We start from the raw sequence: 114,377 nt of genomic DNA, 5'->3' as shown, positions 1-114,377 counted from the left end.
GCGTCGTCGTCATCACCGGCGCCAACACCGGCATCGGCTACGAGACGGCCGCCGTGCTGGCCCACCGCGGCGCCCACGTCGTGCTCGCGGTCCGCGACCTGGAGAAGGGCAACGCGGCGCTGTCGCGGATCGTGGCCGCCAGCCCGAACGCCGACGTCACGCTGCAGCAGCTGGACCTGGCCTCGCTGGCCTCGGTGCGTTCTGCCGCCGAGGCGCTGCGCGCGGCCTACCCGCGCATCGACCTGCTGATCAACAACGCCGGCGTGATGTGGACGCCCAAGCAGGTCACCGAGGACGGTTTCGAATTGCAGTTCGGCACCAACCATCTGGGGCACTTCGCGCTGACCGGGTTGCTGCTCGATCACCTGCTGGGAGTGCGGGATTCGCGGGTGGTGACGGTCAGCAGCCTCGGCCACCGGCTGCGCGCGGCCATCCACTTCGACGACCTGCACTGGGAGCGCCGCTACGACCGGGTCGCCGCCTACGGCCAGTCCAAGCTGGCCAACCTGCTGTTCACCTACGAGCTGCAGCGCCGGCTGGCGGCCGCCCCGGACGCGAAGACCATCGCGGTCGCCGCGCACCCCGGCGGCTCCAACACCGAGCTGGCCCGCCACCTGCCCGGCATCTTCCGGCCGGTGCAGGCGGTGCTGGGGCCGGTGCTGTTCCAGAGCCCGGCGATGGGCGCGCTGCCGACGCTGCGGGCCGCCACCGATCCGGCCGTGCAGGGCGCGCAGTACTACGGTCCGGACGGCTTCCTCGAGCAGCGCGGGCGCCCGAAGCTGGTCGAGTCCAGCGCCCAGTCGCACGACGAGCAGTTGCAGCGCCGGCTGTGGGCCGTGTCCGAAGAACTCACCGGCGTCCACTTCCCGGTCTGACGTCCATGGCCGCGATGCGCTCCGTCGCCGAACACCAGCGGGTGGTGGCCGGGCTGATCCGCGCCCGGCCGCCGGTCGCGGTGCCGCTGGCGCAGGCCCAGGGCCTGGTGCTGGCCGAGGACGTGGTGGCGGGGCTGGCGCTGCCGGTGTTCGACAACTCCGCGATGGACGGCTACGCGGTGCGCGCCGAGGACATCGCGGGCGCCACCCCCGAGCGGCCGGTCGTGCTGCCGGTCGCCGAGGACATTCCGGCCGGGCGCACCGACGAGCTGACGCTGCAGCCGGGCACCGCGCACCGGATCATGACGGGCGCGCCGGTGCCGGCCGGGGCGACGGCCGTCGTGCCGGTGGAGGACACCGACGGCGGCGTGGACGTGGTGTCGATCCGGGCGCCGCGCGAACCCGGCAAGCACATCCGCCGCGCCGGCGAGGACGTCTCCCCCGGCACCACCGTGTTGCGCCGCGGGCAGGTGGTGACGCCGGCGGTGCTCGGGCTGGCCGCGGCGCTGGGCATCGCCGAGCTGTCGGTGATCCCGCGGCAGCGGGTGCTGGTCATCTCGACGGGATCGGAGCTGGTGGCCCCGGGCGCCGCGCTGCGGCCGGGGCAGATCTACGAGTCCAACTCGATCATGCTGGCCGGGGCCGTGCGCGACGCCGGCGCGGAGCTGGTGGCCGTCACGACCGCCGAGGACGAGGTGGCACAGTTCAGTTCGATCATCGACCGGTATGCGGCCGGCACCGACCTGATCATCACCAGCGGCGGCGTCAGCGCCGGCGCCTACGAGGTGGTCAAGGACGCCTTCGGGCGCGAGGGTGATCAGGGCGTGGAGTTCGTCAAGGTGGCCATGCAGCCGGGCATGCCGCAGGGCGTGGGACGGGTGGCCGGGGCGACCATCGTCACGCTGCCCGGCAATCCGGTCAGCGCGCTGGTGTCCTTCGAGGTGTTCATCCGCCCGGCGCTGCGCGCCGCGATGGGCCTGCCCGATCCCGAACGCCCGCACCGGTCGGCGGTGCTCGCCGAGTCGCTCACCTCGCCGCGCGGCAAACGCCAATTCCGCCGCGCGGTGCTCGACGACGACGCCGGCACCGTCGTCAGCTACGGCCCGCCGGCCTCGCATCACCTGCGCTGGCTGGCGTCGGCGAACGGGCTGCTGGACATCCCCGAAGACGTCGTCGAGGTGCCCGAGGGGACCACCCTCGAGGTGTGGGATCTGCGCTAGCCCGATTCAGCCGGCGGGCGCTCGATGGAATTCGTCGGCGGTGTCGAAGGCCGGCGTGTAGCGGATGGCGACGGCGACGATCGTCATCATCACCGGGATGGTGACCAGCGCCCCCGACAGGCCCACCCACTCGGACAGGTGGCCGATCAGCGGCGGGCCCAGCAGATAGCCCAGCCAGCCGGTGGCGGCCACGATCGCGATCGCCGATCCGGCGCCGCGGGCGCCGTAGGCCGCGCTGAACGCGGTGGGCACCAGCAGCGCGACGCCGACGCCCAGCGCGGCGAACCCGAGCACCCCGGCGGCCGCGTCGGCGGTTGCCAGCGTCACGCTCATGCCCGCCACGGCCAGCACCGCCAGCGCCGGCAGCAACCGGCGGCTGGGCAGCCGCGCGTGTAGCCGGCCGGCGGCGAACCGGGTGACGACCATGGTCAGGGTGTAGGCCGCGTAGCTCGCCGCGGCCACGCTCGGGCCGGCGCCGACGACGTCGCGCAGGTAGGTGGCCGACCAGTCGGTGGCCGCTCCCTCGCACAGGAACGACGCGAACGACACGGCCGCCAGGATCGCCACCGCCGGCGTCACCCGCCGGCCCGCGGCCGGTTCCGGCGGCGCGGCCACGGAATCGGCCGCGTCCGGCAGCAGGCGTCGGGTCAGCATTACCACCACGAGGAGCACGACCGCCCCGAGCACCGTCAGCTGAGCGGTCAGGCCGATGCCGGCGCCGACGCAGGCCGCCCCGATCAGCGCCCCGGCCAGGGTGCCCAGGCTCCACATCCCGTGAAAGCGCGCCATCATCGGCGCCCCGGCGCGCCGTTCGACCGTGCCGGCCTGGGTGTTCATCGCGACGTCCAGCGCGCCCTGGAACATCCCCCACAACGCCAGCGCCGCGAACAGCGCCGGCCCGGACCGGGCCAGCCCCACCGTCGTCCCGGCCGCCGCGTAGCCGGCGACGGTGACCGGGATCAGCCGGTGGCTCCCCCAGCGCGGCAGCGCCCAGTGGCCGGCCAGCGTGGCCAGCACCGAGCCCAGCGGAGCGCCGAACAACGCCGTGCCCAGCGCGGCGTCGTCCAGGCCGAGTCCGGCTTTGACCTGCGGAATGTGGGCGGCCCACGACGCGAACAGCAGGCCGTGAGCAACGAACACCGCGGTGACACCGCGTTTGGCCCGACTCAGCATCTCGACGGTGAACGTTCCCTTCGCGGGCGGCGACGAATCCGTCACCGGCTCCGTAAGATGGCCGCGTGGCACGACGCCCCCGCACCATCGGCCCCTCGGCTTCCGACCCCGGTTTCAGCCCCCAGCATGCGCTGGAGTTGGTGCGCTCCGCCATCCCGCCGGTGCATCCGGCCGGCCGGCCGTTCGTCGGCGCCGGGCTGGCGCTGGCGCTGGCCGGGCGCCGGCACCGCTGGCTGCGCCGGGCGGCCTGCTGGCGGCGGGGGCGTGCGCGGGATTCTTCCGGCACCCGCCCCGGGTGCCGCCGGCCCGGCCCGGCGCGATCGTCGCGCCCGCCGACGGCGAGATCTGCGTGATCGACGTCGCCACCCCGCCCGCCGAATTGAGCATGGGCGACGTGGCGCTGCCGCGGGTCAGCATTTTCCTGTCGCTGCTGGACGCCCACGTGCAGCGGGCCCCGGTCAGCGGCGAGGTGATCGACGTGCAGCACCGGCCGGGCCGGTTCGGGTCGGCCGACCTGGCGGCCGCGAGCACCGAGAACGAACGCACCAGCCTGCGCATCCGCACCCCCGGCGGCGCGGAGGTGGTCGCGGTCCAGGTCGCCGGGCTGCTGGCGCGGCGCATCATCTGCGACGCGCACGTCGGCGACAAGCTGTCGATCGGCGACACCTACGGCCTGATCCGCTTCGGCTCCCGGCTGGACACCTACCTGCCGGCGGGCGCACAGCCGCTGGTGACCGTCGGCCAACGCGCCATCGCCGGCGAGACCGTGCTGGCCGAGCTGCCATGATCAGCAAGCCGCGCGGCCGCCGGGCAGTCAATCTGCAGATCCTGCCCAGCGCGATGACGGTGCTCTCGGTGTGCGCGGGGCTGACCTCGATCCGGTTCGCCCTCGAGCACCAGCCCAAGGCCGCGATGGCGCTGATCGCGGCGGCCGCGATCCTGGACGGGCTGGACGGCCGGGTGGCGCGGATCCTGGACGCTCAGTCCCGGATGGGCGAGGAGATCGACTCGCTGGCCGACGCGGTGAACTTCGGGGTGACCCCGGCGATCGTGCTCTACGTGACGCTGCTGACCACGTCGCCGGCCGGGTGGGTGGCGATCCTGCTCTACGCGGTGTGCGTGGTGTTGCGGCTGGCCCGGTTCAACGCGCTGCTGGACGACGGCAGCCAGCCCGCCTACACCCACGAGTTCTTCATCGGCATGCCGGCGCCGGCCGGCGCGGTGTCGATGATCGGCCTGATCGGACTCAAGCTGCAGTTCGGCGACGGCTGGTGGACGTCCCCGCTGTTTTTGTGCATCTGGATCACCGGGACGTCGATCCTGATGGTCAGCAAGATCCCGATGCGCAAGATGCACGCGGTGGCGGTGCCGCCGAGTTGGGCGGCGCCGCTGCTGGCGGTGCTGGCGATCTGCGCGGCGGCGGCGGTGCTGGCGCCCTACGTGCTGATCTGGGTGATCATCGTCGCCTACCTGTGCCACGTGCCGTTCGCGGTGCGCAACCAGCGCTGGCTGGCCGCGCACCCCGAGGCGTGGGACGAGGCGCCCAAGCAGCGCCGCGCCGCCCGGCGGGCGATCCGCCGGGCACAGCCCAACCGCCGGTCGGTGACGCGGCTGGGCCTGCGCAAGCCGGGCAGGCGCGTGCCGTGACCGGTTCCGGCTCGGCGCGTCAACTCACGCTGACCGCCCGGCTGAACACCTCGGCCGTCGACTCCCGTCGCGGCGTCGTCCGCCTGCACGCGAGTGCCGTTGCGGCCCTTGGCATTCGGGAGTGGGACGCGGTGTCGCTGATCGGTTCGCGCACCACCGCGGCGGTGGCCGGCCTGGCCGGCCCCGAAATACCCTCCGGCACCGTGTTGCTCGACGACGTGACGCTGTCCAACGCCGGCCTGCGCGACGGGACCGCCGTGGTGGTCAGCCCGGTCACCGTGTACGGCGCGCGGTCGGTGACCCTGTCCGGCTCGCCGCTGACCACCCGGTCGGTGTCACCGGTCACGCTGCGTCAGGCGCTGCTGGGCAAGGTGCTCACCGTCGGCGACGCGGTGTCGCTGCTGCCCCGCGACCTCGGGCCCGGCACCTCGACGTCCGAGGCGACCCGCGCGCTGGCCGCCGCGGTGGGCATCAGCTGGACCTCCGAGCTGCTGACCGTCACCGGCGTCGACCCGGACGGGCCGGTCAGCGTGCAACCCAACTCGCTGGTCGGCTGGGGCGCCGGGGCGGCGCCCGCGGCGGCGTCGCGGGTCTCGGTCGAGGTGGCCCGCCCGCAGACGGTGGTCGAGGAGCTCAAGGGCTGCCAGCCGCAGGCCGCCAAGCTGGTCGAATGGCTCAAGCTCGCGCTGGACGAGCCGCACCTGCTCAAGACCCTGGGCGCGGCCACCTTCCTGGGCGTGCTGGTGACCGGCCCGGCCGGGGTGGGCAAGGTGACGCTGGTGCGCGCGGTGTGCGGGGATCGCCGGCTGGTCACGCTGGACGGCCCGGAGGTCGGCGCGCTGGGCGCCGACGACCGGCTCAAGGCGGTGGCCTCGGCCGTGCAGACGGTCCGCGACGGCGGCGGCGTGCTGCTGATCACCGACGTCGACGCCCTGCTGCCGGCCACCGCCGAGCCGGTGGCCTCGTTGATCCTCGCCGAGCTGCGCGGCGCGGTGGCCAGCGAGGGTGTCGCCCTGATCGCCACCTCGGCGCGCCCCGACCAGCTCGACGCCAGGCTGCGCGCGCCGGACCTGTGCGACCGGGAGCTGAGCCTGCCGCTGCCCGACGCCGCCACCCGCAAGGCCCTGCTGGAGTCGCTGCTGCGCAACGTGCCCACCGATGGCCTCGATTTGGATGAAATTGCTTCTTGCACACCGGGTTTCGTCGTCGCCGACCTGGCCGCGCTGATCCGCGAGGCGGCGCTGCGGGCGGCGTCGCGGGCCAGCTCCGACGGCCGTCCCCCCGCGCTGCACCAGGAGGACCTCACCGGCGCGCTGAGCGTGATCAGGCCGCTGTCCCGCTCGGCCGCCGAAGAGGTCAGCGTCGGGGACATCACCCTCGACGACGTCGGTGACATGGCGCAGGCCCGGCAGGCGCTCACCGAGGCGGTGTTGTGGCCGCTGCAGCATCCGGACACGTTCGCCCGGCTGGGTGTGCAGCCGCCGCGCGGGGTGCTGCTGTACGGGCCGCCCGGCTGCGGCAAGACCTTCGTGGTGCGCGCGCTGGCCAGCACCGGCCAGCTGTCGGTGCACGCCGTCAAGGGCTCCGAGCTGATGGACAAGTGGGTGGGCAGCTCGGAAAAGGCGGTGCGCGAACTGTTTCGGCGGGCCCGCGATTCGGCGCCCGCGCTGATCTTTCTCGACGAGGTGGACGCGCTGGCCCCGCGGCGCGGGCAGAGCTTCGACTCCGGGGTGACCGACCGGGTGGTGGCCGCGCTGCTGACCGAGCTGGACGGCGTCGACCCGCTGCGCGACGTCGTGGTGCTGGGCGCCACCAACCGGCCCGACCTCATCGACCCCGCGCTGCTGCGGCCGGGCCGGCTGGAGCGGCTGGTGTTCGTGGAGCCGCCCGACGCCGCGGCGCGGCGCGAAATCCTGCGCACCGCGGGCAAATCGATTCCGCTGAGCGCTGACGTCGACCTCGACGAGCTGGCCGCCGGCCTGGACGGCTACAGCGCCGCCGACTGCGTGGCGCTGCTGCGCGAGGCCGCGCTGACGGCCATGCGCCGGTCCATCGACGCCACCGACGTGACGGCCGCCGACCTCGCCGCGGCTCGCGAAAACGTCCGTCCCTCTTTGGATCCCGCGCAGGTCGCGTCGCTACGGGCGTTCGCCGAAGCTCCGTAGCACGGCCCGGGCCGACGCGGCCACGTCGGTTTCGAGCCAGGACGGCATCGGGTCGTCGTGCGCGTGACGGCGCACCACGGCATACGGCAGGTCGGCGACGGCGCGGGCGACGGCGTCGACCGATCGCGGCCGGGCGTTCCCGTACAGGTGCCGGGCCAACTGCGCCAGCCGCTGGGTCAGCGGGGCGTTCATCGCGGCCAGCGTCTGCCGGAACGCAGCGTCGGGCTCGCCGTCGAGCAGGTCGCCCGGGCGGATCGTCAGCAGCAGCCGGGCGTCGTCGGGCAGGGCGCGGGCGAAGCTGACCGCGGCCACGGCCATCGCCACCGCGGTGTCCTCCGGGGTGTCGCCGTCGGCGGCCAGCGCCCGGGCCTGGAAGCGTTCCAGCGCCCGCAGCCACGCCGCGGTCAGGATGCCGTCGCGGTTGCCGAACCGGTGATACAGCGTGCCCGCCGGCGCGCCACTGGCTGTCGCGATCGCTGCCACGCTGGCCGTGCGCGGCCCGCCGTCGAGCACCAGAGCCCGGGCGGCGTCGAGGATCACATCGGTTTCATGCTTCCGCGGAGGCGCCATGATCTAGTACATTCCTTCTATATGGAACGATTACCCTATATCGATGAGCATGCCATAACCATCGAGGCCAACCGCGACGACACGTGGGCGGCGCTGCTGCGGGTGCTGTGCCGCGACCCGCGCGACCCGTCGACCGTGCCGCTGGGCTTCGCCCTGGACGAGGCCCGGCCGCCGGTGCGGTTCGCGCTGAAGGGCCGCCACCCGTTCGCGGTGTACCGGTGGGTGTTCGAGCTGGACGCGCTCGACGGCCCGGCACGCACCCGGCTGCGGGCGGCCACCTGGGCGGCCTTCCCGGGGGTGCACGGCAAGGCCTACCGGGCGCTGGTCATCGGCACCGGCGGGCACCGCATCGTCGTTCGGCGCACGCTGAACCGTGTCGCCCGGGCCGCCGCGCGGGCCGACTACACCGACGTGTTCGAAGCACCTCTGCCCCAAGGGGATTCGCGCAGCGCCGAGGAGACCTTTCGCGACGCGGTGGGGCGTCCGGGCGCGGGCGGCGACGCGGTGCGCTGGGTGCACCGGCACGTGCTGCGGCTGGGCGGGTGGACGATCGTCCGTTCGGCTCGCGACGAAGTCGTGCTCGCCGCGCGCGGGCCGCTGCTGTGCGGCGAGCTGACCTTGCGCCGTCACGACGATCGGCGCGCCGCCCTGACCACGCGGGTGCGCTACCGCCGCCCGATCGCCGCCCGGGCGGTGTGGGCACTGGTCGGTCCGCTGCATCGCCGGGCGGCGCCGCGGCTGATGCGGCGCGCCGCCGTCATGGCTCCGGCAGCGGCTCCCACTCCGACGACAGCCGCGCGGTGAAGCGCGGCGCCCGGTGCTCGCGGAACGCGGCGACGCCCTCGGCGGCGTCGGCGCCTCCCATCACCCGTTCGTGCAGCAGGGTTTCCAGCGCGGCGACCTGTCGCGGTGGGTAGCGATTGATCGCGCTGTCCCACAGCAGGCGTTTGCACAGCGCCGCCGACATCGGCGCCACGTTGACGGCGATGTCGCGGGCCAGCGCCATCGCCTCGTCGAGCACCCGATCGGCGGGCAGCGCGCGGTTGGCGACGCCGAGCGCGGCCGCCTCGGCGCCGCCGAACATCCGCCCGGTGAGCAGCAGCTCGGCGGCCACCCCCAGGTTGGTCAACTGGGGTAGCGTCCAGTGCGCCATGCAGTCGGGTAGCACACCCCGGCGCACCTGCACCACACCGTATTTGGCGTCCGCGGCGACGATGCGGATGTCGGCCTGCAACGCGATGGTCAGGCCGATCCCGACGGCGTGGCCGTTGACCGCGGCGATCACCGGTTTGCGCAACTCGAACGCCGCCGGGGTGATCGGTGAGGCGGTGAAGGCGCCGTCGCCGGCCGGGGCGTCGAACGGGCTTGCGCCGCCGGAGAAGTCGGCCCCGGCGCAAAAGGCGCGCCCGGCGCCGGTCAGCACGATGACCCGGACGTCGTCGTCCTCGTCGCACTCGCGGTAGGCGCGGCTCAGCAGCTCGCCCATCGCGGCGGTGTAGGCGTTCAGCCGCTCGGGCCGGTTGAGCGTGAGAACCGCGACGCCCGAGTCGATTTCGACGGTCAGGTCGGCGGTCACGGCAGCGCCGGCACCCGGTGCAGGGCGCCGATCAGGTCGGCGACGTCCGCGGGGCGGGGGGTGTAGCCCGGAAAGTAACAGCACACCTCGTCGGCGTGCTCGCCGAACCGGGCGGCGATCTGCTCGGCACACTGCTCGGGTGTTCCCACGATCCCGATCCGGGCCACCAGCTCGTCGGTGATCAGCCCGCGCATCTGCGCGAAGCGGCCCTGCTTGGACAGCGCGTTGAGCTCGGGCTGGATGCCGTCCCAACCCTCGACCTGCAGCACCGGCAGGTAGGCCGGCGTGGAGCCGTAAAAGGCGATGAGGGAGGCCACCCCGTCGATCGCCGTCGCCAGGTCGGCCTCGTCGCGGCCGACGGCCACCATGGCCTGGGCGATGATCGGGAACTCGGTCAAGGTCCGCCCCGAACGGCGCAGCCCCTCGCCGATGGCGGGCAGGGTGCGCTCGGCGAAGTGGCGGGCGCTGTTGAACGGCATCACCAGCAGCCCGTCGGCGACCTCGGCGGCGGTGCGGGTCATCATCGGACCCAGCGCGCCCAGCAGCACCGGCGGCGGCCCGTACGGGTTGGGGCCGGGATCGAAGGTGGGCGCCATGATGGTGTGCGTGTAGAACTCACCGCGAAAATCCAGGCGGGCCCGGCCTTCCCACGCGGCGAAGATCGCCTTGATCGCCGAGATGGCCTCGGCCATCCGCGCCGCGGGCGGCTCCCACTTACTGCCGTAACGCTTTTCGACGTGCACCTTGATCTGCGAGCCCAGCCCCAGCCGGAACCGGCCGCCGCTGTAGAGCTGCAGGTCGTAGGCCGCGTAGGCCAGGTGCATCGGACTGCGCGGCGGGGCGATTGCCACGTTGGTCATCAGCTCGCACCCGGTGGCCTCGGCGGCGATTAGCAGCGGGAAGAAGACGTCGTGCTGACCCTCGAAGGTGAACAGGCCGTCGGCGCCGGTCGCGGCGATCTCGGCGGCACTTGCCGCCGCCCGCACCGGCGAACCGTCGACCTGCAGCTGAACCTTCATCGTAAGCTCCTGTCGCGCAGCGCTATTCGGATAGCTGGAACTCGACCACTTCGGTCACCGCGTCCACGGCCTCGCGCAGCGCGGCCAGGCGCTCGGCGGCCGACGGCGCGCAGAGCACCGTGTAGCGGTCGGCTGTGCCGATCGGGATGCGGGAGGCCAGCTCGTAGAGGCGTTGCCCGGGCGGGCGTTCCGGATCGTGGCGGCCCAGCAGCAGGTCGCGCCCGGGCAGGGTGATGCCGCGCGCCTGGGCGATCCGCTCGAACAGCGCCACCGCGCGGTCTTCCACGCCGCGCAGCTGCTCCGGCGTCACCACGGCGCCGGGCTCGTCGGGCCACGGCATCACCGTTGCCCGGGGATAGGGGTCGTCGGGCAGCCACTCGGACACCCGAATGCGTTGCCCGGTACGGCAATTCAGCAAGTACCGGCCGGCGCCCTGGTCGACGCAGTCGACGATCCGGGACAGCACCCCCACGTCGCAGCGCGCGTCACCGCCGCCCACCTCGCGGCCGCGGGCGATCAGCACCACCCCGAACTGCTCGCCGGTGTCCAGGCAGTGCCGCACCAGCGCGCCGTAGCGGGGCTCGAAGATCCGCAACGGCAGGTCCTGGTCGGGCAGCAGCGCCGACTCCAGCGGAAACATCGGCAGCGCAACAGGTTCGGTCATCAGATCTCCAGCTCGGCCACCAGCGCGTCGACGACCGCGCGCAGGTCGCCGTCGTGTTCCTCGGCCACCCGGCGCTGACGCTGGTATGACGCGCCGTGGCGGGGGATGTCGGCCACCGCGGCCAGCTCGTCGGCGCACTGCAGCTTGCGGGCGACCGGCTCCAGCCGGTTGAGCACGTCGTCGAGGTCCTCGGTGACCAGGCGTTCGTTGCTGTCGGCGTCCAGGATGATCACCGCGTCCAGGCCGTAGCGGGCGGCGCGCCACTTGTTCTCCTGGTGATGCCAGGGCGGCATGGTCGGCAACGACTCGTCGGCCTCCAGCCTGCGATCCAGGTCGACCACCAGGCAGTGCGTCAGCGCCACCAGCGCGGCCAGCTCGTGCAGGTTGGACACGCCGTCGCAGATCCGCATCTCCAGCGTGCCCAGGTGCGGGGAAGGCCTGATGTCCCAACGGACTTCGTCGACGTGGTCGATGATGCCGGTCTTCTTCTGGTCGTAGACGAAGCCCTCGAACTCCGCCCAGGTCTGGAACTGGAACGGCAGCCCGGCGGTGGGCAGCTGCTGGAACATCATCGCCCGGTTGCTGGCGTAGCCCGTGTCCACCCCGGTCCACCACGGCGAGGACGCCGACAGCGCCAGCAGGTGCGGGTAGTAGTTCAGCAGCGACGTCATGATCGGCATCACCTTGTTCGGCGAGGAGATCCCGACGTGCACGTGCACCCCCCAGATCAGCATCTGCCGTCCCCACCACTGGGTGCGCTTGATCAGCTCGGCGTAGCGCGGGGCGTCGGTGAGCTTCTGGGTCGTCCACTGCGCGAACGGATGTGCGCCGGCGCAGAACAGTTCCATGCCGCGGTCCCGCACGATCCGGCGCGCGGGCCCCAGGGTCTGCCGCAGATCCTCCATCGCCTCGGGCACGGTCCGGCAGATGCCGCTGACCACCTCGACGGTGTTGCGCAGCAATTCCTTGTGCACGCGCGGGTTTTCGCCGATCTCGGCGATCACCGCGGTGGCCTCGTTGCTCAGGTCGCGGGTCTGCGCGTCGACGAGCGCGAACTCCCACTCCACCCCGATGGTCGGCCGCGGCGAGCGGGCGAAATCGATGTGCGCGTCGCCCCGTCTAGCCGGCACCGATGACACCGCACGCCACCCGCTTGCCGGCGTCACCGGTGCTCATCGTCATCTCGTCGGGGCCCGGTGTTCCGTTGGTCTGGTTGTAGCGCTCCGCCGGGATGTTGGCGAAGTTGTCCGCGCCGGCGTGGATGATGATCGCCGTCTTCTGCCCGCCGAGCAGATCCTCCATGGTGAAGGCGTCGGTGGTGGTCACCAGCGTCCCGGAGCCGTCCTTGCGCACCTGCAGCGAGGTCAGGTCGCCGCTGGCGGGTTCGCCGGTGTGCCCGGGCGCCTGGAAATGCCCTCCGGCGGACAGGAAGTCCCCCGGGGCGCCGCCGGTCGGGGCGACCGAGCTGGGTTCGCACTTGCCGACCTTGTGGATGTGCACCCCGTGGAAGCCGGGCGTGAGCACGCCGTTGGCCGTCGTCTCGATGGTGACGGTGGCGTAGCCGTTGCTGAACTCGAACTTCGCGGTCGCGACCTGGGTGCCGTCCGGCGCCTTGAGGTGGGTGGTGATGCTGGGCGCCGCGGCCGGCGCGGCCTCGGCTGCGCCCGCGCCCGACGGCGACGGCGATCCGGTCCACACCGCGGGGGTGGTACCCGGCAGCGACGACGCGTGCTGGGGCGACGAACAGGCGCCCAGCGCCACGACGCAACCGGCCAGAACCACGGGAGGCAGCAGCTTGGGCATAGCCAGCAGCCTAACGCTTCGCCGGCCCGCTCAGCCCGCGACGAGGACGATGACACCCGGGGGTTGGCCGCTCAGCGCGGGGATGCGCGGCTCGACCGGCGCGCCCAGGTTTTTGCCCACCGCGTCGGCGGTGGCGTGCTCGTCGTCGGCGTCGGTGTAGTAGACCGTGGTGGCCGAGACGTCGGGCACGGCCAGGTTGTCGACCTTGGTGACCTTGAACCCGGCGGACGTCAGCTGATCCTTGGTGCGCGCCGCCACGCCCTCTTTCGAGGAGATGTTGTACACCTGCACCTCGGCCTGGTTGGCCGCCGGCTTGTTAGTCGGCGAGGCGGACGCCGAACTGGTGGCCGTCGAGCTGGACACCGGCGACGCCGAATCGTCCTCGGAGTTCCCGGACGAACCCAGCGCCTGCCACCCGAGCAGCAGGAAGATGACGCCGAGGAACAACAGCACCATCACCATGGCCCGCAAAGGCAGTCCAGTGGAGTCGGGAACTCGTTCTTTCATCGAGCCCTACTGTAACGAGTCAGGTCACCTCGAAGCCGAGCCGCCGCGCCGCACGCGCTTTCTGCCTGCTGGCGCGCAGCCGCCGCAGCCGTTTCACCAGCATCGGGTCGGCGGCCAGCGCCTCGGGCCGGTCGACGAGCGCGTTGAGCACCTGGTAGTACCGCGTCGCCGACATCGAGAACAGCTCTTTGATGGCGTCTTCCTTCACACCGGCGAACTTCCACCACTGGCGTTCGAACGCCAGGATGTCGTGTTCGCGGCGGGTCAGCCCATCTGCGATCTCGGCGTCGTCCCCCGATCGATTTGCCCGCGCCATGGCGCTGTCCATATCGCTTCCCCTGGACCCTTTCGGCGAATTCCGAACTGCTCGAATGACTTGGCTTAGCTAAGCGCGTGGTTTGCGCGAATTATTGAAACACGCCCCAAACCCTCAAGCCGTCATCCAGACCCGCGAGTCGGCCGATTGACCCAGATTGCCCACCCGCGAGCGTGCGGTAGCTTAGCCGACCATGGCAGTCGTACCGATCCGCATCGTGGGAGATCCCGTCCTGCACACCCCGACACAGCCGGTGCCGGTCGGTGACGACGGTTCCCTGCCGGCGGATCTGGTCAAGCTGATCGCCGACATGTACGACACCATGGACGCCGCCCACGGGGTCGGCTTGGCCGCCAACCAGATCGGGGTCGGGTTGCGGGTGTTCGTCTACGACTGCGCCGACGACCGGGGGCTGACCGAGCGGCGGCGCGGCGTGGTTGTCAACCCGGTGCTGGAGACCTCCGAGATCCCCGAGACCATGCCCGACCCGGACACCGACGACGAGGGCTGCCTGTCGGTGCCCGGCGAATCGTTCCCCACCGGGCGGGCCAGCTGGGCGCGGGTCACCGGGCTGGACGCCGACGGCAGCCCGGTGTCCATCGAGGGCCACGGCCTGTTCGCCCGGATGCTGCAGCACGAGACCGGGCACCTGGACGGCTTCCTGTATCTGGACCGGCTCATCGGCCGGTATGCCCGCAGCGCGAAACGGGCCGTCAAATCCCACAACTGGGGTGTGCCCGGCCTGTCCTGGATGCCCGGCGAGGGACCGGACCCGTTCGGTCACTGATGTTCTCGTGGCCCGACCCGGGGACCCGGGTGACGGTTCGCTACCGGCGCCCGCCCGGATCGGTGCCGCCGCTGACCGACGCGGTGGGCCGGCTGCTGACGGTCGATCCGACGGTGCGGGTGCAGACCAAGACCGGCGCGGTCGTCGAGTTCGCGCCCGCCGACGTGGTTGCGCTGCGGGTGCTCACCGACACCCCGATCCGCACCTCGCAGATCCGCGCGCTCGAACACGCCGCCGCCGCGGCCTGGCCCGCCGCGGAGCAGACCTGGCTGCACGGCTGGCTGCTGCGGGCCGGCCCGCCATCCGGCCGGCCCGCCGGGCCCGCAGCCGATTCCGCTGTGCCGCTGGACCTTTCCGCTCACGCCGATGCCATCCCGGAGATCGCCGGCTGGTACCAGCGACGCGGCCTGACGCCGCGACTGGCCGTCCCGGACCGGATGCTGACGCCGCCGCCCGGGCTGGCCTGCGAGCGCACCGAACGGGTTGTGGTGCAAGACCTTTCCCGCCCGTCCGGCGACGAACCCGGGGTTCGGGTCGACGCGTCCGTCGCGCAGGCCGCGCTGAGCGCCGCACCCGACGGCGCCCGGTGGGTGGGGCTGTGGGTGCCGCCCGGCGGGCACCACGCCGAGGCCCGCGCCGGGTGCGAGGCGCTGCTGGCGTGGGGCGCCGGGCGGGGCGCCACGCGCGCCTATCTGGCGGTGCCCGACGACGACGCCGCGGCGCTGGAACTGGCCGGGGCGCTGGGTTTCCGGCTGCACCACCGGCGCCGCTACCTGACGGTCCCGGCCGGGCCGGTGGGATAGTTTCTAGTCCGTGCGGCTGGCCACCTGGAATGTGAACTCGATTCGCTCCCGGCTGCCCCGGGTGCTGGACTGGCTGGCCCGCACCGACGTCGACGTGCTGGCCATGCAGGAGACCAAGTGCGCCGACGGCCAGTTCCCGACGTTGCCGTTCTTCGAACTCGGCTACGAGGTCGCCCACGTCGGCTTCAACCAGTGGAACGGTGTGGCGATCGCCTCCCGGGTCGGCCTGGACGACGTACGGGTCGGCTTCGAGGGCCAGCCGAGCTGGAGCGGCAAGCCGGAGGTCGCCGCCGCCGCGGAGGCCCGCGCCCTGGCCGCCACCTGCGCCGGTGTGCGGATCTGGAGCCTCTACGTTCCCAACGGCCGCGCGGTGGGCGACCCGCACTACGCCTACAAGCTGGATTGGCTTGCCGCCCTGCGTGATTCGGCGGCGGGCTGGCTGCGCGAGGATCCCGCCGCCCAGATCGCGCTGGCCGGGGACTGGAACATCGCCCCGCAGGACGACGACGTGTGGAGCATGGAGTTCTTCGCCGGCGCCACCCACGTCTCCGAGCCGGAGCGGCGCGCGTTCAACGCCATCCTCGACGCGCAATTCGCGGACCTGGTACGGCCTTTCGCGCCGGGCCCGGGGGTGTACACGTACTGGGACTACACCGCGCTGCGGTTCCCGAAACGGCAAGGCATGCGCATCGATTTCATCCTGGGCTCCCCCGCGTTGGCGCGCCGCGTGACGCACGCGCAGATCGACCGCGAGGAGCGCAAGGGCAAGGGCGCCAGCGATCACGCGCCGGTGCTGGTCGATGTGAGCCGCGGCGAGCCACCGTCCTAGGGAGAAATCCGGCACCGCTTCTCGTTGTCTGCCGCGCGGCAAGGTGGCAGGCTTTGCAAAATCAGGAGCGGAAACAGCATTGCCTAGTTGTTAAGCCTGCGTTCAGCGGGTATTACTCGCTGCCGACGCCGGCGCGCGGCGTACGCAATCAAAGCCAGGGAGTCATCATGAGTGTCATCGGCGGAGCAGTCCGGGGCGTGAGTCAGGCGGTGAACCGCGCCGCGTCCGCGACGACCGCGGCCGCCGGTGCCGTGGGCGGCGCGGCGGTCAACGGCGTCATCGGCGGCGTCACCGGAGCCGCGGAGGGCGTCAAACGCGGAATGAACAGCGGCAGCCATTCCACACCCGCGGCCGCGCTGGCCTTCGGCGCGCTCGGCGTCGCGGGACTCGTGGAGTGGCCGGTGCTGCTGGCCGTCGGCGGCGGCGCCTTGCTGCTGCAGCGGTTGAACCGCAAGGAGCGCCAGCCCGAGCCGCGGGCGGTCAAGGCGAACCTGAAGTCGGTGCCGGCGGAATCGGCGCCGGCCCGCAAGGCGCCGGCCAAGACCGCCGCCAAGTCGACGGCCAAGAAGGCCCCGGGGCGCCGCGCCGGTGCCGGCGACTTGCGCAGCACCAACTGAGCTAGACGGCCACCCGGTCGGCCCGATGGGCCGACGGATCCGGACAGATCGGGCCCGCCGCCGCGGCGCGCGTCCGATCGTCGTCGCGAATCTCGACCACCCCGACGCGCCACAACAGCGCATACAGTTCAACTAGCGGCACCTTCAGCACCGAAGCAAACGACGAAACTAGCGGATCGCCCCCGGTGTCGGTCATCGTCGACATAGTTCCGACGGTGGACGCGCGACCCAGCGAGTCGGGAAACCCTTCGTTACCGAAAGGCAAATGATGGCGGAAAAGAAGGCGAGGCGCGGCACGTCCCAGCGCGAGGCGGTGGAAAAGATCCGGGAGGGCGAAACCTTCGTGGTGAACCTTCCGGGCCTGGGCCAGGTCGAGATTCCCCGGCCCGAGCAGCTGGCCTACTTCGGCGGGCTGGCCGCCCTGGCGGCGCTGGAGCTCATCGACTGGCCGGTGGCCGTGGTCATCGCCGCGGGGCACCTGCTGGCCAGCAATCACCACAACAAGATCCTCGAGGAGCTCGGGGAGGCGATGGAGGAGGTGTGAGGGTCAGCGCGCGGTGACCGCGCGGCACGAACCGGCGGGAATAGGGCCGTCGGCCATGCCATGCGGTTGCCGGTGGGGGTAACGTCGCGTGCGGACCCATCCATCAGACGCGGGAGCGCACGCCGAGTGTGCTGAGAGGACGGCTCGGGGCCGTCGACCGTACGAACCTGACCGGGTAATGCCGGCGTAGGGAGATGAAAAATGACCGCAATTGTCGAACCGAGCGTGACCACCGGGCCCATCGCGGGCAGCAGCAAGGTCTACCGCGAACTGGACGGGGTGCCCGGTGCCCGGGTTCCGTTCCGCCGCGTCCACCTGTCCACAGGCGACCACTTCGACCTCTACGACACCTCCGGCCCCTACACCGATCCGGACGCGACGATCGACCTGACGGCCGGGCTGCCGGCGCGGCCGGGCCGGGTGCGCGACCGCGGCACCCAGCTGCAGCGGGCCCGGGCCGGCGAGATCACCGCGGAGATGGCGTTCATCGCCGCCCGCGAGGGCATGCCGGCGGAGTTGGTGCGCGACGAGGTCGCCCGCGGCCGCGCCGTGATCCCGGCCAACCACAACCATCCCGAGATCGAGCCGATGATCATCGGCAAGGCATTCGCCACCAAGGTCAACGCGAACATCGGCAACTCGGCGGTGACCAGCTCGATCGCCGAGGAGGTCGACAAGATGGTGTGGGCCACCCGGTGGGGTGCGGACACCATCATGGACCTGTCCACCGGCAAGAACATCCACGAGACCCGCGAATGGATCCTGCGCAATTCGCCGGTGCCGGTCGGCACCGTACCGATCTATCAGGCGCTGGAGAAGGTCAAGGGCGATCCGACCCTGCTGACCTGGGAGATCTACCGCGACACCGTGATCGAGCAGTGCGAGCAGGGCGTGGACTACATGACCGTGCACGCCGGTGTGCTGCTGCGCTACGTGCCGCTGACCGCCAAGAGGGTCACCGGCATCGTGTCCCGCGGCGGGTCGATCATGGCCGCCTGGTGCCTGGCGCATCACCGAGAGTCGTTCCTGTACACCAACTTCGACGAGCTGTGCGAGATCTTCGCCCGCTATGACGTCACCTTCTCCCTGGGCGACGGCCTGCGGCCCGGCTCGATCGCCGACGCCAACGACGCCGCGCAGTTCGCCGAGCTGCGCACCCTGGGCGAGCTGACCAAGATCGCGAAATCCCATGGCGTGCAAGTGATGATCGAAGGCCCCGGGCACGTTCCGATGCACAAGATCGTCGAGAACGTGCGGCTGGAGGAGGAGTGGTGCGAGGAGGCCCCGTTCTACACGCTGGGTCCGCTGGCCACCGACATCGCCCCGGCCTACGACCACATCACCTCGGCGATCGGCGCGGCCATCATCGCCCAGGCGGGCACCGCGATGCTGTGCTACGTGACCCCGAAGGAGCACCTGGGGCTGCCGGACCGCAAGGACGTCAAGGACGGCGTGATCGCCTACAAGATCGCCGCGCACGCCGGCGACCTGGCCAAGGGGCACCCGCACGCGCAGGAGCGCGATAATGCGTTGAGCCAGGCGCGTTTCGAGTTCCGCTGGAACGACCAGTTCGCGCTGTCGCTGGATCCCGACACCGCGCGGGAGTATCACGACGAGACGCTGCCCGCCGAGCCCGCCAAGACCGCGCACTTCTGCTCGATGTGCGGGCCGAAGTTCTGCTCGATGCGCATCACCCAGGACGTCCGCGACTATGCGGCCAAGCACGGGCTGGACAGCGAGGAAGCGATCGAGGCGGCCATGGCCGACAAGTCTCGCGAGTTCGCCGAGCACGGCAACCGGGTGTATCTACCGCTGGCACAGTGACGGGGCCGCCGCCGACGCTGCCACTGGCGCCGCCGGGCACCACGCCGCGTCGCGTGCTGTCCATCGCCGGATCCGACTCCGGGGGTGGTGCGGGCATCCAGGCCGACCTGCGCACCATGGCGATGCTGGGCGTGCACGCCTGCGTCGCGGTGACCGCGGTGACCGTGCAGAACACGTTGGGGGTCAACAGCTTTCACGAGGTGCCCGCCGACGTGGTGGCCGGCCAGATCGAGGCGGTCGCCGGCGACATCGGCATCCAGGCGGCCAAGACCGGCATGCTGGCGTCCTCGCCCATCATCGCCGAGGTGGCCGCGACCTGGCGCCGGCTCGGGTTGTCGGTGCCGCTGGTGGTCGACCCGGTGTGCGCGTCCATGCACGGTGACCCGCTGCTGGCCGCCGACGCGCTGGACACCCTGCGCGGCCAATTGTTCCCGCTGGCCACCCTGGTGACGCCGAACCTCGACGAGGTCCGGTTGCTGGTGGACATCGACGTGACCGACGCCGCGTCGCAGCGGGATGCGGCCAAGGCCCTGCACGCGCTGGGCCCGCAATGGGTGTTGGTCAAGGGCGGGCATCTGCGGTCGTCGCAACGCAGCTGCGACCTGCTCTACGACGGCGACTCGTGCTACGAGTTCGACGCGCACCGGCTGAACACCGGCAACGACCACGGCGGCGGCGACACGCTGGCCAGTGCCGTCGCCTGTGCGCTTGCGCACGGCTTCACCGTGCCGGATGCGGTCGCCTTCGGAAAGCGTTGGGTCACCGAGTGTTTGCGCGCCTCCTATCCGCTGGGCCACGGCCACGGCCCCGTCTCCGCGTTGTTCCGGTTGTCGGGGGACGGATGAACCTCGACCGGATCGCGGGCATCGCCCACCGGCCCGACGGCACCCCCGAAGGCGTGGTGGTGCTCACCCACGGCGCCGGCGGCAACCGGGATTCGCCACTGCTGCAGCAGGTTTGCGATGAGTGGGCCCAGCGCGGCTGGCTGGCGGTGCGCTACAACCTGCCGTTCCGCCGGCGCCGGCCCACCGGCCCGCCGTCCGGGTCGGGCGCCGCCGACCGTGCCGGCATCGTCGAGGCGATCACGCTGTGCCGCGGGCTTGCCGACGGCCCGCTGATCGCCGGCGGCCATTCGTACGGGGGCCGGCAGACGTCCATGGTGGTCGCCGCCGGTGACGCCGCGGTGGACGTGCTGACGCTGTTCTCCTACCCGGTCCATCCGCCCGGCAAGCCGGAACGGGCCCGCACCGAGCATCTGCCGGCCATCACGGTGCCGACGGTCTTCACCCACGGGACGTCGGATCCCTTCGGGACGCCCGAGGAGCTCAACGCGGCCGCCGCGTTGGTCGGCGGAAGGACGGCGGTGGTCGAGATCGCCAGCGCCCGACACGATCTGCGGTCCAAGACGCTGAACGTGGCGGCGCTGGCCGTCGACGCCGCGCTGCAGCTGCTCGGCCGGAATTAGACAGTTTTAGCTGGACAGTTTTGACTGTGCAGTTTAGGCTGGCCGTGTGGATGGCGTCAGCGACTCCGCGGTGGCGGCCGCGCGCGATATCCGGGTGGTGTTCAGCCGGCTGCGGCGCCGGCTGAAGGACATCGCGGTCGACGGGTTGACCCCGTCGCAGACGGCGGTGCTCACCCGGCTGTGGAAAGAGGGACCGTCGTCGGCCAGCGCACTGGCCGCGGCGGAACGGGTGCGCCCGCAGTCGATGGCGACCATCCTGGCTGCGCTGGGCCAACGCCGGCTCATCGAACGCAGTCCCGATCCGAATGACAAGCGGCGCCAGGTCGTCTCGTTGACCGCGGCCGGCCGCAAGCGCGCCGAGAGCGACCGTCGTGCCCGGGAGGAGTGGCTGGCCCGCGCCATCCAGGAGCGCTACACGGAGGCGGAGCGGCGCGTCATCGTCGAGGCGCTGTCGCTGCTCGAGCGCTTGACCGAGCAATAGCAGAGAGGGACCCACCATGGAATTGGGATTGCATTTCATCGACTTTCTGCCCGGCGACCCGGCACGGCTGGGCCCGACGCTGAGCGAGGCGGCCCGCGCCGCCGAACAGGGCGGTGCCACGCTGTTCACCCTGGCCGATCACTTCTTCCAGATGGAACAGCTTGGGCCCGCGGAGAATCCGTTCCTCGAGGGCTACACATCGCTGGGATTTCTGGCCGCGCAGACCTCCACGATCGAGCTGGCGTTGCTGGTTACCGGGGTCACGTATCGCTATCCCGGGGTGTTGGCCAAGACGGTCACCACCCTGGACGTGTTGTCGCAGGGCCGGTCGATACTGGGGCTCGGTGCGGCCTGGTACGAACGCGAGCACACCGCGTTGGGCATTCCGTATCCCGCGCTGAGCACACGGTTCGAGATGCTCGAGGAAACCCTGCAGATCTGCCTGCAGATGTGGAGCGATGACAACGGCGCGTATCAGGGCAAGCACTACCGGCTGGCCGAGACGATCTGTGCGCCACAGCCGATTCGGCGCCCGCCGATCCTGATCGGCGGGGACGGCGAGAAGGAGACGCTGCGTCTGGTCGCGCAGTACGCCGACGTCTGGAACAGCATGTCGAACGACCTCGCCGAGCTCGAGCACAAGATCGAGGTGCTACACCGGCACTGCGACGCGGTGGGCCGCGACCCGCGGGACATCCGTAAAACGTGCGGTGGCCTGGCGACCCTCGACCCGTTCGAAGATCTGGACGAATACCTCAGGACGGTGGAACGTTTGGGCCGGCTCGGCATCGAGATGATCAACGTGGGGCCGCTGCCCGGCAATCCGGATCCCGTCGGCTATATTCGCCGGCTGGGCGATGAGGTGATCCCCCGGCTCGCCGAAATCGGTTGATGGCGCTTGGTTTTCGCTACCCCGGATAGCGCGAGTAGCAGGCGTCCGCGTTGCCGGTCACGCCGCCGCGGAACGCCGCGATGCGGGTGAAACCGGCCGGCACGCTGGTGCCGTCGGCGTCGCTGGCGACCAGATGGTTGGTCAGCAGGCCGGCCACCGCCTCGTCGAGATCGCCTGCGGTGAGCAGCAATTGGTTGTGTGAGGGCAGCTCGATGGGCTCGGCCATCCTGCGGTGCACCACGCCGGTCAGGCAGGCGGTCCGCAGCGCGGTCCACGGGCTCTGCATGGCCAGGCCGCGTTCATGCTGCACCGCCAGCGCGTAGCGCGACATCACCACGGACAGGGCGGTGTCGTCGCCCTGGGGCAGGGTGTGTTCGTTCTCGTCGGCGACCCTGCCCAGCGCGGCCAGCTTGGGCAGGTCGACCGCGATGGTGTTGGTGGCCGGACAGTAGGACGCCGGCGGGCTGGGCTTGGCGTCGGGGCATGTGGCCGGCTGGTAGGACAGCGCGGGCGGATTGGCCGGCGCGAAGATCTTTCCCAGCAGCTCCATCAACGTGGACAGCGTGTCCTGGTTGATCGGGACCTCACCGGTCTCCGGTCTGCCGCTGGTGTCCACCCGCAGGGCGTAGGGCAGGTCGCCGCGGCGCTGCTCGATTTCCTTGCGGTTGATCGACGCACAGGCCGAGGCGCCGTTGAGGAAACCCATTTGGAAGGCGCTGATCCGGTCCAGCGCCGAGCCGTGCGCGTCGTCGTTCGCGGTCTCGCTGTCCATCACCGGGTCGCGCGTGGTGATGATCCCGGCCAGCACATGGTCGAGCCCGTCGGCGGTGCTCAGCGTGAAGCGCGGCGACTTGCCGTCGGCAACCCAGAACAGATAGACCCCGGCGAAGCAGTCGGCCTGCTGTTCGCGCACGATGGTCGCATCGCGTTTGGTCACCAGTGCGGCCATCTGCTGCAGCGCGTGCCCGAACTCGTGCGCCAGCACACCGGTCACCGACATGTCGCCGAAATACTTCTGCGCCACGGGCATGAAAACGCCGCGGTCCCAGGCGATCAGGTTGCACCGCGAGGTGTAGAACGCGTTGACCAGTTGGTAGGTGTCGTTGTGGCACACGATCGGACTGCTCGGATCGGTCGAGTTGTAGGACACGATCTTGCTGATCGGAACGAATTTGCCCTTCAGCGATTGGCCGTACACCGAGCGCCAGTAGTCCTCGATGTCGTTGATCGACAGCAACGACAGCGAGTCGATCGACCCGTTGTCGGTGTTGAGCACCTTGCCGGTGGGGGCGGGGGCGTTGGAGCGGATGCCGCTGGGCCCGTTGGTCGCGGGCAGACCACCAACCAGGAACGGGTCGTTGAGCATCGACAGCGCGCGTCCCTCGACGAACGTCGAGCAACCCGCCACCAGCAGCACCGCCGCGGCCGACACGAATGCCGACCTGAGCGCGTGGCTGTGCATGGCTCAGTGTAGAGCGACCGGCCGTCGCCGGGGGCAAGAAAGGCGCTGGCTCCCTTCAAGGGATCTCGCGATTTCTCACCCTTCGGCGTGCCGGCGTAAATCGTTGTGCCGCGGTCAGGGCACTCGGGTGCGATGCCGCTTGTCGTGCGGCGGCACCCCGTTGACCCCGCCGATCGATTGGGCGTAGCTGCCGACCGCGAACCCGACGCCGGAACCCATCACCGCCAGGGCGTCCCGGTTGATGTTGTCGGCGGTGTCGCGGGGACCTTGGAAGTCCGGATCGAACGGCACGCCGGCCTGGCCGCCCCACAACCGGGACTGCACAGTGGTTTTCGGTTGCGAGGCTCCGGTGGTCATGCCGCCGATCGGCACACCGGCCACCATGAAGGGGTGGTAGTCGGCCCGGGTGTTCAGGGGCATGTCCGCCGCACGCTTGCCGGCCAGGTTCAGATAGCCCGCCAGGGTGCGCTCGATGCCGGCCGACCCTTCGGGGACGTCGGCGGCCGAAATACCGGGGGCCGGCGGCCCGGACTGATCGCCGTCGTCGGTGAAGAACCCGGCGTTGGGCGAGCCGAGCATGGTGAAGTTCAGATACAGCGCGATGTCGTTGAGTTGGTCGCGGTCCAGGCCGAACAGGTAATCCATCACGCCGCCCAGTCCGTCTTCCCCGGCGCCCCAGAACACGAACCGCACCGCGTTGCTCACCGGCGCCAGCGGACCCAGCTGCAGCGCGGTTTCCAGCACCGCGGCCACGCCGGAGCCGTTGTCGTTGATGCCCGGTCCGGCGCGCGAGCCGTCCAGGTGCGCACCGACCATGATGACCTCGTGGGCTGACCCGGTCTTGGTCTGCGCCACCACGTTTCGCGATGTGACCTTGACGTTGACTGCATCCAGGATTAACCGCACCGGCCCGCCGGCACCGGCCAGCGCGGCGGCGCCGGACGGGTTGACGACGGCCACCGGCACACTCAGCTGTTTGTAGTAGCCGGGGGTGAACAAGGTGGGCGGGGCGCCGTGCCCGTCGGGTGCGCTCACCACGATCAGCGCGCTCGCGCCCCGGGCCACCGCGCTGTTCTGTTTGTCGACCACCGAGCAGCGGGTGTCGTCGACGACGGCGATCGCACCCTTGGGCAGGGCGCCGGGGTAGTCGCTGGCCGCGCAACCCGACGGCTGGGCCGGGCGGACGGCGGGTCCGGTCAGCCCGCCGGGCGGGGTCTGGACCAACATCGAGGCCTGGTCGACGGGGTAGCCGCGGCCCGCGACGGTCAGCGTCGGCTTGCCGGGGGACACCGGGTAGAGCCGGTCGAACTGCGGCGTCTGTACGTCGAAACCCTTGTCGCGCAGCGCTTTAGCCACGTAGTCGACGCTGGCCTGAAAGCCCGGGGTGCCGTCCGCGCGGTTGCCGCCGTTGGCGTTGGCGATGTTCTGCAAGGCGCGCAGGTGGGCCATCATGGCGTCGGCGGTCACCTTCTTGGCCAGGCCGTGGCCCAAATCGGGTGCCGCGGTCGGCAGTCCGGGCCCCGCCGACGAGCAACCGGCCAGCAGCACGGCGATCCACAGCAGCGTCGCGCCCAGCCGGACGGTCATGACTTGGCGAGCACGTGCCGGGTGCGGTCGGCCATGGCGGGGACGCCGTTGTGGCCGCCGAGGTCTTGGGCGTAGAGACCGATCGCGTAGGCCACCCCGCCCCCGTTGATCCCCAGCGCGGTGCGGTCGATGTGGTCGAGGGTGTCGGTCTTCTGGTGGTAGTTGGGGTCGAACGGCTGGTCGGCGGTTCCGCCCCATAGCTTGGCCTGATCGGCGGACATCTTCCCCTCGGCGCCGGAGAACAGCCCGCCGGCCGGAATCCCCGCCAGGGTGAACCCGTCGTAATCCGACCGGCCGTCGAACGAGGTGTCCTGTGCGGTCTTGCCGGCCGACTTCAGGTAGGCCACCAGCGTGCGCTCGATGCCCGCCGACCCTTCGGGCACCACCGGTTGACCACGGGCGTCCATCGGCAGCGACTGGTCGCCGTCATAGGTGAAGTAGCCGGGGTTCGGCGAGGCGAGCATGTCGAAGTTCAGGTACAGCGCAATGTTTTTCAGCGCGGTCAAGTCCAGCGACTCGACGTAGTTGCGCGACCCGATCAGCCCGAGCTCCTCGGCGCCCCAGAACCCGAACCGCACCGCGTTGTGCACCGGAGGCGAACTGCCCAGTCGCACAGCGGTTTCCAGCACCGCGGCCACGCCCGACCCGTTGTCGTTGATGCCCGGGCCCTCGGGCACGCTGTCCAGGTGCGCCCCGGCCATCACCACGTCGTGCTCCGATCCGGTCTTGGTCTGCGCGATCACGTTGCGCGCCTTGAAGCTTTGCGCGCTGGCCGTGAGCTTGATGGTGGTGGGCCCGGGCTGCCCGCGCAGCTGCACCCCGACGGACTTGGTCACGCTCAGCACCGGGATCTTCACCTCGGTCGACGGCCCGAGCGTGCCGCCCATCTGTTGTTCGTCGACGTTGTCGGCGATGATCATCGCCACCGCGCCGCGCTGCGCGGCGACATCTTCCTTCTGCGCGAACGGGCACGTGCCGCGGTCGAGCAGGATCACCGCGCCCTGCACCGGCAGGCTGCCGTAGTCGGTGACCGCGCACCCGGGGTTGTTGGGCGGGGCGGCGACCAGCGGGCCGCTCACCCCGTCGGGCCCGGTGCCCAGGCTGAAGTCCAGTGCGTGGGCCTCCACCGGCCTGCCGCCGACGGTGAGATCGGGCTTTTCGGCGTGGAACACCCGGGCCGAGAACTCCGGGGTCTGCACGTCGAACCCGCTGTCGCGCAAGGTTTTCACCACGTAGTCGACGCTCGCCTCGTAGCCGGGTGTGCCGACCGCCCGGGTGCCGTTGTTGGCGTTGGCGATGTCTTGCAGCTTGGTCAGGTGGGTCATCATCGCGTCGGTGGTGACCTTGTTGCGCAACCCGGACGCGAACTCCGCCGCGGCGGGGTCTCCGGTGGTTTGGCCCGCGCCGGAGGAGCGGTGCCCGCAGCCGGTGGCCAACGCGGTCAGGGCGACCACCGCGAGCAGCGCCGGAAATGTCGTGAATTTGTTCACCATCGCGCCCCAGGTTAGACCGCGGCCCGGGTGGGCGGATTCAGGACACGGCGTCCTCAGACATGCAGCGCGGTGAACGGCGCCACCGGGATGTTGCGCACCACGAACCAGGCCAGCACCAACGACAGCGTCACCGCCGCGGCCCAGCGATGGTGTTGCCAACTGCGGATCCGTCGTCCCACCAGGTGCCCGTAGGTCCAGGCGAAGTACGCCCACATCAACAGCACGACGGCGGCCAGGCCTAAGGCGTTGAACCTGGCCGCCCCCAACAGATTGCCGTGCATGAGCGCGTACACCATGCGCAGGCTGCCGCAGCCGGGACAGTCAACGCCCAGCAGCGCTTTGGTGGGGCACACCGGCAGCGGCCCGCCCGGGGTGGTCGGGTCACCCGCCCAGACGGCGGCGCACAGCACCGTCGCGGATGCGGCCACCACCACCGGCGCAGTCAGATTCTGCTGCACCGCCCCCCGGCGGATCACCATGATCGAGGCCCCCGCGGCGTCAGAACATCGCGGCGAGCGCCGCGTTGGTGTTCGTGTTCAGCGCGCCGACCGCCATCAAGATGCCGTAGATGATGCCCACCACGACCCCGATGACCGCCGACCAGATCACCCATTTCTTGGCGCTGTCGGCGGACGCCTGCGCCTCGGCGTAGCGGCCCTGCGCCCATAATCCGTTGACCTGGCTGGATTTGACGATCGCGACGATGCCGAACGGAAGACAGCAGAACAGGGTGACCAGGATCGACCACACCAGATAGTTGTTCGGCGCTTGGGCGGCCGGTTGCTGCGGCGGATACCCGGGCGGCGGCGGGGGAGGCGGCGGCTGTGTCATGGATTCTCCAGTCGAGGGGAGTTAGCTGGCGTAAAGCGGTGCTAGCCATACCCGCTCGCGCTCGGGTCGGCACTAGCAATGACAAAATTTGATTCGGCCGAGTCGGGCCGTGCCGACCCGGCCACATCGGTGCATCCGCGCCACGCCGACACCGATCGTCCCTCAACAGAATTCGAAATATGGCGCGGAAAAATTCACTCTGCCGCCACTGGCTGGTCCTCCACGGGATGCGCGGAAATCGATGCCCAGACAGACAATTGCCGACGGAACGTATTGCATTACCGCGACATAGCCCTACTATCCGTGTTAACAGGTGCGGTTATAGGAGCCATTGATGTCCGAAGTCAGCAATGCGCTGAGGGCGGCGACGGCAGCGGTATTCACTGGCGGATTCGTCTTTGCGGGCAGCGCCGCGGCGGCCGCCGACCCGGCCGGCACACCTAACCCGTCGGACATCAACACCCTGGCCGCGTCGCTGTCGAAGGGCTACGGGCTGAATAACTGCACCGCCGGAAACATCGACCGCGGCAGGCAACTGGCGGTACTGACCTGCGGGCAAAGCCCCGACCCGAAGGGACCGGCGCAGGCCAAGTACGTGTTGTTCACCAACCCCGAGAACCTGGCCACCGCGTTCCGGGCCACCATCAAAGAGGATGTCCTGACCCGTGCGGCGACGCCCACGAGTCGCCGTCGAGCTGGCACAAGGATGGTTCGTCCGCCAGCGCCGGGCAGGCCGCGTGCGGCACCTTCCGCAACGCCGCCGAGATCATCTGGACCATCGACGCCAAGAACATCCTGAGCTACCTGCGCGCGTCCAACACCGATGTCGCGGCGCTCTACCAATGGTGGCGCGCCAACGGGTGAGCGCCCAGATGCGTTCGCCCGCTTTGTTTCCATCAACCGCAGGGAGTCAGAAAATGTCATATCGGAACACCGCGCTGCGTCTCGTGTCGGCCGCAGCCTTCACCGGCAGTTTGGCTCTCGCGGGTAGCGCCCCCGCACTCGCCGAACCCAACACCGGCAGCGCCTCGGACATGAACACGCTGGCGGCGTCGCTATCGAAAGGCTATGGCCTGAACAACTGCAAGCCGCAGGAGCTGACCGAGTCCGGCGAACTGGCCGAGCTGCTGTGCGGGCAGAGCCCCGACCCCAGCGGACCGGGGTCGGGCGTCTACGCCCTGTTCTCCAACGGCACCAACCTGGCGTCCGCGTTCAGCTCCACCATCAAGGACGTGTCGCTGGCCAACTGCGGAGACGCCGGGCAGTCGCCGGGCACCTGGAAGCAGAACGGCCAGACGGGTGGTCAGATCGCTTGCGGCACTTACAAGAACTACGCGACGCTGACCTGGACCACCGACGCCAAGAACGTGCTGGGCCACCTGACCGCGGCCAACTCCGACGTCAACGCCCTCTACCAGTGGTGGCGCACCAACGGCTGACGCTTACAGTCGCGCCGCAATCAATTCCGCCACCGCACGCATCCCGGCGGCATTGGGGTGCAACGGCGCGGGCCGGCCCGGTAGCGGGAGACCGTACCGCGCCGGCAGCGTCGTCCACGGGTCGGCGGACCAGGCGTGGTGTTCGCGGCTGGCCGCGGCCGCCCGGATGAGATCGCAGCCGGTCGCCGCGGCGGCATCGGCGGTCATCCGTTCCAGCGTGGTGGCCACGTGCCGGCCCAGGTCGGCGTCGGCGGCTGACAGCGGCGCGGCCGGCACGCCCGCCGGCGGCAGCATCGTCAGGTAGTCGACAAAGAAAATCCGTGCCTCCGCGCAGCGTTGACGCACCGCGGTGCCCACGGCGCACAGCGATTCGAACACCGCCTCGAGCGCGCCGTTTCGCGCCTCGGCGTCCAGCAGTTCGGCGATGCGGTCACCCAGCAGCGGCAGCCGCCGCAGCGGGCGCGGCAGCGCGGCGACCGTCAACAGCGGGATGTAGCCGACGTCGTTGCCGCCGATGGTGACGGTGACCAGGCTCTCCGAGCCGTCCAGCGCGGCGATCTGCGGCGCCGCACCGTGTTGGCGCTCGGTGAGCACGTGGGCGGTGGTCGCCCCGGAGAAGGTGACGTCGACCAGGTCGTAGCCGCAACGCGCGGCGACCAGGTGCGCGTAGTTGCGCGCGGATCGACCCGACCAGCGCGGAGCCCCGGCGGCGCGGGGCCGGATCCCGGGGCCGGCGGCCATCGAGCTGCCCAGCGCCACATAGCGTTTCATCGAGGCGGGCTCGACGCTTGGGCCCAGAACCGCTTGGGGATCCGCCCGGCCCGGCGGGCCAGATAGCCGGCGGTGACGGCGGCCGACATCGCGGCGGCCATGGCGGCCGGATCGCCGGCCCGGGTCACCGCGGTGGCCAACAGCACGGCGTCGCAACCCAATTCCATCGCCAGCGCGGCATCGCTGGCGGTGCCGATGCCGGCGTCGAGCACCACTGGGACGCCCGCGCCGGCGACGATCATCTCGATGTTGTGCGGATTGGTGATGCCCAGACCCGTGCCGATCGGCGAGCCCAGCGGCATGACCGCCGCGCAGCCGGCGTCCTCGAGTCGGCGCGCCAACACCGGGTCGTCGTTGGTGTAGGGCAGCACGACGAACCCGTCGTCCACCAATTGTTCTGCGGCCCTGACTAATTCGACCGCATCGGGCAGCAGGGTGCGCTCGTCGGCGATCACCTCGAGCTTGATCCAGTTGGTGTTCAGCGCCTCGCGGGCCAACTGCGCGGTGAGCACCGCCTCGGCCGCGCCCCGGCATCCCGCAGTGTTGGGCAACGGCGTGATGCCCAGCCGGTTGAGCAGGTCGAGCAGGCCGGTGCCGCCCTCGGCGTCCACCCGGCGGATGGCGACGGTGGTCAGTTCGGTGCCCGAGGCGATCAGCGCCTCTTCCAGCACCGCCAGGTTTCCCGCTCCCCCGGTGCCCATGATGAGCCGCGAGCTGAAGCTGCGGTCGGCGATGGTCAGTTTCGAATCAACCACCCTGCACCGCCGTCACCACCTCGAGCCGCGCGCCCTCGGAAAGCTCTGTCGTCCAACGGGATCGGGGCAACACGGCGTCGTCCACGGCCACCGCGACGCCGCGGCCGCCGAAGCCCAGCTCATCGAGCAGCGCCGCGACCGTGGTGTGCGCGTCGACGTCGACCTTTTGCTCGTTGACTACGACGATCATTGGCGCCGCTCCTCCTCATCGCTTCGCTGAAGCATCGTCGCCGGCGGGATCATCGGTGTGCTCCCACCGGGGCCAGTTCGGACACGATCTGTTCTGCCGTCCAGGGCGCCAACAGGAATCCCGACCGGCCGTGACCGGCGGCAACCAGGGTCCGCGCGTCCAGGCGGCCCACCAGCGGCAGATTGTCGGGCGTCATCGGGCGCAGCCCGGCGCCGCACTCGGCCAGCTCGTATTCGCCCAGCGCCGGCAGCACCGCGCAGGCGTCGTCGAGCAGGTCCCGCACGCCGGAGACCACCGGGGCGGTGTCTCGCCCGTGTTCGTACTGGGTGGCGCCGACCACCACCCCGTCCGCGCGTGGCACCAGGTACACCTGCCGGCCGTGCACGCGGGCCCGAATGACCCGCTGCGGCACCGGCATACAACCCTTTCGCCACCGCAGCCGCAGCACTTCGCCCTTCACCGGGCGCACCGGCAGGCCCGGCCACAACGCCGGCGCGTCGATGCCGTTGGCGATCACCACCGCGTCGGCGTCGGCCTCCGCCAGGTCGTGCAGCGGCGGCGCCCAGCGCACCCCGAGCCGCTCGCAGGCCGCGTCCAGCGCCTCGAGCACCGCGCGGTTGTCCACGGCCAGTTCGGTGGGCGCAGTGAAGCCGTGCCGGATGCCCTGCGCCAGCAGGGGCTCGACGTCGCGGGCCGCCGACTCCCAGACCACCGGATGTCCTTGTGCGGACAGCCAATCCGCGACGGTGCGCAGGTCGGCGACGTCGGCGCGGTCGACCGCCACCACCAGCGACTCGCGCGCGGTGACCAGCCGCCCCGGCAGCCCGTCGAGGAAACCGCCCTCCCGCCACAACCGCAGCGATTCCAGGCCCAGCCGCAACAGTCGCTCCTCGCCGGGCCAGCCTTCGCTGTGCGGGGCCAGCATGCCGCCGGCCACCCAGGAGGCGCCCCGCTCGCCGCTGCGGTGTACCCGCACCGACCACCCGGCCTGCGCGGCGCGGCGCGCCACCGCCAGCCCGATGACCCCGCCACCGACGACGGCCAGCGACCCGCAGTCCGAGGGCATTCGCGGCCTCCCTTCGCCGGCATGATCCGGATCAGGTGTGACGGTAAGGGCGGGCGCGCCCACTCTCAGACCCCGGTCCCGGGACTCCCGTGTCTAAAACGAGTTGTTCGGGTTCCACGCTAGCGCGCTAGCGTCGCGGTGTGCATCAACGTCTGGCAACTCTGGCCGCCGCGCGGCTCTACCTGTGCACCGACGCCCGCCGGGAGCGCGGCGATCTGGCCGAGTTCGCCGACGCCGCCCTGGCCGGCGGCGTGGACGTCATCCAACTGCGCGACAAGGGGTCGCCCGGGGAGCAGCGGTTCGGCCCGCTGGAGGCGCGCGACGAGCTGGCCGCCTGCGAGATCCTGGCCGACGCGGCCCGCCGGCACGGCGCCCTGTTCGCCGTCAACGACCGCGCCGACATCGCCCGCGCGGCCGGCGCCGACGTGCTGCACCTCGGGCAGGGTGACCTGCCGCTGGACGTGGCGCGCGCATTCGTCGGGCCCGACGTGCTGCTCGGGCTGTCCAGCCACGACCGCGACCAGATGACCGCGGCGGCGGCGGGACCGGCCGACTACTTCTGCGTCGGGCCCTGCTGGCCCACGCCCACCAAACCGGGCCGCGCGGCGCCGGGCTTGGCGCTGGTGCGGGCGGCCGCCGAGCTGCGCACCGGCAAGCCGTGGTTCGCGATCGGCGGGATCGACGCGCAGCGGCTGCCCGAGGTGCTCGACGCCGGGCCGCCGGGTCGTGGTGGTGCGGGCGATCACCGCGGCGGACGACCCGCCGCGGCGGCCGGCGGCTCAGCTCGGCGCTGGCAGCAGCGCGCTGATCCGGCGGCACAGCTGCGCGGACGCCTCGTCGGTGTCGGCCGGGTCGCCGGGCATGCACCAGACGAAGACGCCGTCCTCCGGCTCGATGGTGCGGGGCAGGTACTGCCGGCGTTCGTCGCCGTGGCTCAGCGGCAGCCGGGCGGGCTCGGTGCGCAGCCGGTGCCAGCTGGCCGCGAAGCCGGGGTGCAGCGGCAGGTCGGCCACCTCGTCCTCGGCGACCCAGCGCATCTCGGCGCTTTCCCGGTTGGGCACGGTGTGCAGCAGTTCGTCGGCGTCCGCGATCACGGTGGTGTAGCTCCACCGGGTGCCGCCCACCCCGGCGACCTCGGCCGTCACCACGCTGGCGCGCACGGCGAGCCGGTCGACCAGCAGGCCGGCCTCCTCGTTCGCTTCGCGGACCGCGGTCTCCTCGGGTGTCTCGTGGCTGTCCCGGGCGCCGCCGGGCAGTCCCCAGGTGCCGCCCTGATGGCTCCACACCGCGCGGTGCTGCAGCAGCACGGCGGGCGTACCGTCGGGTTGCGGGGCGCGCAGCAGCAAACCGGCGGCGCCGTACCGACCCCAGTAGTGGGCGCCGCGCTCGGAGATCACCCACCCGTCACCGTCGCCGTGCACGAGTTCAGGATAGGCAGACTTAGTTCTTTGTTCCCTGGCACGTCGTCAATTGCTTCGCCTCCACCCATCCACCCGAACATGCTCTTAGACTTCGCTTATACAGGTCCGTGCAGCGAAATCCAGTGGCCGAGAGATGAGGGCTGATCAGACGTGACGGTTGAGCTGGCGCACCCGTCGACCGAGCCGCAGGGCTCGCGGTCACCGGCCGAACCAGCCCATCCCCGCTGGTGGTTCATCTCGACGACGCCCGGCCGCATCCTGACCATCGGCATCGTGCTGGCGGCGCTGGGCGGCCTGAGCGCGTTCGCCACCTCGACCACCATCAACCACCGCCAGCAGGTGCTCACCACGGTGCTCAACCACACCGAGCCGTTGTCGTTCGCGGCCGGGCGGCTGTACACCACGCTGTCGGTGGCCGACGCCGCCGCGGCCACCGCCTTCATCGCCGAGGCCGAGCCGCCGCCGGTGCGGCAGCGCTACGAGCAGGCCATCACCGACGCCGCGGTGGCGGTGACCCGGGCCTCCAGCGGGCTCACCGACGAGCCGATGGTGCAGCTGCTGGGCCGGATCAACGCCGAGCTGGCCGTCTACACCGGGCTGATCGAGACCGCCCGCACCAACAACCGGCAGGGCAACCCCGTCGGCTCGTCGTACCTGTCGGAGGCGTCGGGGCTGATGCAGTCGACGATCCTGCCCGACGCGGCCCGGCTGTACCAGGCCACCTCCAAGCGGGTGGACGAGGAGACCACGGCGTCCACCCAGATCCCGGCGCCGGTCATCATGGTGGTCGGCGCCACCGTGGTCTTCGGGGCGTTCGCCCATCGCTGGCTGGCCCGGCGCACGCGGCGGCGGATCAATCCGGGGCTGGTGGTGGGCGCGCTCGCTATTCTCGTCATGGTGGTGTGGGTCGGGACAGCGTTGACCATTTCTACGACGGCCAGCCGTAGCGCCAAGGACACTGCCGCCGAGTCGCTCAAGACCGTCACCAACGTCGCCATCACCGCGCAGCAGGCCCGCGCCGACGAGACGCTGTCGCTGATCCGCCGCGGCGACGAAGAGAAGCGCAAGCAGTCGTTCTACCAGCGCCTGGACTCGATGCACCGCCAGCTCGACGAGTACATGTCGCGCAGCGATGCGGTGGACAAGCCCGACCTGGAGGGCGCCGACCAGCTGCTGCTGCGCTGGCGCCAAGCCAACGACCGGATCACCTCCTACATCTCGGTGGGCAACTATCGGGCCGCCACCCAGGTCGCGCTGGGCAGCAGCGAGGAGGACTCCACCCCCGCGTTCGACAAGCTGCAGGACGAGCTGATGAAGGCGATGGACCAGGGCCGCATCCACCTGCGCAACGACGTCATCAACGCGCGCAGCGGGCTGTCCGGCGCCCAGGTCGGCGGCGTGGTGCTGTCGCTGGGCGCCGCCATCGCGGTGGCGCTGGGCCTGTGGCCGAGGCTGAAAGAGTACCGATGACGGCCGGGCTGCCCCTGCTGCGACGGGCGTGCACCGCGCTGGCCGCGGTGCTGGTCGCGGCGGGGTGCGGCCACACCGAGTCGCTGCGGGTGGCCAGCGTGCCGACGTTGCCGCCGCCCACCCCGGTCGGCATGGAGCAGCTGCCGCCGCAGCCGCCGCTGCCGCCCGACGGCCCGGACCAGAACTGCGACCTGACGGCCAGCCTGCGACCCTTCCCCACCAAGGCGGAGGCCGACGCCGCGGTGGCCGACATCCGCGCCCGCGGCCGGCTGATCGTCGGCCTCGACATCGGCAGCAACCTGTTCAGCTTCCGCGACCCGATCACCGGCGAGATCACCGGCTTCGACGTCGACATCGCCGGCGAGATCGCCCGCGACATCTTCGGCGCGCCCTCGCACGTCGAGTACCGGATCCTGTCGTCGGACGAGCGGGTCACCGCGCTGCAGCGCGGCGAGGTCGACGTCGTGGTCAAGACCATGACCATCACCTGCGACCGGCGCAAGCAGGTGAACTTCTCCACCGTGTACCTCGATGCCAACCAGCGCATCCTGGCCCCGCGCGACTCGCCGATCACCAAGGTCTCCGACCTGTCCGGCAAACGCGTCTGCGTGGCCAAGGGCACCACGTCGCTGCACCGGATCCGGCAGATCGATCCCCCGCCGATCGTGGTGTCGGTGGTCAACTGGGCCGATTGCCTGGTGGCCATGCAGCAGCGCGAGATCGACGCGGTCAGCACCGACGACTCGATCCTGGCCGGGCTGGTCGAAGAGGACCCGTACCTGCACATCGTCGGGCCGAACATGGCCACCCAGCCCTACGGCATCGGGATCAACCTGAACAACACCGGACTGGTGCGGTTCGTCAACGGAACGCTGGAGCGGATCCGCCGGGACGGCACCTGGAACACGTTGTACCGCAAGTGGTTGACCGTGCTGGGCCCCGCGCCGGCCCCGCCCACGCCGAGGTATCTGGACTGATGGCCGAGCCGGACAACAAGAGCGAGCAGCCGGAACCGGGGACCGAGCAGGTGGGCCCGGGCACCCAGCCGGCCGAGGTGGGCGACGACGCCCAGGGCGGCGCGGCAACGGGGCGGCTGCAGGCCACCCAGGCGCTGTTCCGGCCCGACTTCGACGATGACGACGACGACTTCCCGCACATCTCGCTGGGCGCCCTGGACACCGACAGCGCCGACCGCATGACGGTGGCGACGCGGGCGCTGCCGCCGGTCCGTCAGCTCGGCGGTGGGCTGGTCGAGATTCCGCGCGGCCGCGACATCGACCCGCGCGAGGCGTTGATGACCAACCCGGTGGTGCCGGAGTCCAAGCGCTTCTGCTGGAACTGCGGCAAACCGGTGGGGCGGTCCACCAAGAAGAGCAAGGGCACCTCCGAGGGCTGGTGCCCGCACTGCGGCAGCGCGTATTCGTTTCTGCCGCAACTGAATCCGGGCGACATCGTCGCCAACCAGTACGAGGTCAAGGGCTGCATCGCGCACGGCGGGCTGGGCTGGGTCTACCTGGCGGTGGACCACAACGTCAACGACCGGCCGGTGGTGCTCAAGGGCCTGGTGCACTCCGGTGACGCCGAGGCGCAGGCCATCGCGATGGCCGAACGGCAGTTCCTCGCCGAGGTGGTGCACCCGCAGATCGTGCAGATCTTCAACTTCGTCGAGCATGTGGACCGGCACGGGAATCCGGTCGGCTACATCGTCATGGAGTACGTCGGCGGGCAGCCGCTGCGGCACGGCAAGGGCGAGAAGCTGCCCGTCTCCGAGGCCATCGCCTACGTGCTGGAGATCCTGCCGGCGCTGGGTTATTTGCATTCGATCGGCCTGGTCTACAACGACCTCAAGCCGGAGAACATCATGCTCACCGAGGAGCAGCTCAAGCTGATCGACCTGGGCGCGGTGTCGCGGATCAACTCGTTCGGATACCTTTACGGCACACCGGGTTTCCAGGCGCCGGAGATCGTGCGGACCGGCCCGACGGTGGCCACCGACATCTACACGGTGGGGCGCACGCTGGCCGCGCTGACGCTGAACCTGCCCACCCGCAACGGCCGCTACGTCGACGGCATCCCCGACAACGACCCGGTGCTGGGCGCCTACGACTCCTTCCGCCGGTTGCTTCGCCGCGCCACCGACCCCGACCCGCGGCGCCGGTTCTCCAGCACCGAGGAGATGTCGGCCCAGCTGATGGGGGTGCTGCGCGAGGTGGTCGCGCACGACACCGGGGTGCCGCGGCCCGGCCTGTCGACCATCTTCTCGCCCAGCCGCTCGACGTTCGGGGTGGACCTGCTGGTCGCGCACACCGACGTGTACCTGGACGGCCAGGTGCATTCGGAGAAGCTGACCGCCCGCGAGATCGTGACCGCGCTGCAGGTGCCGCTGGTCGATCCGGCCGACGTCGCCGCCCCGGTGCTGCAGGCGACGGTGTTGTCGCAGCCGGTGCAGACGCTGGACTCGCTGCGCGCGGCCCGGCACGGGACGCTGGACGCCGACGGGGTCGAGCTGTCCGAGTCGATCGAGCTGCCGCTGATGGAGGTGCGCGCGCTGCTGGACCTCGGCGACGTGGCCAAGGCCACCCGCAAGCTCGACGACCTGGCCGAGCGGGTCGGCTGGCAGTGGCGGCTGGTCTGGTACAAGGCGGTGGCCGAGCTGCTGACCGGCGACTACGATTCGGCCACAACGCATTTCACCGAGGTGCTGGACACCTTCCCGGGCGAGCTGGCGCCCAAGTTGGCGTTGGCCGCGACCGCCGAGCTGGCCGGCGATGTCGACGAGCATCGGTTCTACGAGACGGTGTGGAAGACCAACGACGGCGTGATCTCGGCGGCCTTCGGGTTGGCCAGAACCCTGTCCGCCGAGGGTGATCGAGCCGCGGCGGTGCGCACCCTCGACGAGGTGCCGGCCACCTCGCGGCACTTCACCACCGCGCGGCTGACCAGTGCGGTGACGCTGTTGTCCGGGCGGTCCAAGAGCGAGATCACCGAAGAGGAAATCCGGGACGCGGCCCGGCGGGTGGAGGCGCTGCCGCCGACCGAGCCGCGGGTGTTGCAGATCCGCGCCCTGGTGCTCGGCTGCGCGATGGACTGGCTGGAGGACAACAAGGCCAGCACCAACCACATCCTGGGCTTCCCGTTCACCGAGCACGGGCTGCGGCTGGGCGTCGAGGCGGCGCTGCGCAACCTGGCCCGCGTCGCCCCCACCCAGCGGCACCGCTACGCGCTGGTGGACATGGCCAACAAGGTGCGGCCCACCAGCACGTTCTGAGGATCCGGGCGCCTCGGCGTCCCGGCGCCTCGGCGCCCCGGCGCCTCGGCCCCGAGTGTGCACCCTGGGCGTCGAGTGTGTACACAGGGCGGCGACACGCCGACGATCCGCGCCCTGGTGCAACACCGAAAGCCGTAGCGCAACACCGAAAGCCGTAGCGCAACACCGAAAGCCGACACCTCACACTGAAAGCCGAGGCGCAACACCGGATTTCGCCAGTGCCGCGCGGACGCGGCGGACGATGTCCGCCGGCCGGTCCTCCGCGACCACCCGGACGACGACCCAGCCCAGCTGCTCGAGCATCTCCAGCCGGCGAATGTCCTTGACGTACTGGCGCCGGTCGGTGCGATGGTGGTCGCCGTCGTATTCGACGGCGACCATCCACTCGGGCCAGCCCATGTCCAGGTACGCGACGGGCATGCCGTCGGCGCCCGGCACCGGGACCTGGGTCTGCGGCCGGGGCAGACCCGCGTCGATGAGCAGCAGCCGCAGGTAGCTCTCCCGCGGTGACTGCGCACCGGGGTCGACGAGGCCCAGCGCCGCCTCCAGGCGCCGCAGCCCGGGCGAGCGCGGGTGCGCCCCGGCCACCCGCAACACGTCGTCGACCTTGAAACCCGTTGCGCGCGCCAGCGAATCGAGCCGCACCACGGCCGACCGGACGGCACCCCGTCGCCCGATGTCGAAGGCGGTTCGCTCCGGTGTGGTGACGGCGAGCCCGTCGCAGATCTGCGTTTCGCCGGGGCACAGGCCGTCGCGCCGGATCAGCACCCCGTCGGGGGCACGAGTGTTGTGGTGGATCAACTCGATCGGGACAGCATCGGGGATCCACGCGGCGCCGTGCACCGCCGCCGCGGCCGCGCCGGCGATGACCGCCGTCCGCCCCGACCACAGCCAGGCCGCGCGGATGCGAAGCGGCAGCGTCGGCTCGACCTGCGCGGGCAGATAGACATTCGGGAACACCGGACGGTAGGCCACCCGCAGCCGGTGACGGTTCAGCCGCCCGGACGCCAGTTCCTCGCTGCCGACGACCGGCGCCTCCCCCATACGAGAAACCCTGGCACGCCGGCCGCGACCGCGACTGCGGCTGTGCACAGGCCCCGATAGCTATTCGGGCGCCGCCCGCACGGCGGGCAGGATCAGGGTGTCGATGACCCGCCGCACGAACTTGCCGTCGACGCGCTGCCCGCTGATGGCGCGCAACAGGCCCATCGCGGTCAACACGTCGGCGACCAACGACCAGTCGCGGTTCGGGTCGATTTCCCCGCGGTCGGCGGCCTGCGCCAGAACGGCCGACAGCACCCGCCGGCCCTTGAACAGGATCAGGTCGTTCAGCGCGGTGGCGAGCTCGGGATCGTGCGCGGCCTCCAAGGCGACCCGCAGCACGAGGTCGTTGGAGATCAACGCGTTGTCGTTGCGCTTGGCGCGCTTGACGATCGCGTCGAGGTCGCCGGCCAGGCTGCCGGTGTCGGGCGCGTCGTCGTTGAGGAGCTCGGGCCGCCAGTAGATCAGGGCGTCGGTCATCAACGCGGCCTTCGACGACCACCGCCGGTAGATCGCTGCCTTGCCGACGCCGGCCCGCGCGGCTATGTCGTTCATGTTCGTCGCGTCATAGCCGTGTTCGGCCAGCGCCGCCAACGCGGCATCGAGGATCGCGGGGTCGCGCGAGCGATCGAGTCGCCCCTCGGTGCGCTGGCGAAGCTTGGATTCCGGCTCCATCTGCGATTGCGGCTGCCCCACGCAGTTCACCTTAGAGCCGGCTGCCGGATCGGCGCCGTGTGTGCCTCCTCGTCGTGGTGTGTGCGTCGGGTCATGCGGATGGTGTTGATCGGCCACCAGAACCAGTGCCCGAGCGCGGCGGCGATCGACGGCGTCATGAAGGACCGCACGATCAGGGTGTCGACGAGCAGGCCCAGCGCGATGGTGGTGCCGAGCTCGCCGATCACCCGCAGCTGGCTGACGATCATCGACGCCATGGTGAAGGCGAACACCAGCCCGGCGGCGGTGACGACCCGGCCCGAGGCGCCCATGCCGCGGATGATGCCGGTGTTGAGGCCGGCGGGGATCTCCTCCTTGAGTCGCGACACCAGCAGCAGGTTGTAGTCCGATCCGACCGCCAGCAGGATCACGATGGACAGCGGCAGCACGATCCATTGCACGCCGAGCCCGATGAGGTCCTGCCACATCAGCACCGACAGGCCGCAGGCGGTGCCCAGCGAGGCGGCGACGGTGCCGACGATGACCAACGCCGCGACCACACTGCGGGTGATGATCAACATGATCGTGAAAATCAGGATGAGACAGGAGATTCCGGCGACCAGGAGGTCGATGATGACGCCTTCTTGCATGTCGGAGTACATCGACGCGGTCCCGGCCAGGTACACCTTGGAGCTCTCCAGCGGGGTGCCCTTGATGGCGTCGGCGACCGCGTCCTTGACACCGGCGACGTGCTTGATTCCCTCGACCGAGGCCGGATCGCCCTGGTGGGTGATGATGAACCGCACCGCGGTGCCGTCGGGTGAGACGAACATCTTCAGCCCGCGTTTGAAGTCGGGGTTTTTGAAGACTTCCGGCGGCAGGTAGAACGAGTCGTCGTTCTTGGCCTCGTCGAAATATTGCCCCATCAACGTCGAGCCCTCGGCGGCCTCCTGCTGGTGGGCCTGGATGCCAGCCATCGTGGAATGGGTGGACAGCATGAAGTCGCGCATCGTCTTCATCGAGTCGATGGTTTTCGGGAAATCGGCCAGCAGTTGCGGCATCAACCGATCCATGTGATCGAGATCGATGGTGAGCCCGGATATCTGGTCGGAGAGCTCGTCGATGCCGTCGAGCGCGTCGAACAGCGAGCGCATCGACCAGCAGACCGGGATGTCGAAACAGTGTTTCTCCCAGTAGAAGTAGCTTCTGATGGGCCGGAAGAAGTCGTCGAAATCGGCGATGCGGTCCCGTAATTCGTTGGTGGTGTCCACCATCTCGTGGGTGCGGCCGACCATGCTGTGCGTGGTGGCGGTGAGTTCCTTCATGACGCCGTACATGTGCTCCATCACGGCGATCGTCTTGTCCAGCTCGTCGGCCTGCTCGAGCATGTTCGCCATGGTGTCGTTCATGAACTTGGCCGTCTGCAGCGTGCCCGAGTTCTGCATGGCGATCTGGAACGGGATCGAGCTGTGCTCGATCGGCGCCCCCAGCGGCCGGGTGATGGTCTGGACCCGCTCGATGCCGCGAAGATGAAAGACGCTCTTGGCGATTCGGTCGACGACGAGCATGTCGGCCGGGTCGCGCAGATCATGGTCGGCCTCCACCATCAGCAACTCCGGGTTCATCCGGGCCTGGGAGAAGTGCCGTTCGGCGGCCGTCATCGCGGCGTTGGCGGGCATGTCCTTCGGCGTGAATTTCTGGTCGTCGTAGTTCGGCACGTATGTCAGCAGGCTGATGAACCCGATCACCGCGATCGCCGCGGTCACCACGATGATCGGCTTGGGCCAGCGCACCACGGCGGTGCCCACCTTGCGCCAGCCCCGCACGTCGATCGCGCGTTTGGGATCGAACAGGCCGAACCGCGAGCCGACCGCCAGGATCGCCGGCGCCAGGGTCAGCGCCGCCAACACGATGACCACCATCGCTATCGCGCAGGGCAACCCCATGGTCTGGAAATACGGCAACCGGGCCGCCGTCAGGCACAGGCAGGCGCCCGCGATGGTCAGGCCCGAGCCCAGGATGACGTGCGAGACACCGTGATAGGCGGTGTAGAAGGCCTCCTCCCTGCCCTGGCCGAAGGAGCGCGCTTCGTGATAGCGGCCCAACAGGAAGATGACGTAGTCGGTTCCCGCGGCGATGCTGAGCATGGTGATCATGCTGACCGCGTAGGGCGTCAGGCCGATGATGTTGAGATTGCCGGCTGTCGCCGTAATACCCTGGGCCGCAAAGAGTTCTATGCCGATGATCACCAGGCTCAGCACGGTGGTAACGATCGACCGGTACACCACCAGCAGCATCACGAAGATGACCACGATCGAGACCAGCGCCATCGTCGCCATGCTCTTATGGCCGACGATGCTGGTGTCGGCGTTCAGCACGGTGTTGCCGGCCACGTACGCCTTGACGCCGGGCGGTGCGGGTGTGCTGTCGACGATCTTGCGCACCGCGGCGACCGACTCGTAGCTGGGCGTGGTTCCCTGGGCGCCGTTGAGGAAGACCTGCACGTAGGCGGACTTGCCGTCCGGGCTCTGCGAGCCGGCGGCGGTCAGCGGATCACTCCAGAAGTCCTGGATGTTCTGGACGTGCTGATGGTCGTCCCGCAGTTTGCGCACGATGCGGTCGTAGAACTCGTGCGCGCTGTCGCCGAGTTTGTCCTTCCCCTCCAGGACCACCATCGCCGTGGAGTCGGTGTGGAACTCGTTGAACTTGTCGCCGATGTGCATCATCGACTTGAACGCCGGCGCGTCCCGCGGGGTCATCGGCACCGAGTGCTGGGACGCGACGTCGTCGAGCGACGGCGACAGCACCCCCAGGGCGACCGCGACGAACACCCAGCCCAGGGTGATCGGCAGCGACAGCACGCGAATGAGCCTGGGAATGACCGGGAGTCGGGACTGCGCGTGCGGGTTACTCATACGGATTTCACCAAGCAGTAGATGAACGGTTGGTAGTCGTTGGTGTTGCGGTCGTCGCGGACCTGGTCGTCGACGATGACCCGGCACCGCAGCGCATGCACCTGCTCGCTGGCCTGGGCGACGATGTTCGCCGACATCGACGGCAATGTGGTCACGATGGTGAACGACCACGGCAACGGCGCCGATTCGACCAGGTGCGGCTGGCCGTTCTCGTCCAGATAGTTCGCGTTCACCGTGCCGGCCGGGGCGCCGGTGATCTCGTACGTGATGTGCTTGGGGTGGAACGGCTTGGTGTTGTCGCCGGCGCCCTCCCCGCTCGTCACACCGCCGTGGGTGCCGAACGTGTCGCGGATACGGACCACCGCGTAGGCGCCCAGCGAAATCACGACCACCAGCAGCAGTGGCATCCACGCCCTACGCAAGATGCGCAAAATCCGCTGCCTCCCTTCAGTTTTCGCGCAGCGAAACAAGCGCCGCCGCCGACTAGCGCGCAACGCCCGCGAAGCCCAACCCTAAACGGAACTCCGGTTCCGTGAACCGGCCCTCGGTCACTGTACAGCACGCGAACGGCGGCCGCGCGGCAGCGTCGGATCGCGCCGCCCGTGAGGCCTCAAGAAAATCGCAAGAACCCTCAGCGAATTTTCAGCTGCACACCGCACAGTTATTCCATGGCGGGGCAGTCCACCCTGTGGGTCGGCACGGCGCGCATGCTGCGCCGGGCCGGTTTCGGCGTGACCGGACCCGAGGTCGACGCCGCCGTCGCCCGCGGCTGGCCCGGCCACCTGGATGCGATGCTGGCCGCCGATCCCGACGCCGACCCCGGGGCGCTGGCCACCCCGATGCCCGCCCTGCCGGCGCCCCAGCCGCCCGGCAAACGCGCCACCCCCGCGGCGCGCAAGCAGTACAACCAGCAGCTCACCGAACAGCAGGGCGTGCTGTCGGATTGGTGGATCCGCCGCATGGTCGTCGTGCGCCAACCGTTCCACGAGAAGCTGACCTTGTTGTGGCACAACCACTTTGCCACCTCAGCACAGAAGGTGCGGGTGGCGGCGCAGATGGCCGCGCAGAACCAGAAGCTGCGCACGCTGTCGCTGGGCGATTTCCGCACCCTGGCCTACGCCATGCTGACCGACGCCGCCATGCTGCGCTGGCTGGACGGGCAGACCAGCACCGCCAAGGCGCCCAACGAAAACCTGGCCCGCGAATTCATGGAGCTGTTCGCGCTGGGCCACGGCAACGGCTACACCGAGAGCGACGTCCGCAACGGGGCACGCGCCCTGACCGGCTGGGTCATCGGCGCCGGCGGCGCGACGTCGGTGCTGCCCAAACGCCATGACGCGAAGGCCAAGACGCTGTTCGGCCGCAGCGCGAACTTCGATGCCGCCGGGTTCTGCGACGCGGTGCTCGCCCAGCCGAAATCGGCCGGGTACGTGGCGGGACGGCTGTGGCAGCAGTTGGCCGGCGACGACCCGCCGTCGCCGCCCGCGCTCGACCGGCTGGTCGCCGCCTACGGCCCCGGCCGCGACCTGCGCGCCCTGACCCAGGCCATCCTCACCGACCCGGAGTTCACCGGCGCCCGGGCCAGCATGGTCAACACCCCGATCGAATGGCTGATCGGCGTGATCCGCTCGCTGCAGGTGCCCGTCGATGATCCCAAGCGACTCAAGATGATCGACGCGACGTTGCGCACGCTGGGGCAGCGGCCGTTCTATCCGCCCAGCGTCGGCGGCTGGCCCAGCGGGCAGGTCTGGCTGTCCACCGCCAGCGCCGGGGCCCGGCTGCGCGCCGCGACCGAGCTGGCGCACGCCGGCGACCTGTCCGGCATCGAGAACACCCCGCCCACCGACCGCATCGACGCGGTCGGCTACCTGATCGGCGTCGGCGCCTGGTCCGACCGCACCGCCCGCGCGCTGCAACCCCTGGTGGGCCAACCGCCCCGGCTGGTCGCCGCGGCCGTCAACACCCCGGAGTACCTGACGTCATGACCGAGATGAACCGTCGCAGATTCCTGATCGCCAGCGCGGGCGTGTCGGCGGCCGGGCTGCTGTCGTCGGCGGTGGCGGTCGGTTGGCCCGACCTGATGCGCGCGGCCCGGGACCAGCCGCTGGCACCGGGCGCCGGCGTGCTGGTGATCGCCACCCTCTACGGCGGCAACGACGGGATCAACACGCTGATCCCGTACGCGGACAACGCCTATCACGATGCCCGGCCCGAACTCGCCTACGCCCCGCAAGACGTCCTGCACCTGGATCAGCAGCTGGGGCTCAACCCGGCGCTCAAGGGCCTGGCCGGGCTGTGGAACCAGCGGAAACTGGCCGTCGTGCGCGGCGCGGGCTACCCGAAACCCGACCACAGTCACTTCCGCTCCATGGACATCTGGCAGACCGCCTCCCCGGACGAGCCGGTGTCGACGGGCTGGATCGGCCGCTGGCTCGACGCCACCGGCGACGACCCGTTGCGCGCGGTCAACATCGGGGCCGTGCTGCCGCCGCTGGCGGTCGGCGCCAAGTGCACGGCCGCGGCGCTGAGCCCGGGCGGCGGCGCCGGCAAGGCCGGGCAGTTCGACGCCGTGATGACCGCGCTGGGCGACGACGACCCCGACGACACCCCGGCGATGGCCGCGGTGTGCAAGGCCTACCGCGCCGCGCGCACCGCCGACGCCACCTTCGCCTCGGTGAAACCGCCTGCCAAGCAGAACAATTCGCTGGCAGCCCAGCTGGACGTGGTCGCCCAGGCCGTCAAGGCCCGGGTGCCGGCCCGCGTCTACACCGTGCAACTGGGCGGTTTCGACACCCACGCTGGGGAACGCGGCACCCAGCAGCGGCTGCTGCAGACCTTCGACGAGGCGGTCACCGGATTCGTCGGGCAGATGGCCGGGCGCAACGTGGTGCTGATGGCGTATTCGGAGTTCGGGCGGCGGGTGCGGGCCAACGCCTCACAGGGCACCGACCACGGCACGGCCGGCCCGGTGTTGATCGCGGGCGCACCGGTCAACGGCGGATTCTACGGCGAGCAACCCAGCCTCACCGACCTCGACAACGGAGACCTGAAGTACACCACCGATTTTCGCGACATCTACCACGAGCTGCTGGCACGCACCGTCGGCACCGATCCCGCGCCCTCGGTCGGCGCCGGCCGCCGCGACCTCGGCTTCCTATCCGCCTAGCACCCGCACGCAGTCACGGGCGATGGCCAGCTCTTCGTTGGTGGGGACCACCAGCACCGTGATCGGCGAGTCGTCGGCCGAGATCTGGCGTGCCCCTTTGGCCCCGGGCAGGTTGCGGCGCTCGTCGAGCACAATGCCCAGCTCCTCCATGCCCGACACCGCGTCGCGGCGCACCGCGGCGTCGTTCTCACCGATGCCGGCGGTGAAGCTGATGACGTCGGTGTGGCCCAGCACCGCCAGGTAGGCACCGATGTACTTGCGCAGCCGGTGCGTGAACACGCTGTAGGCCAATTGCGCTGCGCCGTCCCCGGATTCGATGAGTTCGCGCAGCCGGCGGAAGTCCCGCACGCCGGACAGCCCGACCACCCCCGAGCGGTGGTTGAGCATCGACTCGACGTCGTCCACCCCCATCCCGGCCGTGTGGCACAGATAGCTGACGACGCTGGGATCGATGTCACCGCTGCGGGTTCCCATCACCAGTCCCTCCAGCGGCGTCAACCCCATCGAGGTGTCGAGGGGCCGGGTGCCGGCGATCGCCGACGCCGAGCAGCCGTTGCCCAGGTGCAGCACGATCTGTTTCAGGCCGCGCAGCGGCCGATCCAGGAAGGCCGCGGCCTGCTCGCTGACGTAGCGGTGCGAGGTGCCGTGGAACCCGTACCGGCGGATCTGCCAGCGATCGGCCAATTCGCGGTCGATGGCGTAGGTCGCCGCCGCGGGCGGCAGGTCGTGGAAGAACCCGGTGTCGAAGACGGCCACGTGCGCGATGCCGGGCAACAGCCGGCGGGCCACTTCGATTCCCTGGAGCGCCGGCGGATTGTGCAGCGGGGCCAACTCCGACAGCTCGTGCAGCCGGGCGATCACCGCGTCGTCCAGCACGGTGGGCCGGTAGAAGGTGTTGCCGCCGTGCACCACCCGATGACCCACCGCGACCAGCCCGGCGGTGTTCAGGTCGACGCCGTCGCCGGCCAGCATGTCGAACGCCCGGCGCAGCGCGGCGTCGTGGTCGGGGACCGGCGAGGATTCCTCGCCGATGCGTTCCACGATGCCCGTCGAGGCGGCCACCCCGGACTCGGGATCGACCAGCTGGAACTTCAGCGACGACGAGCCGGAGTTGATCACCAGCACCCGGCGCGCGCCGTCACTACCGTCCACCGGGCAGCCCCTGCGCCTGAATCGCGGTGATGGCAATGGTGTTCACGATGTCTTCGACCAGTGCACCCCGCGACAGGTCGTTGACCGGCTTGCGCAGGCCCTGCAGCACGGGCCCGATGGCCAGCGCGCCGGCGCTGCGCTGCACCGCCTTGTAGGTGTTGTTGCCGGTGTTGAGGTCGGGAAAGATCAACACGGTGGCCCGACCGGCCACCGGCGAATCCCGCAGCTTGGTGGCGGCGACCGACGGTTCGATGGCGGCGTCGTACTGGATGGGGCCCTCGACCGGCAGGTCGGGGTTGCGCTGCCGCACCAATTGCGTTGCCGTTCTCACCTTTTCGACGTCGGCTCCGGTGCCGGAGTCACCCGTCGAGTAGGACAGCATGGCCACCCGCGGTTCGATGCCGAACTGGGCGGCGGTGCGCGCCGAGGAGATCGCGATGTCGGCCAGCTGCTCCGGTGTCGGGTTGGGGATGATCGCGCAGTCGCCGTAGGCAAGTACCCGGTCGGGCAGACACATCAGGAAGATGCTGGACACGGTGGAGACGTCCGGCACCGTCTTGATGATCTCGAAGGCCGGGCGCACGGTGTGTGCGGTGGTGTGGGCGGCGCCGGACACCATCCCGTCGACCTGGGAGGTGTACACCAGCATGGTGCCGAAGTACGTTGCGTCGCACATGATTTCGCGGGCCTGCTCGACGGTGACGCCCTTGGCCTTGCGCAGCTGCGCGTACTGCTGCGCGAACTCGGGGCGCAGCGCGCTGGTGCGCGGGTCGATCACCTTCACGTCGCTCAGGTCCACCCCGAGTTCCCCCGAGCGCTGCCGGATCCGGGCCTCGTCGCCCAGGATGGTCAGGTCGGCGACGCGGCGCTGCAGCACCCTGCCGGCGGCGCGCAGGATGCGGTCGTCGTCGCCCTCGGGCAGCACGATGTGCTTGCGGTCCGCGCGCGCCTGCAGGGTCAGCTGATGGATGAACATCTGCGGCGTGGTCACGGTGGGAATCGGAATGGCAAGCTGCTCAAGCAGATCCGCGATGTCGACGTGCCGGTCCATCAGCTCCAGCGCGGTGTCGATCTTGCGCTGTGAGGTGGCCGTCACCCTGCCGCGGGCCGCGGCCGCCGCGCTGGCGGTGTCGTAGGTGCCCAGCGCGGTGGCGACGATGGGCAGCCGCAGCCGCAGCCCGGCCACCAGCGCCGCGATGGACGGATGCAGCGCGAACCCGCCGTTGAGCACGATGCACGACAGCGACGGAAAGCCTTCGGCGGCATGGGCGCTGGCCACGGCGAGCACCACGTCGGAGCGGTCGCCGGGGGTGATCACGGCCATGCCGTCCGCGAGGCGCTCCAGCACGTGGTCGGCGGTCATCCCGGCGACCAGGATGCCGGTGACCTCGCGCTCGCGCAGCGACTCCTCGCCGCTGACCGGCGAACCGGCGACCGCCTTTTCCAGTTCGGCCACCGTCGGCGCCGACAGCAGCGGCTCGTCGGGCAGCACGTAGCAGCGCTGGGGAAAGCCGCGCAACGCTTCGGCCACCGCGTCCAGCTCGGCCGGCTCGCACCGGTTGGCCACCACCGCCGCGGTGTGCGCGTGCTGGGCGTCCAGCTCGGCCAGGCAGACCTGCACGACGGTGGCGACCTCGGCGGCGGTGCGCCCCTTGCCGCTGACCGTCAGCAGGATCGGCGCACCGAGGTTGACCGCGATCCGGGCGTTGGTGGACAGCTCCGCGGGCCGGATCGCCTGTCCCAGTTCGGAATAGTCGCTGCCGACGATGACCACCACGTCGCACAGCTCGGCCATCGCGTGGTAGGCGTCGACGATCGTGGCGATCGCCGCGTCGCCGTCGGCGTGCAGCTGTTGGTAGGTGACGCCGACGCACTGCTCGTAGGACAGCCCCGCGGTGGTGCGCGACAGCAGCAGCTCCAAGATGTAGTCGCGGTCCTGCCCGTCACGCGTAATCGGCCTAAACACACCGACTTTGGCGACCGTCGCGGTCAGCCGGTGCAGCATTCCCAGCGCGACGGTGGACTTGCCGGTCTCCGGTTCGGGAGCGGCAACGTAGATCGCCGAAATGTCAGCCAAGTCGCCGAAGCCTGGGCGCCAGGTCCTTTTCGAAGAGCTCCAGGAACCGGCGCTGGTCGTGGCCGGGCGCGTGGAACACCAGGTGGTTGAGGCCCCAGTCGACGTAGTCCTTGACCTTGGCCACCGCCTCGTCGGGGTCCGAGGCCACGATCCAGCGCTTGGCCACCTGCTCGATGGGCAGCGCGTCGGCCGCCTTCTCCATTTCGATCGGGTCGTCGATGCTGTGCTTCTGCTCGGCGGTCAGCGACAGCGGCGCCCAGAACCGGGTGTTCTCCAGCGCCAGTTCCGGGTCGGGGTCGTAGGAGATCTTGATCTCGATCATCTTGTCGATGTCGTCGACATTGCGGTCGTTGATCGCCGCGCCCTCCTTGACCGCGGGGATCAGCTTGTCCTTGTACAGCTCCTCGCCCTTGCCGGAGGTGCAGATGAAGCCGTCGCCGGCCCGGCCGGCGTATTTGGCCACCGCGGGGCCGCCGGCGGCGATGTAGATCGGGACGCCGCCGTCGGGCACGTCGTAGATCGAGGCGCCCTTGAGCCGGTAGTACTCGCCGTCGAAGTCGACGCGGTCGCCGCGCCATAGCTCGCGCATCAGCCGCACCGATTCGCGCAGCCGGGCGAAGCGCTCCTTGAACTCCGGCCACTCGCCCTGGTATCCGGTGGCGATCTCGTTCAGCGCCTCGCCGGTGCCCACCCCGAGGAAGATCCGGTTCGGGTACAGGCAGGCCATGGTGGCGAAGGCCTGCGCGACGACGGCCGGGTTGTAGCGGAAGGTCGGCGTGAGCACCGAGGTGCCCAGTGTGATCCGCGTGGTGCGTTCCCCGACGGCGGTCATCCAGGCCAGCGAGAACGGGGCGTGGCCGCCCTCGTGCCGCCACGGCTGGAAGTGGTCGCTGACGGTGGCGCTGTCCATGCCGTGGGCTTCGGCGGCGACGGCGAGTTCGACCAGCTCGCGGGGTGCAAATTGTTCGGCGGACGCTTTGTATCCGAGTTTGAGTTCAGCCACGGGTCATTTCTACTCCTCCGCTTACACTCGCGGGCATGGCGGAGCTAGTTCAGGTCACCGACGCGGTGCACCTCGCCCGGGGGGACGCGGTCAACTGGACGCTGGTCGCCGACGACACCGGGGTGATGCTGGTCGACGCCGGCTATCCCGGGGACCGCGAGGAGGTGCTGGGCTCGCTGGCCGAGCTCGGCTACGGCCCGGGCGACGTGCGCGCCATCGTGTTGACGCACGCGCACATCGACCACCTGGGCACCGCGATCTGGTTGGCGAGCGAGCACGGCATCCCGGTTTACTGCCACGCCGACGAGGTGGGCCACGCCAAACGCGAGTACCTGGAGCAGGTGTCGATTTTCGATGTGGCGCTTCGTATTTGGCGGCCCCGATGGGCGAAGTGGACCGCGCATGTGGTCCGCAGCGGCGGCCTGATCCGCGACGGCATCCCCACCGCCCAACCGTTGACCGCCGAGGTGGCCGCCGGGCTGCCGGGACGGCCGACGCCGGTCTTCAGCCCCGGCCACACCAACGGCCATTGCTCGTACCTGATCGACGGCGTCCTGGTCAGTGGCGACGCGCTGATCACCGGCCATCCCCTGCTGCGCCACCGCGGACCTCAGCTGCTCCCGGCGATTTTCAGTTACAGCCAGCGCGACTGCATCCGCACGCTGTCCGCGCTCGCCCTGCTCGACACCGAGGTGCTGCTGCCCGGCCACGGCGACGTGTGGCGCGGGCCGATCAAGGAGGCCACCGACGCGGCGCTCGCGCTGGCGACGGGACGCTAGGCCGGCGCCCGAGCGTGGGCCCCACGTACGCCAACCGCCCGGAATTCGTCCATACGGCCCACGCTCGGCGCCAGTAGGCTGTTGCGGCCCAGGGCAATTCACCGTTCGTCGGGAACCAGCCACTTCTCGAACGCGATCGGGCGGAACGGACCCCAATCCGGCAGCGGGTCGGGGGGCACCCGGGTGTATCCGGTCGCGTCGTAGAGCGCCTCGGCCTCGGGTTGCCGGTTGCCGGTGATCAGGTAGATCCGCCGATACCCGCACGCCCGGGTCCGCTCCTCCAGCGCCGCCAGCAGCGCCCGCGCGTAGCCGCGGCGCCGGTGGGCCGCGTCGGTCCAGATCCGCTTGAGCTCGGCGGTCTCGGTGTCGTAGCGGCGAAACGCGCCGCCGGTGACGGGCACGCCGTCGACGACGCCGATCAGCAGCCCGCCGTCCGGCGGTGCCAGTTCGTCGCGCGGCACCGGCAACCAGCTCAGGTGCGCGCTCGGCGTGCCGCCGTAGCGCTGGGCGTACTCGACGGCCAGTTCGGCCAGCAACGGCCGGGCCAGCGGGTCGTCGTGCGTGGCCGGCACGAACCGCAGTCGGCCGTCGGCGGGCGGGCTGGATTCGGGGGTCATCGACACACTCAAACGCGGGTCGCGGTGACGTATTCCGGGATGAACTGGGCGCCGCCTGATCCGGCGCGCCGCCGCGGCCCCAACCCCAGGGCGCCCAGCAGATCGGCGATGGACCGCGCCGCCGGCTCCCAGCCGTGGGTCGCCAAATACTCAGGGACGTAATGGTATTCGCCCGGGTGGGTGAGGCTGGCCAGGTCGATGTCCAGGCCGCGGCGCCGCCAGCCCTCCACGAAGGCCCGCTCGGCCTCCAGCTGCAGCGGATCCCAGGTGGGCAGGTGGTCGGCGGCCAACCGGCTGCCCGCGGCGCTGGCCGCGGTGAGCCGGCGCAGCAGCCGGTTCTGCTCGGCGGGCTTCAGGTAGCCGACCAGCAGCTGCTCGGCGACCCACGCCGTGGGCTGGGCCGCGTCGAAACCCACCCGCCGCAACGCCGCCGGCCAGTCGTCGCGCAGGTCGATGCCGACCGCGCACCGGTTGGTGGCCAGCCGGGCGTCCAGCCCGCGCAGCACCCCGGCCTTGAAATCGAGCACCCGCGGCCGGTCGATCTCGTAGACCGTGGTCCCGCGCGGCCACCACAGCCGGTACGGCCGGGTGTCCAGGCCCGATGCCAGGATCACCACCTGGCGAATACCCGCGCGGCCCGCCTCGGCGAGGAATTCGTCCACGAACCGGGTGTGGGCGGCCAGCGCATCCAGCAACGACGTCACCGCCGGGTCGTCGCCGACCGGCGATTCATCGGCCGCGAACGTGTGGTCGGCGATCGCGCGGGTGAGGTAGTCGATGCCGACCGCGCCCAGCAGCGGCTCGGCGTACGGGTCGTTGAGCAACCCCTGCCGGGTGGCGACGGCCCGGGCGGCGGCGCCCAAGGTTGCGGTCACCCCCACCTCGGCTGTCGCTGCCATCGTCGTCCCGGGCGTCGTCTCAGGCGTCGGAGCGGCGCCGCAGGGTCAGCCCGGCGGCCACCCGCCAGCCGAGCAACACCAGCGCGGTGACCGTCGAGGCCACCACCACGAAACTGGCCGCCACGCCGGCGGAGCTGGCCTTGCGCAGCAGCATGCCGACGATCACGGTGCACAGCCAGACGACGACGCCGGTGGGCAGCACCGCGGTGGGCTGCCGCCATCCGCGGGAGACCAGCCAGCCGAGCGCGGTGCCGGTCAGAAACGGCCACGCCGTCACGGCGACGCCGGTGGCGCTGAGGCCCTCGTCGTGACTGCGCCGCCCCACGGCGCAGAACACCAGCACGCCGAGGACGTCGACCGCGAACCAGGCCAGCCGCCGGAGCCTAAGCATGCAGCGAGACTACCCGCTCGGCCGCGCCGATCCTTGACCCGGCAACCGAGGTGAACCTAGATTCGTCTGCAATGAATACTCATTCACACCGCCGCCTCGCGGTGGTGACCGGCGCGGGTTCGGGCATCGGCCGGGCGATCGCGCTCGGGCTGGCCGCCGGGGGTGACCGCGTCGTCGCCGCCGACCTGGACGAGGCGTCGGCCGCGGCCACCGCCGCCGAGCAACCCGACCTGATCACCGCGGCGCCGGTGGACGTCGCCGACCCGGCACGGGTCGCCGCGCTGCGGGACCGCATCCACGCCGACATCGGGGTGCCCGGCGTCGTCGTCAACGCCGCCGGCTGGGACCGAACCGACCAATTCCTCAACGCCACACCGGAATTCGCACAGAAGGTGGTGGCCATCAACTACCTGGGGCCGGTGCATGTGTGTTCGGCGTTCCTGCCCGGGATGATCGAGACGCATGGCGGCGGACGCGTGGTGAACGTCGCCAGCGACGCCGGGCGGGTCGGCAGCGCCGGTGAGAGCATCTACGCCGGCGCCAAGGGCGGGGTGATCGCGCTGACCAAGTCGCTGGCCCGCGAGATGGCGCGCCACCAGATCACGGTGAACTGCGTGTGCCCGGGCCCGACCGACACCCCGCTGTTTCACGCCCAGCCCGAGAAGCTGAAAGAAGCACTGGTCAAAGCGATTCCGCTGCGCCGGCTGGCCCGGCCCGAGGAGGTCGCCGCGGCGGTGCTGTTCTTCGCCTCGCAGGCAGCCTCGTTCGTCACCGGACAGGTGATCAGTGTCAGCGGCGGCCTGACGATGGCAGGCTGACTGCTATGAGCACCGAGACGAGCACCAAGACCCCACCGGCCTTCGACCGCTACGACCCGCTGGGCCTGGACGCCTTGCTGTCCGACGACGAACGCGCGGTGCGCGACACCGTGCGGGGTTTCTGCGCCGAGCATGTGCTGCCGCACGTGGCGGAGTGGTTCGAGATCGGCGACCTGCCGGTCCGCGAACTGGCCAGGGAGTTCGGCCGGCTCGGCCTGCTGGGCATGCACCTGCACGGCTACGGCTGCGGCGGCGCGTCGGCCGTGCACTACGGGCTGGCCTGCGTGGAGCTGGAGGCCGCCGACTCCGGTCTGCGTTCGATGGTCTCGGTGCAGGGCTCGCTGGCGATGTTCGCGATCTGGAACTTCGGCTCCGAGGAGCAAAAACGCCAATGGCTGCCGGGCATGGCCACCGGCGAACTGCTCGGCTGCTTCGGGCTGACCGAGCCCGACGTCGGCTCCGACCCCGCGGCGATGAAAACCCGTGCGCGACGGGATGGTTCGGACTGGGTGCTCGACGGCCGCAAGCTGTGGATCACCAACGGGTCGGTGGCCGACGTCGCCGTGGTGTGGGCCGGCACCGACGACGGCATCCGCGGCTTCCTGGTGCCCACCGACACGCCGGGTTTCACCGCCAACACGATTCACCACAAGCTGTCGCTGCGTGCCTCGATCACCAGCGAGCTGGTGCTCGACGACGTGCGGCTGCCCGGCGAGGCGATGCTGCCCGGAGCCACCGGGCTGCGCGGCCCGCTGTCGTGTCTGTCCGAGGCCCGCTACGGGATCATCTGGGGCGCAATGGGCGCGGCGCGCTCGGCCTGGCAGGCCGCCCTGGATTACGCCACCCAGCGCACCCAGTTCGGCCGCCCCATCGCCGGATTCCAGCTGACCCAGGCCAAGCTCGTCGACATGGCCGTCGAGCTGCACAAGGGCCAGCTGTTGTCGCTGCATCTGGGCCGCCTCAAGGACAGCACCGGGCTGCGGCCCGAGCAGGTCAGCTTCGGCAAGCTCAACAACACCCGGGAGGCGATCGAGATCTGCCGGACCGCGCGAACCATCCTGGGCGGCAACGGGATATCGCTGGAATACCCCGTCATCCGGCACATGGTGAACCTGGAATCGGTGCTGACCTACGAGGGCACGCCGGAGATGCATCAGCTCGTCCTCGGCCAGGCGTTCACCGGCGCCGACGCCTTCCGCTGACCCGGAGCAGCACCCGATGGCCGCACACCTGCAGTACACCTCCGAGCATCACCAGTTCCGGGAGCTGGTCCGCGATTTCGTGCAACGGACGGTCGTGCCCAATCACGAGAAGTGGGAACGCGACGGCTAGTGGGACCGGTCGCTGTTCGTCGAGGCGGGCAAACTGGGGCTGCTGGGCTTTTCGGTGCCCGAGCGGTTGGGCGGCCCGGGGGTCGACGACTTTCGCTACAACGCGATCGTGGTCGACGAGTTGCAGCGGGCCGGCGCGGCCGCCGAGGCCATCGCCTTCTCGCTGCAGAACGACATCGTGCTGCCCTACCTCGTCGAGCTGACCACACCCGAGCAACAACGGCGCTGGCTGCCCGGCGTGGTGACCGGCGAGACGGTGCTCGGGATCGCCATGACCGAGCCCGGCACCGGCAGCGACCTGGCCGGGATCCGCACCACCGCGGTGCGAGACGGCGATCACTACCTGGTCAACGGCGCCAAGACGTTCATCTCCAACGGGCAGGTGGGCGACCTGTTCGTGGTCGCGGTGCGCACCGCACCGGACCGGCACAAGGGGCTTTCGCTGCTGGTCGTGGACGCGGACACGCCGGGCTTCGGCCGGGGCCGCAACCTGGAGAAGATCGGCCTGCACGCCCAGGACACCAGCGAGCTGAGCTTCACCGACATGCGGGTGCCGGCCGAGAACCTGCTCGAGGCGGAAGGCCGGGGCTTCTACCAGCTGATGAAAAACCTTCCCCAGGAACGGCTTTCGCTGGCCGTGGGCGCGGTCGCCGCCGCCGAGGCGGTATTCGCCGAGACGCTGGACTACGTCAAACAGCGGCACGCCTTCGGCGCGCCCATCGCCGCCTTCCAGAACAGTCAATTCGTGCTCGCCGAACTGGCCACCGAAATCGACGTTGCCCGCACTTATCTCGACCACTGCCTGGCCGCGCACCTGGCCGGCGAGCTGACCGCGGCGCGGGCCGCCCGGCTGAAATGGTGGACCACCGATCTGCAGGTCCGCACCGCCGACCGCTGCCTGCAGCTGCACGGCGGATACGGCTACATGCGCGAGTACGGCGTGGCGCGGGCGTTCGTCGACGCCCGCATCCAGACCATCTACGGCGGCACCAACGAGATCATGAAGACCATCATCGCCAAGGACCTGGGCCTCTAGCGGCATGGCCGTCGACTACAGCGAACTGCCCGCCGAGGAGGCCGTGCGCGCCGCACGGGCCGGCGCGCGACGCCGCCAGGTGCTCGACGCCGCGGTCAAGGTGATGGGCCGCAACGGTTTTCACCGAATGTCCATGCACGACCTGGCCGCCGAGGCCGACGTCAGCGTCGGCCTGCTGTACAAGTACTTCGGCGGCAAACAGGACCTGCTGCTGGCCACCATCGTGCGCATCCTCGACGTGTTCCGCGATCAACTGGCACCGGTCATCGACGCCGCCGGCGACGACGTCGTCGACCAGTTGAGCGCGGGGATCCGCCGCTACATCCAGATCGTCGACGAGAACCTCGACGGGGTGGTGCTGACCTACCGGGAGAGCCGGACCCTCGGGGCGGCGGGCCGCGCCCAGATCAAGGACCTGGAAATCGCCACCGCCGCGCCGCTGCGCGCGGTAATCGAAACCGGCATCGCCCAAGGCGTCTTCCGCAGCGTCGACGTCGACCTCGCCGTGTTCGACATCATGCTGCTCGCCCACGGCTGGGCGCTCAAGCATTGGCACTTCGGGCCGATCTACACCCTCGACGAGTACATCGCGTTGCAGACCCGGCACCTGCTCAACGGGCTGATTTCCGATGAGCGCCGCGCCGACTACGCGGACGTGCTGAAATAGGGGCATGAGTGCCACGGCCCGCCGGATCGGCGCCCTGACCGCGCTGGCGACCCTGTACGCCGGCACGGCGCCGGCGGCCGCCGACCCGCCCCCGGGGCTGCCGCCGATGACTTCCGGCGGCAGCGGCCCGATCATCGGCGGCGGCTCGGCCGCCGCGCAGGGAATCTCCCAGCAGCTGTTCAGCTTTGGCAACCCCGGCGTGGTGCAGGAGGTCGACGGCTCGGACGCGGCGCAGTTCATCACCGCGGCGGCGGGGGCGGCCAACCAGCAGCTGGCGGCGCCCTTTTCACTGTTGCGCCGCGCGTTGACGTGCCAGGACAACAACGCCGGGTTCGGGGCGCGCGCCTACCGGCGCAACGACGGCCAGTGGGGTGGGGCCATGCTCGTCGCGGCCAAGAGCGCCACGCCGAGCCCGGACAACCTGGCCGCGTGCGCGAAGACCAACTGGCGACGGGCCACCGCCGGCGGCGAAACCGCGATGTGCAACAGCGGCTGGACCACCCCCACCTCCTACGAAAGCCGCCGCGGCGAGACCTATTACATCCTGCTCGCCGGCACCGCCGCCGACTTCTGCAGTGACCTCAACGCCAAGTACAAGAGCGACGCCACCGGGTGGCCGTTCTAGCCCCGCCGCCGGTCGGAGCGGAATGCGACCGAAACCGATTGCCGGGTTTTTGAATCCATGTCCGGTTTACGCACCGGCACCAATCGGCGGCCGGTAAATAGCGATCCAATATAGCCGCGGTCGCGGCCGCGCGCAGGATAATTCGAATTCCTCCCGGCAGCGAATTTTGCTGCGATTGCAATGCCCATCCGGGGGCCGGGCCGCGCCGGTGGTCGCCGATCATCCGTTTGGCGAATCGGTCGGCGATCTTCGCGAAATCCCTTATCTGCGAAGTGCTGACGACGTAAACTCGCCCACATCGGGCATCAGAATATCGTCTCCCAGACGAAGGGGGTTCTTATGTCTCGTCGCACCAGCAAAATCGTCGTCGCCGTGGTCCTCGCCTTGGCGGCACCAATGACCTCGGCGTGCACGGTTCCGTTAGTTATCGACTGCGGACCCGGTTTGACCTGCACTCCGTAGTAGTGCATCAACCGAACAAGCCCACAGTGTGATTCGGGCTTTTTCGGTCATTTCACGCTTCGCAAAAGCGAAGATGAGTTAGCTAACCGGCCGGAGCCGCGGCCTGGGGTCGTCGGCTCACCGCGGCTTCGGCCGGGACCTGCTGCCGCACAAGGGACTTCGCCGTTCGCTTCGGTTCACGGCGTGGGAGCGGCGGCGCCTCGGTGTTCTGGCATTACCGAGAACCGCGCGCTCCCAACCGTTTTCGCCTTGAGGGGTTCCTTCGGCCGGTCGGCGGCTGGGCCGCGCGGCGTATCGGTCTGCCCGGATGCCTCGCCTTTCGCGGGTGTGGCGTCGTACGGTGGAGTTGCGCTGGGCAGACCGGCCGCCCGGCACGGCAGAAGGGACGGGCATGTCGCGCCATCGTGTCGTCATCATCGGAAGCGGCTTCGGCGGACTGACTGCGGCCAAGGCGCTCAAACGCGCGCCCAAGGGAACCCAGGTCGACATCACCCTGATCTCGAAAACCACCACGCATCTGTTCCAGCCGCTGCTCTACCAGGTGGCCACCGGCATCCTGTCCGAGGGCGACATCGCCCCGACCACCCGACTGATCCTGCGCAAGCAGAAGAACGTTCGGGTGCTCTGGGGTGACGTCTCGGCCATCGACCTCACCGCCAAGACGGTGACGTCGCACCTGATGGGCATGGACACCGTCACGCCCTACGACAGCCTGATCGTGGCCGCCGGGGCCCAGCAGTCCTATTTCGGCCACGACGAGTACGCCGCGTTCGCGCCGGGAATGAAGAGCGTCGACGACGCGCTGGAGCTGCGCGGCCGCATCCTGGGCGCCTTCGAGGCCGCCGAGGTGGCCACCGATCCGGCCGAACGCAGACGCCGGCTGACCTTCGTGGTGGTCGGGGCCGGCCCCACCGGCGTCGAGCTGGCCGGCGAGATCGTCCAGCTCGCCGAGCGCACCCTGGCCGGGGCGTTTCGAACCATCACCCCCAGCGAATGCCGGGTCATCCTGCTCGACGCCGCGCCCGCGGTGCTGCCGCCGATGGGCCCCAAGCTGGGCCTCAAGGCGCAGCGGCGGTTGCAGAAGATGGACGTCGAGGTCCAGCTCAACGCGATGGTGACCGCGGTGGACTACATGGGCATCACGGTCAAGGAGAAGGACGGCGCTGAGCGCCGCATCGAATGCGCGTGCAAGGTGTGGGCGGCGGGGGTGCAGGCCAGCGCGCTGGGCGCGATGATCGCCGAGCAGTCCGACGGCACCGAAACCGACCGTGCCGGAAGGGTGATCGTCGAGCCCGACCTCACCGTCAAGGGGCATCCGTACGTCTTCGTCGTCGGCGATCTGATGTCGGTGCCCGGTGTCCCCGGGATGGCCCAAGGCGCGATCCAGGGCGCGAAGTACGCGGCCGGCATCATCAAGCAGGCGGTCAAGGGCCAGGACAACCCGGCCGAGCGCAAGCCGTTCCGGTACGTCAACAAGGGCAGCATGGCGCTGATCTCGCGGTACAGCGCCGTCGCGCAGGTCGGCAGGGTGGAGTTCGCCGGCTTCATCGCCTGGCTGGCGTGGCTGCTGCTGCACCTGTACTACCTGATCGGCCACCGCAACCGGCTGGCCGCCATGTTCGCCTGGGGCATCTCGTTTTTGGGCCGCACCCGCGGCCAGATGGCCATCACCAGCCAGATGATCTACGCGCGCCCGGTGGTGGAGTGGCTGGAGCGCCGGGCCCAGGACGGGACGCTGGCGGCCGCCGAGCACGTCGACTCGGCCGAAAAGCAGGCCGGCTGAACCGGCTAACCCAGCGCCCGGTCGATGTCGGCGATCAAGTCGTCGGTGCCTTCCAGCCCGACCGAGATGCGGACCACGCCGTCGCCCAGCCCGATCGCCGCGCGGCCCTCCGGGCCCATCGCCCGGTGGGTGGTGGTAGCGGGATGTGTGACAAGGGATTTGGCGTCACCGAGGTTGTTGGAGATGTCGATCAGCGTCAGCTTGTCCAGCACCTCGAAAGCCCGCTGCTTGGCCTTGTCGTCGGGGCAGTCCAGCGCGAAGGTGATCACCGTTCCGCCGCCGGACATCTGGCGCTTGGCCAGGTCGTACTGCGGGTGGGACGGCAGATACGGGTAGCGGACCCAGCGCACCGCGGGATGGGTCTCCAGGAATTCGGCGATCCGGTGCGCCGAGGAATTGCTGTGTTCCACCCGGATGGCCATGGTCTCAAGGCCTTTCAGCAGCACCCAGGCGTTGAACGCGCTCATCGCCGGACCGGTGTGCCGCATCAGCTTCTGCACCGGCCCGTCGATGTAGTCCCTGTCCCCGAGGATGGCCCCGCCCAGCACCCGGCCCTGGCCGTCGATGTGTTTGGTACCCGAGTACACCACCACGTCCACCCCGAGCGGGATGCCCTGCTGCAGCAACGGGGTGGCGAAAACGTTGTCCAGCACCACCTTTGCGCCCGCGGCGTGGGCGAGCTCGGTGACCGCGGCGATGTCCACCAGCGACTGCATCGGGTTCGACGGCGTCTCGAAGAACACCGCCGCCGTCGGCACCGACAACGCCTCCTCCCACTGCGCGAGGTCGTCGCCGTCGACGAACACCGTCTGCACGCCCCAGCGCGGCAGGATCTCGTTGCACACCACGAAGCAGGAGCCGAACAGGCTGCGCGCGGCGACCAGCCGGTCGCCCGCGGCCAGCAGCGCGCCCAGCGAGGTGAACACCGCCGCCATGCCGCTCGCGGTGGCGAACGCCGCCGGCGCGCCTTCGAGCAGGCGCAGCCGCTCCTCGAACATGGTCACGGTGGGGTTGCCGTAGCGGGAGTAGACGAAATGGTCCAGTTCGCCGGTGAACGACTGCTCGGCAACGGCGGCCGACTCGTAGACGTAGCCGGAGGTCAGATACAGCGCCTCGGCGGTCTCGTCGAATCCCGAACGCAGCAGTCCGCCGCGCACGCCGATGGTCGCCTGGCTGACGCCGTCGGGCAGCGCGGGGGGCGTGCGGACCGAATCGTCGCCGGCCTGACTCATCCGGGCTATCCCTGCTTCCAGGGCAAACCGATTGCCCGCCAACCTGTTTCACCGCGGTGGCCGTTGGCGTCGAGATGACCCTCGAAGCCGTCGAGCACGTTGTAGGCCGGCGTGATGCCCAGCTGGGTCGCCACCTCGGCGGCGCCGATGGAGCGGTTACCCGAGCGGCACAGGAACAGCACCGGGCGCTCCTGGCCGGCCGGCGCCGGCTCGATCTGCCGGCGCAGCTGGTCGGCGAAGTCCGGGTTGTGCCTGCCGTCGGAGGTGTTCCACTCCAGGAAAACCACCTCGCGGCCCAGGCTGGACAGATCGGGCACCCCGACGAAGCGCCATTCGGCGTCGGTGCGCACGTCGACCAGCACGGCGTTCGGATTGTCGCTGAGCAGTTTCCATGCTTCCAGCGGCGAAACGTCCCCCGCGTAGGAGTGTGCGCGCTCGGTGCTCATGTTGGTTGGTGTCCCCTCGTCTCGGTACGCATTGCCGGCCACCCTGACCTGCGATCGTATCGAGGCCGTCGCGCCGGCGCCGCCGCGGCTCAGCCGCCCGCGCCGCCCACGCCGCCCGCGCCCGCGGTCAGCCGGCGGCGACCCGGCCGGCGCGCTCCCGGGCGGCGGCCACCTCCGGTGCGGTCGCCAGGGCCCGGAAACCGCCCCCGCACACCCGCAGGTCGCTCTCCGGCACGCCGAGCGCGCCGGACAGGGCCGCTCGGTCGCCGGGGCCGGCGGAGTCGACCACCCGGGCGGCGGCCGGCGACACCATCATGGTGTCCACCGGCAGGCCCAGGATGGTGCGGGCCTGCAGTTCGAACGCCGAGAGCCGCTGGCTGCGCACCGTCACCCAGGCGCTGTCGCCCGGGTGGGCGGTGACGTCGGCGAAATACACCTCGTCGCCGTTGACCATCAACCCGACGCCGAACACGCCGCGCCCGCCCAGCGCCTTGACGATTCGCGCCCCGATCGACTTCGCGGCGTCCATCGCGGCCCGGCTCATCTTCTGCGGCTGCCAGGATTCCAGCACCCGCCCGCCGGCGCCGCGATGCCCGATCGGTGAGCAGAATTCGATCGCCGGACCCGCGGCGCCCTCGCTGCGCACCGCCAGCAGCGTGACATGGAACTGCACCTCGACCACGGTTTCGGCCAGCACCCGGGCGCCGGGCTGACCGTCCACCGCGCGGTGCCAGGCGGCCGCGATGTCCTCACGGCCCGCCACCACCGACTGCCGCGGCCCGACCGCCCCGACCACCGGCTTGACCAGCAACGGGTATCCGGCGTGCGCGCCCACCGCCTCGAGTTCACCCAGCGATCCGGCGAACCAGAACGGCGCGGTGGGCAGCCCCAGCTCGTCGGCGGCCAGCCGGCGCAGCCCTTCCCGGTCGGCGGCCAGCCGCACGGCGCGGGCGCTGGGCACGGGCTCGGCGCCCGCGCCGTCCAGCGCCTCGAGGGCCGGCACCGCGACGGCGTCGGTGGTGCTCACCACGACGTCGGGTCGCAGCCGGTGAATCGCCGCCGACAGCTCGCCGGCGTCGGTCAACGGCAGCACCAGCGCCTGGTCGGCCACCGCGTGCGCGGGCGCCTGCGGGTGCGCGTCGACGGCGATCACCCGCGCGCCCAGCCGCCCCAGGGCGATCGCCAGCTCGCGGCTGATGTCGCCGGAGCCCAGCAGCATCACCGCCGGCCTGCCGTCGGCGGGAGCCGGGCCGCCCTCGGCGGGAGCGGGCCTGGGCACGGCGAGCGCCGTCGTCTCGTCGTCCCGTCCGTCGGTCACGCCGTCAGTCACGGGTCCAAGGATAGGTGGGTCCGCTGAGTGCCCGCCCCGCCTCGGGGCCGGCCTCAGGGCTGGCCGGGCAGCAGCCGCACCATCAGGCCGTGGCCCTCGGCCAGCACCGTCTGGTCGCCGTCGACCAGTTCGGCGGCCACGAACGCCTTGCGGCCCTCGGTCCCGGTGACCCGGCCGCGCACCAGCAGCGGCACGTCGATCGGGGTGATCTTGCGGTAGTCGACGTGCAGGAAGGCCGTCCGGCTGATCGGCCGGCCCGCGGCGTGCGAGATCATGCCGAACATGTGGTCGAACAGCAGCGGCAGCACGCCGCCGTGCACCGCGTGGTTGCCGCCGACGTGGAACCGGCTGAAGTGCCCGGTCATCTCGACACCGTCGGGGCCGTAGCGGGTCAGCACCCACGGCGGCAGCAGCAGGCTGCCCATGCCGGGCAGGCCGGGCGTGCGGCCCGCGGGCGCCGCGCCCTCGTCGGCCTCGAACGGATCCAGGAGCTCGACCAAGGCGGCCACCCGCTCGGCCGCGTCGTCCCAGACGTCGTCACCGGGGTCGGCGGACACCGCGAGGTCCTGCAGCCGGCGCATGGACTCCACGAACCGGGCGAACCCCGGCCCGGGGCTGGCCGGGCCGTACTCCGGGAAGCCGCCGTGGTGTTCGTATTCGGGATCTAGTTCGGTCGGGTCGGGTTCCGTCACGGGCGCGCCGCCAGGATGTCGCGTCGCACGATGGTCTGTTCCCGACCGGGCCCCACCCCGATGCACGAAACATGCGCTCCGGCAAGCTCTTCCAGCCGCAGCACGTAGTCGCGCGCCTTGGCCGGCAGGTCGTCGAACTCGCGGGCCGCCGAAATGTCCTCCCACCAGCCGGGCAGCTCCTCATAGATCGGCTCGGCGCGGTGCAGATCGCTCTGGGTCATCGGCATCTCGTTGACGCGCGCCCCGTCGATGCGGTAGCCGACGCACACCGGCACCGTCTCCAGGCTGGACAACACGTCGAGCTTGGTCAGGAAGAAGTCGGTGATGCCGTTGACCCGGGTGGCGTAGCGGGCGATCACGGCATCGAACCAGCCGCACCGGCGGCGCCGGCCGGTGGTGACCCCGAATTCGCCGCCGGTCTTGGACAGGTATTCGCCGTTCTCGTCGAACAGCTCGGTGGGGAACGGGCCGGACCCCACCCGGGTGGTGTAGGCCTTGAGGATGCCCAGCACCGCGGTGATCCGGGTCGGGCCGATCCCCGAGCCCACGGCGGCCCCGCCGGCCGTCGGATTCGACGACGTCACATAAGGATACGTGCCGTGGTCGACGTCGAGCAGGGTGCCCTGCGAGCCTTCCAACAGCACCGTCTCGCCGGCCTCCAGCGCGGTGTTGAGCAGCAGCCGGGTGTCGGCGATGCGGTGCCGGAAACCCTCGGCCTGCTCCAGCAGGCATTCGACCACCTGATGCGGATCGAGCGCCTTGCGGTTGTAGATCTTGACCAGGATCTGGTTCTTCAGCTCCAGCGCCGCCTCGATCTTGTGGGTCAGCACCTCGCGGTCGAGCACGTCGGCCACCCGGATTCCGATCCGGGCGATCTTGTCCTGGTAGCACGGGCCGATGCCGCGGCCGGTGGTGCCGATCTTCTTGTTGCCCATGTAGCGCTCGGTGACCTTGTCGATGGCCACGTGATACGGCAGCAACAGGTGCGCGTCGGCCGAGATCAGCAACCGCGAGGTGTCCACGCCGCGGTCTTCGAGCCCCTTGAGCTCGTCGAGCAGCACCCCGGGGTCGACCACCACACCGTTGCCGATGACGTTGGTGACGCCGGGAGTGAGCACCCCGGACGGGATCAGGTGCAGGGCGAAGTTCTCCCCGGTCGGCAAGACGACGGTGTGTCCGGCGTTGTTGCCGCCCTGGTAGCGCACCACCCACTGCACGCGCCCACCGAGCAGGTCAGTGGCCTTACCCTTGCCCTCGTCGCCCCACTGGGCGCCGATGAGGACGATTGCCGGCATGACACGCTCCAACCCTGATCTCGCCTGCGTATTGTGGTCCAGCCGGTGACCCACCCTAGCCTGGCGGCGAGGCGGGCCGCCGATGGCCGGCGCAGGAGCCGGGCAAATCAGCTTAAGCCAGGACGCGCCGCGACCGGGGCGCTCGCCGGCCCGGGCGGTTTGGCCGCGCACACGCCGGTCCGGGTGGACGGGTCCAGCATCAGGCACAGGCCATTGGCGCCGCGACCGTTCCGGGTGGCCGACCACCCCGGATGCACGGGTTTGCCGTTCCAGCTGATCAGCGTCCAGCCGTCGCGGGGGCTGCCCTGGATGACCACGATGCCCGTGTTGGGCAGCGGGTCGAAGAGCAGCAGCAACGGATCGGGGTTCTTGACGGTCATCATCGTCCCGACGCCGATGGCGAACTCGCTGGAGAACGCCACCCCGGTGATCCGGCCGTTGGCGGCGCGGACCGGGTTCGTCACCGCCCCGGCGTACACCGCCTGAAGCACGTCACCGAAGCCGCCGGCGTTGGCCGCGGCGCTGCCGTACACGGTTTGCAGCGCGCCGTCGAAGCGCCGGCGGAACTCGTACCCGTTGGCGTCCGCGGAACCGGGAGCCAGCATCGGCACGATGCGCAGCCCGAGCATCCACGCGATCGGCGCCAAGAGGTAGGCCAGCCCGCCGAGGCTGAACTGCGGCTGGCCGTTGAAGATGCCGGCGTCGATCTCGTTGAGCCCCGGCAGCACTTGGACGTTCATGCCCAGCGCGGTGGCCAGCGGCGCCGCGGTCTGCTGCGTCCTGATCAGCTGCGAGGCGAAGATCGCGGCGACCGGGCCCCGCGCCGCCAGAACGCCGGCGACGGTCTGCGCCTGTTGCTGACCGAGCTGGGTGAGGGAGGCGCCGGGCACCGCCGTGTCGATCAGTCCCGCCGCGTTGGCCACCGACTGCCCGTGGCGCACCAGGTCGATCACGATCGACTCGTCGGCCGAGGCGGTCGCCGAAGCGCTGCACAGCAGCACGACCGACGCCAGCACGGCGCCGGCGCGGCACAGCGGCGTCCTCAGCAACGGACGCGGATGGGGCCGGCGCCCGACGCGGTCGGCGCGATCGACAAGATGGCGGTTGGTCGAGGAATGGTGGTGCTCCGTTCCGCTAAACCACTCGTGGCGGGATTCCGCGCAACGTCAGCCCTGTGGCAGGAGTAAAGTATCCGGTTGTTTCCCGGAAGCGTGGCAACAACTTTCGCAGTCCGACGCCATGTTGTGACCGTGTCGTTATGGTGCGCCCTTTCGGCGTCGCGGTTCATGTCCACTCAGAGATGTTGGGAGACAAGGACATTGGATATTCCCCGATTGGATGGGCTGTGACGCAACAGGATCGGGCCGCCGCGGTTCTTCAGTTCGGCCGGCGACGCGACTACCGGCCGTTGCGCGGCATGCCCACCCATCGGGTCGCCGGTGACACCGATGTCGACGCCGCGATCGGCCCGTACCGGCGGCTGATCGTGCTCGGCGGCGACGCCGAGCTGGCATTGGTGCTGACCCGGCTGCTGCGCGCCGAGCGGCTGGACGTCGAGGTGGCCTACGTGCCGCGCCGGCGCACCCGGGCCACCCGGAACTACCGGCTGCCCACCGGATTCCGGGCGGCGCGGCGGGCCGCGCGGGGTGCGGCGCGGCGGGTGCCGCTGATCCGCGACGAGACGGGCTCGGCGATCGTCGGGCGGGCCTGCTGGGCGGCGCCCGGCGGGCAGCGGTGGCTGCACGGCGAGGCCGTCGTCGACGACACCACGTTGTTCGACGGCGACGTCACCGCCGTGTGGATCGAGCCGACGGCGGCGATGCCGGGCCTGCGGGCGGCGGTCGCGGCCGGCCGTGGCGGCGCTGGGTCACCGGCCGGGCGGCGCAGCTGGGCAGCACCGGGGCGACCGTGCTGCGCGACGGCGTGCCGGCCGCCCGCCCCGCGCGACGGTCGGCCTTCTACCGCAACATCGAGGGCTGGCTGCTGGTCCGCTAGTTTCGACCGGTGAGCTTCCGCGCCCCCCAACACGAGTCGGTGCGGCCCAGCCCGATCTTTCTGGCCCTGCTGGGGTTGACCGCGCTGGGCGGGGCGCTGGCCTGGCTGGCCGGATCCAGCCCGCGGCCGCTGGCCTACCTCGGCGTGTTCGTCTTCGTCATCGCCGGCTGGCTGGTGTCGCTGTGCCTGCACGAATTCGGGCACGCGGTGACCGCCTGGCGCTTCGGCGACCGGGACGCGGCGGTGCGCGGCTACCTGACGCTGGACCCGCGCCGCTACAGCCATCCCGCGCTGTCGCTGGTGCTGCCGATGGTGATCATCGCGCTGGGCGGCATCGGTCTGCCCGGTGCGGCGGTCTACGTGCAGACCTGGTTCATGACCCCGGCCCGCCGCACCCTGGTCAGCCTGGCCGGCCCGGCGGCCAACCTGGTGCTGGCGGCGGTGCTGCTGGCGCTGACCCGGGCGTTCTTCACCGCCGACCACGCGGTGCTGTGGGCGGGCGTGGCCTTCCTGGGGTTCCTGCAGCTCACCGCGGTGCTGTTGAACCTGCTGCCGATCCCGGGGCTGGACGGCTACGACGCCCTGGAACCGCACCTGAGCCCCGAGACGCAGCGGGCGCTGGCGCCGGCCAAGCAGTGGGGGTTCTTCATCCTGCTGTTCCTGCTGTTGGCGCCGGGGCTCAACCGGTGGTTCTTCGGGATCGTCTACTGGCTGTTCGACTTCTCCGGCGTGCCGCACTGGCTGGCCGGCGCGGGCAACGTGCTGACCCGCTTCTGGAGCCGCTGGGTCTGACCCTTGCCATATATGCGTTGCCATGCATATATTTCCCGGCATGGGCGCCGGCCACAACCACACCCCCGCCGAGACGGGTGACGCCCGGCTGATCCCGCGGATGGTGATGGCCGCGGCGATCCTGGCGGCGTTCTTCGTCGTCGAGCTGGTCACCTCGTTGCTGATCAACTCGATCGCGCTGCTGGCCGACGCGGGCCACATGCTGACCGACGTCGTCGCGGTGTTCATGGGGTTGGCCGCCGTCACGCTGGCCCGCCGGGGCAGCTCGTCGCCGGCGCGCACCTACGGCTGGCACCGCGCCGAGGTGTTCACCGCCGTCGCCAACGCCGGGCTGCTGATCGGCGTCTCGGTGTTCATCCTCTACGAGGCGATCCAGCGGCTGCGCGAGGCTCCCGCCGTGCCGGGCGTGCCGATGATCGTGGTGGCGCTGGCCGGGCTGGCCGCCAACTTCGTCGTCGCGCTGCTGCTGCGCTCGCACTCGTCGGGCAGCCTGGCCGTCAAGGGCGCCTACCTGGAGGTCATCGCCGACACCGTCGGCAGCCTGGGCGTGCTGATCGCCGGGGTGGTCACGGTGACCACGCGCTGGCCCTACGCCGACGTGGTGGTGGCCGTGCTGGTGGCGCTGTGGGTGCTGCCCCGGGCCATCTCGCTGGCCCGCGACGCGCTGCGGATCCTGTCCGAATCCTCACCCACCCACATCGACGTCGAGGAGCTGCGCGCCGCGCTGGGCGCCGTCGACGGCGTGACCGGCGTGCACGACCTGCACGTGTGGACGCTGTCGCCGGGCAAGGACATGTGCACCGCGCACCTGATCAGCACCGGCGACTCCGCCCGGGTGCTGCGCGACGCCCGCGCCGTGCTCTCGGCCCGCGGGCTCGCCCACGCCACCGTGCAGATCGACTGCCCGGACGACACCGAGTGCTCCGACAGCTTCTGAAAAGCCTTACAGCCCAAGCTCTTTGCGTGCTGCGGGGTCGCAATCGTCGAGCAGGTCCAGGCAGCGCAGGTACTCGTCGGTCTCGCCGATCGTGTCGGCCGCGCGGGCCAGCGCCGCCACGCAGCGCAGGAAGCCGCGGTTGGGTTCGTGCGAGTACGGCACCGGGCCGAAGCCCTTCCAGCCGTTGCGGCGCAGCTGGTCCAGGCCGCGGTGGTAGCCGGTGCGGGCGTAGGCATAGGCGGTGATGGCCCGGTCGTCGGCCAGCGCCTGCTCGGCGAGCGCCGCCCAGGCCACCGAGGCCGTCGGATGCGCGGCGGCGACGATGCCCGGGTTCTCCCCCGCGGTCAGTTCCGCCTCGGCGTCGGCATCTCCGGGCAGCAGGATCGGGTCGGGCCCCAGCAGATCTCCCATCGGCGTCATGGCTCTATTCTGCAGCTCACTCGTCTCGCCCGCGGGACGCACCTCTACCATCGCCCCGAGCGGGGTACTCGGTCGCTAAGCTCTGCAACTACCCCACTCGACAGCGGGAGGACTGTAGTACTCATGCCCAACCCACCCGAACCCGGCCGCGGCGGCCCGCCGAAACGGCCCGGGTTCGACCCACGCGCGTCTCGCGCGAGCGACGAGTGGACGCCCGAGACCGGCGAGGAGCCCGACGGCGGCTTCGACAGCAGCGAGGACGCCACCGAGAGCGTCCCGATGGTCCCGAGCGACGCCGAAACCGAGACCGTGGTGATCAACAAACCCGATCCGCCCAGCGGCCCGCAGGAGACGCCGGACGGCCCGCAGCGCGAACGCCGGTTCACCGCGCCGGGCTTCGACGCGAAGGAAACCACGATCATCGCCACCACCCCGGAGCCGGCCACCGAGGCGTTCGTGCCGCCCGGGCAGGACAACACCACCCAGTTCGGGGTTCCGCCCAAAGCCGCTGTCCCACAATCGATTCCACCTCGGCTCGGCGGGAAGCTGCGCACCTCCCGGCAAATCAACTGGGGCTGGATACTGGCGCTGGTGGTGATCGTGCTGGCGCTGGCGGCGATCGCGATCCTGGGCACCGTGCTGCTCACCCGCGGCAGGCACACCAACGTCTCGCAGGAGGATCAGGTCCGGCACACCATCGGCAACTTCGACGCCGCCATCCAGCGCGGTGACCTCACCACGCTACGCAGCATCACCTGCGGCACCACCCGCGACGGCTACGCCGACTACGACGAACACGCCTGGGCGGAGACCTATCGCCGGGTCTCGGCGGCCAAGCAGTACCCGGTGATCGCCAGCATCGACCAGGTGGTGGTCAACGGCCAGCACGCCGAGGCGAACGTCACCACCTTCATGGCCTACGACCCGCAGGTGCGCTCCACCCGCAGCCTGGACCTGCAGTACCGCGACGACCAGTGGAAGATCTGCCAGTCCGCCAGCGGATAGCCATGATTGCCGGTGCGACCGGTATGTTTGAGGCATCATGAGCACCGCCGTGACGGCCCTGCCCGACATCCTCGACCCGATGTATTGGTTGGGCGCCGACGGCGTCTTCGGCTCCGCGGTGCTGCCCGGCATCCTGGTCATCGTCTTCATCGAGACCGGCCTGCTGTTCCCGCTGCTGCCCGGCGAGTCGCTGCTGTTCACCGGCGGGCTGCTGGCCGCGCACCCCAACCCGCCGGCCAGCATCTGGGTGCTGGCCCCGGCCGTCGCGATCGTCGCGGTGCTGGGCGATCAGACCGGGTACTTCATCGGGCGCCGGATCGGTCCGGCGCTGTTCAAGAAGGAAGATTCCCGGTTCTTCAAGAAGCACTACGTGACCGAGTCGCACGGCTTCTTCGAGAAGTACGGGTCCTGGGCGGTCATCCTGGCCCGGTTCGCGCCGTTCGTGCGCACCTTCGTCCCGGTCATCGCCGGGGTGTCCTACATGCGCTATCCCGTGTTCCTGGGTTTCGACATCGTCGGCGGCATCGCCTGGGGTGGCGGCGCGACGCTGGCCGGCTACTTCCTGGGCAACGTGCCGTTCGTGCACCACAACCTGGAGAAGATCATCCTGGGCATCCTGGTCGTCTCGCTGATGCCGGCGTTCGTCGCCGCCTGGCGGGGCTATCGGGGGCGGCGACGCCCCACGCGCACGCCCGAGCGGGAATCCGAGCGGCTGCCGGCGTCCGAGTAGCCGGGCTTTAGAGCGCGACGGTGAAGTCGCAGCCGGTCTTGGCGCGCACCTCCTCGACCGTCACCCCCGGATGCAGCTCGCTGAGCAGCAGCCCCCGGCCCGGCTCGACGTCGAAGACGCACAGGTTGGTGATGATCATGTCGACCACGCCCTTGCCGGTCAGCGGCAACGTGCACTGCTCGAGGACCTTCGGGCTGCCGTCTTTGGCGGTGTGGTCCATCAGCACGATCACCCGCTTCACACCGGACACCAAATCCATTGCGCCGCCAGGCCCTTTGACCATCTTGCCCGGCACCATCCAGTTGGCCAGGTCGCCGTTGGAGGCGACCTCCAACGCGCCCAGGATGGACAGGTCGATGTGGCCGCCGCGGATCATCGCGAAGGAATCGGCGCTGGAGAAGAAGCTGGACCCGGGCAGGCTGGTGATGGTCTGCTTGCCCGCGTTGATGAGGTCGGGGTCGACGGTGTCCTCGCTGGGATAGGCGCCGATGCCCAGCAGGCCGTTCTCCGATTGCAGCGTGACCTGGATATCGTCCGGGATGAAGTTGGCCACCAGGGTCGGGATGCCGATGCCCAGGTTGACGTAGTAGCCGTCGCGCAGTTCCTTGGCGGCGCGCTGGGCCATCCGCTCGCGGATCGGGCTGTCGTTCTTCAGCGCGGCGCCGCCGCTGGTGGTGCGGAACTCGATGCGCTTCTCGTAGCCGATGCCCTGGATGATGCGGTCCACGTAGATGCCGGGGGTGTGGATCAGGTCGGGGTCCAGATCGCCGACCTCGACCAGCTCCTCGACCTCGGCCACCGTCACCGCGGCGCAGGTGGCGATCATCGGGTTGAAGTTGCGCGCGGTCTTGCGGTAGACGAGGTTGCCGGCCTTGTCGCCCTTCCACGCCTTGACGATCGCCAGGTCGGCCCGAATGCCTTCTTCCAGTACGTATTCGACGCCGTCGAAGACCCGGGTGTCCTTGCCCTCGGCCAGCGTGGTGCCGTAGCCGGTGCGGGTGTAGAAGCCGGGAATGCCCGCGCCGCCGGCGCGCAGCTTCTCGGCCAGCGTGCCCTGCGGGGTGAGCACCAGGTCCAGCTCGCCGGAGAGCACCTGGCGCTCGAACTCCTTGTTCTCTCCGACGTAGGAGGCGATCACCTTCTTCACCTGCCGGCCCTTGAGCAGCAGCCCCATCCCGAAATCGTCTACGCCGGCGTTGTTTCCGACGATGGTGAGGTCCTTGATGCCGCTGTCCACCAGCGCCTGGATCAGCTTCTCCGGGATGCCGCACAGACCGAAACCGCCGGCGGCGACGGTGATGCCGTCCTTCAGCAGGCCGTGCAGAGCCGATTCCGCGTCGGGGTGGACTTTACTCACAGGGCGCTCCTGTTCTCGTGCGACGATTCGGCGGAGACGTTACAGGCGGCCTCCATGAGCATCCACCCCGACAGCTGCACCGACAGGTCCCGCTCGGCGATCTCGGATGCCGTCACCGCGCCCTCGACGAACTCCGCCTGTTTGCCGCCGGCCGTGGGTAACTGGGCGTCGCGGTCCCAGAACGGGCCGAACACCGGCAGCCCGTCCACGGTTTGCCGGTAGTCCCAGGCCGACTTCGCGCTGGCCAGCACGATCCGCCGGGCGGTGTCGCGGGCCGCGACGTCCTCGGCGGCAGACCCCGGCAGCGTGGTGGCGACCAGCGCCAGGTAGCGGGCCGTGACACCGGCGAACAGCCCGCCGTCGCCGCCGCCGGCGCCGGCCAGCACGCCCGCCGGCGCCATGTGTTCGGCGACGGCCGCGACCAGCCGGCGCACCCGCGCGGCGTGCCGCTGCCGGGCCGGCCCGTCGGTGCGCGCGGCCAGCTCGGTCTCCAGCCCCAGCACCACGCCCTGGCAGTAGGTGTACTGGGCGCGCACCAGCGAACCGGCCTTGATGCCGTCGAACACCAGGTGCGTCTCGGGATCGATCAGGGTCTCGTCGATCCAATTCGCCATCTGCTCAGCGCGTTTCAGGTGATCGCCGTAGCGGGCCAGGAAGATCCCCGCGGGGCCGTTGGCGGGCGCGTTGAAGAACTGGTCGGACTTGCGCCACGGGATGCCGCCGCCGTCCTCGGGCACCCAGGCGCGGAGGAACTGGTTCGCGAGCTTGGGCAGGGCCTTTCGCCGGTGCACGCCGGCGATGCGGGCGGCGCGTTCCAGCGCCAGCGCCAGCCAGGCCATGTCGTCGTAGTAGCTGTTGGTCCAGGAGAGGTTGTTGCGCAGCCGGTGCGAGCGGACCTGCCGGTTGATCCGGGCCCGCCGCTGCGGCTGCGGGTCGCGCTGCTGCGCGTCGACGAGGCAGTCCAGCAGATGCGCCTGCCACCAGTAGTGCCAGGTGCCGAACCATCGGTCGCGCCGGGTCGGCGGCCAGGCCACCACGCCGAGCTGGGTGGCGGGCAGTCCCCACAGCCGCCTCAGGTGTCGTTGCGTGACAGCGGCTTCGCAGCTGGCCGCCCGGTTGACCCAGAGCTGATCCATACCTGCCGATCCTGCCTCACGCCCGGCCGCCCAGCGGCGTCGAGTGTGCATCGTTGGCGACGACACGCCGGCCGGGGCCGCCGTGAGTACACACTCGACGGGTGCGCCGGCTTCACCAGGCCTGCGACAAATCGGCGTGCTGCTGGATCCAGGCGTGCATCGCGATGCCGGCGGCGACGCCGGCGTTGATGCTGCGCGTCGAGCCGAACTGGGCGATCGACACCGTCAGCGTCGCGCCGGTGCGGGTGTCGTCGGTGATGCCCGGGCCCTCCTGACCGAACACCAGCAGGCACTCCCGCGGCAGCGTGGTCTCTTCCAGCCGCGCCGCGCCCGGGACGTTGTCGACGGCGACGACGGTCAACCCCGCGGTGGCCGCGAAGTCGAGCAGCTCGGCGGTGCTGTCGTGATGGCACAGCCGCTGATAGCGGTCGGTCACCATGGCGCCGCGGCGATTCCACCGCCGCCGCCCCACGATGTGCACGGTGTGCACGGCGAAGGCGTTCGCGGTGCGCACCACCGAGCCGATGTTGGCGTCGTGGCCGAAGTTCTCGATGGCCACGTGCAGCGGATGGCGGCGCCGGTCGATGTCGGCGATGATCGCCTCGCGGGTCCAGTACCGGTAGGCGTCGACGACGTTGCGAGTGTCGCCGTCGCGCAACAGGATTGGGTCATAGCGCGGGTCGTCGGGAAGCTCGCCGCGCCACGGCCCCACCCCGGCGGCCGGCGTCGCGGACCATTCGGTGGGCCCCGGTTGGCTCATCGCTGCGTCCACACCCCGGCGTGGGTGCCGTCGATGGCCAGCGTCGCATACAGCAGCGCGTCGTTGATCTCGCCCTGCGTGCACAGCGACGCGTTCACGTGCACCGCGTCCAGCGAGGCGTCGGGCAGGATCAGCACCGACGACCCGTACGCCGCGCAGGCCGGGTTCAGGCCCCGGCCGGGCAGCGTCGGCGAGGCCAGCAGCATCATCGGGCCGCCGCGCTGGACCGACTCGTCGCGATAGCGGGCCGCCACGGCGGTGGCCTCCAACCCCAGCAGCATGTAGCCGTTGCCGGTGAACGCCCCCGGATCGCCGAGCTGGGCCTTGGTCACCGGCGTGCCGTCGGCCCGCCAGGCGGACAGGCTGGCCGTCTTGACCGCCAGGCCGCCGCTGTCGTTGGGGTTCGTCGGCAGCAGTCCCACCGGGAAGGCGACCGGGTAGGCCGACGAGCTGTTGGGGATGCGGTCGCGCGGCGAGTAGCCGTAGACGCCGCGGACCTGACTGCGATCCTTCAGCGGCCCAAGGCAAACTGTGCCGGTGAGCCGGTCGGGCGGCGCGGACAGCGGCGCGGGGACGTCGCGCAGGCTGGTCGTGGTGCTGTCGCAGCTGCCCAGGCCGGTCGCCTCCATCGGGTGGGCCAGGGCGCCGTACAGCCCGAACCGGATGTCCTCGGGTTTGGCGTGCGGGCCCTTGGCCGAGGCGGGGCTGGCGTCGACGTCGACCAGCACGTAGTCGCCGTCCCAGCGCAGGTTGGACAGCGACATGTTCCAGCCCAGCAGCGCCAGCGCTTCGCCGAGCCGCGCGCCCTGGGCGCCGTACGGGCGCGCCGCGGGGTGGGGGTTCGAGCAGGCCGTCACGCAGGCCAGCAGGCAGGCCACTATCGCGAGAAGCCTTGCGCAGCAATGCAATTAGCCCAGCCCCAGATCGGCGAGACCGAGCACGCTGCGGTAGGGCAGCCCCTCGGCCTCGATGGCCTCGGCGGCGCCGGTGGCGCGGTCCACCACGGTGGCCACCCCCAGCACCTGACCGCCGGCCTGCTGGACGGCGCGCACCGCGGTGAGCGCAGAGTTGCCGGTGGTGCTGGTGTCCTCGACCACCAGCACCCGCTTGCCCGCGACCTCCGAGCCTTCGATAAGGCGTTGCAGCCCATGGGTTTTCGCCGACTTGCGGACCACGAAGGCGTCGATCGGGCGGCCCGGCGCGTGCATGATGGCGGTGGCCACCGGGTCGGCGCCCAGGGTCAGGCCGCCGACCACCGCGTAGTCCCAGTCGCTGGTCAGCTCGCGCATCAGCCTGCCGATCAACGCCGAGGCGCGATGGTGCAGGGTGGCCCGGCGCAGGTCGACGTAGTAGTCGGCCTCCTTGCCCGACGACAGCGTGACCCGCCCGTGCACCACCGACAGCCGGCGCACCAGCTCGGCCAGCTCCTCGAGCTCAGGTTCGGCCACGGCCACCACCGACTCGTTTGGTGATCGCCCGCATCAGGGTGCGCGGGATCAGCCGCTCGGCGGCGACGATCGCCTTGTACTGCAAGCCCGGAATGCTGATCACCTTGCCGCGGGCGATGTCGGCCAGGCTCTGGTCGACCACGTCGTCGACCTGCAACCACAGAAACGACGGCGACTTGGACATGTCGATCCCGGCGCGCGCGTGGAACTCGGTGCGCACGTAGCCCGGGCACACCGCGTGCACGGAGACGCCGGTGCCCTGCAGCCCGACGGACAGGCCCTCACTGAACGAGATCACCCACGCCTTGGACGCCGAGTACGTCGACCCCCGCCCCGGCAGCAACCCGGCGATGCTGGCGATGTTGATGACGGTCCCGGCGCCGGCGTCGAGCATGGCCGGCAGCGCCGCCCGGGTGAGGTGCATGACGGCGGTGACGTTGACGTCGAGCTGGGACTGCAGCAGCGCAGGGTCGGTGTGCCAGAAGTCGCCGGAGGTGGCGAAGCCGGCGTTGTTGACCAGCACCCGCACTCCGGCGGCCAGTCGCTCACCGACCCGTTGCCGGTCGGCGGCATCGCCCAGGTCGGCAGGCAGGATCTCGATGTTGCCCGCCCGGTCGCGCAGTTCGCCGGCCAGCGCGGTCAGCCGGTCCACGTCGCGGGCGACCAGCACCAGGTCGTAGCCGTCGCTCGCGTAGCGCCGCGCGTATCCGGCGCCGATCCCGGAGGTCGGCCCGGTGATCAGGGCGACGGGGCGAGGCATGAGCGACATCTTAATGACGGCGGGGCGCCCGGCCTCGCGGACGCCCGGGGCCGCCGTCAGCGCTGATAGTTGGTGGCCTGATGGCCGTTACGCCCACCCGGGGGTGGGCGGCGCAGCGTGTCCGGGCGCGCCTCGGGCCGCGGCTGGTCGCGGCGCACCGGCTCGGCGGCGCGGCGGCCGGGCTGGACGTCCGGGCCGAGCAGCCCGGCCACGTCCTGCTGCGCGCGGCGCGGCGGCAGCTCCGCGCGGCCGGCGGGGGCCAGCGGGCGGCTGGGCGAGGAGTTGCGCGGCGCGGCCGGCGCCTCCTGCGGAGTCTCCTCCGGCAGCGGCGGCAGCACCCGCAGCAGGTCGTTGAACTGGCGCACGGTGCGCAGCCCCTCGTCCCACTGGGTGCGGGTGCTGGTGATCGGCATGGCCACCAGCGTCCAGTTCTGCTCGTTCCACATGATCTCGGCGCAGTCGGGCGCGGTGTGGGCGAACGTCACCATGCGCCGGTCGCAGGCCCGCCGCGCCGCGTCCAGGTTGGTCGAGTAGACCATCCGCGGCCCGATCGCGCCCAACAGCCAAATGTCGCTCTCCCGAGGCTCTTTGAGCCCCTTGAGGCGCAGGTCGACGACGACGTTGGTGCCGACCTTGCGGTGCAGCGCGATCAACGTGGCGACTTCTTCGAGGTCGAAGATGTAGACCGCCTCGCCGCGGATCTGACCGAGCACGACGTTCTGGGCGGCCACATCGCCCACCGTCGACATCACCCCGCGCTTCCAGCGTTTGAGGATGTCGGTCGATTCACGCTCGTAGTCGAACCCGTGCGACCGCGCCCACGACTTGCGGCGCCTGCTGCGCCCGCGCCGCCGGTCGATGTCGACGTACAGCAGCACGCCCGCACCGACAAAGCACAGTGCGGACAGCGTGAACCAGAGGGGGACCATCCAAAACAGCGTATCTGCTATTGGGCGGGAACACAGAAGGCGACCAGGTCACAACAAAATCACTAAATGCGCCGAACGTCGACTTGTTGGGCGATTTCGAGGGAAATCCCCGCAACAAGTCGACGTTCGAGCCAGACCGACTAGCCCAGGATCAGCGAGTCGCCGTCCGGGCTGACGTTGACCGGGACGGTGTCGCCGTCGTGCACCTGACCGGCCAGCAACTGCTTGGCCAGCTGGTCGCCGATGGCTTGCTGCACCAGCCGGCGCAGCGGCCGGGCGCCGTAGACCGGGTCGAAGCCGCGGTGGGCCAGCCACTGCTTGGCCGGCAGCGACACCTCCAGCGTGAGCCGGCGCTGCGCCAGCCGCTTCTGCAGCTGGGCCAGCTGGATGTCGACGATCTGCACCAGCTCGCCGGGCTCGAGGCCGTGGAAGATGATGACGTCGTCGAGCCGGTTGATGAACTCGGGCTTGAACGCCGAGCGCACCGCGGCCATCACCTGCTCCTCGCTGCCACCCGACCCCAGGTTGGAGGTCAGGATCAGGATGGTGTTGCGGAAGTCGACGGTGCGGCCCTGCCCGTCGGTGAGCCGGCCCTCGTCGAGCACCTGCAGCAGCACGTCGAACACGTCCGGGTGCGCCTTCTCGATCTCGTCGAACAGGATCACCGTGTAGGGACGCCGGCGCACCGCCTCGGTCAGCTGACCGCCCTGGTCGTAGCCGATGTAGCCCGGCGGCGCGCCGACCAGGCGGGCCACCGAGTGCTTCTCGCCGTATTCGCTCATGTCGATGCGGACCATCGCCCGCTCGTCGTCGAACAGGAAGTCGGCCAGCGCCTTGGCCAGCTCGGTCTTACCGACACCGGTGGGGCCCAGGAACATGAACGACCCGGTCGGCCGGTTCGGGTCGGCCACGCCGGCCCGGGCGCGCCGCACCGCGTCGGACACCGCCTGCACGGCCCGCTTCTGCCCGACGACGCGCTTGCCCAGCTCGTCCTCCATGCGCAGCAGCTTCGCGGTCTCGCCCTCGAGCATCCGCCCGGCCGGGATCCCGGTCCACGCCGACACCACTTCGGCGATGTCGTCGGGCCCGACCTCCTCCTTGAGCATCACGTTCTCGCGGGCCTCGGCCTGGGGCAGCGCGGCCTCGAGCTTCTTCTCCACCTCCGGGATCCGGCCGTAGCGCAGCTCGGCGGCCTTGGCCAGGTCGCCGTCGCGCTCGGCGCGGTCGGACTCGCCGCGCAGCGTTTCCAGCTGCTCCTTGAGCTCGCGGACGACGTCGATGGCGTTCTTCTCGTTCTGCCAGCGGGTGGTCAGTTCGGCCAACTTTTCCTTCTGGTCGGCCAGCTCGGAGCGCAGCTTCTCCAGCCGCTCCTTGGACGCCTCGTCCTCCTCCTTGGCCAGGGCCATCTCCTCGATCTCGAGACGGCGCACCAGCCGCTCGACCTCGTCGATCTCGACGGGCCGCGAGTCGATCTCCATCTTCAGCCGGCTGGCGGCCTCATCGACCAGGTCGATGGCCTTGTCGGGCAGGAAGCGGGCGGTGATGTAGCGGTCCGACAGCGTGGCGGCGGCGACCAGCGCGGAGTCGGTGATGCGCACCCCGTGGTGCACTTCGTAGCGGTCCTTGAGCCCGCGCAGGATGCCGACGGTGTCCTCCACCGACGGCTCGCCGACGAACACCTGCTGGAAACGGCGCTCCAGCGCGGCGTCCTTCTCGATGTATTTGCGGTACTCGTCGAGCGTGGTGGCGCCGACCAGGCGCAGCTCCCCGCGGGCCAGCATCGGCTTGATCATGTTGCCGGCGTCCATCGCGCCCTCGCCGGTCGCGCCGGCGCCGACGATGGTGTGCAGCTCGTCGATGAACGTGATGATCTGCCCGGCGGAGTTCTTGATGTCGTCGAGGACGGCCTTGAGCCGCTCCTCGAACTCGCCGCGGTATTTGGCGCCGGCCACCATCGAGCCGAGGTCCAGCGCGATGACGGTCTTGTCGCGCAGGCTTTCCGGCACGTCGCCGGCCACGATGCGCTGGGCCAGGCCCTCCACGATCGCGGTCTTGCCGACGCCGGGCTCACCGATGAGCACCGGGTTGTTCTTGGTGCGACGGGAGAGCACCTGCACGACGCGGCGGATCTCGTTGTCACGGCCAATGACCGGGTCGAGCTTGCCCTCGCGGGCCCGCGCGGTGAGGTCGGTGGAGTACTTCTCCAGCGCCTGGTAAGTGGCCTCGGGGTCGGGGCTGGTGACCCGGGCGCTGCCGCGCACCTTGACGAAGGCCTCCCGCAGGGCCTGCGGGGACGCGCCGTGCCCGGTGAGCAGCTTGGCGACGTCGGAGTCGCCGGTGGCCAGGCCCACCATCAGGTGTTCGGTGGAGACGTATTCGTCGTCCAGCTCGGTGGCCAGGTGCTGGGCGGTGGTAATGGCGGCCAGCGACTCGCGGGACAGCTGCGGTTGCGAGCTGGCGCCGCTGGCCTGCGGCAGCCGGGCCAGCATGCGCTCGGCCTCGGCGCGAATGGTGGCGGGCTCGACACCCACGGCCTCCAATAACGGCGCGGCGATCCCGTCCGCCTGCGTCAGCAGGGCCATCAGCAGGTGGGCGGGCCGGATCTCGGGGTTGCCGGCGGCCGAGGCCGCCTGCAGCGCCGCGGTCAACGCCGCTTGCGTCTTGGTGGTCGGGTTAAAAGAGTCCACGACGACCTCCGTTCGGGTAGTGGCAAAAATGCTTGTCGGGTTGTTCAACGCCGTCAAGGTTGAGTCTGTTCCGCTCAACTCTATCGAGTTTTGGGCGCCCCGGCGTACGGGGTACCCGGAGAGCGATGACGCAGACGACACAACCCCAGATGCGCACCCAGGTGCGGGCCGATATCCCAGACTCCGAGCGCGCTCCCGCGCGGGCGCGCCGCGGCGGCAAACGGGTGGCCCGGCTGCGGGCGGGGGCGGTGTGCTGGCTGGCGATCGTGGTCTGCTGTCTGGCCGCGGCCGGGCTGGCGGCGACCGGCGCGCGCACCGGCCTCGGCGGCGACAGCCGGACGCCGGTCGTGCCGGAAGCCGGGACGTTGCAGGTCAGCGGCGCCGGCACCACGAAGTCGCTGCCCTGCCATGCCGGCTACCTCTCGGTGAGCGGAAAAGACAACACGGTCACCCTGACCGGGCACTGCACCAGCGTCAGCGTCTCGGGCAACGGCAACCGCATCGCGGTCGACAGCAGCGACGCCGTGAGCGCCGCGGGCGCCGGCAATGTCGTTGTGTACCACTGGGGTTCACCCAAGGTCGTCAACGCCGGTTCCGGCAACGTCGTTCGACAGGGCTGAGCCGGCGGCCCGCGAGCCTAGAATCGGGCCCCGTGAGCCTCGAGGACGCCGAAGCGCTGCGGGTGCTGCGCGACGCCTTCGCGCCCTGCGATGCGGGCCGCCCGGGCGATTCCGGTGATCTGGTGCACCGCTTCTATACGCATTGGTTCGCCCTCGACCCCTCGGTGCGCGATCTGTTCCCGCCCGAAATGGGCGCCCAGCGCGTGGCTTTCGGCCACGCGCTGGGCTGGGTGTACGGCGAGCTGGTGGCGCGGCGGGCGCAGGAGCCGGTGGCGTTTCTGGCCCAACTCGGGCGGGATCATCGCAAATACGGTGTGCTGCCCCGGCATTACCAAACGCTCGGTCGCGCGCTGCTGGCCACGCTGCGCTCGCATCTGGACGCGGCCTGGACCGACGCCGTCGAGGACGCGGCCCGCACGTCGCTCAACCTGATCACCGGGGTGATGAGCGGGGCCGCGGACGCCGACGAGGGGCCGGCCTGGTGGGACGGCAGCGTCATCGAGCACCTGCGGGTGTCCCGGGATCTGGCGGTGGTCCGGCTGCGGCTCGATCAGCCGATGCCCTATCACCCCGGCCAGTACGTCAACGTCCAGGTGCCGCAATGCCCGCGCCGCTGGCGGTATCTGAGCCCGGCCATTCCGGCCGACCCGGGCTGCGGGATCGAGTTTCACGTCCGCCTGGTCCCCGGCGGCCTGGTCAGCACCGCGATCGTCAACGAAACCCGGCCCGGCGACCGCTGGCGGCTGTCCAGTCCGCACGGCGGCCTGCGGGTCGACCGCGACGGCGGCGACGTGTTGATGGTCGCCGGCAGCACCGGCCTGGCGCCGCTGCGGGCGCTGATCATGGACCTGTCCCGGTTTGCGGTGAACCCGCGGGTGCACCTGTTCTTCGGTGCGCGCTACCGCTGCGAGCTCTACGACCTGCCGACCTTGTGGCAGATCGCATCCCACAATCCGTGGCTGTCGGTGTCGCCGGTGTCGGAGTACCGGGCCGACCCGCCGTGGGCCGCCGACTATCCCGACGTCACACCGCCGCGGGGGCTGCACGTGCACCAGACCGGACGGCTGCCCGAGGTGGTGACCAAGTACGGGGGCTGGGGCGACCGGCAGATCCTGATCTGCGGCGGGCCCAGGATGGTCGCCGCCACGAAGGCCGCGCTGATCGCCAAAGGCGCTGTGGCCCAACGTATTCAGCACGATCCCTTGTCGAGGTGAGCTAGCCATGGATGTCGTCGCGCTGCGCGATCCCGTGTCGTCGGTCGTCGCCCGCTTCGTCCCGCGGGCGGGCATGATCGGCACGTCGCTGCGCGACGGCGAGGTGGAGCTGCTGGGCCAGCGCCGTGGCCTGGACGCCTACGTCGCCGACGGCAAGACGATGGGCATCCCGATTCTGTATCCGTGGGCGAACCGGTTGGGCGGCAACACTTATGCCGCCGAGGGCGCGACGGTGACCCTGACGCCCGGACGCAACGGCGTACGCGCCGACCCCAACGGGTTGCCGCTGCACGGCGTGCTGGCCGGCTATCCCGACTGGCGGGTGACGGCGCAGACGGCCAACGAGTTGACCGCCCAGCTCGATTTCGGCGCCGATCCAAAGCTGGTGGCCGGCTTCCCGTTTCCGCATCTGCTGCAAGTGGCGGTGCGCCTAGCCGGGCGCACGCTGACACTGACCACCACGGTCACCGCGACCGGTGACACCGCGGTGCCGGTGTGCTTCGGCTTTCACCCCTACCTGCAGCTGCCCGGCGTGCCGCGCGCCGAGTGGGTCATCGAGACCCCGCCGCTGCGGCATCTGGGGTTGGACGACCACGGGCTGCCCACCGGGGAGTCCGAACTACAGCCGGCGCGGCGAGAACCGCTGCGGGACAAGACGTTCGATGATGCCTACGACCGGGTCGACGAGGGCGCGGTGTTCGCGGTGTCCGGCGGCGGGCGCCGGCTCGAGGTATGTTTCGAGCACGGCTATCCCGCCGCGCAGATCTTCGCGCCGCCGGCCAAACCCGGCGAGGAGGCGGTCATCTGCTTCGAGCCGATGACCGCGCCGACCGACGCCCTGCGCCGCGGCGGCTACCGCCGCGCACACCCCGGCCGGCCGGCGGCTACCCGGTTCTCGATCCGGGTGTGATCGCCCCGGCCGATGGGGCGCGCGCGGCGCGGCTGGAGAACAGCGAGCGCGGCGCGACCCGTGCCGACACGTCGGGCCCGACCCGGTTCATGGCGCCCAGGAACGACGAACCGGACGCGACCGGGGCCGGCCCGGTCGACGAGATGGCGCGCGCCAGGCCGGGGTTCAGGCTGAAGAGGTCGTGCAGATACCCGTACTCGTCATTGGGCCGCAGCAGCACCTCCCGGCGGTCCTCTGCGCGGTTGACCAGATTCGGCGGCAGGAAGCGGCTGACCGGCGGGTCCTGGGTGCCGACGTAGCTGCTGGGTTCCAAACCCAGCAGCGGGGGCGGCCAGGTCAGGGTCGATCCCTTGGCGGTCGCGCTGACCGGCGTGCTGCCGCCGGGCGTGGGGTCGCCCGACGTGCCGGGCTGACCCGGCGGGGCGGCGCCGAAGGCTTGACCGCCGGTCGATGGCGTGGAGGGCGGCGGCGCGGTGGGCGGCGTCGGCGGTGGCGGCATTGTCGGTGGCGCGGTCGGCTGCTGCGCCGACCCGGAGGATGCGCCCGCCATCTGTTCGAGGTATCGCCGCCAGGCCTGCAGGTAGCCGAACAGCTGCTGGGTGTAGTCGGCCGGTGCCGGTGGCATCGGCGCCGGCGCAGCCGCGGGCGGCACGAACGGCGGCGTGAACGGCGCGGCGGGGGACGGCGTGGCGGCGCTCATGGCCGTCCACCGCTCCAGCAGCTCGCGCCACGCCTGCAGGTATGCGAGCAACTGCTGGTTGTAATCCGTTGTGGGACCGAACATTTCCTGACCTCCCGCGGGTGGTGGGATGAAGGACGTGGGGGCGCCGACGTCCAACGGGTGCGGCAGCGACCGTTCGCAGAATTTGGAGTCGAGGATGCGCAGCGCCCGGGTGTCGGCCGGCTCGCGGTTTTCGATGTCGAACACATAGCAGTAGTCGCCGGCCGGGGTGGGCATCCGGATCGGGCTCGACAGGCCCTGGTCGAGAAAGCCGAAGGGGAACTCCCATGAGAGCGTGGTCTTCTCGCGGCGGTCCAGGCCGCCGGATTGGACCCAGATGTAGTGGTCGAGAATGGCGTTGACGGCGTGGCGCCCCGACTCGCACGCCGCCTCCATCGACGTCAACCGGGTGAACGTCTTGTTCCACGTGCCGGCGAAGACCACCGCATTGTTGTGCACCTGATAGCCGCCGTGGCGAGCCTGCCAGACGTTGCGCCGCCACAGATCCTCGAGCCACCAGTCCTCGGGCGGCACGCTGCTCCACGACGTGCCGTGCGGGTTCCACGGGTCGCTGCTCGGCCGGTTGTCCCAATCCCCCACGATGGGAACCAGATACGGTGTCGCGTTGCGCACCACCCGGCCCCGGCCCTGACCGGGCCCGGATTCCATGATCAGGCCGCGGTCGAGCGCGTACCACACGGGCCGGGGCATGAACTCCTCCCCCGCCGGCCCGGTGCTGCTGGTGAGCGCGGCAACGATCTGTCGCCATACTTCCGTGGCGATCTCGTCGGGCGTGCAGTCGCGGGCCGCCTTGCCGCAGCCGGACTCGTCGACCAGGTGCGAGGACGCGGCGTTGAAATCGCCGATGTCGACCGAGAGCACCGAGACGTGGCCGTCCCGATCGAGAATCGGTGGCCTCTCCCACATTCCGGTCTGGTTGATCGACGACAGCGCCCATTCGGTGCCGGCGTAGAGCAGGTGCCCGCGCAGCAACTGGAACTCGGTGTCGAAGTAGTACTGGATGCCGCACAGCGTTTGGAAACGATCCCAGGGCACCCGCCCCAACTCGTCCATCGCGTAGGGATCGCGGCGGTGCCGGGGCCGCGTCGATTGCGGCTGCAGCGGGCCGTCGGGCGGCGGGACGGAGGTGGCGAAGCCGTCCAGCCCGGCCACGGTGCCGCCGGTGCCCGCGGCACGCATTGGGGCGGTGAGGAATTCGGCGCCCGGCGCGTCGACGGCGACCACGATGTAATCCGGTGTCACCCGCGTTCCGTCGGTCAGCGTGATCTGCACCCGCGGCCGCAGATGCGGCGGCCGGCTCGGGTCGACGGGCACCGGGTCGAGGCGGGTCGCCGCGGCGCGGACGAAGCGGACGCCGAGCGCGACGAGGTGGCGGTACCAGTGGTCGAACCACGACTCGGTGGTGGGACCGTTGAGCACGCCGTCGGCCTTGTCGTCGCGGCGGTCCATGTTCAGGTACAGCTGCAGATAGGTGCTGATGTTGGTGCGCGCGTCACCCCAACGGGAGTCGAAGGCCACCAAAACCTTTGGCATCTGCCGCAACAGCGCGTCGCAACGCGGCGTGTAAGAGTACTGGTTCAACCCGGTGCGGCGGTCGTGGCCGACGAAGAAGTCGTAGGCCGACATGTTCTGCAACTCGCGTGCCCGGCGCAGCGGGCTGGTGACCAGGTAGCGCAGCATTCTGCCCTGAAAGGTCGCGACGTCGCCGAAGGTGAGACCCACCGTCGCGAGTTGGCCGAGGATGCCGAGGAATTCGGCGCCGCTGCGCGGCAGTTCGCGCGGGAAGACCAGCGACGGCTTGCCGTCGATGGTGACGCCCTGGGTGATCACCCGCCGGACGTTGTCGTAGACGGTGCGCGCGGTCGGAGCCCAGCCGCCCGGGTTCCTGGGCTCGTAGACCGGGATGCGCTGGAACAGGTCCCAGATGTGCAGGTAGTAGGCCGGGAAGAAGCGGAAGCCGTGTTCGCCGGCGACGGCGCGCCCCGGGTCGGTGGGCCGGCTGGGCCGGCCCGGGAAGGGACGCAGTTCGGCATGGCTCCCGTCGTGGGTGCCCACGGTCGAATATTGCGACGCGGCAAGGCCTCCCAGCTTGACGGGAGGGTACGTTCCGGCCGGCGCGGATCCCAACCCGTTGCGTTCGTCCTGCTGCGCCTCGTACACCGTCACGACGAAGCCGCGCTCGGCGAGTTCGTGGGCGGCGGTGAGCCCGGCGATGCCGGCGCCGAGCACCGCGACGGTGGGACGTCGTGCCTGCGATGCCGGGGTCCGGATGTGCTCGCTCATGCGCCCGCCCGCAGTTCGGACAGCAGCGCGGGCTGGGTGGAGGCCCGGACGGCCGCGTGCACGTAGGCCCGCAGCGCGTCGTGCGCGCGCTGGACGTCGTCGAGCGAACCCCGCACGCTCACGGCGCCGGCCTGCACCGCCTCGCCGAACCCGACCTCCGCGTCGAGCAGCGCCAGGATGGTGTTCCGCGAGGTGACGATGCGCACGGCGGCCTCCCGCGGCGCCCCGTCCGACACGTCCAGCCGATCACCGCCGCACAGGGTGAACGCCTCGCCGTCCACGTCGAGCCCGACCACCATCGCGCCGAGCTCGGCGACCAGCACGCGGTAGCTTGCCGGCACCTCGTCGTGCAGGTGCTCGACCGAACGCCGCAGCAGCGACGAAACCCGTTCAGCCATGGAGGAACTCGAATACACCCGTGCCGGCGAAGTCGAATTTCTCGCCCCGCACCGTGCCGCTCGCCGCCACGGTGCCGTCCGTCTCGCACAGCACGGTCGATCGGTCGAGGCGGGTTTCGCTCGGTTGCGCTAGGCGAACATAGGAGCGCGAACGGAATTCGGCGCGCACGGTGTCGGCGGCCCGTGTCGCGGTGATCTCGATCCGTTCCGGCACACCGGGCACCTCGCCGTCCAGCAGCAGCCGCATCGGCGGGGCAGGGTGCAGTCGGCCGGCCGGTCGAGCGGGCCCTCGGTGCGTGCCCGCACCGCCGCGTGCCGGAATATCGCCGCCGGCTCGTCGCGATGCCACACGTACAGCGACCGGGACATACAGCGCAGCCGGCTCCGGTCGGTGATCTGGGCGAACACCATCGACCACGGGTCGTCCGGCCCGGCGGGCAAGATGGTGCCCCACGTCCAGCCGAAGTCGTCGCCCCACCGGAACCGGCCCCAGTTGTGGTCGTGGTAGGCCAGGTCGTCGCGCACCCGGTGGTCCGCGCCGCCGATCCGCAGCCAGCCGTCGGCGCGCAGCCTGGGGACGAAGAGCCAGCTGACCCGTCCCTCGCCCGCCGGCTCGTTGCGCACCACAAACGGCCGGCTGGTCGAGGTGAAGTGCAATTCGCCGCGAATGTCCTTGTCCGGCAAGTCGATTGACACCCGGTAGCCGTCGGGCACGATGGTCATCCGGTTGCCACCGACGGACAGTTCGCCCAGGTCGGCCGAGACGTGCAAAGCGCGCTCGTCGAACCGCGCCACCGCCCCGGACCAGTGCTCGTCGCGCGCGATCACGATCACCCGCGGGGTGAGCCGCGCCTCGTCCGCGCCGAAGGCTTCATTGTTGAGGCTGAAGTTGATCAACAGTCGCACGCCCCGGCCGTGCACCACGAAGTGATGCCACTCCTTGAAACCCGCGGGCCGGGCGGTGGCCAACACCGGGGCGCGCAGGAAGTCGCTGCGGGCCAGGACCGCGCTCATCGCAACCACCGCGCGGTCGATGCCATCCCGGCGGCCAGAAAAGACTGTGCCACAGCACAATCGGCCAGCCGCGCGATCCCCGCACCGACGCTCGCCACGCCGAGCAGCAGGTGCACGAAGTCGTCGGGGGCGCGGGGATCCACGGCGGCGCGGGCGCCGTCGCCGGCCAGGGTGTGCACCACGTCGGCCAGCCCTGCGAGGCCGACCAGATAGCCGATGAAGTCGCTCTGGTCGGCGAGCGCGTCGCGGGGATCGGTGAGCGTCATGCGTACCCCTCGGGCCGCAGCCGAGCCAGCACAGCGTCGTCCAGCCCGTGCCCGATGAACGCGTCCGCCAGCAGGTCCGCCCAGGCGTCCGGGCCGGCGTGCGGCGCGGCGGGACCGCCGAGAACGTTGAGGCTCACCATCTCCCAGACCCGCCGCAGGTTCTCCACCGCTTCGGAGGCGACCAACCCGTCGCGCAGCCGCGCCCGCGGGCGTGTTCGCGTACCGGCGGCCCTCGGCGACGAGCAGGTCGTGCACCCGGCGGGCGGCCGCCGGGTTGCCCAGGACCGCACGGCGCGCGCCGAGCAGCAGGTCGAACACGGCGCGCTCCGCGCCGTCGGCGTCGGCCGGCGGGGCGGGGTTCAACCCGGGGGCCTGCCGCTCGACGAGGTCGAGGGTGAGTTCGCGGATCCGCTCGAGTTCGGCCAGCATGCCGATCAGTGCCTCGGGGTTCATCGCGCCCGCCCGTGCACGTAATCGACCAGGGCGGCCAGCATGTCGCGGTGCCGGCTGCGGGGAAACCAGTCCAGGCCGGCGAGCACGGCGGCGGCCTGGCGGGCCTGCCGGACGGCGACGTCGCGGGCGTGGTTGAGCGAGCCCACCCGGTGCATCAATTCGTAGAGCCAGCGAATGTCGTTGAGGCTCTTGACTTCCGAGTGGTGGTGCCGCCGCAGCCGGGCTTCGATCTCGGTGCGGCCCGAGACGGACAGTTGCCCGCCGGCGGTGAGCCGGTCCAGCAGCTCGGTCAGGTCGAACTCGGCGTCGGGGCTCGGGCGGCGCCGGGACAGGATCTGCACCGCGCGCTGCTGGTCGCCGGGTTCGGCATGCCGCAGGGTGTGCAGCAGCATCAGGGTGCGCTTGCCCTCCCACAGGTCGCCGCCGATCTCCTTGCCGTACTCCTGCGGGTCGGCGCGCAGGTTGAGCAGGTCGTCGGTGATCTGGAAGGCCGCCCCGAGATGCCGGCCGAGCGACTCCAACGGGGCCATCCGGTCGGGTGTTGCCCCGGCCGCGACGGCGCCGGCCTGTAACGGTGTGATGAAGGAGTACCAGCTGGTCTTGAGTTCCACCATCTCGAGGTAGTCGGCGTCGTCGAGCCGCCAGGTGTTGGAGTGCACCCAGTCCAGCTCGAGCGCCTGGCCGTCGACGGTCTTGCGGGTCATCGCGGCCACGGCACGCAGGATGCGCAGCGCGGGCCCGAGCCCGACCCGCTCGACGTTGTCGAGCAGGGGTTGCAACGAAAGCGAGAGCATGGCGTCGCCGACGTTGACCGCGACCGGCACGCCGTGGTCGATGTGCAGCGTGGGTTTGCCTCGCCGCCACCATGATTCGTCCTCGATGTCGTCGTGGATGAGAAACGCGTTGTGGTAGAGCTCGAGCGTTGCGGCGGTCGGCAGTATCGCCTCGAGGTGGCCGCCGAGCCCGAGGCAGGTGGCGATGCTCAGCGCCGGCCGGAGCGCCTTCCCGCCGCGCAGCGGGTAGTCGAGGATGAGCTGGTACAGCCCGTTCGACCCGCGCTCACCCGGACCGTACAGCCGGACGATCTCCCGGTCGCAGGCTTGTTTGCACGCGGTGAGGTAGTCCTCGAGCGGGTTCAGCGCGGCGACGGCGGGCCGCGCGTCAGGCAGGGTCGACGTCATCACGCGCGGAAGACGACGAGCCCGGCTTCGTCCTTGATCCTGAGGGCGTAGCTGAGGCGGACGTCGAGCTTGATGGCGTTGTTGGATGTGTCGCCGACGACCTCCAGACCGGGCGGGACGCTGACGGCAAGGTCCACCGCCTCCTCGCCCGGCGAGGCCTCCGCCGCGCCACCCGGTGCGATGCGCTGACGCCGTCCGAGCAACCATCCCCGGACCTGTGGATCGGTGGCCAGCGTGTCGACGCGTTGCAGCGAGTTGATGTTGGCCGGGGGCAACAGCACGTCGGTGCCGGCGTAGCCGTTGGCGATGGTGCTCGCGGCCAGCGTCTCCACGCCGATGGTGTCGGTGATCAGACATGACGGGGCCCGGTATCCGCCCTTCTCGACCTTCGCCCGGGCCTCGATGAGCGCGGTCAACAGCTGGGCGGAGCTGATCCCGGGCACCAGCTGCGACGGCGTCGTCGCCGTCAGGAGCCCCGGGATCACCGCGGCGTCGAAATCGGCGGCCAGCTTGGCGGTGTAGTAGACGATGGTGGCCAGCAGTTCGTCGGGCGTCGGGGCGATGGCCGCGGCCAGCGTCACCTCGAACGGCTTGGGCAGCGAAGTGAGCGGCAGGAAGTTGTTCGGCGGGTTGACGTTGTCGTTGGGCACCGTCGTCTGGCTGGGGTCGCCGGTGTCCCAGTGCGGGATGGCCTGCCAGGCCACGCTGCACTGATCGAACGTCTCTTTGACCGTTTGGTTGGCGAGGGCCAACCGCTCAGCGTTCAGGTACATGGGTGCGGCCCTCCTGCCTGTCGCCCAAATCATGGCAGACAGCCCAGCAAACGCGTAGGGCTTTGCCGCACTACCCCGGAAATGGAGTAGCGCGCTACTTGTTCTGCAGCGCGATCTCCTGGCCCGGCAGCATCTCGCCGCGGGCCACCGCATCGCAGTGCGCCAGGTGCAGCGGCGCGATCGGGTCGTCGGGCAGCATGTCGCGGCAGCGCTGGAAGGCGGCACGCGCCGCGTCGACGTCGCCCGCGTCGAAGAGTGCGAACGCCTCGTCGAACGCGGGTTGCGCGGCCCGCTTCGCGGCGCGCAGCGGACCCGAATCCCCGTTGTAGACCTCGTAAATCGTCACCGGCCGGCGCCGGTTGACCACCATCACCCGCTCCATCCTTCGGACGTCGAACTCCTCGGAGCCGGCGATCCGCTGATAGGTGCGATCGGAGATGAGCAAGGCGGAGCCGTAGCGCTTGTTGGTGCTTTCGATGCGCGCGGCGAGATTGACCGCGTCGCCAATGATGGTGAGCACCATGCGGTTCACCCCGCCGACGAGCCCGACCGCCACCGCGCCGGTGTTGATGCCGATGCCCGCCCGCAGTTCCTCGGAGCCCAGCGCCCTGCGCTCCTGGTTGTGCTCGTGCAGGGAGCGCAGCATGCCCAGTCCCGCCCGCACCGCGTCGGCCTCGGACTCGAAGACGGCGACGATCTCGTCGCCGCGCACGTCTTGAATCATGCCGTGGTAGCTGATGATCGGCAGTTCGACCGCCCGCAAAAAGCCCATCGCCAGGTTGCCCGCCTCGGCGACGTTCATGTCCTCGATCATGGCCGTATAGCTGCGAATGTCGCTGATGAGCACGGTCATCTCGCGTTCCACCCGGTGTCCGTTGCGGACGCGGCGAAGGTCGTCGATGTCGAGGATGCGCAGCAATTCGTTGGGCACGAATCTGGATTGCACGTCGATGAGGGACTGCCGGTACTCGTCGGCGGCGCGCAGTCGCGCTTCGAGCTGGAAGCTCCACAGCGGCGCGGCGGCCTGGGCGCACAGGAAGGCAATCGCCTCCTCGTGATCGGCGCCGAAATTCCTGCCCGGTTCGGCCTGCTCGGCATAGATCACGCCAAGCGTCCTGTCGTGCAACGTGATTGGAGCGGCAAGGACGGAGTTGGTCGCCGCCGCACGGTCGGCGGCGACGATCACCGGCGCGCCGCCGTCGATCACTCGGCGCACGATGTCGCGGCGGTAGGGGACCTCCGTCCACGGCCCTTCGACGATCAAGACCTCTCCGTGATCGTGGATGGCCCGCACCGACTGGTTGTCCGCCTCGCCGGTGATGAACAGGACGCGGCCCGCGCCGGTGGTGTCGGCGACCGAGCCCAGGATGATGTTGGCCAAGGCGTCCGGGGTGCGCGCCCCCGACAGCGCGTGCACCAGCTGGTGGGCGCCGATCGGGTCGATGCCGGCCGAGCCCGTCCGAAGATCGCGGCGCATCAGCCACGGGTGTTCCCGGGCCAGCCAATCGGCGCGCACCGCGAAACCCAGATTCAGCCAGCGCTGGTAGGCCGAGCGCAGCATGTGTTCGCGCAGGGTCTGCCGCCCGGTCTCGGCATAGAGGGCGGCGGCCTCCTCGTGGGCGCGCGCACTGATCGCCGGCAGCCGGTGCTCCTCGGCGAGCTCGATCGCCTGGTGCAGGTGACGTTCGGCCTTGCCGTGCTGCCCGCGTGCCCGCGCCCACGCGCCCTGGATCAGCGCGTAGGGCGCCGCGTAGTTCTCCGGTGCGCCGGCTGCCCATTTGCGGTGCGACGCCAGCGCCTGGCGGACGAACCGGATGGTTGCGGAATCCCTTGGCGCACAATGGATCATGCTGAGCGCGCCGATCAGGTGGACGAGTTGTGAGGCCGCGACGCCGGCCAAACCGCCGAGATGCTCGATCGCCTCCGTGGTGGCCTCGGCCGCGCCGGCGTGGTCGCCGCACCAGAAGTGCAGGCCCTGCTTCATGGCGGCGGCCGCGCCCAGGGCCACCTCGTCGCCCTGCTGCCGGGCCGCCGGTAACACCTGCCGCTCGTCGTAGCCGCTCTCGCCGGCCAGCAGGAAGGGATCGGCGCTGCGCCCCATCAGGTTCAGGCAAAGCTGTTGCACGGCCTGGCACAGCGCGCTGGGCACCGGCTGGGAACGGATGTGCGGGATGAGGGAGCTGGCGAGCGCGTCGATCTCCGGGAGCGGCCGGCCGACCCAGAACGACTGGGAGAGCAGGACCGCGGTCAGGAATCCGGCGTTTTCCTGGTCGCCCCGGTCGAGCGCCTCCTCGACGGCGTCGCGCAGCTCGCCCAGGCCGTTGCGGATCGGGTGGCGCCAGTGGTGGATGTAGTCGAGGTACATGAACACCGTCTGCGGGCGGGCCTCGCGGAGTTCCGGTCGCTGGGCCAGCAGCATGCCGACCTCGCCGAAGCGCTGGCTGCCCGCGTGGTCGCCGAGCAACACCAGGACGATCCCGTAGCCGGTGATGACCAGCGGCGAGGACGACGTGTGGCCGTGGGCCAACGTGAGCTCCAGTTGCTTGCGCACCAGCAGGGGTAACAGGTTGGGCCGCACCAGGACCGCCATGTTGCACAGTTCGGCGAGGATCGGGTGCAGTGCGATGACCCGCTGGTCGGTGCAGTGCGGCAGCTGCAGCAGCCGTTCGGTGCTCCAGTGGGCCATCGTGAGCCGCATCCGCACGATCGCGTTGCCCATGCGTGGCTTGCCCGCCTGGGTCGCCACCCGTTCGCCGAGCTCGTCGAGGGCCGCAAGCCCGATCTCGAGCGCCTCCTGCAGACGGTTTTCGGCCACCCTGCCCTTCATCCGCAGGTAGGCCAGTCGCGCGCGGTCCGGGGGCTCGCGCAGGAACTCCTCGGCCTCGTCGAGCAGGGCGTTGAGCACCGGCACGTCACCGACCCGCAGCGCGGCATCGGCGGCGTCGAGCGCAAGCTCCCGGGTCAGCACGAACTGCCCGGCCCAGCGTTGCTCGCCGAGCAGGTCCAGCGCGTCGCGGCAGTATCCGAGCGCCAGGGGGAAGGAGGCCTGCGCCGGGCCTGGTGCGCGGCCCGCCGCAGCACCTCGACGAACCGGGTGCGTTCGGCCTCGTCGGCCACGGCGAGGCCGCCGACGCCGACGTGGCGGGCGGCCTCGAACAGGCGATCGTCCCCGAGGGTGATCAGCCGCCGGCCGATGCGCAGGTGCACGGCGCGCATCTCGTCGGGGGACAGTCCCGCGCGCGCCGCCTCGGCCACCCGGTCGTGGCTGAACCGGTAGCGGGCGTCGCGGCTGATGGCGTTGCTGATCCGCTGGCCCGTCATGTCGAGGGCTTCGAGCAGGCGCAGCTCGAGGCAGGCCCACAGCGCGTGGGCCACGACGTCGGGCGTCCGCGCGGCCGCTGCCGCGGCGTCGTCGAGGTCGAATTCGCCGCCGATGCACGACAGCGCGCTCAACACCTCCCGGTCGGCGGGGCGGAGCTGGTCGAGGTAGCGGCCGAGGAACTCGGCGGCGGTGGCCGAGACCTCGATCGAGGTGAGCACCCGCAGGTCCCAGCGCGGCTGCCCGCCGGAGCCGACCGGGAGCAGCGCGCCTTCGCGCTGCGCCCGGTACAGCAGCTGACGGACCTGCAGCGGGTTGCCCCCGGTGCGGTGGTGGAACTCGGCGGCCACCTCGGGCAGCTCCCCGCTTTGGCCGCACACGGTGGCGAGCAGCTCCTCGACGTCGTCGCGGGCCAGCGGTTCGAGCTCGATCGTGGTGAGGTTCTCCGCTGCGATCCCCGCCGCGGCGGGGTCGAACCCGCCCGCGCGGTGCGCGGCGACGACCAGCACGTCGCGCAGCGACACCGTCAACAACTCGGCGAGCAGCAGCAGGGTATCCCGATCGGCCCACTGCAGGTCGTCGATCGCCAGCACCACGGTCCGGTAGGACGCGGTGGCGGACAGCAGCCGGGTGGCGGCGCGGTGCAGCTGCCGGCGGGAATCCGTGGCGTCGAGTTCCGGGTGGGACGCGGTCTCGCCCAGCACCCGCGGCAGGTCGGGGACCAGTTCCCCGAGCACGCCGGCGATCGGCGACACCCCGCCGGCCAGATCCGCGCGCCAGCGGTCACGTTCGGCCGGGGCCGTGGCCGCCATGGTGCGGACCAGCGATCCGAGCGCGTCGCGCACCGCGGCGTACGGCGCCGGCGCGCCGTCCCGGCACCTGCCGTAGGCGAAGACACAGCCACGCCCGGCCACCTCGACGCCGAAGGCCTTCATCAGTGCCGACTTGCCGACGCCCGGCACCCCGCTGATCAGGACGCATTCCCCGCCGCCGCGCGCCGCCGCGTCGACGGCGGCCCGGAGCCGGGCGAGCTCCCGCTGCCGGTCGGTCACCCGGTCATCAAGGTCGAGCACCGGAGCCGTCACGGCACGGCGCCCGCTGTGGCTAATTTGCTGCCCCGCCCGCTCAGCGGTTCTCCGCTGGTCACCGGCCGACTATAACGCAGGCTCGGCAAATCGGCGGAGTGAATTCAGCCGCGTGGCGATGCGGGTCTGATCAGGCGCGGGTCCCGCCCTTGCGCGGTTGCCACACCACCAGCGCGGTGCTCTTGGGCAGCACCGCCAGGTCGCGCCGCTGGCCGGCGCGCACCTGCGCCAACTCCTCGGTCAGCTCCTTGACCCGCGCCTGCAGCGCCTCGACCTGATTGGTCAGCTCGATGATCCGCTTGATGCCGGCCAGGTTGACGCCCTCGTCCTGGGAGAGCCGCTGCACCTCGCGCAGCAGGTCCACGTCGTGCTCCGAATACCGCCGTCCCCCACCGGACGTGCGCTGCGGGCTGACCAGGCCGAGCCGGTCGTAGGTGCGCAGCGTCTGGGCGTGCATGCCGGCCAACTCGGCGGCCACCGAGATCAGGAACGTCCGGGACTCGTGTCCTTTCCGGTTCTTGGCCATCAGCGGTTACCTGCCCATCCCGCCCGTGGGTCGAAGCCGCTGGCGCGCTCGGCGGCCGCGTAGGCCTCCAGCGCCTCCTGAGCGGCGCCGTCCAAATTCGGTGGCACCGCGACCTTTACCGTCACCAGCAGGTCGCCGTGGCCGCCGCTGCGCTTGGGCACCCCGCGTCCGCGCACCCGCAGGATGCGGCCGTCGGCGGTGCCCTTGGGCACCCGAACCCCGACCTTGCCGTCCAGTGTGGGCACCGATATGGTTGAGCCCAAAGCCAATTCGGTGAAACTGACGGGAACGGTCACGGTCAGGTCGTCGCCGTCGCGGCCGAACACCTTGTGCGGCCGCACATGTACCGTCACGTACAGGTCGCCCGACGGCGCGCCGCGCAGCCCGGCCTCGCCCTGACCGGGCAACCGGATGCGCTGCCCGTCCTCGACGCCGGGCGGGATCCGCACGTTGATGGTGCGGGTGCGGGTGGTGACCCCGGTGCCCTTGCACTCGTCGCAGGGGTGCTCGATGATCGAGCCGCTGCCCCGGCAATCGGTGCAGGGCTCGGAGAAGCCGAAAGCGCCCTGGTTGCGGCTGATTACGCCGGAGCCGTTACAGGTGGGGCACACCTTGGGGCTGGTGCCCGGGCGTGCGCCGCTGCCGTGGCAGTTGGTGCACGGCGCCGGGCTGGTCAGCCGCAGCGGCATCGCCACGCCCTTGGCGGCCTCGACGAAATCCAGCTGGGTCTCGGTCTCGAGGTCGTTGCCGCGGCGCGGCCGGCTGGGCCGGCCGCCCGAAGCGCGCCCGAACAGGCCGCCGAACAGGTCGCCGATGTTGGTGCCGCCGCTGCGGCCGGCGGCGTCGAACAAATCGTTGAGGTTGAACTCCGCCCCGTCGCCGCCGACGTTGAAGCCGCCGAACCCACCGGTGTCGAACCGGCGCCCGCCGAAACCGCCTCCGGCGAAAAGCCTTCGGGTTTCGTCGTATTCCTTGCGCTTGGCCGGGTCCGACAACACGTTGTGCGCCTCGGAGACCGCCTTGAATCGTTCGCCGGCGGCGGGATTGTCGGGATTGGCATCCGGGTGTAGATCGCGCGCCAGCTTGCGGTAGGCGCGTTTGATCTCTTCGGGACTGGCGTCAGAGGAGACGCCCAGCTCCTTGTAGAAGTCTTTTTCGACCCATTCACGCTGGGCCATGCCGCGTCACCCCCTCACCACTTTCTCTTGGTCTGTCTTCCAATGTGCTGATTGTGTGATCTAGTCACCGGATGCGCCGGCGTTATCGTCCGATTCGGGCGGACGGGTTTCGGCGGCCGCGGCGGTGGGCTCGTCGGTGGCCGCGGCTTCCCCGTCGCCTTCCTCGGTGACCGTGTCCACGACGCCGACCAAGGCGTGGCGCAGCACCTGATCGCCGAGCTTGTAGCCCTGCCGCATTACGGTGCCGATAACGGGTTTGGAGCCGTCGCCCTCGTGCTGCACGGCTTCGTGCAGCACCGGGTCGAACTCTTCGCCCTCCTCACCGAATGCGGTCAGGCCCAGGCCGGTCAGCGCGCTTTCCAGCTTGTCGGCCACCGACTTCAGCGGCCCCGACTCCAGGTCGCCGTGCTTGCGTGCCCGCTCCAAATCGTCGAGCACGCCCAGCAATTGGTTCACCACGGCGGCCTTGGCCCGGTCCGCCGCGGCCTGCTGGTCGCGCAGCGCCCGCTTGCGGTAGTTGGCGAAGTCGGCCTGCACGCGTTGCAGGTCGGCGGTGAGCTCGGCGACCTTGTCGGCCGCGGCGCCGCCCGACTCGGCGGTCGCGGCTTGCGGTGCCGTCCCTCCCGGCGTGTCGCCGGGAGGGACGTGCCGGACCTCACCGGTCTCGGGATCGATCCGCCGCTTGTCGGTAACCGTCACCTGTTCCGGCGGGTTGCCTTCCGTCTTCTGATTTCCTTGTGTCACTTGGACTCCCGGTCATCGTCGACCACCTCCGCGTCCACAACGTCGTCGGCGGATCCGGACCCGCCGCCGGCCGCGGCACCGTCCGGCCCGCCGGCCTGGGCGGACTCGGCCTGGGTGGCCTCGTAGATTGCCTGTCCCAGCGCTTGCGACTCCTGGCCGAGCTTCTCCATCGCCGACTTGATCGCGGTGATGTCGGTGCCGCCCAGGGCCGTCTTGGCGTCGGCGATCGCGGCGTCGACCTTGGACAGCGTCTCCTCGGGAACCTTCGAGCCACCCTCGGCCTCGCGCTGGTCCTTGACGAACTTCTCCGTCTGGTAGACAAGCGATTCCGCTTGGTTGCGGACGTCGGCTTCCTCGCGCCGCTTGCGGTCCTCCTCGGCGTGCGCCTCGGCGTCCTTGATCATCCGGTCGATCTCCTCCTTGGACAGGCCGGAGCCCTCCTGGATCTTGATCGTGTTCTCCTTACCGGTGCCCTTGTCCTTGGCGGTGACGTGCACGATGCCGTTGGCGTCGATGTCGAAGGTGACCTCGATCTGCGGCACGCCGCGGGGCGCCGGCGGGATTCCGGTCAGCTCGAAGGAGCCGAGCAGCTTGTTGTGCGCGGCGATTTCGCGCTCACCCTGATACACCTGGATCTGCACCGACGGCTGGTTGTCGTCGGCCGTGGTGAACGTCTCGGACCGCTTGGTCGGGATGGTGGTATTGCGTTCGATCAGCTTGGTCATCACGCCACCCTTGGTCTCGATACCCAGGCTCAGCGGCGTAACGTCAAGCAGCAGAACGTCTTTCACCTCGCCCTTGAGCACACCGGCCTGCAGGGCGGCACCGACGGCGACAACCTCGTCGGGGTTGACGCCCTTGTTGGGCTCCTTGCCGCCGGTGAGTTCCTTGACCAGGTCGGTCACCGCGGGCATCCGGGTGGAACCACCCACCAGCACCACGTGGTCGATGTCGGACACCGAGATGCCGGCGTCGGCGATCACCGACTTGAACGGCTGACGGGTGCGGTCCAGCAGATCCTGGGTGATGCGCTGGAATTCGGCGCGGGTCAGCTGCTCGTCGAGGAACAGCGGGTTCTTGTCCGCGTCGACGGTGATGTAGGGCAGGTTGATCGAGGTGCTCTGCGAGCTGGACAGCTCGATCTTGGCCTTCTCGGCGGCCTCACGCAGCCGCTGCATGGCCATCTTGTCCTTGGTCAGGTCGATGCCGCTGGTGCCCTTGAACTTGTCGACCAGCCAGTTGACGATCCGGTCGTCCCAGTCGTCGCCACCGAGGTGGTTGTCACCGCTGGTGGCGCGGACCTCGACCACACCCTCGCCGATCTCGAGCAGCGAGACGTCGAACGTGCCGCCGCCGAGGTCGAAGACCAGGATGGTCTGCTCCTTCTCGCCCTTGTCCAGGCCGTAGGCCAGCGCGGCCGCGGTCGGCTCGTTGACGATGCGCAGCACGTTGAGGCCGGCGATCTGGCCGGCTTCCTTGGTCGCCTGACGCTGGGCGTCGTTGAAGTACGCCGGTACGGTGATGACCGCGTCGGTGATGTCCTCACCCAGATAGGCCTCGGCGTCGCGCTTGAGCTTCATCAGCACGCGGGCGCTGATCTCCTGAGCGGTGTATTTCTTGCCATCGATCTCGATGGACCAGTCGGTGCCCATGTGCCGCTTGACCGAACGGATGGTGCGGTCGACGTTGGTCACCGCCTGGTTCTTGGCGGGCTGGCCGACGAGCACCTCGCCGTTGCGGGCGAACGCGACGATGGACGGGGTGGTCCGCGAGCCTTCGGAGTTGGCGACGACGACGGGGTCACCGCCCTCGAGGACTGCGACGACGGAGTTGGTGGTCCCGAGGTCGATACCGACCGCACGAGCCATAGTGATTCCTCCTGGTTATGTAGAGCCTGCTGTGGTGTCACTATGCTGAGTGAACCCCGCTCAAGCCTGCCCGTGAGGGCAGTGGGCTGTCAACCCAGCATTGAGTCCGATTCGCTCAACTTGTCGAGAATGGTAACGGCGCGCGGCCGCATCTTGTTCCCGGGGGCTATCGTTCGAGCCAGAATCCATCTAACGGTGATAGAATTCTGTTAATTTCCGTTAGCGCGCGCGAAGGCTTGCCGATGTCTACCGATGAACTCGACCAACTCTTGCTCGATCGGTTCAACTTGCGCCGCTCCGACCTGATCGCGGCGCTTAAAACGCTCCCCGCGCACCGGCCGTGGGCGGCCACGCTGACCACCGACGAGGCCCGGCTGCTCGATGACGCCGGTTTCACCGAAGATCCCGGAGCCTACGCGGAGATCGCAGCCGACGTCACCGCCCATATGGCCAGGCTGTACGGCACGGCCTACAGCGCCGCCGACGTCAGCAAAGGGCTCGGCGTCAACGACTCCCGTGTGAGGCAACGCCGCCTCGCCCACACGCTATGGGCTATCGACGACGGCGGCACCTGGGTGTACCCCGCGATCCAGTTCGAGATCGTCGACCGCGGCCGCGACGAGCCCCTCACGCTCAAACAGGTCCGCGGCCTGGACGCGGTGCTGCCGGCTCTGCTCGCTAGGGACCTGCATCCCACCGCGGTGGCCGGCTTTCTCATGACGGCGCAACCCGATTTACGAATCGACGGTCAGCCGAAGTCGGTGCGGGACTGGCTGTTACACGGTGAATCCGTCGGGCCGGTACTCGAACTGATCGAGATCGCCGATTGGACCGCGACTTGACCGTCGACCCCATGCTGCCGGAACCTCCGGCACCGCACATATTGCGCTCGCTCGGCATCGGCGACGACGAGATGCGCGCGATCGGCGTCGATGAGATCTGGTGGCGTGTCCATCGCACGGCGGGCGAGCACGTCTTGGCGTGGAATGCATTGCGCACCTTCGGGCCGGTGCTGCGGTTCGACCCGCACCCTCTCCCCAGGGGGGAGCATGCCCGGCATGGCGTTTGGTACGGAGCGTCAAGTCCGTGCGCCGCACTCGGCGAGGCATACCAAGTCGACCGGACCATTGACCGCGAACGCGGCCGCCCCTATCTGACCGGTTTATCCTTCACCCGCCCGCTGCGGGTCCTCGACCTCGCCGCTGACAGCCGAGGGGCGTGGGCCACCCGCGTCGGCGGCACGTTCGCCATTTCGACGGCCCGGCACACCGTGACTCAGCAATGGGCGCGACACATCACAGCCGCATTCCCCCATCTCGACGGCCTGCGCTACAACAGCCGATTCGCCGGCGACCCATGCCTGGCGCTGTTCCCGCCGGCCGCATCCGAGATGCCGGCCAGGCCGAGATTGTCGCTACCCCTCGCCCATCCGGATCTGGCCGGCCGGGTCGCCGGTGCGGCGAAACGTCTCGGCTACGGCGTGGTGTGACGGCGTCGACGCGTCGATCACGCCGCGATAAAACTTCACCATCGGCGCCGCATCGATGCCCGCCGCGCCGCAGCGACCACCGCCGCGGTATGCGTAACCTGAGTCCCGCGATCTGAATTGTCTGGGGAGCGGCAGGTGCGGTTATCGGAGAATGCCCGGCGGAGCCTGGCCGGTGGTGCACTGCTGCTGGTGGTCCTGCCGGGCGGCGCCGGGCTGGTGTCCGGCTGCAGCACGGTGATCGGCGGCCGGCCGGTGGCCTCCCCGGGGGCCGGACCCACCGAACCGTCCTTCCCCACGCCCCGCTCCACCCCGCCGTCGGCCACCGCCGCCCCCGCGCCGACGGCGCTGCCGCCCCCGAGTCCCTCGGCTCCCGCCGGCGCCATCCCGCTGCCGCCGGACCAGAACGGCTACGTCTTCATCGAGACCAAATCCGGGTCGACCCGCTGCCAGATCAACAAGGACACCGTCGGCTGCGAGGCGCCGTTCACCAACTCCCCGCTGCAGGACGGTGAACACGCCAACGGCGTCAGCATCAACGCCGGCGGCAAGGTGCAGTGGGTGCTGGGCAACCTGGGCGCCATCCCGACCGTCAAGCTCGACTACCGCACCTACAGCGCGCAGGGCTGGACGATCGTCGCCAACGCCGACGGCACCCGGTTCACCAACGACCAGACCAAGCACGGCATGTTCGTCAGCATCGAGAAGGTCAACACGTTCTAGGGGCCTGAAAGCCGAGGTAGTGGGCTTACTTCGCAGATGACGTCTGCAGTGCGTCCGCAGCAGATGGCTTGAGCACCGCGCCGCCCACAGTCCGAAAGTGAATTGGTCAACAAGCTCGCGGCGGTAGCCTTTTCCCGTGCGCGGAAGGGATGGCGATGCTGTCGGGAGGGGTTGGCGGCGCTCCGGGGCTTACTGCCCTGACCGGTGTGCAACGGGAGTGGTTGACCGGTCACCGCGAACTGGTATGGGGATGCGATGCAGCTAAAGCATCTCACCATCGCCGAGCTGGTTGCCGGGGCTGGCGGTGATCCGTGGGAGGTCAACCGGACCTTGCAGGCCGGCCGCCCGGCCCAGATTGAGCGTTTGGCAGAAGCTTTCCACGGCGCGGGGCGTCACACCGCCGAGTCCGACCATGCATGCGCGCAGGCGCAGCAACGTTTCAATGCCGCCTGGAACCATCAGGACGGCGGCCCCAACCCGATCAATAGCTCAGCGGAAGTGCAGCGGACCGTCAAATCCCTTGGCGCGCAGTCTGAACAGTTGCCCAAGATCGGCGCCGACTTGGAAAACATCGCCGCTGCATTGTCCGAGGCGCAAAAAAGCGGTGCTGCAGAGATCGCCACCTTGGAAGGCCAGCTGGAGCAGCTCGACCACATGATCGACTTGGCCGAGCAGGATCTGCGGGACCACCCCGACGCGGCGAGCCAGCAAGAGCTGCATGCGATTATCAAAGCACTCCGAACGGCTGCGGTTAACGACACCAAGGATGCGCTCGGCCAGCTGCATGCCACCCGCGACAGCTATTCGAGTTCCCTTCGCAAAGCGCAGACCAACTTGGCCAACGACGGGTACGACCCCACATCGACCTTCCGTGCCGACGGCCATGAAGCCGAAACGCCCGACCAGGCAAGGCAAGACGTCACCGATGCCCTGGCGGGTGACAAGGGGGCCGCCTCCCGCGTCAACGGCGTCCTGAACTCGATCACCCCCGACCAGCTGGCCGGGAAGGTGCCATTAACCGCCGAGCAGGCTTCGGTGTTGAGCCAACTACAGGCGCAAGAGCATGGCATGTCTATGGATGCGCTCAAGACCGCCGAACAGCGTTTGGGCGACGAGAAAGGCGTGATCGGCAATTCGTTGCAGCTGATGAGCAACCCGAATCTCATGTTCCCTCAGACCCCGCTGAGCATTGGCGCGAAGCAGGGAACCGACATGGTCAAAGGTGGGGCCAACCAGTTGCCCACAAGTGTTCAGCAGCTGCTGAATTCACCCCGACCCGACCTTCGCCACCTGAACCAGCTCGCTGGCATCGTCAAAGACGGCAACCACACCTTCCAGGCCAACACCGACTTGGACCGTGGGATGGTCAAGCAGGCATCGACGCTCATGAATAGCCCGTTTTGGCGTGCCGGTGAAGGCGGTCCTGGCGACCTCAACCCCGGCATCGACCCCACGGTTTCCAACGTCTTATCGGCGGCATCACCTGATCACCAAGTGGTGCACGACGCCATGACCACCGGCGACCATGACCGCTTCCTGCAGAACCTCACACACCATTCCTGGCAAGACCACGGCCAAGCGGTGAGCTCGCTGTTTTCTTGGACTGGTGATGCGACCCAAGGACCCAAAGCAAGCATCGCCGCTCAAACCGCACACGCCTACAGCACCTACATCGGGCACCACCAGCAGGACCTATTGAACCTTCCCGGCAATCACACGCTGGGACAGGTCAACCCCAATCTCGTACAGGGCATGGCCCACGGTTTGGGGCCTTACGTCGACAACATCGCCGGTACGACCGGCGGACTGCCAGGATTCGGCGACTCCCTTGACAACGAGGGCGACACTCGATCTGGCGCGCTGCCGGTCGCCAAAGGCGTCTTCTCAGTCCTCAATAGCGACCAAGCCGCGGGCCAATACTTTAACGGTCAAGCCTATGCACATGCCGTGGCTCACGAAGCCGCCTTCGGCAATGAGCCGACTCATTCCGGTTACGACACCCAGCTTTACGACGCCGCGACTCTGAAGGGCTTGGTCGACGTCGGAACTCACAACGCATATCACGCGAATGAAGTAAACGGATATCACCAACAGTTATCCGAATACGAGTTGAAGAAACAGGCATACGAGGCCGGGCTCACCGGTCTAGGCACCGTGGCCGGTTTACCGCCAGGTGTCGGTACCGTGGCCAACCCCGCACTCAACGTGCTCGGACACGGGCTGGAAAACAGCATTCTCGGGCCGGCTCCCAGCGCACCAGGCGAGAACCCCATCCAACCGATGGACATCGGCGTCGCAGACCAAGGAATGGCCAATGCGATGCTCGCGGCCGGGCACAACGTCCAGCTTCCGGACGGGTACGTCGTGTACGACGATCAACACCCTCACGGGCGACTCGCAACACTCGACGAAGTAAGGGCGAAATTCCCCGGGCTTACTGCTAGTCAGTACGACGGCGTGATTGGCCCTGCGCTATCGCACGCAATCGCATTGCCGCCCGAGGAAAAAATGTCTCCCGATGAGTGGATGGCCACCCGCTACGACAATGTCGTCGGCGTCCCGCACGCGGAACAGGGACGCCCGAAGTGACAAATGTGTTACGCAAGTTCGGCGGTGTTGCCGCCTGCGTGGTATTCGCCGTTATCTCGATAGCTGGATGCAGCTCCGGCGCACACCAGGGTGGGGCGTCTTCGACGCCGTCTTCGCCTCCTGCCGGTTGGCCCGCGGCCCTCAACGACTTCACATTCGTCTGGACCGCTGAGCCCGGCATTGACGTCACCGCGGGACCCGCTGTGCCGGTGCGTGCCTACACCGAGTCCTACCTGCTCGCCTCCATCATGGGTGACAACCGGTACCTGTATCCCGGCTTCCAGCAGGCGGTCGATCCCAACCAGTCCATCAACCAACCCATCGGCACCCAATCTCTGTGGCCCAAAACCAACGCCCCCCAACAACAATGGATCGGCACCGTCCAGGTGCACATCTTGTCTGTGGCGACGGCCGGCCGCGACGTGACAGTGGTGGCCTGCGAATACACGTTTGGCACAGCCCAACCAGCCCGCCACGGTTACGAACCCAATATCGGTAAGCCACCACCGTATTCAGGCATCGACCCCCTGCGGATCACGATGGAAACCCCCGCTAAGCCAGGACCAGAATCCCCCCAGCGGGGACCGGCCCGTACACCGTCCGTCGACGTCTTCAACGGCTGGCGGATCACCAGCCATCAAGGCGGCTACTTCGCCCAGTCCGGAGTCGGCGACGAATGGCCAAATGCCATCGAAGACAGAAACACCTGCCTCGCCAAAGCTCCCCAACACCCCGACCTCCAACGCGGCGGCGAATACCCCCGCACCGACTTCCCCACGCTGCCGCCCTCTCCGGGATGGCCAGCCCCGAGCGCGGCATCGTGATGTCCTGCCTCGGTTTCGAGGTTCCATGCTGCGATCGCCCTGGGTGCTGAGCAGACCCGGCTTCACTTTCAAGCCACCCAATTCAACGAGATTCCTCGCGAGGGGATCCGCACCTTGGCGGTTCAGTATCAGCAATCGTCCGCAGACCGTCCGCAGCAGAGTTAGCGGCAATTCATCGCAACCATCAGAGCCAACGTTCTCAACACACCTTGGTTCACCAAACGTCCAGATAGGTTCGTCAGCATCGAGAAGGTCAACACGTTCTGAGCCGCGGATCAGGTTGCCGCGCAACGGGATTCGTCAGCGGCCGAAGTCCGACGGCCGGAATTTCCCCTCGGACAGCTGGTATTCGATCTCCTCAAGGGTTTTGCCCGTGAGGTCGGGCATGCGGAAGAACACGAAGATCCAGGCCGCCACGTTGAACAACGCGTAGAGCCACATCGAGGGGCCGACCCCGATCGCCTTGATCAGCGACAGCATCGTCAAGGTGATCACCAGGTTGGTCCCCCACAGGGTGGCCGACTGCAGGGCGGTGGCCGCCGGTCGCACCGCCAGCGGATAGGTCTCCGAGCCGGTCAGCCAGCCCATCAACTGCAGGCCGCCGCCGTTGAACAGCATGAAGGCGATCAGGCAGATCATGATGTAGGGGATCACGTCGCGACCGCTGTCGCTGGTGATGAACAGCAGGCCCAGCGCGAACAGGCTGATCGCCGCGCCCGGCACCATGATGAGGGTGAGCCGGCGCCGGCCGACCCGGTCGATGATGGCCAGCCCGACCAGTTGGGCGATCAGGTACGCCGCGCCCAGACACACCGACACCTGCAGCGCCACGGACCGGTACACGCCGTCGTCGGTCAGGATGGTCGGCGAGTAGTAGATGATCATCTCGATGCCGCTGAGTTGGGTGAACACCGCGATACCGCAACCGAGGACCAGGGCCGGGCGAACCCAGGCGTCGCGCAGCCCGCGCCACCCGCGGGTGGTGGCCGTGCGTTCGACGCGGGCGAGTTCGGTGGCCTCATCCAGCTCGGCGGCCACGTCGTAGCCCTCGGGCCGGACGTGTTCCAGCACGGCGCGGGCGGCGTCTCGGTTGTCCTTTTTGACCAGCCAGCGCGGACTTTCCGGGAGGCGCAGCAGCAGCCACAGCATGATCGCCGCGGGCACGCAGGCGAGGCCGATCGGCCCCCGCCAGGAGATCGAGCCGCCGGCCCCGACCAGGGTGGCGGTGAGGATGCCCACCCCGATGGCGATCTGGAAGCACAGCACCAACCGTCCCCGGTAGGCCGGCGGCGCCAGCTCGGCGACATACATCGGCGCCGTCTGCGTCGCGCCCCCGACCGCGAACCCCAGCACCAGCCGGCCCAGCGACAGCATCACGGAATCTGCGGCGTCGGCGCACCACAACGCGCCGACGATGAACACCACCGCCAGCATCAACAGCGTGCCGCGCCGGCCGCGCAGGTCGGAGAGCCAGCTGCACGTCAGCGCCCCGGCGACGGCGCCGAGCAGGATGCTGGCGGCGATCACCTGCTGCCAGCCCTCGGTGATGTTGAAGTCCTGGGTGAGCTGCAGCAGGGCCCAGGAGATGACGCCGGTGTCGTAGCCGTAGAGCATGCCCGAGATCGCGGCGACGAGCGCGATGATCACCACGGCACCCGTCAGTTGCCGACTCGGCGCGGTCGGAGCCTCGCGGACCCCTGACCACCGGTTTGCCGAGTCGTCGTCGCGCACTAGCAGAGCTGGTGGTCGTCGCGGAGCGTAGGCGTTTGCCGGGTCGGCCCGGGCATCGTCATCGTCTCCTTGGGCGTGTGCTCGGATGGTTGCTCGGCGTTGCTTTCCGACGGTCTCGACAGCCCGATGTCATCACCGGTGGCGCTACCGGGAGGCAGTTGTGTAGTGGTCGCGGGCGCGGTCAAGGTGCTCGCATGACCAGCGGTTCCGGTCGGCTCGCTGCGCATTGACGCGGAAAGCGTGCCTGTCGCAGACTTGGTGAAGTCTTCAGGCGACGAAGCCAGTTATATTGTACCAGAACGAGATTCGACGCACGAACCGCCGGGCGGGTGTGTCGGGCGCCACAGTCGCAGGCGTGAGCCGACCCGATAGACGGGTCAGGATCGACGGTGTGCGGCGCGCGTCCCGACGCCCCGGTTACCGATCGGCATCAGCGGATTGGCAGGTGCGGTCAGTACCATCGGTGCCGTGGCATCCAACGGCCCACGCGACGAGTTCCACAACCAGCCCACGCAGCATGCCGACTTCGGCATGAGCCAGCAGCCGCCCACCGGCGAGCTGCCGCCGCCCGGCTTCCCGCCGGACCGGCCCGAGGGGTTCGAGCAACCCGGCAACGTCGACCCGTTCGACCAGGAGGCCGAGCCCACCCCCTGGTATCGCCGGCCCGCGATGCTGATCGCCTGGGTGGTCTCCGTCGTCGTCCTGATCGGCCTGATCGTCTTCGGCGTCATCGAGCTCATCGGCGGCCAACAGGGCGTCAGCCATGTGCCCAAATCGACCACCAGCACGACCACCACGACCACGACGACCACGACACCGACGACGACGACCACCACCACGCCGAGCTCGACCTCGCCCGGCAGCAGCGCCGAACAGCCGCCGGCGCAGCAGCCCAGCCAGCAGCCCGGCGGGGGCCAGACCCAGCAGCCGTCGCATCACCACCGGCTGCCGCAGCTGCCGCCGGTGATCACCATTCCGCAGGTGCCGACCGTCATCACGGTGCCGCCGGGTCTGCGTTAGGCCGCGGGGCGGCGCCCTACACTCGCTGCAATCCAACCGACGACTGACACAGGGGTGCGGGACATGAGCGAGCCGCTCGGACTGTCGATCGGAGTGGCCAACCTGGTGGCGGCCCGCGCCGGCAGCGTCCCGGTGATCCGCAGCTCGGTGCTGACGCTGTTCGAGCAGCGGCCCACCGAAGTCGGCCTGCCCGACGAGAACCCGAACCTGACCGAACCCGGGCTGGTGTTGCGGGGGTTCGTCGAGCGGGTCGGCGACCGGGCCCCGCTGGTGGCGGCCGACGGCACCAAGTACCTGGGCGCGGCGCTGACGGTCGAGGCGGTCGAGGCGATGGCCCGCGCCGTCGGCTACGGGGCGCCGATCACCATCGCGGTGCCCGCCTACTGGTCCGACGACCAGTTCGCCGCGCTGCGCGAGGAGTTCTTCGCCCAGTCCGACCTCGCGCGGGAGGGGGTGGCGCCGATGCTGGTTTCCGACGCCACGGCCGCGCTCGCGATGCTGCGCGGCACGCCGGGATTCCCGTCCGACGGCGTGATTGCGCTGTGTGACTTCGGCGCCGGCGGCACCACCGTCACCCTGATGGACGGCCGGGCCGGCTTCGCGCCGGTCGGCCCGTCGCTGCGGTACACCGACTTCTCCGGCGACGCGATCGACCAGCTCGTCCTCGACCACCTGCTGGCCTCCGACGTCAGCACCGCCATGCGGGGCGGGTCCGGGCGGATCGGGTCGCAGAGCCGGCTGCTCGGCGCCTGCCGTCGGGCCAAGGAGCAGCTGTCGACGGCCGTGGCGGCCACGGTGGCCGGGGCGCCCGGACAGGGCGCCCAGCTGACCCGCGCCGAGTTCGAGCAACTGATCTCCACACCGCTGGACCGGTTCCTGGATTGGTGCCAGGAAGCGTTGCGGCGCAACGGGATTGGTAACTCCACTCTGCGTGGGGTGGCGATCGTCGGCGGCGGGGCGAGCATCCCGCTGCTCACGCCGCGGTTGTCGGGACGGTTCGGGGTGCCGGTGCACAGCACCGCGCAGCCGGGATTGAGCGCCGCGCTGGGCGCGGCGACGCTGGGTGCGCAATACGCGTCGGGGGCCGCTCCGACGGCCGCCGCCGCCGCGGTGGAGACACCCACCGAGATGGTCGGCGCCGGCGGGCTCGACATGACCCAGGCCGCCTGGGCCGCGCAGGCCACCGACGTGGACGACGCCCTGGCGTGGTCGCAGGACGCCGACACCTCCGACGAGCCGGTGCCCTACACCGGCCGCGACGCCACCGGCGAATACGCCAGTGAGGCAAGACGATTCGACGACGCCGCGGCGGGCGGGCTGCCCTGGTACAAGCGCACCGCGCTGGTGTTGAGCGTGGCCGGGGCCGGCGCGGCGGTGCTGATCGCCCTGGTGTTGGCGATCAACCTGCTGCTCACCAAGTCCACCCAGGACCGGCCCACGTCGCCGCCCAGCACGCCGCCCCGCCGCAAACCGTGACCATCACCGGGCCGAACGACAGCACCACCGTCACCGTCGTGCCGGCCCCGCCACCGCCGTCCAGCGAGGCGCCGCCGCCCCCGGCCACCACCACGACAGCGCCGCCGGAGCCGTCGACCACCACGACAACCACGACGCCCCCGCCGAGCAGCACGACCACGACCAGCGCCGCGCCCACCACGACGGCGCAGCCGAGCACCACCAGCGCGGCGCCGACGACCACCCGGGTGCGCCCGATTCCGCCGATCTTTCAACCACCTTTCGGCCGTTAACACCGCCCGGTAAAGGTCATTCGGCGAAAAGCCGGTGGCGTCGATCACTCCGACAAACGTCACATGGCCGCGGGCGGGTACCAACGCAGCAGGCCAGGGGCGCCGACGAGCGGCAAGTTAGGGCAGCCTTTCTCGCGCCGAAAGCCACGAAGATGTAACTATGAGCGGGGCTTAAGCAGGCAAATAAAGCACAGGCCGAATTTTCTATGCATTGGGGAGACCTTCTGTGACAACGCAGATGCTCATCAGACTGGTCGTGGGCATGGGCATGACGCTGATCGTGGCCGCGCTCGCCGCACGCCGGGTGCTGTGGCTGTTCAAGCTGATCACGTCCGGCAAGCCGGCCCCGGGGCACACCGACGACCCCGGCAAGCGGGTCTGGGCGGAGGTCTCCGAGGTCTTCGGGCAGCGCCGCCTGCTCAAGTGGTCGATCCCCGGCCTGGCCCACTTCTTCACCATGTGGGGCTTTTTCATCCTGTTGACGGTCTACATCGAGGCCTACGGCCTGCTGTTCCAGGACAACTTCCACATCCCGATCATCGGGCGCTGGGACGCGCTGGGCTTTTTGCAGGACTTCTTCGCCACCGCCGTGTTCCTGGGCATCGCCACCTTCGCCGTCATCCGGTTGATGCGCAGCCCGCGTGAGATCGGCCGCTCGTCACGGTTCTACGGCTCGCACACCGGCGGCGCCTGGCTGGTGCTGTTCATGATCTTCAACGTCATCTGGACCTACGTCCTGGTGCGCGGTTCGGCGGTGAACAACGGCACGTTGCCCTACGGCAAGGGCGCGTTCTTGTCCCAGCTGTTCGGCGCCATCCTGCGGCCGCTGGGCCAGCCCGCCAACGAGTACATCGAGACCGCGGCCCTGCTGGCGCACATCGCGGTGATGCTGGCGTTCCTGATCATCGTGCTGCACTCCAAGCACATGCACATCTTCACGGCGCCGATCAACGTCATCTTCAAGCGGCTGCCCAACGGGCTGGGCCCGCTGCTGCCGATCGAATACGACGGTAAGCCCATCGACTTCGAAAACCCGCCGGACGACGCGGTTTTCGGCCGCGGCAAGGTCGAGGACTTCAGCTGGAAGGCGATGCTGGACTTCGCCACGTGTACCGAGTGCGGCCGCTGCCAATCGCAGTGCCCGGCCTGGAACACCGGCAAGCCGCTCTCGCCCAAGCTGGTCATCATGGACCTGCGGGACCACTGGATGGCCAAGGCGCCCTACATCCTGGGCGACAAGCAGTCCCCGCTGGAGAGCACGCCCGAGGGCGGGGTCGGCGAGGAGCTGTCCGGTGAGAAGCACGCCGAGGCGCACCACGTGCCCGAGTCGGGCTTCGGCCGGGTGATGGGCTCGGGCCCGGAGCAGGCCACCCGCCCGCTGGTCGGCACCGAGGAGCAGGGCGGTGTCATCGACCCCGACGTGCTGTGGTCGTGCGTGACCTGCGGCGCCTGCGTCGAGCAGTGCCCGGTGGACATCGAGCACGTCGACCACATCGTCGACATGCGCCGCTACCAGGTGATGATGGAGTCGGAGTTCCCCTCGGAACTGTCGGTGCTGTTCAAGAACCTGGAGACCAAGGCCAACCCGTGGGGCCAGAACGCCAGCGACCGCACCAACTGGATCGACGAGGTCGACTTCGACGTGCCGGTCTACGGCGAGGACGTCGACAGCTTCGACGGCTACGAATACCTGTTCTGGGTGGGCTGCGCCGGCGCCTACGACGACAAGGCCAAGAAGACCACCAAGGCCGTCGCCGAGCTGCTGGCCGTCGCCGGGGTGAAGTACCTGGTGCTCGGCGCCGGCGAAACCTGCAACGGCGACTCGGCCCGCCGCTCGGGCAACGAGTTCCTGTTCCAGCAGTTGGCCGCCCAGGCCGTCGAAACCCTGGACGGGGTGTTCGAGGGTGTGGAGACGGTCGACCGCAAGATCGTGGTGACCTGCCCGCACTGCTTCAACACGCTGGGCCGCGAATATCGCCAGCTGGGCGCCAACTACACGGTGTTGCACCACACCCAGCTGCTGAACCGGCTGATCCGGGACAACAAGCTGGTGCCGGTGACCCCGGTGTCCCAGGACATCACCTACCACGACCCCTGCTACCTGGGCCGGCACAACAAGGTCTACGAGGCGCCGCGTGAGCTGATCGGCGCCGCGGGCGCGAATCTGACCGAGATGCCGCGGCACGCCGAGCGCAGCTTCTGCTGCGGCGCCGGCGGCGCCCGGATGTGGATGGAAGAGCACATCGGCAAGCGGATCAACCACGAGCGCGTCGATGAGGCCCTGGCCACCGGCGCCGCGACCGTGGCGACCGCGTGCCCGTTCTGCCGGGTGATGGTCACCGACGGCGTCAACGACCGGCAGGAGGAGGCCGGCCGCTCCGGCGTCGAGGTGCTCGACGTCGCCCAGATCCTGCTGGGCTCGCTCGAGTACGACAAGGCGACGCTGCCCGAAAAGGGCACGGCCGCCAAGGAAGCCGAGAAGCGGGCCGCCCAGGCGCCCAAGGCCACGGCCACCGTCGAGGCGCCGGCCAAGGAGACGACGAAGGAGCCCGCCGAGGCGGCACCCAAGGCGGAGGCCGCACCGGCCGCGCCGGCCGCGCCGGTCAAGGGGTTGGGCATCGCCGGCGGCGCGAAGCGGCCCGGCGCCAAGAAGTCCGCGCCGGCCGCCGAGGCCAAGACCGAGGCTCCGGCGGAGGCCAAGACGGAGGCCCCGGCGGCGCCCGCCAAGGGGCTGGGCATCGCCGCGGGCGCCAAGCGGCCCGGCGCGAAGAAGTCCGCCCCGGCCGCCCAAGCACCCAAGACCGAAGCGCCCAAGACCGAAGCCAAGACCGAGGCAGCCGGTGAGGCCAAGACGGGGGCTCCGCCGGCGCCGGCCGCACCGGTGAAGGGGCTGGGCATCGCCGCGGGCGCCAAGCGGCCCGGTGCGAAGAAGGCGGCACCCAAGGCCGAGGCACCCAAGGCGGAAGCGCCCAAGGCGGAAGCTCCCAAGGCCGAAGCCGAACCGGCCCCGAAAGCGGAGCCGGCAAAGCAGACCAATGGCGACGACGCACCGTCGCAGCCACCGGTCAAGGGACTGGGCATCGCCCGCGGGGCGCGTCCACCGGGCAAGCGCTGAGCTGGCAATTTCAGGCTTGACAGCAAATTTCAGTGGACAGTGATGGCACCATTGGTGGTGTGACAACCCACCAGCTGCCTGTGCACTCGTCCGCGCACCATCGCCAGCAGCGTACTTTCGCCCAGTCGTCCAAGCTCCAGGACGTCCTGTACGAGATCCGCGGCCCGGTACATCAGCACGCGGCGCGGCTGGAGGCCGAGGGACACCGCATCCTCAAGCTCAACATCGGCAACCCGGCGCCGTTCGGCTTCGAGGCGCCCGACGTCATCATGCGCGACATGATCCAGGCCCTGCCGTACGCCCAGGGCTACTCCGACTCGCAGGGCATCCTGCCCGCGCGCCGGGCGGTGGTCACCCGCTACGAGTTGGTCGACGGGTTCCCCCGCTTCGACGTCGACGATGTCTACCTGGGCAACGGCGTGTCCGAACTGATCACGATGACGCTGCAGGCGCTGCTCGACAACGGCGACGAGGTGCTTATCCCGTCGCCGGACTACCCGCTGTGGACGGCGTCGACCTCGCTGGCCGGCGGCACCCCCGTGCACTACCTGTGCGACGAGACGCAGGGCTGGCAGCCCGACATCGCCGATCTGGAATCCAAGATCACCGAGCGCACCAAGGCGCTGGTGGTGATCAACCCGAACAACCCGACCGGCGCGGTGTACAGCGGCGAAATCCTGAGCCAGATGGTCGATCTGGCGCGCAAGCACGAGCTGCTGCTGCTGGCCGACGAGATCTACGACAAGATCCTCTACGACGACGCCAAGCACATCAACGTGGCGTCGCTGGCGCCGGACATGCTGTGCCTGACCTTCAACGGCCTGTCGAAGGCGTACCGGGTGGCCGGCTACCGGGCCGGCTGGCTGGCGATCACCGGACCCAAGGACCACGCCGGCAGCTTCATCGAGGGCATCAACCTGCTGGCCAACATGCGGCTGTGCCCGAACGTCCCGGCGCAGCATGCGATCCAGGTGGCCCTGGGCGGCCACCAGAGCATCGAGGACCTGGTGCTGCCGGGCGGGCGGCTGCTCGAGCAGCGCGACGTGGCGTGGAGCAAGCTCAACGAGATCCCCGGGGTGTCCTGCGTTAAACCCGCCGGCGCCCTGTACGCGTTTCCCCGGCTGGACCCCGAGGTCTACGACATCACCGACGACGAGCAGCTGGTGCTCGACCTGCTGCTGCAGGAGAAGATCCTGGTCACCCAGGGCACCGGCTTCAACTGGCCGGCGCCGGATCACCTGCGCATCGTGACGCTGCCGTGGGCGCGGGACCTGGCCGCCGCGATCGAGCGGCTGGGCAACTTCCTGGTCGGCTATCGACAGTAAGCACCCAGCCGGGCGCCTCTACGGTGGAGCGCGTGACGCACTCCCACTCCCACGGCCTGCCGTCGGGCCCGGCCCCCGTCGATCGGTTGCCCGCCCGCATCGTCGTCGGGCTGCTGATCGCGATCGGCGTGGCGGTCGCCGTCGGCGCGATCGTGCTGTGGCCCAGCCGGCAGCACGTCGACATCCCGATGCCGCTGCAGAACGCGGCCGGCGGCGCGGTGAGCACGCAGGCCGGGCACGTGCTGTCCAGCGGGTTGGGCGACTGCGGCAGCCCGTCGGTCAGTCAGGTGCTCACCGGCCCGCCGCAGCCGGCGCTGCCGGGTGCCGGGCGCTGCGTGCTGACCCAGGTGGCGATCGATTCCGGGCCCAACGCCGGCGCCGCCACGCTGCTGGAGTCCTCCCCGGGGCCCGGCCAACCGAAATTCGCGGTGGGCGACCGCATCCGGATCGTCCGGCAGGTCGACGACCAGGGCGCTACCAGCTACGCCTTCTACGACTTCGAACGGGGTTGGGCGCTGGTCGGTTTGGCGGTCGCGTTCGCGGTGGTGATCGTCGCGGTGGCGCGCTGGCGCGGACTGCTGGCGCTGGTGGGCATCCTGGTCGCCTTCGTGGTGCTGGTGACGTTCCTGCTGCCGGCGCTGCGCGACGGCGCGCCCGCGGTTCCGGTGGCGCTGGTGGCGGCGGCGGCGATCCTCTACGCGGTCATCTACCTGGCTCACGGCGTCAGCCTGCGCACCAGCGCCGCGCTGCTGGGCACCCTGTCGTCGTTGCTGCTGGCCGCCGGATTATCTTGGGCGGCGATACAATTGGCGCATCTCACCGGGCTCTCGGATGAACAGAACAGCACGGTCAGCGCGTACCTCGGTAGCGTGTCCATCGGCGGGCTGCTGCTGGCCGGTTTCATCATCGGCTCGCTGGGTGTGCTCAACGACGTGACGGTGACCCAGTCGTCGACGGTGTTCGAGCTGGCCCGCCTGGGCGGCTCGCGGCGGGCGATCTTCACCGGCGCCCTGCGGGTGGGCCGCGATCACATCGCCAGCACCGTCTACACGCTGGTGCTGGCCTATGCCGGCAGTTCGCTGCCGCTGCTGCTGCTGTTCAGCGTCGCCAACCGCTCGCTGACCGACGTGCTGACCGGCGAGAGCGTGGCCATCGAGATCGCCCGCTCGGCGGTCGGCGGCATGGCGCTGGCCCTGTCGGTGCCGTTGACCACGGCGATCGCCGCGGTGCTGGCCAGACCCAGCGGCGGTCGCAAGCGCGGCGAAGCCGGGCGCGGCGGGCCGCCGCCATCGGTCTAGCGGCGGTCGCAAGCGCGGCGAAGCCGGCGCAGCGGCCGCCGCCATCGGTCTAGCGGCGGTCGCAAGCGCGGCGAAGCCGGCGCGGCGGGCCGCCGCCATCGGTCTAGCGGCGGTCGCAAGCGCGGCGAAGCCGGCGCAGCGGGCCGCCGCCATCGGTCTAGCGGCGGTCGCAAGCGCGGCGAAGCCGGGCGCGGCGGGCCGCCGCCATCGGTCTAGTGAAAACGGCTGCGCTCCAACAGGTCCAGCAGATAGCCGCCGTAGCCCGACTTGAGCAGGCTCTGGGCGCGCTCGGACAGCTGCTCATCGGTGATCCAGCCCTGCTGCCACGCCACCTCTTCGGGCACACTGACTTTGAGTCCCTGGCGGCGCTCCAGCGTGCGCACGAAGTCGCTGGCGTCCAGCAGCGAATCGAAAGTGCCGGTGTCCAGCCAGGCCGTGCCGCGGGCCATCACCTCGACCGAGAGCCGGCCGCGGCTGAGATAGATCTGGTTGACCTCGGTGATCTCGTACTCGCCGCGCTCGGATTTCTTCAGACCCTTGGCGATTTCGATCACGTCGTTGTCGTAGAAATACAAACCCGGCACCGCGTAATTGGATTTCGGCGTCTTGGGTTTCTCCTCCAGCGACAGCGCCATGCCGTCGTCGCTGAACTCCACCACCCCGTACGCCGACGGGTTGGCCACCCAGTACGCGAAAACCGCTCCGCCGGTTATGGTTTGGAAGCGCCTCAGGCTGGTGCCCAGCCCGGGGCCGTAGAAGATGTTGTCTCCCAACACCAATGCTACCGAGTCGTTGCCGATGTGGTCGGCGCCCAGGACGAACGCCTGGGCCAGGCCGTCGGGCCGCTCCTGCGTCACGTAGGTGATGTTGATGCCGAATTGCGAGCCGTCACCCAGCAGCCGGACGAATCCGGCCGCGTCGTGCGGGGTGGTGATCACCAGGATGTCGCGGATGCCGGCCATCATCAGGGTGGACAGCGGGTAGTAGACCATCGGCTTGTCGTAGACCGGCAGCAACTGCTTGCTGATGCCGGTGGTGATCGGATGC

100 protein-coding genes, 8 pseudogenes and 2 riboswitches (2 of these 110 cut by a window edge) are annotated in these 114,377 nt (G+C 70.1%); of the genes and pseudogenes, 49 read left to right on the top strand and 59 right to left on the bottom strand.

Annotated elements, in window-relative coordinates; translation table 11 throughout:
* Together NF20_RS24990 and glp are read left to right on the top strand one after the other, a co-directional pair.
* On the top strand, positions 1-875 hold the 3' portion of the coding sequence (locus NF20_RS24990) for an SDR family NAD(P)-dependent oxidoreductase (RefSeq protein WP_011726201.1). 64 nt of this gene lie to the left of the window's left edge; the window shows 875 of its 939 coding nt (coding positions 65-939); its start codon lies off the left edge, out of view; it ends in the stop codon at positions 873-875.
* 14 nt (positions 876-889) lie between these two features.
* On the top strand, positions 890-2,095 hold the full coding sequence (gene glp / locus NF20_RS24985; protein WP_031348238.1) for a gephyrin-like molybdotransferase Glp: 1,206 nt from the start codon (positions 890-892) through the stop codon (positions 2,093-2,095).
* A 6-nt stretch (positions 2,096-2,101) separates the two neighbouring features.
* Here the strand turns inward: glp and NF20_RS24980 are convergent, their stop codons facing one another.
* The gene (locus NF20_RS24980) at positions 2,102-3,268 is read right to left on the bottom strand and encodes an MFS transporter (protein ID WP_088294918.1); all 1,167 of its coding nucleotides are present in this window, start codon (positions 3,266-3,268) and stop codon (positions 2,102-2,104) included.
* Here NF20_RS24980 and NF20_RS24975 point away from each other — a divergent pair.
* The 3 genes from NF20_RS24975 to NF20_RS24965 are packed head-to-tail and all read left to right on the top strand — an operon-like array spanning position 3,240 to position 7,080.
* Entirely contained in the window at positions 3,240-4,055 is an 816-nt protein-coding gene (locus NF20_RS24975; RefSeq protein ID WP_322887921.1) for a phosphatidylserine decarboxylase, read from the top strand. The two genes, NF20_RS24980 and NF20_RS24975, sit on opposite strands and share 29 nt — an antisense overlap.
* Entirely contained in the window at positions 4,052-4,915 is an 864-nt protein-coding gene (gene pssA, locus NF20_RS24970; protein ID WP_009979367.1) for a CDP-diacylglycerol--serine O-phosphatidyltransferase, read from the top strand. The genes NF20_RS24975 and pssA overlap by 4 nt, the downstream gene beginning before the upstream one ends.
* Positions 4,912-7,080 carry an AAA family ATPase gene (locus tag NF20_RS24965; protein ID WP_023866969.1) on the top strand — a complete coding sequence of 723 codons (2,169 nt, stop codon included), beginning with the start codon at positions 4,912-4,914 and terminating at the stop codon, positions 7,078-7,080. The genes pssA and NF20_RS24965 overlap by 4 nt, the downstream gene beginning before the upstream one ends.
* Here the strand turns inward: NF20_RS24965 and NF20_RS24960 are convergent.
* The gene (locus NF20_RS24960; RefSeq protein WP_019733701.1) at positions 7,054-7,650 is read right to left on the bottom strand and encodes a TetR/AcrR family transcriptional regulator; all 597 of its coding nucleotides are present in this window, start codon (positions 7,648-7,650) and stop codon (positions 7,054-7,056) included. The genes NF20_RS24965 and NF20_RS24960 overlap by 27 nt on opposite strands.
* A 21-nt stretch (positions 7,651-7,671) precedes the next feature.
* Here NF20_RS24960 and NF20_RS24955 point away from each other — a divergent pair, with 21 nt between their 5' ends.
* Complete coding sequence (locus NF20_RS24955) at positions 7,672-8,454, top strand: hypothetical protein (protein WP_009979371.1); 783 nt, start codon at positions 7,672-7,674, stop codon at positions 8,452-8,454.
* Here NF20_RS24955 and NF20_RS24950 read toward each other — a convergent pair.
* The 7 genes from NF20_RS24950 to NF20_RS24920 are packed head-to-tail and all read right to left on the bottom strand — an operon-like array spanning position 8,408 to position 13,547.
* Complete coding sequence (locus NF20_RS24950; protein WP_009979372.1) at positions 8,408-9,226, bottom strand: enoyl-CoA hydratase/isomerase family protein; 819 nt, start codon at positions 9,224-9,226, stop codon at positions 8,408-8,410. The two genes, NF20_RS24955 and NF20_RS24950, sit on opposite strands and share 47 nt — an antisense overlap.
* The gene (locus NF20_RS24945; protein WP_011726207.1) at positions 9,223-10,245 is read right to left on the bottom strand and encodes a TIGR03617 family F420-dependent LLM class oxidoreductase; all 1,023 of its coding nucleotides are present in this window, start codon (positions 10,243-10,245) and stop codon (positions 9,223-9,225) included. The genes NF20_RS24950 and NF20_RS24945 overlap by 4 nt, the downstream gene beginning before the upstream one ends.
* Before the next feature lie 22 nt (positions 10,246-10,267).
* On the bottom strand, positions 10,268-10,909 hold the full coding sequence (locus NF20_RS24940; protein ID WP_011726208.1) for an LON peptidase substrate-binding domain-containing protein: 642 nt from the start codon (positions 10,907-10,909) through the stop codon (positions 10,268-10,270).
* Positions 10,909-12,039 (bottom strand): glutamate--cysteine ligase, encoded by a 1,131-nt coding sequence (locus NF20_RS24935; RefSeq protein WP_015632730.1) that lies wholly within the window; start codon positions 12,037-12,039, stop codon positions 10,909-10,911. The genes NF20_RS24940 and NF20_RS24935 overlap by 1 nt, the downstream gene beginning before the upstream one ends.
* Complete coding sequence (sodC, locus tag NF20_RS24930) at positions 12,029-12,712, bottom strand: superoxide dismutase[Cu-Zn] (protein ID WP_009979378.1); 684 nt, start codon at positions 12,710-12,712, stop codon at positions 12,029-12,031. Before sodC ends, NF20_RS24935 begins: the two co-directional genes overlap by 11 nt.
* A 30-nt stretch (positions 12,713-12,742) precedes the next feature.
* Entirely contained in the window at positions 12,743-13,219 is a 477-nt protein-coding gene (locus NF20_RS24925) for a LytR C-terminal domain-containing protein (RefSeq protein WP_003873789.1), read from the bottom strand.
* Between the two features lie 19 nt (positions 13,220-13,238).
* Positions 13,239-13,547: a DUF3263 domain-containing protein gene (locus tag NF20_RS24920; RefSeq protein WP_003873790.1), complete on the bottom strand. Its 309-nt coding sequence runs from the start codon at positions 13,545-13,547 to the stop codon at positions 13,239-13,241.
* A gap of 181 nt (positions 13,548-13,728) precedes the next feature.
* Here NF20_RS24920 and NF20_RS24915 point away from each other — a divergent pair, with 181 nt between their 5' ends.
* The 4 genes from NF20_RS24915 to NF20_RS24900 all read left to right on the top strand — a co-directional run bounded on the left by NF20_RS24915 (position 13,729) and on the right by NF20_RS24900 (position 16,571).
* A complete protein-coding gene (locus NF20_RS24915) occupies positions 13,729-14,322 on the top strand; it encodes a peptide deformylase (protein ID WP_019733586.1) in 594 nt (197 codons plus the stop codon).
* Complete coding sequence (locus NF20_RS24910; protein ID WP_011726210.1) at positions 14,322-15,125, top strand: hypothetical protein; 804 nt, start codon at positions 14,322-14,324, stop codon at positions 15,123-15,125. Before NF20_RS24915 ends, NF20_RS24910 begins: the two co-directional genes overlap by 1 nt.
* Before the next feature lie 10 nt (positions 15,126-15,135).
* Positions 15,136-15,954 (top strand): exodeoxyribonuclease III, encoded by an 819-nt coding sequence (locus NF20_RS24905; RefSeq protein WP_011726211.1) that lies wholly within the window; start codon positions 15,136-15,138, stop codon positions 15,952-15,954.
* A gap of 167 nt (positions 15,955-16,121) precedes the next feature.
* Positions 16,122-16,571 carry a hypothetical protein gene (locus NF20_RS24900; protein ID WP_003873794.1) on the top strand — a complete coding sequence of 150 codons (450 nt, stop codon included), beginning with the start codon at positions 16,122-16,124 and terminating at the stop codon, positions 16,569-16,571.
* A gap of 1 nt (position 16,572) precedes the next feature.
* Here NF20_RS24900 and NF20_RS24895 read toward each other — a convergent pair whose 3' ends face one another.
* Positions 16,573-16,767, bottom strand: coding sequence for an Rv1535 domain-containing protein (locus NF20_RS24895; RefSeq protein WP_009979385.1), 195 nt, complete (start codon positions 16,765-16,767; stop codon positions 16,573-16,575).
* 72 nt (positions 16,768-16,839) lie between these two features.
* On the opposite strand from NF20_RS24895, the gene NF20_RS24890 reads away from it, so the two are divergent.
* From NF20_RS24890 to NF20_RS24865, 6 genes are all read left to right on the top strand, one after another.
* Complete coding sequence (locus tag NF20_RS24890; protein WP_003873796.1) at positions 16,840-17,115, top strand: hypothetical protein; 276 nt, start codon at positions 16,840-16,842, stop codon at positions 17,113-17,115.
* Positions 17,116-17,214: 99 nt separating this feature from the next.
* A riboswitch (TPP riboswitch) is annotated at positions 17,215-17,325 on the top strand.
* Complete coding sequence (gene thiC, locus NF20_RS24885; RefSeq protein ID WP_009979387.1) at positions 17,317-18,939, top strand: phosphomethylpyrimidine synthase ThiC; 1,623 nt, start codon at positions 17,317-17,319, stop codon at positions 18,937-18,939. Its footprint overlaps the riboswitch before it by 9 nt.
* Positions 18,936-19,784, top strand: a complete 849-nt coding sequence (gene thiD, locus NF20_RS24880; RefSeq protein ID WP_019733103.1) for a bifunctional hydroxymethylpyrimidine kinase/phosphomethylpyrimidine kinase — start codon at positions 18,936-18,938, stop codon at positions 19,782-19,784. Before thiC ends, thiD begins: the two co-directional genes overlap by 4 nt.
* Positions 19,781-20,404: an alpha/beta family hydrolase gene (locus tag NF20_RS24875; RefSeq protein ID WP_011726213.1), complete on the top strand. Its 624-nt coding sequence runs from the start codon at positions 19,781-19,783 to the stop codon at positions 20,402-20,404. The genes thiD and NF20_RS24875 overlap by 4 nt, the downstream gene beginning before the upstream one ends.
* Before the next feature lie 46 nt (positions 20,405-20,450).
* Positions 20,451-20,885: a MarR family transcriptional regulator gene (locus NF20_RS24870; RefSeq protein ID WP_011726214.1), complete on the top strand. Its 435-nt coding sequence runs from the start codon at positions 20,451-20,453 to the stop codon at positions 20,883-20,885.
* Positions 20,886-20,901: 16 nt separating this feature from the next.
* Positions 20,902-21,777: an LLM class F420-dependent oxidoreductase gene (locus tag NF20_RS24865; RefSeq protein WP_011726215.1), complete on the top strand. Its 876-nt coding sequence runs from the start codon at positions 20,902-20,904 to the stop codon at positions 21,775-21,777.
* A gap of 16 nt (positions 21,778-21,793) precedes the next feature.
* On the opposite strand, the gene NF20_RS24860 is transcribed toward NF20_RS24865, so the two are convergent.
* The 5 genes from NF20_RS24860 to NF20_RS24840 all read right to left on the bottom strand — a co-directional run bounded on the left by NF20_RS24860 (position 21,794) and on the right by NF20_RS24840 (position 27,150).
* Positions 21,794-23,239 carry a peptidase gene (locus tag NF20_RS24860; RefSeq protein ID WP_019733104.1) on the bottom strand — a complete coding sequence of 482 codons (1,446 nt, stop codon included), beginning with the start codon at positions 23,237-23,239 and terminating at the stop codon, positions 21,794-21,796.
* 114 nt (positions 23,240-23,353) lie between these two features.
* Positions 23,354-24,826 carry a M28 family peptidase gene (locus NF20_RS24855; RefSeq protein WP_011726217.1) on the bottom strand — a complete coding sequence of 491 codons (1,473 nt, stop codon included), beginning with the start codon at positions 24,824-24,826 and terminating at the stop codon, positions 23,354-23,356.
* The gene (locus tag NF20_RS24850) at positions 24,823-26,319 is read right to left on the bottom strand and encodes a M28 family metallopeptidase (protein WP_011726218.1); all 1,497 of its coding nucleotides are present in this window, start codon (positions 26,317-26,319) and stop codon (positions 24,823-24,825) included. Before NF20_RS24850 ends, NF20_RS24855 begins: the two co-directional genes overlap by 4 nt.
* A gap of 53 nt (positions 26,320-26,372) precedes the next feature.
* Positions 26,373-26,798: a DUF2752 domain-containing protein gene (locus NF20_RS24845; RefSeq protein WP_003873805.1), complete on the bottom strand. Its 426-nt coding sequence runs from the start codon at positions 26,796-26,798 to the stop codon at positions 26,373-26,375.
* 19 nt (positions 26,799-26,817) lie between these two features.
* Positions 26,818-27,150, bottom strand: coding sequence for a CD225/dispanin family protein (locus NF20_RS24840; RefSeq protein ID WP_011726219.1), 333 nt, complete (start codon positions 27,148-27,150; stop codon positions 26,818-26,820).
* Positions 27,151-27,484: 334 nt separating this feature from the next.
* On the opposite strand from NF20_RS24840, the pseudogene NF20_RS26975 reads away from it, so the two are divergent.
* Both NF20_RS26975 and NF20_RS24835 read left to right on the top strand, forming a co-directional pair.
* Positions 27,485-28,014, top strand: a pseudogene (locus tag NF20_RS26975) (serine/threonine protein kinase).
* 53 nt (positions 28,015-28,067) lie between these two features.
* Positions 28,068-28,589 (top strand): hypothetical protein, encoded by a 522-nt coding sequence (locus NF20_RS24835; RefSeq protein WP_009979398.1) that lies wholly within the window; start codon positions 28,068-28,070, stop codon positions 28,587-28,589.
* A gap of 3 nt (positions 28,590-28,592) precedes the next feature.
* On the opposite strand, the gene NF20_RS24830 is transcribed toward NF20_RS24835, so the two are convergent.
* The 4 genes from NF20_RS24830 to thiO form a co-directional block, all read right to left on the bottom strand.
* Positions 28,593-29,360, bottom strand: coding sequence for an SGNH/GDSL hydrolase family protein (locus NF20_RS24830; protein WP_011726220.1), 768 nt, complete (start codon positions 29,358-29,360; stop codon positions 28,593-28,595).
* A complete protein-coding gene (locus NF20_RS24825; RefSeq protein ID WP_009979401.1) occupies positions 29,357-30,115 on the bottom strand; it encodes a thiazole synthase in 759 nt (252 codons plus the stop codon). Before NF20_RS24825 ends, NF20_RS24830 begins: the two co-directional genes overlap by 4 nt.
* Positions 30,108-30,305: a sulfur carrier protein ThiS gene (thiS, locus tag NF20_RS24820; RefSeq protein WP_003873811.1), complete on the bottom strand. Its 198-nt coding sequence runs from the start codon at positions 30,303-30,305 to the stop codon at positions 30,108-30,110. The genes NF20_RS24825 and thiS overlap by 8 nt, the downstream gene beginning before the upstream one ends.
* A 49-nt stretch (positions 30,306-30,354) precedes the next feature.
* A complete protein-coding gene (thiO, locus tag NF20_RS24815) occupies positions 30,355-31,371 on the bottom strand; it encodes a glycine oxidase ThiO (RefSeq protein WP_009979402.1) in 1,017 nt (338 codons plus the stop codon).
* Positions 31,363-31,472, bottom strand: a riboswitch (TPP riboswitch). (Overlaps the previous gene by 9 nt.)
* 39 nt (positions 31,473-31,511) lie before the next feature.
* Here thiO and thiE point away from each other — a divergent pair.
* Positions 31,512-32,175 (top strand): annotated as a pseudogene (thiE, locus tag NF20_RS26970) (thiamine phosphate synthase); the annotation flags it as partial.
* Here the strand turns inward: thiE and NF20_RS24805 are convergent.
* Positions 32,151-32,792: an NUDIX hydrolase gene (locus NF20_RS24805; RefSeq protein WP_011726222.1), complete on the bottom strand. Its 642-nt coding sequence runs from the start codon at positions 32,790-32,792 to the stop codon at positions 32,151-32,153. The pseudogene thiE and the gene NF20_RS24805 sit on opposite strands and share 25 nt — an antisense overlap.
* Before the next feature lie 150 nt (positions 32,793-32,942).
* Here NF20_RS24805 and glnX point away from each other — a divergent pair, with 150 nt between their 5' ends.
* The 3 genes from glnX to NF20_RS24790 are packed head-to-tail and all read left to right on the top strand — an operon-like array spanning position 32,943 to position 37,530.
* Positions 32,943-34,262 carry a protein kinase G-activating protein GlnX gene (gene glnX, locus NF20_RS24800; protein WP_003879271.1) on the top strand — a complete coding sequence of 440 codons (1,320 nt, stop codon included), beginning with the start codon at positions 32,943-32,945 and terminating at the stop codon, positions 34,260-34,262.
* Complete coding sequence (locus NF20_RS24795) at positions 34,259-35,239, top strand: glutamate ABC transporter substrate-binding protein (RefSeq protein ID WP_003873816.1); 981 nt, start codon at positions 34,259-34,261, stop codon at positions 35,237-35,239. Before glnX ends, NF20_RS24795 begins: the two co-directional genes overlap by 4 nt.
* A complete protein-coding gene (locus tag NF20_RS24790; RefSeq protein WP_023862161.1) occupies positions 35,239-37,530 on the top strand; it encodes a serine/threonine-protein kinase PknG in 2,292 nt (763 codons plus the stop codon). The genes NF20_RS24795 and NF20_RS24790 overlap by 1 nt, the downstream gene beginning before the upstream one ends.
* Positions 37,531-37,710: 180 nt before the next feature.
* Here NF20_RS24790 and NF20_RS24785 read toward each other — a convergent pair whose 3' ends face one another.
* Genes NF20_RS24785 through NF20_RS24770 form a run of 4 tightly spaced genes read right to left on the bottom strand, consistent with a single transcriptional unit; the run spans position 37,711 to position 42,547 of the window.
* Positions 37,711-38,574 carry an endonuclease domain-containing protein gene (locus NF20_RS24785; protein WP_033710576.1) on the bottom strand — a complete coding sequence of 288 codons (864 nt, stop codon included), beginning with the start codon at positions 38,572-38,574 and terminating at the stop codon, positions 37,711-37,713.
* A 60-nt stretch (positions 38,575-38,634) separates the two neighbouring features.
* Entirely contained in the window at positions 38,635-39,276 is a 642-nt protein-coding gene (locus NF20_RS24780) for a TetR/AcrR family transcriptional regulator (protein ID WP_003879269.1), read from the bottom strand.
* Positions 39,273-42,140, bottom strand: a complete 2,868-nt coding sequence (locus NF20_RS24775) for an RND family transporter (protein WP_023862160.1) — start codon at positions 42,138-42,140, stop codon at positions 39,273-39,275. The genes NF20_RS24780 and NF20_RS24775 overlap by 4 nt, the downstream gene beginning before the upstream one ends.
* Positions 42,137-42,547 (bottom strand): MmpS family transport accessory protein, encoded by a 411-nt coding sequence (locus NF20_RS24770; RefSeq protein ID WP_003873821.1) that lies wholly within the window; start codon positions 42,545-42,547, stop codon positions 42,137-42,139. The genes NF20_RS24775 and NF20_RS24770 overlap by 4 nt, the downstream gene beginning before the upstream one ends.
* 261 nt (positions 42,548-42,808) lie before the next feature.
* Here NF20_RS24770 and NF20_RS24765 point away from each other — a divergent pair, with 261 nt between their 5' ends.
* Together NF20_RS24765 and NF20_RS24760 are read left to right on the top strand one after the other, a co-directional pair.
* Positions 42,809-44,125 (top strand): DUF1800 domain-containing protein, encoded by a 1,317-nt coding sequence (locus NF20_RS24765; RefSeq protein ID WP_033710577.1) that lies wholly within the window; start codon positions 42,809-42,811, stop codon positions 44,123-44,125.
* Positions 44,122-45,306, top strand: coding sequence for a DUF1501 domain-containing protein (locus NF20_RS24760; RefSeq protein ID WP_033710578.1), 1,185 nt, complete (start codon positions 44,122-44,124; stop codon positions 45,304-45,306). The genes NF20_RS24765 and NF20_RS24760 overlap by 4 nt, the downstream gene beginning before the upstream one ends.
* On the opposite strand, the gene NF20_RS24755 is transcribed toward NF20_RS24760, so the two are convergent.
* From NF20_RS24755 to fgd, 3 genes are read right to left on the bottom strand one after another with little or no spacing between them, the layout of a single operon-like run.
* Complete coding sequence (locus NF20_RS24755; RefSeq protein WP_033710579.1) at positions 45,295-46,458, bottom strand: acetate kinase; 1,164 nt, start codon at positions 46,456-46,458, stop codon at positions 45,295-45,297. The genes NF20_RS24760 and NF20_RS24755 overlap by 12 nt on opposite strands.
* The gene (gene pta, locus NF20_RS24750; protein ID WP_033717564.1) at positions 46,448-48,535 is read right to left on the bottom strand and encodes a phosphate acetyltransferase; all 2,088 of its coding nucleotides are present in this window, start codon (positions 48,533-48,535) and stop codon (positions 46,448-46,450) included. The genes NF20_RS24755 and pta overlap by 11 nt, the downstream gene beginning before the upstream one ends.
* Complete coding sequence (gene fgd / locus NF20_RS24745) at positions 48,528-49,538, bottom strand: glucose-6-phosphate dehydrogenase (coenzyme-F420) (protein WP_019733862.1); 1,011 nt, start codon at positions 49,536-49,538, stop codon at positions 48,528-48,530. The genes pta and fgd overlap by 8 nt, the downstream gene beginning before the upstream one ends.
* Positions 49,539-49,573: 35 nt before the next feature.
* On the opposite strand from fgd, the gene NF20_RS24740 reads away from it, so the two are divergent.
* A complete protein-coding gene (locus tag NF20_RS24740; RefSeq protein ID WP_019733863.1) occupies positions 49,574-50,317 on the top strand; it encodes an MBL fold metallo-hydrolase in 744 nt (247 codons plus the stop codon).
* 98 nt (positions 50,318-50,415) lie between these two features.
* On the opposite strand, the gene NF20_RS24735 is transcribed toward NF20_RS24740, so the two are convergent.
* From NF20_RS24735 to NF20_RS24725, 3 genes are read right to left on the bottom strand one after another with little or no spacing between them, the layout of a single operon-like run.
* Positions 50,416-50,934, bottom strand: coding sequence for a GNAT family N-acetyltransferase (locus NF20_RS24735; RefSeq protein ID WP_019733864.1), 519 nt, complete (start codon positions 50,932-50,934; stop codon positions 50,416-50,418).
* A gap of 8 nt (positions 50,935-50,942) precedes the next feature.
* Positions 50,943-51,833 carry a class I SAM-dependent methyltransferase gene (locus NF20_RS24730; RefSeq protein WP_011726233.1) on the bottom strand — a complete coding sequence of 297 codons (891 nt, stop codon included), beginning with the start codon at positions 51,831-51,833 and terminating at the stop codon, positions 50,943-50,945.
* Between the two features lie 19 nt (positions 51,834-51,852).
* On the bottom strand, positions 51,853-52,224 hold the full coding sequence (locus tag NF20_RS24725; RefSeq protein WP_003873830.1) for a DUF3054 domain-containing protein: 372 nt from the start codon (positions 52,222-52,224) through the stop codon (positions 51,853-51,855).
* Positions 52,225-52,295: 71 nt separating this feature from the next.
* On the opposite strand from NF20_RS24725, the gene NF20_RS24720 reads away from it, so the two are divergent.
* The 6 genes and pseudogenes from NF20_RS24720 to NF20_RS24695 all read left to right on the top strand — a co-directional run bounded on the left by NF20_RS24720 (position 52,296) and on the right by NF20_RS24695 (position 58,946).
* Positions 52,296-53,042: an SDR family NAD(P)-dependent oxidoreductase gene (locus NF20_RS24720; RefSeq protein WP_003873831.1), complete on the top strand. Its 747-nt coding sequence runs from the start codon at positions 52,296-52,298 to the stop codon at positions 53,040-53,042.
* Positions 53,043-53,047: 5 nt separating this feature from the next.
* On the top strand, positions 53,048-54,244 hold the full coding sequence (locus NF20_RS24715) for an acyl-CoA dehydrogenase (RefSeq protein WP_019733867.1): 1,197 nt from the start codon (positions 53,048-53,050) through the stop codon (positions 54,242-54,244).
* Positions 54,245-54,260: 16 nt separating this feature from the next.
* Positions 54,261-55,409 (top strand): annotated as a pseudogene (locus NF20_RS24710) (acyl-CoA dehydrogenase family protein).
* Between the two features lie 4 nt (positions 55,410-55,413).
* The gene (locus NF20_RS24705; RefSeq protein WP_009979428.1) at positions 55,414-56,076 is read left to right on the top strand and encodes a TetR/AcrR family transcriptional regulator; all 663 of its coding nucleotides are present in this window, start codon (positions 55,414-55,416) and stop codon (positions 56,074-56,076) included.
* A 4-nt stretch (positions 56,077-56,080) separates the two neighbouring features.
* On the top strand, positions 56,081-56,701 hold the full coding sequence (locus NF20_RS24700; RefSeq protein WP_023862155.1) for a hypothetical protein: 621 nt from the start codon (positions 56,081-56,083) through the stop codon (positions 56,699-56,701).
* Positions 56,702-57,554: 853 nt separating this feature from the next.
* Positions 57,555-58,946 carry an NAD(P)/FAD-dependent oxidoreductase gene (locus tag NF20_RS24695; protein ID WP_031349804.1) on the top strand — a complete coding sequence of 464 codons (1,392 nt, stop codon included), beginning with the start codon at positions 57,555-57,557 and terminating at the stop codon, positions 58,944-58,946.
* 5 nt (positions 58,947-58,951) lie between these two features.
* Here NF20_RS24695 and NF20_RS24690 read toward each other — a convergent pair whose 3' ends face one another.
* From NF20_RS24690 to NF20_RS24665, 6 genes are all read right to left on the bottom strand, one after another.
* On the bottom strand, positions 58,952-60,178 hold the full coding sequence (locus tag NF20_RS24690; protein WP_009979432.1) for an O-succinylhomoserine sulfhydrylase: 1,227 nt from the start codon (positions 60,176-60,178) through the stop codon (positions 58,952-58,954).
* A 5-nt stretch (positions 60,179-60,183) separates the two neighbouring features.
* The gene (locus NF20_RS24685) at positions 60,184-60,624 is read right to left on the bottom strand and encodes a rhodanese-like domain-containing protein (protein ID WP_003873839.1); all 441 of its coding nucleotides are present in this window, start codon (positions 60,622-60,624) and stop codon (positions 60,184-60,186) included.
* 127 nt (positions 60,625-60,751) lie between these two features.
* Positions 60,752-61,954 carry a formate-dependent phosphoribosylglycinamide formyltransferase gene (gene purT, locus NF20_RS24680; RefSeq protein WP_033717563.1) on the bottom strand — a complete coding sequence of 401 codons (1,203 nt, stop codon included), beginning with the start codon at positions 61,952-61,954 and terminating at the stop codon, positions 60,752-60,754.
* 53 nt (positions 61,955-62,007) lie between these two features.
* The gene (locus NF20_RS24675; protein WP_003873841.1) at positions 62,008-62,646 is read right to left on the bottom strand and encodes a PaaI family thioesterase; all 639 of its coding nucleotides are present in this window, start codon (positions 62,644-62,646) and stop codon (positions 62,008-62,010) included.
* Positions 62,643-63,941, bottom strand: coding sequence for an adenylosuccinate synthase (locus NF20_RS24670; protein ID WP_003873842.1), 1,299 nt, complete (start codon positions 63,939-63,941; stop codon positions 62,643-62,645). The genes NF20_RS24675 and NF20_RS24670 overlap by 4 nt, the downstream gene beginning before the upstream one ends.
* Positions 63,942-64,048: 107 nt before the next feature.
* Entirely contained in the window at positions 64,049-64,990 is a 942-nt protein-coding gene (locus NF20_RS24665) for a histidine phosphatase family protein (RefSeq protein WP_019734062.1), read from the bottom strand.
* A 368-nt stretch (positions 64,991-65,358) separates the two neighbouring features.
* Between NF20_RS24665 and NF20_RS24660 the strand changes: the two are divergent.
* The 3 genes and pseudogenes from NF20_RS24660 (at position 65,359) to NF20_RS24650 (ending at position 67,665) form a co-directional block, all read left to right on the top strand.
* Positions 65,359-65,936: pseudogene (locus NF20_RS24660) on the top strand (peptidase M50).
* A 9-nt stretch (positions 65,937-65,945) separates the two neighbouring features.
* Positions 65,946-66,728 carry a site-2 protease family protein gene (locus NF20_RS24655; RefSeq protein ID WP_011726245.1) on the top strand — a complete coding sequence of 261 codons (783 nt, stop codon included), beginning with the start codon at positions 65,946-65,948 and terminating at the stop codon, positions 66,726-66,728.
* Between the two features lie 40 nt (positions 66,729-66,768).
* Entirely contained in the window at positions 66,769-67,665 is an 897-nt protein-coding gene (locus NF20_RS24650) for a cation diffusion facilitator family transporter (protein ID WP_011726246.1), read from the top strand.
* Positions 67,666-67,671: 6 nt separating this feature from the next.
* On the opposite strand, the gene NF20_RS24645 is transcribed toward NF20_RS24650, so the two are convergent.
* The gene (locus tag NF20_RS24645; RefSeq protein WP_019732918.1) at positions 67,672-68,085 is read right to left on the bottom strand and encodes a DUF3151 domain-containing protein; all 414 of its coding nucleotides are present in this window, start codon (positions 68,083-68,085) and stop codon (positions 67,672-67,674) included.
* A 123-nt stretch (positions 68,086-68,208) separates the two neighbouring features.
* Here NF20_RS24645 and NF20_RS24640 point away from each other — a divergent pair, with 123 nt between their 5' ends.
* Both NF20_RS24640 and NF20_RS24635 read left to right on the top strand, forming a co-directional pair.
* Complete coding sequence (locus NF20_RS24640) at positions 68,209-69,090, top strand: hypothetical protein (RefSeq protein ID WP_003873848.1); 882 nt, start codon at positions 68,209-68,211, stop codon at positions 69,088-69,090.
* Positions 69,091-69,127: 37 nt separating this feature from the next.
* A complete protein-coding gene (locus tag NF20_RS24635) occupies positions 69,128-69,820 on the top strand; it encodes a DedA family protein (RefSeq protein WP_019732916.1) in 693 nt (230 codons plus the stop codon).
* Between the two features lie 7 nt (positions 69,821-69,827).
* Here the strand turns inward: NF20_RS24635 and NF20_RS28825 are convergent, their stop codons facing one another.
* The 8 genes from NF20_RS28825 to clpB form a co-directional block, all read right to left on the bottom strand.
* Positions 69,828-71,177 carry a 3-oxoacid CoA-transferase gene (locus NF20_RS28825; protein ID WP_033710585.1) on the bottom strand — a complete coding sequence of 450 codons (1,350 nt, stop codon included), beginning with the start codon at positions 71,175-71,177 and terminating at the stop codon, positions 69,828-69,830.
* The gene (locus NF20_RS24625) at positions 71,174-72,313 is read right to left on the bottom strand and encodes a glycoside hydrolase family 76 protein (protein ID WP_033710586.1); all 1,140 of its coding nucleotides are present in this window, start codon (positions 72,311-72,313) and stop codon (positions 71,174-71,176) included. Before NF20_RS24625 ends, NF20_RS28825 begins: the two co-directional genes overlap by 4 nt.
* A 112-nt stretch (positions 72,314-72,425) precedes the next feature.
* A complete protein-coding gene (locus NF20_RS24620) occupies positions 72,426-73,073 on the bottom strand; it encodes a TrmH family RNA methyltransferase (RefSeq protein WP_033710588.1) in 648 nt (215 codons plus the stop codon).
* Positions 73,070-73,954 (bottom strand): hypothetical protein, encoded by an 885-nt coding sequence (locus tag NF20_RS24615; protein WP_371265821.1) that lies wholly within the window; start codon positions 73,952-73,954, stop codon positions 73,070-73,072. Before NF20_RS24615 ends, NF20_RS24620 begins: the two co-directional genes overlap by 4 nt.
* Before the next feature lie 27 nt (positions 73,955-73,981).
* Positions 73,982-74,521, bottom strand: a complete 540-nt coding sequence (gene pyrE, locus NF20_RS24610) for an orotate phosphoribosyltransferase (protein ID WP_011726253.1) — start codon at positions 74,519-74,521, stop codon at positions 73,982-73,984.
* Positions 74,508-75,281 (bottom strand): SDR family NAD(P)-dependent oxidoreductase, encoded by a 774-nt coding sequence (locus NF20_RS24605; protein WP_023866936.1) that lies wholly within the window; start codon positions 75,279-75,281, stop codon positions 74,508-74,510. The genes pyrE and NF20_RS24605 overlap by 14 nt, the downstream gene beginning before the upstream one ends.
* Before the next feature lie 56 nt (positions 75,282-75,337).
* A complete protein-coding gene (gene ttfA / locus NF20_RS24600; RefSeq protein ID WP_033717559.1) occupies positions 75,338-76,210 on the bottom strand; it encodes a trehalose monomycolate transport factor TtfA in 873 nt (290 codons plus the stop codon).
* A gap of 140 nt (positions 76,211-76,350) precedes the next feature.
* Complete coding sequence (clpB, locus tag NF20_RS24595) at positions 76,351-78,897, bottom strand: ATP-dependent chaperone ClpB (protein WP_003873857.1); 2,547 nt, start codon at positions 78,895-78,897, stop codon at positions 76,351-76,353.
* A 125-nt stretch (positions 78,898-79,022) separates the two neighbouring features.
* Here clpB and NF20_RS24590 point away from each other — a divergent pair, with 125 nt between their 5' ends.
* The 3 genes from NF20_RS24590 to NF20_RS24580 are packed head-to-tail and all read left to right on the top strand — an operon-like array spanning position 79,023 to position 81,641.
* A complete protein-coding gene (locus NF20_RS24590) occupies positions 79,023-79,517 on the top strand; it encodes a DUF3060 domain-containing protein (RefSeq protein WP_033710952.1) in 495 nt (164 codons plus the stop codon).
* Between the two features lie 32 nt (positions 79,518-79,549).
* Positions 79,550-80,731 (top strand): FAD-binding oxidoreductase, encoded by a 1,182-nt coding sequence (locus NF20_RS24585; RefSeq protein WP_033710951.1) that lies wholly within the window; start codon positions 79,550-79,552, stop codon positions 80,729-80,731.
* Positions 80,732-80,738: 7 nt separating this feature from the next.
* Positions 80,739-81,641: an aldose 1-epimerase gene (locus tag NF20_RS24580; protein ID WP_033710949.1), complete on the top strand. Its 903-nt coding sequence runs from the start codon at positions 80,739-80,741 to the stop codon at positions 81,639-81,641.
* On the opposite strand, the gene NF20_RS24575 is transcribed toward NF20_RS24580, so the two are convergent.
* The 12 genes and pseudogenes from NF20_RS24575 to dnaK all read right to left on the bottom strand — a co-directional run bounded on the left by NF20_RS24575 (position 81,616) and on the right by dnaK (position 97,471).
* Positions 81,616-84,666: an FAD-dependent oxidoreductase gene (locus tag NF20_RS24575; protein WP_033717557.1), complete on the bottom strand. Its 3,051-nt coding sequence runs from the start codon at positions 84,664-84,666 to the stop codon at positions 81,616-81,618. The genes NF20_RS24580 and NF20_RS24575 overlap by 26 nt on opposite strands.
* Entirely contained in the window at positions 84,663-85,064 is a 402-nt protein-coding gene (locus NF20_RS24570; RefSeq protein WP_033710947.1) for an SCP-2 sterol transfer family protein, read from the bottom strand. The genes NF20_RS24575 and NF20_RS24570 overlap by 4 nt, the downstream gene beginning before the upstream one ends.
* Positions 85,057-86,078 (bottom strand): annotated as a pseudogene (locus tag NF20_RS24565) (hypothetical protein). The gene NF20_RS24570 and the pseudogene NF20_RS24565 overlap by 8 nt, the downstream one beginning before the upstream one ends.
* Complete coding sequence (locus NF20_RS24560) at positions 86,075-86,344, bottom strand: hypothetical protein (RefSeq protein WP_033710945.1); 270 nt, start codon at positions 86,342-86,344, stop codon at positions 86,075-86,077. The pseudogene NF20_RS24565 and the gene NF20_RS24560 overlap by 4 nt, the downstream one beginning before the upstream one ends.
* Positions 86,341-86,797, bottom strand: a pseudogene (locus NF20_RS24555) (hypothetical protein). Before NF20_RS24555 ends, NF20_RS24560 begins: the two are co-directional and overlap by 4 nt.
* Positions 86,794-87,981, bottom strand: coding sequence for a polyprenyl synthetase family protein (locus NF20_RS24550; RefSeq protein ID WP_179944036.1), 1,188 nt, complete (start codon positions 87,979-87,981; stop codon positions 86,794-86,796). The pseudogene NF20_RS24555 and the gene NF20_RS24550 overlap by 4 nt, the downstream one beginning before the upstream one ends.
* Positions 87,978-88,751: a hypothetical protein gene (locus NF20_RS24545; RefSeq protein WP_033710942.1), complete on the bottom strand. Its 774-nt coding sequence runs from the start codon at positions 88,749-88,751 to the stop codon at positions 87,978-87,980. The genes NF20_RS24550 and NF20_RS24545 overlap by 4 nt, the downstream gene beginning before the upstream one ends.
* Positions 88,752-88,845: 94 nt before the next feature.
* Positions 88,846-93,143, bottom strand: a pseudogene (locus tag NF20_RS24540) (AAA family ATPase).
* 142 nt (positions 93,144-93,285) lie between these two features.
* Complete coding sequence (locus tag NF20_RS24535) at positions 93,286-93,681, bottom strand: heat shock protein transcriptional repressor HspR (RefSeq protein ID WP_009979478.1); 396 nt, start codon at positions 93,679-93,681, stop codon at positions 93,286-93,288.
* Positions 93,681-94,859, bottom strand: coding sequence for a molecular chaperone DnaJ (gene dnaJ, locus NF20_RS24530; protein ID WP_003879233.1), 1,179 nt, complete (start codon positions 94,857-94,859; stop codon positions 93,681-93,683). Before dnaJ ends, NF20_RS24535 begins: the two co-directional genes overlap by 1 nt.
* Before the next feature lie 60 nt (positions 94,860-94,919).
* Entirely contained in the window at positions 94,920-95,603 is a 684-nt protein-coding gene (gene grpE / locus NF20_RS24525; protein ID WP_011726264.1) for a nucleotide exchange factor GrpE, read from the bottom strand.
* Positions 95,600-97,471: a molecular chaperone DnaK gene (gene dnaK / locus NF20_RS24520; RefSeq protein ID WP_009979480.1), complete on the bottom strand. Its 1,872-nt coding sequence runs from the start codon at positions 97,469-97,471 to the stop codon at positions 95,600-95,602. Before dnaK ends, grpE begins: the two co-directional genes overlap by 4 nt.
* Before the next feature lie 242 nt (positions 97,472-97,713).
* On the opposite strand from dnaK, the gene NF20_RS24515 reads away from it, so the two are divergent.
* The 5 genes from NF20_RS24515 to NF20_RS24495 all read left to right on the top strand — a co-directional run bounded on the left by NF20_RS24515 (position 97,714) and on the right by NF20_RS24495 (position 103,093).
* On the top strand, positions 97,714-98,313 hold the full coding sequence (locus tag NF20_RS24515; protein WP_003873874.1) for a hypothetical protein: 600 nt from the start codon (positions 97,714-97,716) through the stop codon (positions 98,311-98,313).
* Positions 98,298-98,960, top strand: coding sequence for an RES family NAD+ phosphorylase (locus NF20_RS24510; protein WP_033710940.1), 663 nt, complete (start codon positions 98,298-98,300; stop codon positions 98,958-98,960). The genes NF20_RS24515 and NF20_RS24510 overlap by 16 nt, the downstream gene beginning before the upstream one ends.
* Positions 98,961-99,095: 135 nt before the next feature.
* Positions 99,096-99,680, top strand: coding sequence for a hypothetical protein (locus NF20_RS24505; RefSeq protein WP_033710938.1), 585 nt, complete (start codon positions 99,096-99,098; stop codon positions 99,678-99,680).
* A gap of 255 nt (positions 99,681-99,935) precedes the next feature.
* Entirely contained in the window at positions 99,936-102,269 is a 2,334-nt protein-coding gene (locus NF20_RS24500) for a hypothetical protein (RefSeq protein ID WP_033710937.1), read from the top strand.
* Positions 102,270-102,472: 203 nt separating this feature from the next.
* Positions 102,473-103,093, top strand: coding sequence for a hypothetical protein (locus NF20_RS24495; RefSeq protein WP_033710936.1), 621 nt, complete (start codon positions 102,473-102,475; stop codon positions 103,091-103,093).
* Positions 103,094-103,393: 300 nt separating this feature from the next.
* Here NF20_RS24495 and NF20_RS24490 read toward each other — a convergent pair whose 3' ends face one another.
* Complete coding sequence (locus NF20_RS24490) at positions 103,394-104,824, bottom strand: sugar porter family MFS transporter (protein WP_255343236.1); 1,431 nt, start codon at positions 104,822-104,824, stop codon at positions 103,394-103,396.
* Between the two features lie 423 nt (positions 104,825-105,247).
* Here NF20_RS24490 and NF20_RS24485 point away from each other — a divergent pair, with 423 nt between their 5' ends.
* From NF20_RS24485 to NF20_RS24465, 5 genes and pseudogenes are all read left to right on the top strand, one after another.
* The gene (locus tag NF20_RS24485) at positions 105,248-105,844 is read left to right on the top strand and encodes a hypothetical protein (RefSeq protein ID WP_080711196.1); all 597 of its coding nucleotides are present in this window, start codon (positions 105,248-105,250) and stop codon (positions 105,842-105,844) included.
* A gap of 63 nt (positions 105,845-105,907) precedes the next feature.
* Positions 105,908-107,592 (top strand): annotated as a pseudogene (locus tag NF20_RS24480) (Hsp70 family protein).
* Between the two features lie 226 nt (positions 107,593-107,818).
* Positions 107,819-110,707, top strand: coding sequence for a heterodisulfide reductase-related iron-sulfur binding cluster (locus NF20_RS24475; RefSeq protein ID WP_080772702.1), 2,889 nt, complete (start codon positions 107,819-107,821; stop codon positions 110,705-110,707).
* A 32-nt stretch (positions 110,708-110,739) separates the two neighbouring features.
* Complete coding sequence (locus NF20_RS24470) at positions 110,740-112,032, top strand: pyridoxal phosphate-dependent aminotransferase (protein ID WP_023872266.1); 1,293 nt, start codon at positions 110,740-110,742, stop codon at positions 112,030-112,032.
* A gap of 32 nt (positions 112,033-112,064) precedes the next feature.
* Entirely contained in the window at positions 112,065-113,330 is a 1,266-nt protein-coding gene (locus tag NF20_RS24465) for a YibE/F family protein (protein WP_029248630.1), read from the top strand.
* Positions 113,331-113,542: 212 nt separating this feature from the next.
* On the opposite strand, the gene rfbA is transcribed toward NF20_RS24465, so the two are convergent.
* Positions 113,543-114,377 carry the 3' portion of a glucose-1-phosphate thymidylyltransferase RfbA gene (gene rfbA / locus NF20_RS24460; protein WP_003879222.1) on the bottom strand. It continues 41 nt past the right edge of the window, so 835 of the gene's 876 nt are visible here — the last part of the coding sequence; its start codon lies off the right edge, out of view; it ends in the stop codon at positions 113,543-113,545.

The organism is Mycobacterium sp. MAC_080597_8934 (assembly GCF_000523975.1).
In the GTDB taxonomy this organism is placed as follows: domain Bacteria; phylum Actinomycetota; class Actinomycetes; order Mycobacteriales; family Mycobacteriaceae; genus Mycobacterium; species Mycobacterium avium.
Note: the sequence above shows the minus strand (reverse complement) of the source record. Positions and strands in the feature narration are given on the sequence as shown.

Coding starts and splice junctions, on each gene's coding strand:
- NF20_RS24545 (WP_033710942.1), bottom strand. CDS start 88,751: ATGTACCTGAACGCTGAGCGGTTGGCCCTCGCCAACCAAACGGTCAAA.
- NF20_RS24845 (WP_003873805.1), bottom strand. CDS start 26,798: ATGGTGATCCGCCGGGGGGCGGTGCAGCAGAATCTGACTGCGCCGGTG.
- NF20_RS24705 (WP_009979428.1), top strand. CDS start 55,414: ATGGCCGTCGACTACAGCGAACTGCCCGCCGAGGAGGCCGTGCGCGCC.
- NF20_RS24730 (WP_011726233.1), bottom strand. CDS start 51,833: ATGGCAGCGACAGCCGAGGTGGGGGTGACCGCAACCTTGGGCGCCGCC.
- NF20_RS24700 (WP_023862155.1), top strand. CDS start 56,081: ATGAGTGCCACGGCCCGCCGGATCGGCGCCCTGACCGCGCTGGCGACC.
- NF20_RS24625 (WP_033710586.1), bottom strand. CDS start 72,313: ATGGATCAGCTCTGGGTCAACCGGGCGGCCAGCTGCGAAGCCGCTGTC.
- NF20_RS24715 (WP_019733867.1), top strand. CDS start 53,048: ATGAGCACCGAGACGAGCACCAAGACCCCACCGGCCTTCGACCGCTAC.
- NF20_RS24770 (WP_003873821.1), bottom strand. CDS start 42,547: ATGCCACTGCTGCTGGTGGTCGTGATTTCGCTGGGCGCCTACGCGGTG.
- NF20_RS24855 (WP_011726217.1), bottom strand. CDS start 24,826: ATGACCGTCCGGCTGGGCGCGACGCTGCTGTGGATCGCCGTGCTGCTG.
- dnaJ (WP_003879233.1), bottom strand. CDS start 94,859: ATGGCCCAGCGTGAATGGGTCGAAAAAGACTTCTACAAGGAGCTGGGC.
- NF20_RS24605 (WP_023866936.1), bottom strand. CDS start 75,281: ATGCCTCGCCCCGTCGCCCTGATCACCGGGCCGACCTCCGGGATCGGC.
- NF20_RS24635 (WP_019732916.1), top strand. CDS start 69,128: ATGAGCACCGCCGTGACGGCCCTGCCCGACATCCTCGACCCGATGTAT.
- dnaK (WP_009979480.1), bottom strand. CDS start 97,471: ATGGCTCGTGCGGTCGGTATCGACCTCGGGACCACCAACTCCGTCGTC.
- NF20_RS24915 (WP_019733586.1), top strand. CDS start 13,729: ATGGCAGTCGTACCGATCCGCATCGTGGGAGATCCCGTCCTGCACACC.
- NF20_RS24695 (WP_031349804.1), top strand. CDS start 57,555: ATGTCGCGCCATCGTGTCGTCATCATCGGAAGCGGCTTCGGCGGACTG.
- thiO (WP_009979402.1), bottom strand. CDS start 31,371: ATGCCCTCGGACTGCGGGTCGCTGGCCGTCGTCGGTGGCGGGGTCATC.
- NF20_RS24875 (WP_011726213.1), top strand. CDS start 19,781: ATGAACCTCGACCGGATCGCGGGCATCGCCCACCGGCCCGACGGCACC.
- NF20_RS24645 (WP_019732918.1), bottom strand. CDS start 68,085: ATGACGCCGATGGGAGATCTGCTGGGGCCCGACCCGATCCTGCTGCCC.
- NF20_RS24835 (WP_009979398.1), top strand. CDS start 28,068: ATGTCATATCGGAACACCGCGCTGCGTCTCGTGTCGGCCGCAGCCTTC.
- NF20_RS24850 (WP_011726218.1), bottom strand. CDS start 26,319: ATGGTGAACAAATTCACGACATTTCCGGCGCTGCTCGCGGTGGTCGCC.
- sodC (WP_009979378.1), bottom strand. CDS start 12,712: ATGCCCAAGCTGCTGCCTCCCGTGGTTCTGGCCGGTTGCGTCGTGGCG.
- NF20_RS24740 (WP_019733863.1), top strand. CDS start 49,574: ATGGCGGAGCTAGTTCAGGTCACCGACGCGGTGCACCTCGCCCGGGGG.
- NF20_RS24725 (WP_003873830.1), bottom strand. CDS start 52,224: ATGCTTAGGCTCCGGCGGCTGGCCTGGTTCGCGGTCGACGTCCTCGGC.
- NF20_RS24900 (WP_003873794.1), top strand. CDS start 16,122: ATGAGTGTCATCGGCGGAGCAGTCCGGGGCGTGAGTCAGGCGGTGAAC.
- NF20_RS24580 (WP_033710949.1), top strand. CDS start 80,739: ATGGATGTCGTCGCGCTGCGCGATCCCGTGTCGTCGGTCGTCGCCCGC.
- NF20_RS24735 (WP_019733864.1), bottom strand. CDS start 50,934: ATGACCCCCGAATCCAGCCCGCCCGCCGACGGCCGACTGCGGTTCGTG.
- NF20_RS24670 (WP_003873842.1), bottom strand. CDS start 63,941: ATGCCGGCAATCGTCCTCATCGGCGCCCAGTGGGGCGACGAGGGCAAG.
- NF20_RS24945 (WP_011726207.1), bottom strand. CDS start 10,245: ATGAAGGTTCAGCTGCAGGTCGACGGTTCGCCGGTGCGGGCGGCGGCA.
- NF20_RS24925 (WP_003873789.1), bottom strand. CDS start 13,219: ATGAAAGAACGAGTTCCCGACTCCACTGGACTGCCTTTGCGGGCCATG.
- NF20_RS24830 (WP_011726220.1), bottom strand. CDS start 29,360: ATGAAACGCTATGTGGCGCTGGGCAGCTCGATGGCCGCCGGCCCCGGG.
- NF20_RS24920 (WP_003873790.1), bottom strand. CDS start 13,547: ATGGACAGCGCCATGGCGCGGGCAAATCGATCGGGGGACGACGCCGAG.
- NF20_RS24865 (WP_011726215.1), top strand. CDS start 20,902: ATGGAATTGGGATTGCATTTCATCGACTTTCTGCCCGGCGACCCGGCA.
- NF20_RS24690 (WP_009979432.1), bottom strand. CDS start 60,178: ATGAGTCAGGCCGGCGACGATTCGGTCCGCACGCCCCCCGCGCTGCCC.
- NF20_RS24640 (WP_003873848.1), top strand. CDS start 68,209: ATGCCCAACCCACCCGAACCCGGCCGCGGCGGCCCGCCGAAACGGCCC.
- NF20_RS24940 (WP_011726208.1), bottom strand. CDS start 10,909: ATGACCGAACCTGTTGCGCTGCCGATGTTTCCGCTGGAGTCGGCGCTG.
- NF20_RS24575 (WP_033717557.1), bottom strand. CDS start 84,666: ATGAGCGAGCACATCCGGACCCCGGCATCGCAGGCACGACGTCCCACC.
- NF20_RS24860 (WP_019733104.1), bottom strand. CDS start 23,239: ATGCACAGCCACGCGCTCAGGTCGGCATTCGTGTCGGCCGCGGCGGTG.
- NF20_RS24590 (WP_033710952.1), top strand. CDS start 79,023: ATGACGCAGACGACACAACCCCAGATGCGCACCCAGGTGCGGGCCGAT.
- thiC (WP_009979387.1), top strand. CDS start 17,317: ATGACCGCAATTGTCGAACCGAGCGTGACCACCGGGCCCATCGCGGGC.
- NF20_RS24895 (WP_009979385.1), bottom strand. CDS start 16,767: ATGACCGACACCGGGGGCGATCCGCTAGTTTCGTCGTTTGCTTCGGTG.
- NF20_RS24570 (WP_033710947.1), bottom strand. CDS start 85,064: ATGGCTGAACGGGTTTCGTCGCTGCTGCGGCGTTCGGTCGAGCACCTG.
- NF20_RS24890 (WP_003873796.1), top strand. CDS start 16,840: ATGGCGGAAAAGAAGGCGAGGCGCGGCACGTCCCAGCGCGAGGCGGTG.
- NF20_RS24685 (WP_003873839.1), bottom strand. CDS start 60,624: ATGAGCACCGAGCGCGCACACTCCTACGCGGGGGACGTTTCGCCGCTG.
- NF20_RS24500 (WP_033710937.1), top strand. CDS start 99,936: ATGCAGCTAAAGCATCTCACCATCGCCGAGCTGGTTGCCGGGGCTGGC.
- NF20_RS24515 (WP_003873874.1), top strand. CDS start 97,714: ATGTCTACCGATGAACTCGACCAACTCTTGCTCGATCGGTTCAACTTG.
- NF20_RS24980 (WP_088294918.1), bottom strand. CDS start 3,268: ATGCTGAGTCGGGCCAAACGCGGTGTCACCGCGGTGTTCGTTGCTCAC.
- NF20_RS24785 (WP_033710576.1), bottom strand. CDS start 38,574: ATGGGGGAGGCGCCGGTCGTCGGCAGCGAGGAACTGGCGTCCGGGCGG.
- NF20_RS24765 (WP_033710577.1), top strand. CDS start 42,809: ATGGCGGGGCAGTCCACCCTGTGGGTCGGCACGGCGCGCATGCTGCGC.
- NF20_RS24790 (WP_023862161.1), top strand. CDS start 35,239: ATGGCCGAGCCGGACAACAAGAGCGAGCAGCCGGAACCGGGGACCGAG.
- NF20_RS24560 (WP_033710945.1), bottom strand. CDS start 86,344: ATGACGCTCACCGATCCCCGCGACGCGCTCGCCGACCAGAGCGACTTC.
- pssA (WP_009979367.1), top strand. CDS start 4,052: ATGATCAGCAAGCCGCGCGGCCGCCGGGCAGTCAATCTGCAGATCCTG.
- NF20_RS24795 (WP_003873816.1), top strand. CDS start 34,259: ATGACGGCCGGGCTGCCCCTGCTGCGACGGGCGTGCACCGCGCTGGCC.
- NF20_RS24650 (WP_011726246.1), top strand. CDS start 66,769: ATGGGCGCCGGCCACAACCACACCCCCGCCGAGACGGGTGACGCCCGG.
- glp (WP_031348238.1), top strand. CDS start 890: ATGCGCTCCGTCGCCGAACACCAGCGGGTGGTGGCCGGGCTGATCCGC.
- NF20_RS24840 (WP_011726219.1), bottom strand. CDS start 27,150: ATGACACAGCCGCCGCCTCCCCCGCCGCCGCCCGGGTATCCGCCGCAG.
- ttfA (WP_033717559.1), bottom strand. CDS start 76,210: ATGGTCCCCCTCTGGTTCACGCTGTCCGCACTGTGCTTTGTCGGTGCG.
- NF20_RS24535 (WP_009979478.1), bottom strand. CDS start 93,681: ATGGCCAAGAACCGGAAAGGACACGAGTCCCGGACGTTCCTGATCTCG.
- NF20_RS24910 (WP_011726210.1), top strand. CDS start 14,322: ATGTTCTCGTGGCCCGACCCGGGGACCCGGGTGACGGTTCGCTACCGG.
- NF20_RS24960 (WP_019733701.1), bottom strand. CDS start 7,650: ATGGCGCCTCCGCGGAAGCATGAAACCGATGTGATCCTCGACGCCGCC.
- NF20_RS24955 (WP_009979371.1), top strand. CDS start 7,672: ATGGAACGATTACCCTATATCGATGAGCATGCCATAACCATCGAGGCC.
- NF20_RS24620 (WP_033710588.1), bottom strand. CDS start 73,073: ATGAGCCAACCGGGGCCCACCGAATGGTCCGCGACGCCGGCCGCCGGG.
- NF20_RS24760 (WP_033710578.1), top strand. CDS start 44,122: ATGACCGAGATGAACCGTCGCAGATTCCTGATCGCCAGCGCGGGCGTG.
- NF20_RS24720 (WP_003873831.1), top strand. CDS start 52,296: ATGAATACTCATTCACACCGCCGCCTCGCGGTGGTGACCGGCGCGGGT.
- NF20_RS24775 (WP_023862160.1), bottom strand. CDS start 42,140: ATGAGTAACCCGCACGCGCAGTCCCGACTCCCGGTCATTCCCAGGCTC.
- thiS (WP_003873811.1), bottom strand. CDS start 30,305: ATGATCGTCGTAGTCAACGAGCAAAAGGTCGACGTCGACGCGCACACC.